Raw genomic sequence first — 114,225 nt, 5'->3', positions numbered from 1 at the left:
CGTGAATAGAGCCCATCTTGAACAGCAGGTGGCAAAGCGCCACGCCGCGCGGAAGTGGTTCAGGCCTACTGGCGCAATCCTGGTGATCCTCTCGTTCGCACCCCCGGTACATGCACAGCCCAGTACGCCGACGTCCTCAGGACCGTCGGGGCCAGGAACTGAGATGAGACCGACTGTGACCGACGCCCAGCGCGACATGGCCGAATGGGGGCGTCGATATCGCGAACTTGAAGAGTCCAGACGCGCTCGTCCTGCGCCCGGAGTACCGCCTGGAGCGAGGCATCCGGTGTTCGATCGAGCTGTGCTGTCCGGTCCGCAAGGAGCCGCTCGGCACTCTCGCGAAGAAACTGCAAGTGCTGCCTGTTATTGCGGACCGCGACATCGAGAACCCTGGCCTGAATCTCGAGCTGATGCGAACGGTTATCGAGCTCCCGGGCACGTACGAGAAAATATTGGTGTACAGCAAGAATCAACGTGACAACGAATACCACGGCGAAACACAGGATCACGGTATGCCGCGGACGTGAACTGGCGCGGTCCCAAACCGTTTTCGCAGGCGTTTTAGACGCGGACGGCAGGCGCATGCCGGCTCTCCGGTGATCCAGCTCCAGGTCCAAATACTATTCCTTCCCAACCATCTCGACATAGCTATCAACCGCACTGCTCACCGTCGGATGAAAGCACGCATCGCCAATCAGATCGGTCAGCTCGAAGCGTCTGAGCTTGTCGCGAACCGGATCCTTCATCTCTGCAAAGTGCAGCGCAATCCCGCGCTCGTCGAGGGTGCGCGTCAGTTCCCGCAGCATGTCGGCGGAGGTGACGTCCACGCTCGTCACCGGTTCGGCCGCCACCACCACACGCCGCACCGGTGCCGGCGATTCGGCGACGGCTTCCAGCAGGCGCTCCTGAAACTGCTCGGCATTCGCAAAGAACAGCGGTGCATCCCAGCGAAACAGCACGAGCCCGGGGATTCGCTGGGCATGCGGATAGCGCTGCAAGTCGTGATAGCCGCGCAATCCTTCAACGCTTCCCAGCACCGCGTAGTGCGGTCGCCAGCCGTCCCACAGAAATTCGATGACCGCGATCACCACCGCGAAGCAGATGCCGGGAATCGCACCGAACACCGCGACGCCGGCAAAGCAGGCCATCGACAGCCAGAACTCCCATTGCTGGATGCGGAAAATCCGCTTCAGGTCCGTGATCTCGAACAGACCGAGCGCCGCCGCGATAACGACCGCGGCGAGCGCACTGTTGGGCAGGTAGCGCATCAGATTGGGCGCGGCCATCAGCAGCGCCGCGACCGCCAGCGCGCCGACGACGCCCGTCAGTTGCGTCTTCGCACCCGCCGCCTCGGCGACCGGCGTGCGCGACGAACTGCTGCTGATCGGGAAGCCGTGGAACAGGCCGGCCGCAAGATTGGCCGCGCCGAGCCCGACCATCTCCTGATTGGGGTCGACGCGGCTGCGAAAACGTGCCGCGAAAGTTCGCGACAGCACGCTGGTATCCGCGAACGAGATCAGCGCGACCGCGCAGCCGCCGAGCAGAATCTTGACCAGATCGGCGTCGGTGACCCACGGCAGCGCAAAGGTCGGCAGGCCTTGAGGAATCTTGCCGAGCACTTTCACACCGAGGCTATCGAGGTGCAATACGGTTACGCACAACGTCGCGACGATCACGGCGATCAGGATGCCCGGCAGTTTTTCGAAGCGCTTGAGAAACAGGATCAGCACGAGGCTTCCAGCGCCCACCGCGAAGCTATACCAGTTGGATTTGCCATCGGCGATAGCCTGCACGAGGCTCACGATGTCCCGCAATGGCCCGCGCTCTTCGATTGAGATGGCAAACAGTTTGGGCAGCTGACTGATCAGCACGGCGAGCGCAATGCCGTTCATATAGCCGTATCGAATGGGTTTCGACAACAATTCAGTGATGAATCCCAGCCGCAGCAAGCCCATCACGATACAGAACAGGCCGGACACGATCGCCATCATGCTGGCCGCCGCAATCGCGCGCGACGGGTCGCCCGCAGCGATTTGCACCACGACCGCCAGAATCGGAGCGGCGAGCGCGGAGTCGGGACCGAGCACGAGAATCCGGCTCGGACCGAACAGCGCATACGCCAACAGCGGAACGATCGTCGCGTAGAGGCCGTACACGCCAGGGACGCCGGATGCCTCCGCATAAGCGATCCCAACCGGCACCAGCATCGTGGTCAGTACCAGTCCCGCCGTCAGATCGTTCGGCAACCAGCTCAGCCGGTACGTCTTGAGCACCGTCAGTCCCGGCAGCCAGCGCATCCAGCGGCGCGCCCTGCTTACAGCAGTCTGTTCTTTGTGACGAACTGGCCTGTCCGCGTCCATTTTTGGAATGTTCGTAGTCGAGGACGCCGCACCACGGTTTGTGGGCGGTACCGTCATTCGAAGGATAGTCCAGACATCCCGTCGGCGACAGGGATGACGCCGACCGGCCGGGGATCACTGCCGCTGGCGCCTCAGCAGCCACGCGACGCCCCCCGCCAGCGCCATCACTGCCGCGCCGTACACCGCATTGCGATGCCGATCGGTGAACATCTGCCAGCAGTACGCACGCGCTTCGTCATCGAAGCGACCATGCGAAGTGTAGTGACCCGGCACCGGCTCGTAGAGATTCGCGGGCGCATCGGCGGGCAACGGTTCATCGGTCAATTGCCCGTCGTAACCCGCCCGCGCGAGATAGCGGTCGAGCAGCGCCGGCGCGATCCGGTTCGCGAGGATCGCCTTGACCGTCGACCACCCGACCCACACCTGCCGCCGTCGATGGGTGGCCGCAAAGTAGATCGCCCGTGCCGCCACTTCCGGCTGAAACACCGGCGCCACCGGCCGTGCCCTGCGCCCCGTGCGATTGAGCGCCCAGTCGAATTGCGGCGTATTGACCGCGGGCAGATCGACCATCGTCAGATGGATATCGACTCCGTCGTGCAGCAACTCGGAACGCAACGAATCGGTGAAGCCGCGCACGGCAAACTTCGCGCCGCAATAGATCGACTGCAACGGCACCGACCGGTACCCGAGCGCCGAGCCGACATTGACGATCGTCCCGTGCCCGCGCGCGCGCATCACGGGGAGCGTCGCCAGCATGCCGTTGACCTGCCCCAGATAGGTCACCTGCGTGCCGCGTTCGACATCGCGCGCGCTGAGCGCCGACACCGGCGCAAACGCGGTCGCCATCGCGACGTTGACCCAGACGTCGATGCCGCCCCACTCGCGCTTCACACGCTGCGCCGCGCGCTCGATCGCGTCGGCATCGGCGACATCGGCCGGAATGGCGAGTGCGCGCACGCCATAGGTCGCGGCGATCTCCTCGGCGGCACGAGCGAGCCGTCGCGGCTCGCGCGCGATAAGCCCAACGTCATAGCCCTGCCGCGCGAATTCGGACGCGCTCGCGCGCCCCACGCCGGCACTTGCCCCTGTAATGACGACGACGCCCTTGCGCTCGACGTCGCCGCTGCGGGTCTCGGTTTGCACCGTCACAGCGTCGCTGGCCACTTTGAACACCTCCGAGGTTGCACATCCAGTGAGGTGGTGAAGCAAAGCGCAGTCCCGACGATTCGAGCTGGGGATCTGCGAATTGCGCGCGAGTCCAGCGCACGCTCGGCCGCCGGGACGCCGGCCGCCGGGACGCCGGCCGCCGGAACGCCGGCCGCCGGAAAAACAAATGGCCGCAGCGCGGGGCTGCGGCCATCAGGTAGCGGTTTCCGAGGCTTGCGCGCTTCAGCGCATGGCCGAAAACGTCGAACTCACGTCACGTTCATCGCCAACGCACTCTCGCGATAGTGCTGGCTCGCCTTGTCGGTATCGCCCAGCTGCTCGTGCAGACGCGCGAGCGCGCGATGCGAGCGGATCTTCAGCGTCTCGTTGTCGGCAAGCTTCAGCGCGCGTTCGAGGAACGACTGCGCCTTGCCCCACAACTGCTGATGCAGACACAGACGCCCCAGCGCGAACATCAGGTCCGCGTCTTCCGGCCGATCCTTCTGCCACGCCTCGGCCTTCTGGATCAGCGGCAACGCATCGCCGCCGGCCGTGTCCGGATAGCGTCGCAACAGGCGCGCATCCCAGTTCTGCGCGAGCGCCTCCTCGACGATCTTGCGCGCCTCCTGCGGACGGTTCAGCGCGACCAGCAGTTCGGCGGCGGTGTCGGCGAGGCGCGGCGAATGACGCTCGGTCGCCGACAGCGAGTTCCACAGTTCGAGCAGCGCGTCCGCATTGTGGCGACGATCGCGCAGCAGATTTTCCGCCGCCAGTTGACGCAGCCGCACCGCGACCGCCGGATGGATCGCCTCGCGCTTCTCCAGCGTCTTCACGAGCTTCAGCACTTCGCCCCAGTTCTTCAGCTGCTGCTGCGCGCGCAGCATGATTTGCTGCGCGTGAATGCGCCGCGCGCCCTGCGATTGCATCTCGGTCAGCGCATTGAGCGCGCCGTCGGCGTCGCGGCCGTCGGCGCGCATGTCGGCGGTGGCCATCAGGCGCGCGTCCTGCCAGTCGGCTTCGTCGATCTGCGCGAGCCATTCGTCGCGTCGCGCGTACTCATGCATGCGATGCGCGGCGGTCGCCGCGATCAAACCGGCCGCGCCCTTGTTGTCGCCATTCGTGAGCGCGTCCTTGGCGGCCTTTTCCGCGCGCGAGAAACGCCCCGCGTACAGGTTGCCGATCGCATCGCGCAACGCCGCGTGCGCCTTCGCGACACGCGCGCGTGCGCGGTACGCGGCGACGCGCTGCGGCATGCGCCAGATATTGCGGATGATGCGCAACAGCGCATAGAGCAGGATGAACAGCACCACCAGCCCGACGACGAACAGGTTCAGCGACATGTCGACGCGGTACGGCGGATAGATCAGCAGCACTTGCCCAGCGTCGAAGCGCCCGCCCACCGCGAGCACGACCGCGACGGCGAACAGCGCCGCGAGCCATAGGAGTCCCCGGATCGCCATGATTAACCCCGGTTCCGGTATTGATTGACGGCCTGCAGGCTCGTATCGAGGTTCGGCAGCTCGACCGCGGCCGAACCGGCGTCCACCTGCTTGACCAGATCGATGACCGTCTGCGTGTCTTTCGACGACGCGTCGAAGTAGCGCGTCAACGCGGACTGCGCCGCCTGCAGGTCGGACTTCAGCGTGGTCTGGTTGCGCGACAGCAGCGCGAGACGCGCCGACAGCAGACGCAGCTTCAGGTTCTCGCGCACGAAGTAGCCTTGATCCGGCGTGACCAGCATCGCGTCGGCGTTGTCGATACGGCGCACCTGCACGAGGCTCGTCAGCTGTTCGGCGATGCCGTGCGTGACCTCGTCGATCCACACTTCCCAGCGCGGCTTGCCGGTGGCCGCGGCCACCTTCGCGGTGTCGGCCCACGTGGCCGCATGCGGCGTGGCACGCGGAATCGGTGCTTCACCCGACAGCGGCAGGCCGTTCACGTGATCGATCGCGTTGTCGAGCTTGATCGCGAGGCCGGTCAGATCGGTGGACGGCGCGGCCTTCAGCTTGTCGATGTCCTGCGCGATCGCCTTGCGCACCGCGACCGCCTGCGGACTGTCCGACGCCGCGAGGCGCGTATCGGCGCTTTGCAAGGCGAACAGCGCGAGCTGCGTATTGCCGGTCAGCTGCAACTGCTGGCTCGCCGCCGACAGCATCTGCCCGACTTCGGCGAGCGTCCAGTCGTCGCGATTGCGCGCGAGATCCGCGTATTGCTGTTGCAGCGCCTGCTGCGCGGCCTGCGCATCGGCGAGCTTGCCTTCGAGCTGCGCGACCTGCGAGTCCGATTGATGCACGGTGGCGAGCGCCTGGTCGATCTTGATGCGCAGCTCGTTGGTCTGCGTGTCGTTGGCCTGCTGACGCTGCGCGAGTTCCTGCTCGGTGCGCACCAGCTTGCGGTTCATCGCGAAGCCGCCCACGCCCGCCGCGCACGCGATGACCACGATGACCAACCACAGCAGCGGTCCGCTCGCGCTGCGGCGCTTTTGCGCTTCGTACGGCGTGAAGGGTGGGTTCGACGGCAAGGCGGCGCTTGCGGGCGGCTGAGGTGAGGCGTTCGTGGATGCGTTCGTTTCAGTCATGCGTGGTTGAGCCGGGTTGGACGATACCGGTTGGACGACGAGAGGCACGGCGGCCGCGGCAACGAGGGCTCGGACTATGCGCTCGTCGCCCGCGCCGGACACCGTAATCCTATCAAAACCCAATGCCCGCGCGGTCTGCGCGATGCGCGGATGCGGCGTGACGAGGGGCGCGTGTTTGAGCTGCTCGATCTCGCCGGCAGTCAGATGTTCGTGCGCGAGTTCGTGCAGATTGCGTACGCCTTCGGAGCTGGTCAGAAGCCATGCGTGCGGCGTGCCCGCGAGCAGTTCGTGCACGCGCGCCCATGCGCCGATCGACGGCTCCGGCACGATGCGCCGGTAAGCGGCCACCGCGTCGACTTCGGCGCCGGCTTCACGCAGGCGCTCGCTCAGCCATTCGCGGCCGCCGTCGCCGCGCACGATCAGCACGCGCTTGCCTTCGAGGCCCGCGGCACCGAGTTGCGCCTCGAGCGCGGCAAACAGGCTCTCGGAGTCGAAGCTCGTCGATTCGTCGTCGGCGCCCGCCGCGGGGCTGATCACGCGATGCTCGGGCGCGCTGACGCCGTGGCGCGCGAGCGCATGCACGCTGCCCGGGCCGACCACGCCGATCGGCAGCGCATGCGGCCAGATATCGTCCTGGCGCGCGAACGCGTGATCGACTGCGTTCGGCGACACGAACACGACGAGCGCGTAGCGTTCGAGCGACGCGAGCGCGGCGCACAACGGCGCGTCGTCGATGACGGGCGCGATGTCGATCAGCGGGAAGTCGAGCGACGCGAGTCCGGCTGCTTCGAGCTGTTCGACGAGTTCGCTCGACTGGCCGGCCGGCCGCGTGATCACGACCGTGAAGGGCGCCTTCTCGGGCGAGACGGCGGCCATCACTCGCTGGCCGCCGCGCTGGGCGCGGCCGCGGGACCGCTCGCCGTACTGAGCGCGCGGACGATGTCGAGGGCGCCCTGCTGCACGAGCGAGTGCGCCACTTCCTCGCCGAGCGCGAGCGCGCGCTCGACGGTGGGCGCCGGCGCCGACGCCTGCGCGCTCAGCACGCGCTGGCCGTCCGGCGTCGCGACAATGCCGCGCAGATGCAGCGCGCCATCGCCCCAGGTTGCGTAGGCCGCGAGCGGCACCTCGCAGCTGCCGCCGAGCGCGCGCGATACCATGCGCTCCGCTTCGACGGCCGCCGCCGTGTGCGGATGATGCAGCGGCGCGAGCCATGCGGCGAGGTCCGCGCGATCGGCGCGAATCTCGATGCCGAGCGCGCCCTGGCCCGCCGCGGGCAGACTGTCCTCGGGATCGAGCAGCGCGCGGATGCGATCGGCGAGACCCAGCCGCTTCAGCCCGGCCGCGGCCAGAATGATCGCCGCGTAATCGCCGCGATCGAGCTTGGCGAGTCGGGTATCGAGATTGCCGCGCAACGGCCGCACGTCGAGATGCGCATAGCGCATGCGCAGCATCGCCTCACGCCGCAGACTCGAGGTGCCGACCACGGCACCGGCCGGCAGCGCGGCGAGCGAGTCGTACTGATTGGACACGAGCGCGTCGCGTGGGTCCTCGCGCTCCATGATGGTGGACAGCGCGAAACCGGCGGGCAACTCCATCGGCACGTCTTTCAGCGAATGCACCGCGAGGTCGGCGCGGCCATCGGCGAGCGCGGCTTCGAGCTCCTTCACGAAGAGCCCCTTGCCACCCACCTTCGACAGCGTGCGATCGAGAATCTGATCACCGCGTGTCGTCATTCCGAGGATTTTTACGTCACAAGATGGATATAATTTGTGCAGCGCACATCGCACATGCTCGGCTTGCCACATGGCAAGGCGGCTCTCTCGCGACGCAATCACAAGCGTGTGGGGTGGCGTGGAAAACGTCTCGGTGTTCATTAGCTTGCTGCTGGATGTCGGGATGGAATAACAATCAATGTTAGCACGCGCCCTCGTTCGCGCCCTTTGGTTTCAAGGCACGGCGAAGCGCCGTGCGCAAGCGGCAGCGACGGAGGAGACGGGCTTCGCGCCACGCGCGAAGGCGCCCATTGCGCGTTGTCACGTACGGTCGTTCGCGCACTGCGCGGCGGCATGCGGGATGATGCAATGCGGCGAACATGCTGAGGCGATGCCTGACGCGTGTTCGGTCCCAGCGCGGGCTGGCAGCCCGTGGCTCCTTTCTCCCTCGTCGGCGTCGCGCGATTCGGCAGCGCTCGTGTCGTTCCGCGTACGCGGTGCGGCACGCGCGGGCCGCGCTTCCAGTCGGTCGAGCAATCGCCGTGTACAGTCGCCGTTTCAAGTCTCCGTTGCAGTTGCACTAGCAGTCCGTCTTGTAGTCCGTTGCGTAGTCCCTGTTGCACGCAGTTCACGTTGCACTTGCTGGTGGCAGTTCCGCAGTCGCAGTTCATCAATCAACAGACCCTGGCTTCCCCGAGGAAACTCATCGTGACGTCTTCCGGATCGGCGCGCCCCGCCCGCCGCAACACTGCCTCGCCCACCGCTCGCCCGGCCGACGCCGCGGCGCCTGACGCCCTGTCCGACGTTGCCGCGCACGCCATATCGTCGAGCGTCGGTCAACATGGCGACACGCGCGCCGACCAGCGCGCCAGGCGCCGCGCCCTCGCCGCTCGCGCCAGCAAAGCCCCGAAGGCCGCGCAGACCTCGGTGCCCGTCAAGCAGGACAAGGCGCAAAAGGCGTCGAATGCCGGCAAGGCCAGCAAGGCCGAACAGGCCGCGACGTCGGCCACCGCGCGCAAGCCGGCCAAGGCCAAGGTCGATGGCGACGCAACACCCCCGCGCGCCGCGAAACCGTCGAAACCGAAGGACCTGCCGCCGGCTGAGTCCGCCGCCGCGACCACCCCGAAGAGCGGCGGCCGCACGCGCGAGGACAAGGACCACCCGCTGTTCCAGGACATCCGCTATCTCGGGCGTCTGCTCGGCGACGTGCTGCGCGAGCAGGAAGGCGAGGCGGTGTTCGACATCGTCGAGACGATCCGGCAGACGGCAGTGCGTTTCCGTCGCGAGGACGACAGCGCCGCCGCGCAGACGCTCGACAAGAAGCTGCGCACGCTGACGCCCGAGCAGACCGTCAGCGTCGTGCGCGCGTTCAGCTACTTTTCGCATCTCGCGAACATCGCCGAGGACCGTCACCGCAACCGCCGTCACCGAATTCACGCGCTCGCGGGCTCGGCCTCGCAGCCGGGCACGATCGCCCATGCGCTCGAGCGGCTCGCCGCGGCTGGTGCCGCCGCGACACCGGTGCTGCAGCGGTTTTTCGACGACGCGCTGATCATGCCGGTGCTGACCGCTCACCCGACCGAAGTGCAGCGCAAGAGCATTCTCGACGCGCAGCACGACATCGCGCGTCTGCTCGCCGAGCGCGACCAGCCGCTGACGAACCGCGAGCGCGCGCACAACGAAGCGATGCTGCGCGCGCGCGTCACGTCGCTGTGGCAAACGCGCATGCTGCGCGACTCGCGTCTGACGGTCGCCGACGAAATCGAAAACGCGCTGTCGTACTACCGCAGCACCTTCCTCGAAGAACTGCCGGCGCTGTACGCCGACATCGAGGAGGCGCTGAAGGAACATGGCCTCGAAGCGCGCCTGCCGCCGTTCTTCCAGATGGGCAGCTGGATCGGCGGCGATCGCGACGGCAATCCGAACGTCACCGCCGAAACGCTCGAAAATGCGATCACGCGTCAGGCCGCGGTGATCTTCGAGCACTACCTGGAGCAGGTGCACAAGCTCGGCGAGGAGCTATCGATGTCGAATGTGCTCGTCGGCGCGAGCGATGCGCTGAATGAGCTCGCGGCCATCTCGCCCGACCATTCGCCGCATCGCACCGACGAGCCGTATCGCCGCGCGCTGATCGGCATCTACACGCGGCTCGCGGCAAGCGCGCGCGTGCGCCTCGGCGAAGGCAGCGTGCCGCTGCGCAGCGCCGGCCGCGGCGTCGCGCCGGTCCGCGCGATCCCCTACGACGACGCCGCCGACTTCGTGCGCGACCTCCACGTGCTGATGGATTCGCTCGCCGAGCATCACGGCGCGCCGCTCGCCGCGCCGCGTCTCGCGCCGCTCGCGCGCGCGGCCGAAGTGTTCGGCTTCCATCTCGCGAGCATCGATCTGCGGCAAAGCTCCGACATCCACGAAGCGGTGATCGCCGAGCTGCTCAAGCGCGCCGGTGTCGAGGACGATTACGTGGCGTTGCCGGAAGCCGACAAGCTGAACGTGCTGCTCGCCGAGCTCGCGCAGCCGCGCGCGCTGCGCGTGCCCTCCGCCGACTACTCCGAGCTCGTGAAAAGCGAACTCGCCGTGCTCGAGGAAGCGCGCATGACGCGCGAGAAGTTCGGCGCGCGCGCGGTGCGCAACTACATCATTTCGCACACGGAGACCGTTACCGACCTGGTCGAGGTGATGCTGCTGCAGAAGGAAACCGGCCTGTTGCGCGGACGCCTCGGCGACGAGCACGACCCCGCGCGCGCCGGCCTGATGGTGATCCCGCTGTTCGAGACGATCCCCGACCTGCGCAACGCGCCGCACATCATGCGCGATCTGATCGCGCTGCCGGGCATTAGCGCGCTGATCGAACATCAGGGCAACGAGCAGGAAGTGATGCTCGGCTACTCGGACAGCAACAAGGACGGCGGCTTCCTGACGTCGAACTGGGAGCTGTATCGCGCGGAGCTTGCGCTCGTGTCGCTGTTCAACGAACGCGGCGTGACGCTGCGTCTGTTCCATGGGCGCGGCGGCACCGTCGGGCGCGGCGGCGGCCCGACCTACCAGGCGATCCTGTCGCAGCCGCCGGGCACCGTCGACGGTCAGATCCGTTTGACCGAGCAGGGCGAAGTGATCGCGAGCAAGTTCGCGAATCCGGAAATCGGCCGGCGCAATCTGGAAACCGTCGTGGCCGCGACGCTCGAAGCGTCGCTGCTGCCGCACGACCACACGTTGGCCGAGCTGCCGGTGTACGAGGAAACGATGCAGCAGCTGTCCGATACGGCGATGGCCGCGTATCGCGCGCTCGTCTACGAAACGCCGGGCTTCAAGGAGTATTTCTTCGAGTCCACACCGATCGCGGAGATCGCCGAGCTGAACATCGGCAGCCGCCCCGCGTCGCGCAAGCTGCAGGATCCGAAGCAACGCAAGATCGAGGATCTGCGCGCGATTCCGTGGGGCTTCTCGTGGGGTCAATGCCGGCTGCTGCTGACCGGCTGGTACGGCTTCGGCAGCGCGGTCGCCGAGCACCTCGACAGCGCGCCGTCCGACGCCGAACGCGCGCGCCGTCTCGCGCTGCTGCAGAAGATGCACAAGAGCTGGCCGTTCTTTTCGAACCTGATGTCGAACATGGACATGGTCATCGCGAAGACCGACCTCGCGGTCGCGTCGCGTTATGCCGCGCTCGTGACCGACAAGAAGCTGCGCAAGCATGTGTTCGAGCGCATCGTCGCCGAGTGGGAGCGCACGTCGAAGGTGTTGTCGGAGATCACCGGCAAGAGCGAGCGGCTCGCCGAGAATCCGCTGCTCGCGCGCTCGATCAAGAATCGCTTTCCGTACCTCGATCCGCTCAATCACCTGCAGGTCGAACTGCTCAAACGCTATCGCGCGGGCGACACGAATGCGCGCGTGCGGCGCGGCATTCATTTGAGCATCAACGGAATCGCGGCGGGGTTGCGCAATACCGGTTGAGGTTGCCGCATTGGCGGACAAAAGCCGGGTGTGGCCGACGCAGGTCACACCCGGCTTTTCTCATTGCGCGAACCCTGCCGCTACAATAGAGCCCGCCATGTACCAGTACAAGTTCGGCAATTATTCTGGTATCTCTATTACCCCCTCCACGCGCAGCCGATAGCATGACGACGCCGTCTTCCGCCGATCACCCGCCGCCGCTCGACGCCACCCCGGCCCGCGCGCTCGGCGACTTCATCCGCGCCCATCGCGAGCGGCTGTCGCCGCAGGCGGTCGGGCTGCCGCCGGGGCCGCGTCGCCGCACGCCCGGTTTGCGGCGCGAGGAAGTCGCGCAGCTGTGCGGCGTGAGCCCGACCTGGTACACGTGGATCGAGCAGGGCCGGCCAGTGTCCGCTTCCGCCGATGCGCTCGCGCGCATCGCGGTCGCGTTACAGCTGTCGCGCGCCGAGCGCGCGTATCTGTTCGAACTGGCCGCGCAACGCGATCCGGCCGAGCCCGACCCGGCCGCCGCCGATGCGCCCGCCACGCTGCTGCAAACCGTGCAGCTCATCGACACGCCCGCCTACGTGCTCGACCGTCAGTGGAATGCGCTTGCGTGGAACGAGCGCGCGGCCGATCTGTTCGTCGGCTGGCTCGACGGCGCGCACGACCGCAACCTGCTGCGCTACACGTTCACCGAGCCGGCCGCGCGCGCGTTGATCGTCGATTGGGAAACGCGCGCGCGGCGGCTCGCCGCCGAATTCCGCGCCGACTCGATCCGCCATCTGAACGATGCGCCCACACGTGGGCTGATCGATTCGCTGTCGGCCGCGAGCGACGAATTCGCACGCTACTGGGCCTCCCAGGACGTCGGCGGGCGCGAAGGTGGCAGGCGCGAGTTCAACCATCCGCGCGACGGGCGCATCGTTTGTGACCAGATCACGTTCAAGCCCGCGCATCGCGAGGATCTGAAGCTCGTGGTGCTGGTGCGCGAATAGGCCCGCGATGGGCGGCAGCGCTTTGGCCGCCGTCACCCGGTGTTAAAATCTTCGTCTTTCTTCGCTGCGGCGGCGCTTCTGCACGATTCGCGCACTCGCGTTGCCAGCCTCTTCACCGCTCGTTTTTACCGCCCAACACCATGACGTCCCAACTGCACAAAAAAGGCGAAGCCTGGTCGGCTCGCTTCTCGGAGCCGATGTCGGAACTGGTCAAACGCTACACGTCGTCGGTTTTCTTCGACAAGCGTCTGGCGTTCGTCGACATCGAAGGGTCGCTCGCGCACGCGTCGATGCTCGCCGCGCAGAAGATCATTTCCGCCGACGACCTCGCCGCGATCCAGCGCGGCATGGCGCAGATCAAAGGTGAAATCGAGCGCGGCGAGTTCGAATGGCAGCTCGATCTCGAAGACGTGCACCTGAACATCGAAGCGCGCCTGACCGCGCTGATCGGCGACGCCGGCAAGCGCCTGCACACCGGCCGCTCACGCAACGACCAGGTTGCGACCGACATCCGCCTGTGGCTGCGCGGCGAGATCGACCGCATCGGCGAGCTGCTCACCGAACTGCGCGTGGCGCTGCTCGAGATCGCGGAGAAGAACGCCGCGACCATCATGCCGGGCTTCACGCACCTGCAGGTCGCGCAGCCCGTCACGTTCGGCCACCATCTGCTCGCGTACGTCGAAATGTTCTCGCGCGACGCCGAGCGCATGATCGACTGCCGCAAGCGCGTGAACCGTCTGCCGCTCGGCGCGGCCGCGCTCGCCGGCACCAGCTATCCGATCGACCGTCACGCCGTGGCGAAGACGCTCGGCTTCGACGGCATCTGCGCGAACTCGCTCGACGCAGTCTCCGACCGCGACTTCGCGATCGAATTCACGGCCGCCTCCGCGCTCGTCATGACGCACGTGTCGCGCTTCTCCGAAGAGCTGGTGCTGTGGATGAGCCCGCGCGTCGGCTTCATCGATCTGGCCGACCGTTTCTGCACCGGCTCGTCGATCATGCCGCAGAAGAAGAACCCGGACGTGCCCGAACTCGCGCGCGGCAAGACCGGCCGCGTGAACGGCCATCTGATGGCGCTGCTCACGCTGATGAAGGGCCAGCCGCTCGCGTACAACAAGGACAACCAGGAAGACAAGGAGCCGCTGTTCGACACCGTCGATACGGTCGCCGACACGCTGCGCATCTTCGCCGAAATGGTCGCCGGCATCACGGTCAAGCCGCAGGCGATGCGCGACGCCGCGCTGCAAGGCTTCTCGACCGCGACGGACCTCGCCGACTATCTCGTCAAGCGCGGCCTGCCGTTCCGCGACGCGCACGAAGCAGTCGCGCTCGCGGTGCGCGTGTGCGCCGATCGCGGCTGCGATCTCGCGGACCTGACGCTCGACGAAATGCGCGGCGAACTGCCGAACGTCGCGCATCTGATCGGCGACGACGTGTTCTCGTATCTGACGCTCGAGGGCTCGGTGGCGAGCCGCAATCATCCGGGCGGCACCGCGCCCGAGCAGGTGCTGGCCGCGGTGAAAGCGGCGCGTGCGACGTTGAAGTAATCGATGCCTGGGCAGCGCCGTGAGCCTAAGCTTGCGGCGTGGCTGGTTGAACCGGATCGAAAAGGCGGACCCGTTTGGCGGGTTCGCCTTTTTTATTGCCGCGTGTGAATGGCGAATCGAAGGCAAAAGAAAGCCCGCCAGAAGCGGGCTGAAAAGACTTCCACCGATACCTCAGCAAGAGGCCATCAAAGTGTAGGCGGGTTTCGCTCGCCGACCAATGCGCGCACATTTCCGGCCATTACAGCGGAAAGCAAAGCGCCTCAGCGGGGCACGCACGATGACATCCGGCGGGCGAACGCCAATTGAATCCCGGCAGTTTTTGACTACCATTCAATCAGGTTCTCCTCGCGCTTCGTCGACGATGCTCTCTCGCACTTCTCCCCCTCCTGTTTCTCACCGTGTGGCTCTGCGCTCCTTCACGGCCGCTCGCATGCATCGGCTATCGCTCGCCGCACTCGGTGTTGTCGCCGTGGCCGGTTGCACGATCACACCGCTGACGCCGCACGAAACCGTCAGCACACCGGTGGCCGCGATCAACAGCGCGACGCTCGATCAATATCGCGACGCGGTCGCACGACGGATCGTCGAGCGCAATCCGTCGTATGTGCTCCAGGGCAGGCCTCAGCCGATGCTGCGCTCGCTGGTGGTGGTGTCGTTCACGGTCGATCGTTATGGACACATCGTCGAGTCGTCGGTGTATCGCACGAACGGCGACGACGAAGCCGAAAGCACCGCGCTCGCGACGCTGCGCCGCTCGGCGCCGCTGCCGCTACCGCCCGGCAAGCTGCTGAACGGCCGCGGCCAGCTCGAGCTGTTCGAAGACTGGCTGTTCAACGACAACGGCAAATTCCAGCTGCGCGAGCTCGCCTCGCCGCAAGCGGAAACGTACGACTGAGCGCGGTTGGCGCGTGCGCTGACACGCACCGCCCAGCGCATCCGCGCATGGGTCGGCCACGCGCGAGCTACTCGAGTCATCGCGCATAACTCATAAAGCCGCCCTCGTTGCCGCGCAAACTTACGCCGCCATTGCTGCGCGACGAGCGCGCTCGCTATAATTTTCCGATTCCCCGCGCCGGAGCCTTCCGGCATGGCTCACGCCGTCCGCACACCCGCCGGCGCGGCGCATGAGCCGACTGCAGTGCCGCGCCGCCACCCCGCGTGCGGCGCCCAAACCTATACCTCAACGAGGATGCCGCCCTTGCGCGCCGCCTGTCTGCGACGCACGGCTCAGCGCGCCGCGGCCTCATACAATTGGAGACCCTGCATGTCCACTTCGCCGATTTCCGCCGCTCAGCCCGCAAGCGGGCAAAACAGTAGGGCGCGGATCATCTTCGCGAGCTTCATCGGCACCGCGATCGAGTTCTACGATTTCTATGTCTACGCGACCGCCGCGGCGCTCGTGATCGGACCGGTATTCTTCCCGCATGGCTCGGCCACCGCGCAGGCGCTGTCGGCGTTCGTCACGTTTGGCATCGCGTTCGTCGCGCGACCGATCGGCTCGTTCCTGTTCGGCCACTTCGGCGACCGCATCGGCCGCAAATCGACTCTGGTTGCGTCGCTGCTCGTGATGGGCCTGTCGACCACGCTGATCGGCTTCGTGCCGGGCTACGACGCGATCGGCAGCCTCGCGCCGATCCTGCTGTGCGTGCTGCGTTTCGGCCAGGGTATCGGCCTCGGCGGCGAATGGGGCGGCGCCGCGCTGCTCGCCACCGAAAACGCGCCGGCCGGCAAACGCGGCTGGTTCGGCATGTTCCCGCAGCTCGGGCCCTCGATCGGCTTTCTCGCGGCCAACGGTCTGTTCTTCGCGCTCGCAATGTCGCTCTCCGACGAGCAGTTCCGCAGCTGGGGCTGGCGCGTGCCGTTCATCGTCAGCTCGGTGCTCGTCGCGCTCGGGCTGTACGTGCGGCTGAAGATTGCGGAAACGCCCGCGTTCCAGGTAGCGATCGAGCGCAAGGAGCGCGTGCGCGTGCCGATCGCGACGCTGTTCTCGCAGCACTGGCGGCCGACCGTGCTCGGCGCGCTCGCGATGGTGGTCTGCTACACGCTGTTCTACAACGCGACGACGTTCTCGCTGTCTTATGGCGTCGGGTCGCTGCATATTCCGCGGCAGACGTTCCTCGGCCTGCTATGCATCGCGGTCGTGTTCATGGCAATCGCGACGCCGCTGTCGGCCCGTGCGAGCGATCGCTTCGGGCGTAAGCCGGTGCTGATCGTCGGCATCATCGCGGCGATCCTGTCGGGCTTCACGATGGCGCCGCTGCTCGGCAGCGGCGAGCCGTTGCTCGTGCTGCTGTTTCTCGTGATCCAGCTGTTCCTGATGGGCGTGACCTTCGCGCCGATGGGCGCGCTGCTGCCAGAACTGTTTCCGACCAACGTGCGCTATACGGGCGCCGGCGTCGCCTACAACCTCGGCGGGATTCTCGGCGCGTCGGTCGCACCGTATATCGCGCAGGTGCTCGCCGCGCACGGCGGCTTGGCGTGGGTCGGCGCGTACGTGTCGGTCGCCGCGGCCGTGAGCCTTGTCGGCGTGCTGTGCATGCGCGAGACGCGTGATGAGAGTTTGATGAAATGATGCAACGCGCATCGACGGAACAACGCTTTCGTCGATGCGCGTTTGCCGAGGTTCGATCGATGCTGCACCCGCGCAGTTTTTACGCGTCTGCGGCAGCATGCAGAGAGCATTATTTCCTCGCTGTTTCCGCGGCCCGGCCCGGGTAAAACCCCCGCCTTGCGCGTCCTTTTGACTTGCCTATACTCCCTGACATAACCCTATAGAAAACGGGGGATCCGCATGAACGTCCATCTTCACAATGCCGATATCGTGACGATCATCGCGCTGGCCTTGCTCGGCTCGCTGCTGCTCGCGCTGCGCTTCCGTCCGACGACATGGAAATCCATCGTCGTCGAGGCGCTGGCCGCGAACGCCGCGGCCATTGCCGCGGTGGTCGCGTTCGAAATGCTGGTCGCCTGAGGCTGGTGCTCCGGGCCTGAGCACGGCGCGCGGCTTAGCGGTAGTAGTAGCCGTGATGGTAGTAGCCACCGCCGCCGTAGTAATAGCCCGGCGCCGGCGCGATAACGCAGCCGCCGAGTGCCGATGCGAGCAGCGTGCCGGCCACGAGAGTCAGGATCAAGCGTTTCATGTTGTTCTCCATCGAGTCAGATTGATTCGAGCGCAATCCCCGAATGACCCGATTGGACACGATGCGCGCCGCAGCGAACGTTGCCATTTGTAAGGGAACATCACCGAGCTGTTACAGGACCGGCGCGCTGGATCGGCGCGTTCGATCGACCGCCCCGCTGCCGCCAGATCGCGCCACCATGGCGGAAAACACCGCCTATACTCCGTTGAGCGCACTGTCGCGATAGAAACCTTGCTGGCCGCGCCGGTGTCGCCGCAATCGAGCGGTTCGACGCGCGCCGTGCGAGCTTCGACGCACCGCGGCGTATCAGTTTGCCGCCCAGGCGTCCGCGCATCGGACGCTTCGGCGTCCAACGAAAAGCGACAGTTTTAACAGACGTGTAATCGATTCCTCTCCGCCCGCTGTTCCCCGACACGGGCGTTCTTTGAGGCGCGACGATGCAGTCCCCGCCAGCAAGGGTGGACTACGCATCGCGCCTCTTTTCTTTTGCGCGAACGAACTCAGGCGGCGGCTGAACCTTGCTGCATCGCGAGCACCGGCTCTGCCGCGTACACGTAGTCGATCGCTTCGAGCGCCGCGCTGATGGGCGGCACCGAGTCGCCGTCGCCGATCGAGGTCGAGCGATACGGCGCCTCGACGCCGCAATGCGATGGCGACGTCGCGACGAAGATCATCACGGTGCGCTTCTGCAGCGCATGCGCGAGGTGCACGAAACCCGTATCGGTACCGACCACGAGCGCGCACGCGCCGATCATCTGCGCAACTTCGGTCACACTCAATGGCGGCAGCACGGTCGCGCCTGGCACCTGCGCGGCGATCTGCCCGGCTTCGGCAAGCTCACCGTCCGAACCCCACGGCAGCACCACACGGAAACCGCGCTCGCTCAACTCGCGTCCAAGCGCCGCCCAGTGCGTGAGCGGCCATTTCTTGTCGGCTTTCGAGGTGGCGTGAAAGAGCGCCGCGACAGGCGCGTCCTGCGTCGCGAACGGCTGCGGGACGGTTTCGGGTAGCTGCAGGTCGTAGATGGGCGGTCCTTCCACTTCGTAGCCGAGCGCCTCGCTGGCGCTGATGCGCATGCCGTGCCACGCGCTGCCTTGCGGACGTGGGCCGAAACGCCCGGTGTAGGCGAACGCCGCGCCACGCTCGCCCAGATCCAGGGATTGATAGCCGATGCGCCGCGACGAGCGCGCGAGGAAGGCGATGATCGCGCTCTTGTAGACGCCGTGAATGTCGATGATGTAGTCGTAGCGATACGCGCGCAGCTCGGCGATGGATGCCCAGATCGCCTTCAGATCACTCCAGCGACGCGCCTTCTTGAAGCGGCGCAGCGGCGCGCACAGCACGCGATCGACGCCCTGGCTCCAATGCACGACTTGTGCGAATGCTTCGTCCGCCGCCCAATCCACCTGAACGCCAGGAAATGCGCGTTTGATGTCGGCGACGACTGGCAACGCCTGCACGATATCGCCCAGTGACGTGACCTTGACGATAAGTATTCGCTTCATTGAGGGTCTGTTCGTTGTTCGAAGTTGAACCATTCTAGCTGACGTCTTTACCGATCCCCGCGCAAACGGCCGTTGCGCGCGGTGCGATTCTCAATACGGCACATTACAGCAAAAAATATCCGCCTGATTATTCACTTCACTTCATTATTTCAAACATCTTTCACGTATTCTTGTCGGTCCCGCACGCTTTATACTTTGCCCTTTGCACGAATCTAATTCATGTCCCGGCCCTTCCCTTCCCGTTCGCCAGCTGTCATGCGTCGCGCAAAACGCCTGTGGCGGCAATACGGCATCTTCTGGCTCGGTGCCATCGCCGTCGGCCTGGTCGCGGTGCTGTACGCGCGCCTGATCGACTGGGGGTATGACGCGTTTCTCGATGTCCGGCAGCGGTATGTGTGGGCGCCGCTCGTGATCACGCCCGCGGTCGCCGCACTCGCGGTCTGGCTCACGCGCAAGTTCTTTCGCGGCTCCGAGGGCAGCGGCATCCCGCAGGTGATCGCAACGCTGCACACGAAACAGCGCGGATACGGCACGCGGCTGCTGTCGCTGCGAATTCTGCTCGGCAAAATCGGCGTGTCGTTTCTCGCGATTCTCGGCGGCTTTACGATCGGCCGTGAAGGACCGACCGTGCAGGTCGGCGCCGCGCTGATGTTCAATCTGCGCCGGTTCTATCCGCGCTCGAATGCGCAGATCGAACGGCAACTCGCGTTGGCGGGCGCGGCAGCGGGTTTGTCGGCGGCGTTCAATACACCGCTCGCGGGCGTCGTATTCGCAATCGAGGAATTGACGCGCAGCTTCGAGGCGCGCACGAGTGGCGTGCTGATCACGGCGATCATCATCGCGGGTGTCGTCGCACTGGGCCTGAACGGCAACTACACGTATTTCGGCACGATCCAGATCGGCGCGCATTTCCCTGATCTGCTCGCCGTCGCGGTGGTGCTCACCGCGATCGTCACGGGAATCGCAGGCGGTATCTTCTGCTGGCTGCTGCTCAATACCGCGCGCTGGATTCCGGAGCCGCTGCGTCAGTTGCACGGCGAGCGGCCGGTTGCGTTCGCCGCGCTGTGCGGCTTCGCGATCGCGGTGGTCGGCGTGATCTCGGGCGGCACGACGTTCGGCAGCGGCTATACGGAAGCGCGCGGCCTGCTCGAGGGACACGAGCAGTTGTCGGTGTTCTATCCGTTCCTGAAGATGATCGCGATGGTCGGCTCATACCTGCCGGGCATTCCGGGCGGCATCTTCGCGCCGTCGCTGTCGATCGGCGCGGGCTTCGGCAATCTGCTGCACATGGTGTTCGATTCGATGCAATTGCCGATGCTGATCGCGCTCGCGATGGTCGGCTATCTGGCCGCGGTCACGCAGTCGCCGATCACTTCGTTCGTGATCGTGATGGAGATGATCGACGGCCACGCGCTCGTGATTTCGCTGATGGCCACCGCGTTGATCGCGAGCCGAGTGTCCCGCCTGTTCGCGCCGCCGCTCTACGAGTCGCTCGCCGAGCGCTACGTGGCGCCGCTGCCGCAGCCCACGCCTGCGCCAGTGCCGGAAGTGCCCGCGGTCGAGGTGCCGGAAGCGGAAAGCGAAGACGGCGAGCCGAGCGCCGACGATGCCGCAGACGACATCACGACGGATACCGCCGACTCGCCGCGTCAGTAGATGCGCGAGGGCGACGCGAGGCTGACGTTGCGCGGGTAACGGCACCGCTGGAGTGCAACGGTTCATTTCGACCGGGAAATGGCGAGCGCCGTGGAGATGCGAAGAGACGGCTTCAGACAGAAGCCAGACGACGAGCCGAACGCCGCACCGCATCACGTCGCTGCGACGCGACGCCCTGCGACGTCCTGCACATGATGCGAGATGGACCGCGGTCCATCCGAAGCTCAGGCCTGGGGTATTTCGATCTTGACTTCCAGCACTTCGAGATCGTCCTGACGCTCGAGACTCACGCGTATGTCGTCGTCGGAAATCTTCACGTACTTCGAGATCACGGCCACCAGTTCGCGTTGCAACGCAGGCAGATAATCGGCGGGCGCATGGCCGCCGGCGCGCTCGTGCGCGATGATCAACTGCAGGCGTTCCTTCGCTACCGACGCGGACTTCTTTTTCTCGCCCAGCAAAAACGAAAGAATCGACATGACGTGCGCTCCCCTTACTTGGTGCCGAAGAGGCGCTGCAGCAGCCCGGGCTTCTGGTAATCGACAAAGCGAAGCGATTTCTGCTCGCCGAGGAAACGCGACACGACGTCCTTATAGGCTTCGGCCACATCGGTGCCGTCCATATGCACGGCCGGCAGACCCTGGTTCGACGCGTGCAGCACCGCTTCCGATTCCGGAATCACGCCGATCAGATCGATGCGCAGAATTTCCTGGATGTCGGTCAGCGACAGCATTTCGCCTTCGCTGACGCGCTTCGGGTTGTAGCGGGTGATCAGCAGGTGCTCCTTGATCGGTTCCTTGCCTTCGATCGCGCGCTTGGTCTTCGACGACAGGATGCCGAGAATGCGATCGGAGTCGCGCACCGACGACACTTCCGGGTTCGTCACGATCAGCGCTTCGTCGGCGAAGTGCATCGCAAGCAGCGCGCCCGACTCGATACCGGCCGGCGAATCGCAGACGATGTATTCGAAGTCCATCGCGATCAGATCGTTGATGACCTTCTCGACACCTTCCATGGTCAGCGCGTCTTTATCGCGCGTTTGCGAGGCCGGAAGGATGAACAGGTTCTCGCATTTCTTGTCTTTGATCAGCGCCTGGTTCAGATTCGCTTCGCCCTGGATCACGTTGATCAGGTCGTACACGACGCGGCGCTCGCAGCCCATGATGAGGTCGAGGTTGCGCAGGCCGACGTCGAAGTCGATCACGGCGGTCTTGCTGCCGCGCAACGCGAGGGCCGACGCAAAGCTCGCGCTCGTGGTCGTCTTGCCCACGCCACCCTTGCCCGAAGTCACCACAATGATTTTTGCCATTACCCTTACCTTGTGTTCGTCAAATGCGTCAATTGGTGCGCGGCCCGCCTCGCCGTGAAACGCCGCGTGCCGCAATCGCTCGGGGCAGCGCGCGTTTCGCGGCGCTTTACGTGAGCCGCAGCGGTTCGATCATCAGCTTTTCTTCTTCGAGCCAGATCTGCACCGGCTTGCCGAGCACGTCGGCCGGCAGCGGGTTCTCGGTCGTTCGATAGATGCCCGCGATCGAGATCAGTTCCGGTTCGAGACACGTGCAGAAGATGCGCGCGTCGTGATTGCCCTGCACGCCGGCCAACGCCCGGCCGCGCAGCGGCGCGTAAATGTGGATGTTGCCTTCCGCGATCACCTCGGCGCCGTAGCTGACCAGACCGAGCACGACCAGATCGCCTTTTGCGTAAATACGCTGACCCGAGCGCAACGGCTTGTCGACCACCATCGTTTGCGGCGACGTGGCAAGACGCACCGGCTCGGCGGCGGGCGTGGGTTCGACGGCGGCGGCAGCGGCCGTGCCCGTGGCCGCGCTGGCGGTTGCGGATGCAGAGCTGGCGGACGCGCTCGTGCCCGCGCTTGCCTCGGTGCCTGCTGTCGCGTTTGCCGCGCTCGCCATGCTGTCCTCATCGGCCTGCTTCGCCGGCGCGCCGCGCCGATCGCGCGCTTCGAGCAACGGCAATCCCGACTCCGTCGCCCACTGTTGCTCCGCATTCGCGACCACGCCGACCGGACGCATGCGCACGCTGTCGAGCAGTTGCGCGATGTCGGCGAGCGGCACGCGTTCGTTGCCGGCGAGACGCCGCACGTCGATCGCGACGACGTCGTTAGCGAAGAATTCGGGGGTCGCCTCGAAGCGTCGCGTCAGCTCGGCACGCATCGCATCGAGGTCGGTCGTTTTGACCACGAACATCAGCGTGTCGACAGAGCCGCTGCGCAGTTCGAAAAAGGGCGATTTCTTGGGCGACATAGCGTTCGGCGAAAAATTTTGCGTATTTTACAGGCGTACAAGCGCGCGGCCACTATTTTTCCCGGGAGAATCGGTGCTCGCGCGCACAAGCGCAACGCGTGTCGTCGATGCGATCGACGCGCGACGGTGCGAAAGAAACGCTGGCGGGAAAAAGACCGTGATGAAGGGACGGCGAAGACGAGCGGCGCGCGCGACGCGCCGCTTGGGCGATCACTGCTGTAACACCTGCGAAGTAGTCGGCACGTGCCGCACCAGCAGACTTTCGACCTGCTCGGGTGCGCGCTCGACGCGCCGGTGCTCGCCGGTCGGGCCAAAGCCGAGCGCTTCGTAAAAGCGCATCGCGTTGCGGTTCGCGTCGGCCACCCACGCGTAGATTTCCGTGGCGCCCGCATTCGCGAGCCAGCTGCTCGCGGTATCGACGAGCAGCTCGCCGCCGCGCAGATGGCGCACGGCCGGCGCCACCCACAACTCGCAGACGAACGCGCGCCGCGCCGCGGTGTCGTCGAAATGCGCCTCGATCAGCCCGGCCGGATGACCCTCGGTATAGAGCAGGAATGCACCGACGGACTGCGAAACCGCGTGATTCGCCGCGGTCGCGTCGAAACTGGCGGCATCGGCCGACAACGCGTCCTCGAGCGTCGCGCCGAAGGCGTACGGCGCCTCCCGCAGCGAGGCAGTGCGGAGTTCGCGAAAAACGGCGCCCTGATCAGCAGTGATGCGGCGAACGGTCAATGACGGACTCATGCAGACGAAACCCCTGGAAACCCTAACGCGTAGCTTTAACCGAACCGGCCGGCGAGTCAAATTTATTATTGACCAGAATATGCGGTCCCGCTCACGGCGCGTCGTAGTCGCCCGTGCCGTCCGGCCACGGCGTCAGCAGTTCATAGCCGTCGTCGGTCACGGCGACCATGTGCTCCCATTGCGCCGATAGCGAGCGGTCCTTCGTGATCACGGTCCAGCCGTCGCGCTGTACCGACGTGCCGGCGCGGCCCGCGTTGATCATCGGCTCGATCGTGAAGACCATGCCCGGCTTCAGGCGCACCCCCTGCCCCGGCTGCCCATAGTGCAGCACCTGCGGGTCCTCGTGATAGACCTTGCCGATGCCGTGCCCGCAGTAGTCGCGCACGATCGAGAAGCCCTCGCGCTGCGCGACCTTCTGGATCGCGTGGCCGACGTCGCCGAGCGTCGCGCCCGGCTTCACCTCGCGGATGCCGGCCACCATCGCCTCGTAGGTCGTGTCGATCAGCGCACGCGCGACCGTGCTCGACTGGCCGACGCAGTACATGCGGCTCGTGTCGCCGAAATAGCCGTCCTTGATGATCGCGACGTCGATGTTGAGGATGTCGCCGTCCTTCAGGATCTCGTTGCGATTCGGAATGCCGTGACACACGACATGGTTGACCGACGTGCAGACGGTCTTCGGAAAGCCCAGATAGCCGACATTGGCCGGAATCGCTTTCTGCGTGTGGACGATGTAGTCGTTGCACAGCGCGTCGAGGTCGTCGGTGGAGACGCCTGCCTTGACGTGCTCGCCGATCATTGCCAGCACATCGGCCGCGAGGCGGCCCGCAATGCGCAGCTTCGCGATATCGTCGGGAGTCTTGTAGGTAATGGCCATGAATTCAGTCGATGTGAGTCGCGGGTCAAGCGCGAGATGACCCGCCGCGCCCGAAAGCCCGGCGGCCCGCAACCGCCGCTCGATTGGGCGATTTCGGGCAATTGTACAGAGGATCGCGGATAAACCCCGCGCAAATCGGCTGAAGCGGTGCGCGGCAGGAGGCGGTGGCGCTAGCGGAGCTATGCCGTGGCGCGCGCCCGAATCATAATGACGGGCTTTTGCTCGGCCAGCTTGCGGGCCTGCTCGTTCAGATGGACTGGCGGCAAAGGGACTCGAACGATCATCGAGCCGGACATCGTGATCGTTCAGTTTCCCGAACTAAAATTCGGGCGTCCCGTCATGTCGCCCGCTGCGTTCCGCCCTTCGCCATATCGTACGGATCACGCTGATCGCGGGCGTACTGCTTCGGCGCCATTGCCGACCAGCGCCGGAACGCGCGAATGAATGCCTTCTCCGACGCAGCGGTGCACTATGCGTCGGTCGTCGCGCTCGGCAAGTCGGGCACCGCGATGTCGCGGGCGCGCTTCGGGCTCGATTGGGCGATGGCCGATCCGCACTCGCCGCAACTCGCGATGCAGCTCGATCGCGCGCGTGACCAGCATCGTCAGTGACATTGCGCAGGCGTCGCGTGAGCAGAGCGTGGGATTCAGCAGGTGGGCATCGCGATCACGCAGATGGACGAGGTCACGCAGCAGAATGCGGCGCTCGTCGAGGAAAGCGCGGCGGCCGCCGCGTCGCTCGCGGAACAGGCGCGGGCGTTGAGGGAGATGATGGAAGGGTTTCGGGTGGGATGAGACGCCCGTCCCCTGGCCTCGATACGCTGAAGGCAAGGGTTGGGCGCCGCTGTCAGGCCCGGCGACGTGCTGCCCTTGACACCGGGCAGCATCGACCACAGACGGGCGGGCCTACTTACGTCGATATCCGCGGCTCAGTTGTCGGGATGGGCCGCCGTGAAGCTTTGGAACGCACTGTACGACGGATTCAACGGCGAGCCGTTCATCATGATGCCGAAGGTCTCGTTGCCGCTATCGAGCACGTAATACATGACGGCCTGGATATTGTGCGTCTTGCGGTTCTGATAGAACTCGCCGAGCTTCGTCGTGATGTAGTTCCCACGATAGGTCTCGTTTTGCTCCGGTCCGGTGTTCCACTCGGTGATGATGAACGGCACGCCATACCGGGCCTTGCAATAGATCGGCAGATCGAAGCCAGGTTGGGCGCCGTCCGCACCGAGGGAGAACACATCGCCATACACCTCGTAGTTGTGCCACGTGGTGATGTCCCAGCGCACGGTCGGATGACCGCCGCTGCCATCCGGCTGATTACCGTCCCACAGCGCGTCCGCCGCGCCGACATCGTTCACGCAGAAATTGATGCCGCACTTCGCGTTCGACTGAACCGCTTTCACGCCGTCGATCATCCCGCGCATCACGCCGCGCATCACCGGCCAGTTCGCGTTGTTGAAGTCCGCTGCCTTCGTGCCCGCAGCGTTGAAGTCGAGCACGGTGGCGTTCGTGCGCGTCAACTCGTTGCCGCATTCGTAAATGGTCACGCCATAAGGTTTCAGTGCGTTCGCGACCGACTGCGCTACCGCGTAACCCTGGCTGTAAGCGGCATTCTCGCCAGCCAGCAGGTTGCCGTTGGAGTCGTAGACGCCCTGGTCGATCAGCGCGACCAACGTCATGCCCGCCGCCTGGAAAGCCTGTGCGAGCCCGATCGCCGCGTTCAACTGGGTCGCATTGTTGGTGACGCCGACGCGATAGCTCGTGCAGCCCATGGCCTTCAGGATCGAGACGATCTGCTGGGGCGTGTACGTGTAGTCGAAGTGGCCGTTCATGCCATAGAACATGCCGGCCTGCGGTGTGATCGCGATGCGCGGATCGTTGCAATGCAGCCATAGGTTGGGGACGTCCGCAGTGACGTAGAACTCGCCCCCCGTGCCGCAATGCCAGATCTTGCCGCCGTAGAACAACACGAGCGACACGTTGTACGTGATGCCGAACGTCGCGCCGTTGCGATAGATGACGCCGTTGGAGAGCGTCCACGTCGCGCCGAACTGATCGATGATGTACGGCGCGGAAGGCAGTGAGGTGCCATCGGGCGACATGTTCGGGACACTCGCCTTCGCGACCGGCGACGTATTGTCCGCGGTGCTGGAGGTAGCGGACGCACCCGAAGCTGCCGCGGCACCGGAAGCACCGGTCGCAGCGGCTGCCTTGCCACTCGCGTTCGATGACCCACTGCCCCCACCACACGCGGTCAAAAGATAACTTGCGCTCAGGGCCGTCAGGCCCCCAATGAATTGACGTCGTTTTATCATCGCGGAGTAATTCCAAATGTCGGGAAAATTCCCGATAAAAAGACCAAAAGGTGGATTCGCTGTGATTCGACGGACAATGAATAAGGATTCGATGCAAATGAATTTGCAGGCCTTAAAGACTATTGTCCCGAAGTGCTTTGAACGCACGTCTGTGTTGTCCGATTGAACCGAGGCGCGCGAAGGTGCTCCTCGCGGTGGTTCAGATTGACAGGGCTGGGTGCGCGTTGGTTCGCAAACGTTTGCGGTGCAAACGTTTTACTGATCAATTGCCGAAGCTTTCATTTTCAGGAAAATTCTTCCTGTAAAAGCTTCTGACGGCGTAAATCGTACCCTGAACGAATGACCGAGCCCAACCAAAAATCGTATTTATTTGTAAAAAAGGGCAGATCTTGCGGAGATCTGTGGGGTCGGCGAAGATTCGCACTTTCAGAAGTCGATCGGGGGGCGGGTCGCCCGCAAATTTTCTAACTTCGACCCTTATAGTGTGCAACAGCCACGTCCCGAATATGTCCCGTATATGAATTAGGGGACAGTGCAGCACGAATGACTTAAGATATTTGTATGGAAATGAGATGAAAAAGACCACGAGCAACGAATGGCTTATGTAAAAAATTGAAACAAAGGATTTCGCCAAAATAGAAATGATGCTTGAATAATTTCGAATTGCCTTGGCAAAGCCATTCGAGAACTCAAAGCAAAAACCCCTTGATCTCGGTGAAATCAAGGGGTTTCAGAATTTGGCGGAAAGGGTGGGATTCGAACCCACGGTACGGGGAAACCGTACGCCTGATTTCGAGTCAGGTACATTCGACCACTCTGCCACCTTTCCGGGTATTCCGACTCGCTACTGCAGCGTCGGATCCAAGCGGGCCGTTGCTTGGGAGAAAAAGATTATAGAACAGCTCGAATCAGTTTTCCAAGCCCCCTCGTCCAAAAAATTTCTAAAAAATTTTCGCGGGACCTCGATGCCGTTCGCGGCATCCATCGTCAGACACGCGACGACACCGCGCCTGCGCGCGCATCGGCGACGCTCATCAGGCCGCCGGCACTTGCAGCCGCTCGACGCCGCCGAGGTAAGGCCGTAGTGCCGTAGGCACCGTCACCGAGCCATCGGCGTTCTGGAAGTTCTCGAGCACCGCGACGAGCGTGCGGCCCACCGCGAGACCCGAGCCGTTGAGCGTATGCACGAGCTCCGGCTTGCCCTGCGCGTTGCGGAAGCGTGCCTGCATGCGTCGCGCCTGGAACGACTCGGTATTCGAGCAACTCGAAATCTCACGATAGGTGTTCTGCGCGGGCAGCCACACTTCCAGGTCGTAGGTCTTCGCTGCGGAAAAGCCCATGTCGCCGGTACACAGCGTGATCACGCGATACGGCAGTTCGAGCCTTTGCAGAATCGCCTCCGCATGGCCGACCATCTGCTCGAGCGCGTCGTACGATGCGCCTGGCGCTACGACCTGCACCATCTCGACCTTGTCGAACTGATGCTGGCGGATCATGCCGCGCGTGTCGCGGCCATACGAGCCCGCTTCCGAGCGGAAGCACGGCGAGTGCGCGGTCAGCCTGATCGGCAGTGCGTCCGCTTCGACGATGCTCTCACGCACCGTGTTCGTCAGCGAAATTTCCGAGGTCGAGATCAGGTACTGCGTGACCGTGTGTTCACCGCCGCCCTTTTCGACGCGGAACATATCGTCCGCGAACTTCGGCAGCTGGCCCGTGCCGTACAGGATGTCGGGATTGACGATGTACGGCGTGTAGATCTCGGTATAGCCGTGCTGCTGCGTGTGCGTGTCGATCATGAACTGCGCGAGCGCGCGATGCAGCCGCGCAATCTGGCCGCGCAGCATCGTGAAGCGCGCGCCCGACAGCTTCGCGCCGGTCTCGAAGTCGAGGCCGAGCGGCGTGCCGACGTCAACGTGATCCTTGACCTCGAAGTCGAACTGCCGCGGCGTGCCCCAGCGGCGCACTTCGACGTTGCCGGCTTCGTCGTTGCCGACCGGCACGCTTTCGTGCGCGAGATTCGGCACGTCGAGCAGCAGATCGGACAGACGCTTCTGGATGTCTTCGAGCTTGACCGCCGACGCCTTCATCTCGTCGCCGATGCCGCCGACTTCGGCCATCACCGCCGACGTGTCTTCGCCGCGTCCTTTCATCGCGCCGATCTGCTTCGACAGGCTGTTGCGGCGCGCCTGCAGTTCTTCGGTACGGGTCTGGGTATCGCGGCGTTCCGCTTCGAGCGCGGTGAAGGCCGCGACGTCGAGGGTATAGCCGCGGTCGGCGAGGCGCTTTGCGACGCCGTCGAGGTCTTTGCGCAGCAACTGGATGTCGAGCATGGGATGGGACGGATGTTCGTTGTATGAAAACGCGATTTTAACGCACCGGCAAAGGTGAAACGCCTCAAGCCTTCTTCGGCTTGTGCTCGGCGCGCCACCGCGCATCGAGCTCGCCAAGGCGCGTGAGCTTCTCGCCGATCTTGCCTTCGAGACCACGCGGTGTCGGCTCGTACCAATGCGGCTCGCGCATGCCGTCGGGCAGATAGGTTTCGCCGGCCGCGTACGCATCGGGTTCGTCGTGCGCGTAGCGGTAGTCGTGGCCGTAGCCGAGTTCCTTCATCAGCTTCGTCGGCGCGTTGCGCAGATGCACCGGCACCGCGCGCGACTGGTCCTTGCCGACGAAGCGCCGCGCCTCGTTGTACGCGTTGTACCCGGCATTCGATTTCGGCGCGACCGCCAGATAGATGATCGCCTGCGCAAGCGCGAGCTCACCTTCGGGGGAACCGAGACGCTCGTAGGTTTCGGCGGCGTCGAGCGTGATGCGCGCGGCGCGCGGGTCCGCGAGGCCGATGTCTTCCCACGCCATGCGCACGATGCGACGCGCAAGATAGCGCGGGTCCGCGCCGCCGTCGAGCATGCGGCAGAACCAGTACAGCGCGCCGTCCGGGTTGCTGCCGCGCACGGATTTATGCAGCGCGCTGATCTGGTCGTAGAAGGCGTCGCCGCCCTTGTCGAAGCGGCGCAGATTCTCCGCGAGCGCGCTGCCCAATAACGCGCCGTCGATTTCGGTGGTCTTCTGCTGTGCGGCCGCGCGCGCGACGATCTCGAGGTTGTTCAGCAACTTGCGGCCGTCGCCGTCGGCGGATCCGATCAGCGCGGCGCGCGCTTCGTCGGTGAACGTAAGGCCGCCGAGTTCCTTCCGCGCGCGCTCGAGCAGCTCGCCCTGTTCGTCGTCGGTCAGGCTCTTCAGCACGTAGACGGCGGCGCGCGACAGCAACGCGCTATTGACCTCGAACGACGGATTCTCGGTCGTCGCGCCGACGAACACGAACAGGCCCGACTCGACGTGCGGCAAGAACGCGTCTTGCTGGCTCTTGTTGAAGCGATGCACTTCGTCAACGAACACCAGCGTCTGATGGCCGTTCGCGCGATGGATCTGCGCGGTTTCGACCGCCTCGCGGATATCCTTCACGCCCGACAGCACCGCCGACAACGCGATGAACTGCGCGTGAAACGCATCGGCCATCAGCCGCGCGAGCGTGGTCTTGCCGACGCCCGGCGGGCCCCACAGGATCATCGAATGGGCCTCGCCCGATTCGAACGCGACCCTGAGCGGCTTGTTCGGACCGAGCAGATGCGACTGGCCGATCACTTCGTCGATATTGCGTGGCCGCAGGCGTTCGGCAAGCGGAACATTGGCACGGGTTTCTTCAAACATGACGTTTTTGGGGATAATCTCGGCTTTCCGGGGCACGCACCGCTTCGGAGCAGCGCCTCGCGGGACCAGCGCAAAGCCCGCGTCCGGCCGGAAACACAGGCACGAACGCGGGCAACGTCCTGCATTATGACAGTGACGGCGGCCAGGCGATGGCCGACCCGGGGCGCCTGCAACGCAAAGAATCACAGCACCACCAACAGGAACGAACATCAGATGGCTCAAGATTCCGTCGCCGGCGACGCCGGCTCCACCTACGCGCCGCTCACGCCGGTGCCCGACGCGCGCCGCGCGTTTCGCACCGGCGACGCGTTCGCGCTGTGGTTCTCGCTCGGCATCGGCCTGCTCGTCGCCCAGGCGGGCGCGCTGCTGGTGCCGGGGCTGTCGCTGCCGCATGCGCTCGTCGCGATCGTGCTCGGCAGCGTGATCGGCGTCGTGCTGCTCGCGCTCGTGGGCGTGATCGGCACCGACACCGGGCTCGCGGCGATGTCGTCGCTGCGTCCGACGCTCGGCGTGCGCGGCGCGTCGGTGCCGGCCGTGCTGAACATGGTGCAACTGGTCGGCTGGGGCTCGTTCGAGGTGATCGTGATGCGCGATTCTGCCGATGCGCTCGCGAAACAGGCGTTCGGCCTGTCGATGCCGCTCGTGTGGACCGTGATCTTCGGCGTGCTCGCGACGCTGCTCGCGATCAGCGGCCCGCTGTCGTTCGTACGGCGCTTTCTGCGCAAGTGGGGGATCTGGCTGCTGCTCGCGGGCGCCGCGTGGCTCACGTGGAACCTGCTCGCGCGCCACAATCTCGCGGACCTGATGCGTCGTCCCGGCACCGGCGAGATGTCGTTCGGCGGCGCGGTCGACCTCGTGGTCGCGATGCCGCTGTCATGGCTGCCGCTGATCGCCGACTACACGCGCTTCAGCCGCCGCGCCGGCGAGACGTTCCGCGGCACGCTATACGGCTATGGCATCGCGAACATCTGGTTCTATGCGCTCGGCGCGGTCTACGGGCTCGCGGCCGGCGGCGGCGATGCATTGCTGACCGGCGCGCTCGCGCAAGCGGGCGGCGGGTTTGCGCTGCTGCTGATTCTGATCGACGAAATCGACAATGCGTTCGCCGACATCCACTCGGCCGCGGTATCGACCGGCACGTTCTGGACACGCGCGAGCGTGCCGTTGCTGTCGGCCGCGTTCGGTGCGCTGTGCACGCTGATCGCGCTGCTCGTGCCGATGGCGAAGTACCAGAACTTCCTGCTGCTGATCGGCTCGGTATTCGCGCCGCTGTTCGGCGTCGTGCTGATGGATCACTTCATCGTGCGCAAACGGCGCGTCGACGCCGCGGTGCTCGCCGATGTGCGCGGCCGCTACGGCTTCTCGGGCGGCTGGCACCTGAGCGCGTTCGTCGCTTGGGCGATCGGCATCGCCTCGTACCAGGTGATCAATCAATGGCTACCGAATGTCGGCGCGACGCTGCCGTCGCTTGCGATCGGCGCGGTATGCTATTACGCGTTCGTATCGGCGCGCAAGACCGCGTACGCGTGAGCGCGTCATCCTCAGCGCGTTGCATTAGACGCAGCTGTCACAAAATAAAAAAGACCTGCAATCCAAATGCAGGTCTTTTTTTGTGACCGTCGAACGGCCAATCACAGGGCGCGCCGCAGGCTATTTTTTCGCCGCTTTGCGCCGACGCGATTCGGCCTTGCGACACAGATCCGTGAGCAGCCAACGGGCGACGGTCTCCGGCCGATTCGGCGCGTACGAGGCGAATTTGCTCTCGTTCGCGAAATGGACGACGACGGTGCCCGTCATGACGCGATAAGTTCCGGCATAGTTTACGCCGTCCAGTTCCACGCTAAGCGCGTGGGTGGTTTCATATTCCGCGAAAGTCAAAATAAATGCGATATCTCGAAACGAGACATTATCGCTACGATTTTTCGGAAGTCAAAAAAATATGCAATTGGTTGCATATTAAATTATCACCGGCGGTAATTCTTGCGTTTCCCGCTCGAAAACCCAAATAACGGGCTGCCGGATACGTTAGATAACCTGACTGCCTTACTGCCGTTCAAGCCGAACCGCCGGCGTATCGGCGAAACGCTCAAGCGCGCGATTGCCTTCCCGATGGGCTTCGGCCTCATCGATAAAGGTTTTTTCACTATATGCAACGACCTTGAAACCACTTCCGGCCGCGCGCGGAACCGTTATTCCCCAATGCCACCCGCCCTCCTGCTGGAACACATGGAGGGATGGGGACAAGCGTGAATCGTGTGAAGAAGACAATCTCATGACATGCCTCACCTTTCCAGACATCTGAAGCGACAACCAGATTCGATCAGTTTAGGCGTTATTTTGTTGCGTTGCAGCAAAAAATTGTTAGAGATTGCGTACCCAATCCCGGAAAATGATCGGACACGCCAACTCCAGCCCATGAGCAATGCGGCTCTTTCCAGTCTCGCACTAAATCATTACGTCTGCCTGTACGACGATTTAATGTTCGTCGCGGCGCCGCGCGCGCATCCCTAAGCAATCCACGCACCGCGCGAAATAAAAAGCCGCGCTCGACAAGCGCGGCTTCGCGGGCGTTTGCAAAGGCGCCAGTGTCGGCGCCTACCGCGCGGTTTATCCGTTGATCACATCCGCGCCCTTCGGCACCGTGAACTTGAATGCATCGGGCGGCAGTTGCGGATTTTTCTGGATGTTCGAGAACGTGAGCAGCGTCACGTTACCGAACACGTCGTGCAATTCCATCGCTTCGAGATTGCCGTCCTTGAAACCGATGCCGACGCGCTCGAACTGCGTGTCCTTCGCCTTCGGCGTCAGTTCGAGCCAGTCGATGCCGGCCTTCACGCCCGCGTCGCGCAGCGAGAAGTTCTTGTCGAGATCGTTGCTGCCGAACAGGATCGCCGCCGGGCTTGCGCCGAGCGCGTTGCCGAGCGGGCGCACCGTCACCTGGTTCAGATCCTTGTCGTAGACGTAGAGCTTGTCGCCGTCCGCCTGCAGCAATTGCGAGTAGGGCTTCTCGTATTGCCAGATGAACTTGCCGGGCCGCGCGAACATGAACGTGCCGCTCGACGTGGTCGGCCTGGCCGGGTTCGCGGTGGACAGCGCGCCGCTCGCGCCCTGCGCCTTGCTCGGCGCGCGCACTTCCTGCTGCACGAAGGCGCCGCGCGCCGAATGGACCTGCGCGATGAATGCCTTCAGTTGCTCGGTGCCGCTCGCGAACGCGTGCGAGGCGACGAACAGCGACGCACCGATCGCGACACTGCCCACGGCGCGCGCGATCTCGCGCATGCCGCGGGACACGCGCTCGCCGAGGCGGCCCGCTCGACGCTGTCGGGCATCCTGCTGCGCGATTGCTTGCATAGGTTTTTCTCCCTTGAATGAATTCGGTGATGGGCTGCGCCGGCTCGATGCACTCGCTGAACACAGCGTGACTGGCCCGGCGTCGAGCCGCAATGGCGCACCGGACGGTGCACGCGGCGTCGCTCGCGATGGCCGCAATGGCTCGTTACGGCTATTCCGCCTCGCGCGCCGGCGCCAGGATCTCGCGATTGCCGTTCGACGACATCGCCGACACCACGCCCGAATTCTCCATCTGTTCGAGTAGACGCGCCGCCCGGTTGTAGCCGATGCGCAGATGCCGCTGCACGAGTGAAATCGACGCGCGGCGATTCTTCAGCACGACGTCGACCGCCTGATCGTATAACGGGTCCGACTCGCCTTCGGTGGACGCGGTTCCCGCCGAGCCTTCGTCGCCCTCGCCGCTCACGCCGCCTTCGAGAATGCCCTCGATATAGTTCGGCTCGCCCTGCTCCTTGAGCTTGTCGACGACGCGATGCACTTCATCATCCGACACGAACGCGCCGTGCACGCGCACCGGCAAACCGCTGCCTGGCGGCAGATAGAGCATGTCGCCCATGCCGAGCAGCGACTCGGCGCCCTGCTGGTCGAGAATCGTGCGCGAGTCGATCTTCGACGACACCTGGAACGCCATACGGGTCGGCACGTTGGCCTTGATCAGGCCGGTGATCACGTCGACCGACGGACGCTGCGTAGCGAGAATCAGATGGATGCCGGCCGCGCGCGCCTTCTGCGCGATCCGCGCGATCAGCTCTTCGACCTTCTTGCCGACGACCATCATCAGGTCGGCCAGCTCGTCGATGACGATCACGATGTTCGGCAAACGCGTGAGCGGTTCCGGATCGTCCGGCGTCAGGCTGAACGGATTCGGCAGCTTCTCTTCGCGCTTGGCCGCTTCGTCGATCTTGTTGTTGTAGCCGGCGAGGTTACGCACGCCGACCTTGCTCATCAGCTTGTAGCGGCGCTCCATTTCGGCGACCGCCCAGTTCAGCGCGTGGCCCGCCTGGCGCATGTCGGTGACGACCGGACACAGCAGGTGCGGAATGCCTTCGTAGACGCTCATTTCGAGCATCTTCGGATCGATCAGGATCATGCGCACCTGCTCGGCGCTCGCCTTGTACAGCAGCGACAGGATCATCGCGTTGATACCCACGGACTTGCCCGAACCGGTCGTGCCGGCGACGAGCAAATGCGGCATCTTCGCGAGATCCGCGCACACGGGCTTGCCGCCGATGTCCTTGCCGAGACCCATCGTGAGCGGCGACGCGGCATCCGCATACACGGCCGAGCCGAGAATTTCGGACAGGCTCACGGTCTGACGGCGCTGGTTCGGCAGCTCCAACGCCATGTAGTTCTTGCCCGGAATCGTTTCGACGACGCGAATCGACACGAGCGACAGCGAGCGCGCGAGATCCTTCGCGAGATTAACGATCTGACTGCCCTTCACGCCCGTGGCCGGCTCGATTTCATAGCGCGTGACGACGGGCCCCGGATACGCGGCGACCACGCTCACGTCGACACCGAAGTCCTTCAGCTTCTTCTCGATCAGGCGCGACGTGAATTCGAGCGTGTCCGCGGAAATGGTTTCCTGCGCGGCTGGCGCGGGATCGAGCAGCGCGATGGGCGGCAGCGTGGAGTCGCCGGGCAGATCGGTAAAGAGCGGCACCTGGCGTTCCTTCTCGACACGCTCCGACTTCGCCGGCGTGGCGAGCGGCGGCACGATCACTACGGGCTCGTGCTCCTCGATGCGCACGCGGCCCTTCTCGACCTTGCCTTCGCGCTTCACGGCGGCCGCTTCGCCGAGCTTGCGATCGAGCCCGGCCTCGCGGCGCAGCTTCGCGAACGTCACCGCGGAAATGATCGATTCGCCGACCTTCTCCGCGACCGACAGCCACGAAAAACGGAAGTACAGCGACAGCCCGATCCCGAGACCGAGCAGCAGCGCGAGCGTGCCACCGGTGAAGCCGAGCGCATGCGAGATGCCGCGCGCGACAGCCTCGCCGATCACGCCGCCAGGCGCGCGCGGCAACTGCACCTTCAGCGACCACATGCGCAGCGCCTCGAGGCCGTTGCACGACAGCAGCACGAGCATGAACGCGAACGCGTCCGCGAGCCAGCTTACGCCGCGCGGCGCGTCGTCGTCCTGCGGCTCTTCGTTGCGGGTGATCCGCTTGTAGTTCGCGGAGATGTGGCGGCCGAGCAGCACGATCCACCAGTAGGCGGACAGGCCGAACAGCAGCAGCAGGATGTCGGAAGTCCACGCGCCGACGCGGCCCGCCCAGTTCGAGATATGGTCGACCTGCGCGGCATGGGTCCAGCTCGGGTCGTGCCTGCTGTAGCTGACGAGCGACATCAGCAGGAACACGCCGAGGGCCACCTGCAGAATCCAGCGGATTTCGGTGAAGAGGCGCGACATGCGGTGCGGCAATGCCTGCGCGCTCGCGGTATAGGGAGCTTTTGCCATTGATCCTGTTGCCTGGGGTAGCCGGTTCAGGCTGAAACTGCCGCCGGGAACGCGGCCCGAGCCTCGCCGCGCACGGCTTCGGGCCCGATCCCGGCTACCGGAAACTTCGATCCGGGCTATTGTAAGCGCTGTGTCCCGCGCGAGGCTGTAAATGACGGTAACCTGGCTGTTTGACCACACACGCATGCGCGAGGCGCGCTGAATTCGCCGTATCGCGCCGCGGGCTCGCCCCGAGCGCCCACGCCGCCACGCTATCGCGGCGATCAGAAAGCTTGATGGCGCAGCGGCACGCCCCGCCCTTTATAATGCCCGACTGATACCCATCTACAGTTTCAGCTCAAAAACGCACGGCTACGCAGCGGCGAGCCGCGCGCCGTACAAGGATTCGATCATGCCCGCAACTGCAACGAAACACGCCAAGGTTCTGATTCTCGGTTCCGGTCCCGCCGGCTACACGGCGGCGGTTTACGCGGCGCGCGCCAACCTCGCGCCGGTGCTCGTCACCGGCATCGCGCAAGGCGGCCAGCTGATGACCACGACCGACGTCGAAAACTGGCCCGCCGACGCCAACGGCGTGCAAGGCCCGGAACTGATGGCGCGCTTCCTCGAGCACGCCGAGCGCTTCAATACCGAGATCATCTTCGACCACATCCACACGGCGAAGCTCGATGAGAAGCCGATTCGCCTGATCGGCGATTCGGGCGAATACACGTGCGATTCGCTGATCATCTCGACGGGCGCATCGGCGCAGTATCTCGGCCTGCCGTCCGAAGAGGCGTTCATGGGCAAGGGCGTGTCGGCCTGCGCGACCTGCGACGGCTTCTTCTACAAGCAGCAGCACGTCGCCGTGATCGGCGGCGGCAATACGGCCGTCGAAGAGGCGCTGTACCTCGCCGGCATCGCGAAGAAGGTGACCGTGATCCATCGCCGCGACAAGTTCCGCGCCGAGCCGATCCTGATCGACCGTCTGCTCGCGAAGGAGAAGGAAGGCGTCGTCGAGATCAAGTGGAACCATGTGCTCGAAGAAGTAACCGGCGACAACTCCGGCGTGACCGGCCTGCGCATCAAGCACACGCAGAGTGGCGAGACCACCGACATCGCGCTGCAGGGCCTGTTCGTCGCGATCGGCCACAAGCCGAACACGGACATCTTCGAAGGCCAGCTCGAGATGAAGAACGGCTACATCATCACGAAGGGCGGCCTGAACGGTTTCGCGACCGCGACCAGCGTGCCGGGCGTGTTCGCCGCGGGCGACGTGCAGGACCACATCTATCGCCAGGCGATCACCAGCGCGGGCACCGGCTGTATGGCCGCGCTCGACGCGCAGCGCTATCTCGAGACCATCAACGAGATGGCCGGCGAGCACGCGATGAGCGCGGAAGCGGACCGCTGATCCGCAGCGCGCTGCCTTATGTCGAGACGAAGTCCCGACAAACCGGCGCGACAGTAAAATGACGGTGGCGCAGCGCTGCTGTCATTGGCTCACGAAGGCCGCGGCTGAAATGCCGGCGGCCTTTGTCGTTTTTGCCGCTTTGTCAATGTGCGTCGAGCGCGTTGGCAGCACCACCGACCGACCTTTCCGCCTGTATTGCCGACATGCCGAAGAATCAGCCCCATCCGAACGAACCGAAACGCCCGCAAGCCGCCACGCGTCCCGCGCCCGCAACGGCTGCGCCCGCCGTCGCACCGAAGCTCGATCGCGCATCGGGGCTCGCCGGACTCGGTGCGTTGCGTGAAGCGTTGAAGGGCGAAGCCGAGCGGCGCGAGCGCGAACAGGCGGCGACGCGAGCGGCGCAGCGCGAAGCGGCCGCCGACGCCGATCTGTTCCGCCGCGAGATCGGCGAAGTCGCGCCGCTCGCGATTCCGCCGCGCGCGACGCTCACGCGCAATCCCCCGCCGCCGCTGCCGGTGCAGACGCTGCTCGACGAGGAGGCGGTGCTGCACGAAGCGATCTCCGACGAATTCGACCCCGAAGTGCTGCTCGAAACCGACGAAACGCTGTCGTATTGCCGCCCCGGCTTGAGCCGCGACGTAGTGCGCAAGCTGCGGCGCGGCGACTGGATCGTGCAGGCGCAGATCGACCTGCACGGCATGCGGCGCGAAGAGGCACGCGAGGCGCTCGCGGAATTCATCCGCGAATCGGCCAAACGCGGCCTGCGCTGCCTGCGCGTGATTCACGGCAAGGGTCTGGGGTCGATCGGCAAGGAGCCGGTGCTGAAGGGCAAGGTGCGCGCCTGGCTCGTGCAGAAATCCGAAGTGATCGCGTTCTGTCAGGCGCGCCCGCATGACGGCGGCGCCGGCGCGGTGGTCGTGCTGTTGCAGCCGGGGTCGTTGCCACCGCATGGGGCGAGCGCGAAGGTCTGAGGTCGATTTTTTCGGCCGTCGTTCGTCGTGGGGTAAACGGCCAGCCCGGCCGTCGCGCGGTGTGGCTCTCGTCGTCACCGCGTACTCGTGCTGTGCAACCGTCAAAGGTGATCGCGATGCCCGTGCTGCTTTATGCCCATCCGTTCTCGTCCTACTGCCAGAAGGCCCTGACCGCGCTGTACGAAAACGGTACGCCGTTCGAGATGCGCGTGCTCGCGCATGACGACCCGAAGGTCATGGCCGAATTGGCCGCGCTGTGGCCGATCAGGCGCTTCCCGGTGCTCGTCGACGGCGGGCGCACGGTGGTCGAGGCGAGCATCATCATCGAATATCTGGGCCTGCATTATCCGGGGCCTGTCACGCTGTTGCCCGCCGATCCGCGCGCCGCGCTCGAGGTGCGCACGATGGACCGCTTCTTCGACAACTACATTTCGACTCCACAGCAAAAAGTCGTGTTCGATAGCCTGCGTCCCGAAGCCGAGCGCGACCGGCGTGGCGTCGCCGATGCGCGCGCGCTGCTCGACACTTCGTACGCATGGCTCGACCGTCACATGGCCGAGCGCGAATGGGCCGCCGGCGACAGCTTCAGCCTCGCCGACTGCGGCGCCGCCCCGTTCCTGTTCTACGCCGACTGGACGCACCCGATCGACCCCGCGTTCGCGCACGTGCGCGCGTACCGGCAGCGGCTGCTCGCGCGGCCTTCGTTCGCACGCGCGGTCGACGAGGCGCGGCCCTACCGGCCGCTATTTCCGCTGGGCGCGCCGGAGCGGGATTGAGCCACGAGCGGCGGTGGCGGTTGCACGCGAACGAGGCGCGGCAGACAACCGGTTTTGCTGGCTGTAGACTTCCTGTCGTGTCGCAAACCTGTCCCGCCCTTCTTCTGGCTCACCACCCACAAGGCACACCATGGACCGTTTCGAAGCGATGGAGATCTTCACGCGCGTGGTCGAAGCGAACAGCTTCACCAAGGTTTCGGAATCGCTCGATCTGCCGCGCGCGAAGGTCAGCCGCACGATCCAGGCGCTCGAGGAACACGTCGGCGTGCGGCTCCTGAACCGCTCGACGCGCCAGGTCAGCGTGACCGAAGACGGCGCATCGTTCTACGAGCGCTGCGTGCGCATTCTCGCCGACGTCGCCGATGCCGAGTCGTCGCTGTCGAGCAAGCGCGAGAATCCGGCCGGGACGATCCGCGTCGACACCTCCGGCACGCTCGCGCGCTCGCTGCTGCTGCCCGCGCTCGACGACTTCTACGCGCAATACCCCGCGATCGACGTGCGCCTCGGTCTCGCGGACCGCAACATCGATCTGATCCAGGACGGCGTCGATTGCGTGATCCGCATGGGCACGCTCGACGAGTCGAGCCTCGTTGCGAAGCGCATCGGGCTTGCGCGCATCGTCACGTGCGCATCGCCCGCGTATCTGCGCAAGTTCGGCACGCCGACCACACTGGAGGACCTCGGCGAGCATCGCGCGGTCAACTACGTGTCCGCGCGCAGCGGCAGGACCTTCCCGTTCGAATACGAAGTGGACGGCGAAATCGAGCGCGTCGCGATGGATAGCACGCTCGCCGTCAACGACGGCTCGGTGTACATCACGGCGGCTGTGTTGGGCCACGGCATCATCCAGCCGTCGCGCTTCATGGTCGCCGAGCTGATCGAGCAAGGCGCGCTCACGGAGATTCTCGGCAACTACACGAGCCCCGGTACACCGCTGTCGATTCTGTATGCGCATCGCCGCAATCTGAGCTCGCGGCTGCGCGCGTTTATCGATTGGGTCAGCGAGCTCGCGCGCAACAATCCGGACTTGCATTTGCCCGAGGCGGCGTAACGGCTGCAAAAGAACAGAAGCCCCATGCGCAATTCAACGCATGGGGCTTTTCTGTAGCGACGGATTCAGCGCTTAGGCGACGACTTACGCAATCCGCTCTTCATTCGCCGGATCGAACAACACCGCCTTCGACGTATCGAACAGCAGCGTCGCAGTGTTCTCCGGTTGCGGGTTCGACGCCGGGTGCACGCGGCTCACCACGCGCTTGCCGTTGATCTGCGCGAACACCAGCGTGTCCGGACCGGTCGGCTCGATCACGTCGACCTTCACTTCGACCGGCTGCAGCTTCGAGTCGTCGCCGTGCGCGCCGCGCGCATCGGTGATGCGTTCCGGACGCAGGCCGAGAATCACGTTGTTGCCGACGTGCGAGCGCACCTTCGCCGAATCGAACGGCAGCACCAGCACCTTGCGCGCGACGCCCGTATCGAGTTCGATGCCGACGCCCGAGCCCTGCTCGACCAGCTTGCCTTCGATGAAGTTCATCGGCGGTGCGCCGATGAAGCCCGCGACGAACAGGTTCGACGGCGAGTCGTAGATTTCCTGCGGCGCGCCGAACTGCTGAACGATGCCGTCCTTCATCACCGCGATGCGGTCGCCGAGCGTCATCGCTTCGATCTGGTCGTGCGTCACGTAGACGATCGTCGTGCCGAGGCGTTGATGCAGCAGCTTGATTTCCGAGCGCATCTCGATGCGCAGCTTCGCGTCGAGGTTCGACAGCGGCTCGTCGAACAGGAACATCACCGGATCGCGCGCGAGCGCGCGGCCCATCGCGACGCGCTGACGCTGGCCGCCCGACAGCTGACCCGGCTTGCGATCGAGCAGATGCTTGATCTGCAGCGTGTTCGACACACGCTCGACAATCTGCGTCTGCTCCTGCTTCGGCACCTTGCGGATGTTCAGGCCGAACGAGATGTTGTCGCGCACCGTCATCGACGGATACAGCGCGTACGACTGGAACACCATCGCGATGTCGCGATCTTTCGGCGACAGGTTGTTGACCGTCTTGCCGTCGATCTGGATCTCGCCCTTGGTCACGGTTTCGAGACCGGCAATCATGTTGAGCAGCGTCGACTTACCGCAGCCTGAGCCGCCGACCAGAATCAGGAACTGGCCGTCTTCGATGTCGATGTTGACACCCTTCAGAACCGGCACCCCGTTCGGGTAGGTCTTGTACACGTCACGGATGGAAAGGCTTGCCATGCTGTGAATCCTCTAGTCTCTGGTACTGCTTGAAAACGTCTTGTCAGGCGACGACGGCACGCGTTCGGTGAAACGCCGTCGCTCCAGGGTGATTTAGCCCTTCACCGCGCCCGCGGTCAGGCCGCGCACGAAGTAACGTCCGGCGATGATATAGACGAGCAGCGTGGGCAGCGCCGCGATGATCGCGCCGGCCATGTCCACGTTGTATTCCTTCACGCCGGTCGAGGTGTTGACGAGGTTGTTCAGCGCCACGGTGATCGGCATCGAATCGACGCCGGAAAACACGATACCGAACAGGAAGTCGTTCCAGATCTGCGTGAATTGCCAGATCAGGCACACCATGAAGATCGGCAGCGACACCGGCAGCAGGATCTTCGTGAAGATCGTGAAGAAACCCGCGCCGTCGATCCGCGCGGCCTTCACGAGTTCAGCCGGCACGCTCACGTAGAAGTTGCGGAAGAACATCGTCGTGAACGCGATACCGTAGATCACGTGCACGAGCACGAGGCCGCTCACCGTGTTCGCCAGGCCGAGGATGCCTTCGAGGCGCGCCATCGGCAGCAGGATCGCCTGGAACGGAATGAAGCAGCCGACCAGCAGCATCGTGAAGATCGGATCGGCGCCGCGGAACCGCCAGTGCGTGAGCACGTAGCCGTTGAACGCGCCGATGATCGACGAGATCAGCACAGCCGGAATCACCATGCGCACCGAGTTCATGAAGAACGGCTGCATGCCGTCGCAACGCACCCCCGTACACGCGCCGCTCCACGCCTTGAGCCACGGCGCGAAGCTCCAGCTCGTCGGCGGCGTCAGCAGGTTGCCGGTGCGCAACTGGTCGATGTCCTTGAACGACGTCGACAGCATCACGTACAGCGGGAACAGGAAGTACAGCGCGAACAGAACCAGGGCCGCGTAAATGACGGCACGGCTAATCGTCATCTTAGGCTGCATTGCGGGTGCTCCTCGATTCCAGATACATCAGCGGCACGAGCACGGCCACTACGGTAGCGAGCATCATGATCGACGATGCCGCGCCGACGCCGAGCTGCCCACGGTTGAACGAAAACGTGTACATGAAGATGGCCGGCAGCGACGTCGACGTACCCGGACCGCCGGCGGTCAGCGCGACGACCAGGTCGAACGTCTTGATGGTGATGTGACAAAGGATCAGCAGCACGGAGAAGAACACCGGCCGCATGCTCGGTATCACGATCTTGCGGTAGATGGTCGGCAGGTTCGCGCCGTCCATCTGCGCGGCCTTGAAGATCTCGCTGTCGACGCCGCGCAAGCCGGCGAGGAACAGCGCCATCACGAAGCCGGTGGACTGCCAGACCGCCGCGATCACGATACAGAAGATCGCCCTGTCCGGGTCGCCGAGCCAGTTGAACGAGAAGCTCGTCCAGCCCCAGTCGTGAAACACCTTCTCGATGCCGATGCTCGGCGTCAGAATCCATTGCCACGCGGTGCCGGTCACGATGAACGACAGCGCCATCGGATACAGGAACACGGCGCGCAGCGCGCCTTCGTTGCGGATCTGCTGATCGAGCAGGATCGCGAGCAACAGACCCAGACCGATGCAGATACCGATGAACGGAATGCCGAACCAGCCGAGGTTCGCGGCCGAAGTCCAGAACACGTCGTTCTGGAACAGTTCGCGATAGCGGTCGAGACCCGCGAACTCCCAACGAGGCATCAGCCGCGAAGTAGACAGCGACAGATAGCCGGTGATTGCGATAAAGCCATACACGAAGATCAGGCTGATCACGACGCTGGGTGCGAGCACCAGCTTCGGAATCCAGCGATCGGCAAGGGCCGCCATGGGCGACGTGCGGCGGGTGACGGTGGCCGTTTTCCCGTTCCCGCTGATGGAAGCAGTCACTACTCGACTCCTGCTGAAACTGTACCGTCGGGCTGCCCGTGCACACATGGCGTGGGACCGCGACGGTCTGGGTGTGACTCCATGAAACCAGGGTGAGCCGGGTGGCGCCGGACTGCGCTACGAACGAAAGCAGCTCGAGGTCCGACTCGACACGGCCCGAAGGGCGCGCCCGGTGCTTCGGATGCAAGCCGCCGGGCGCAACACTTCGTACTTACGCTTACTTGGTCTTCGCTGCCTTCGCGAGAGCCTGAACCGCGGTCTTCGAATCTTCCTGCGAGTTCATGAACTTCGTGACGACGTCGGAGATCGCGCCTGCCGCGGCATCCGGCTGAGCCATGCCGTGAGCGAGCGACGGCACATAACCGCCGGCCTTGATCGCAATCTGCTCATCCGCGTACGACTTCTTCGCGCAGTCGTCGAACTTGTCCATCGGCACGCCGAGACGCACCGGGATCGAGCCCTTGTACAGGCTGAACTGCTCCTGGAACGCCGGCGACATGATCGTCTTCGCGAGCGCGAGCTGGCCCGGCGTCGCGGCCTTCTGGCCCTTCTGCTGGAAGAACACAAACGAGTCGACGTTGAACGTATAAGCCTTATCGGTGTTCGGCACCACCGCGCAGATGTAGTCCGTGCCCGACTTCTTGCCAGCGTTGGTGAACTCGCCCTTCGCCCAGTCGCCCATGAACTGCATGCCGGCCTTGCCGTTGATGACCATGGCCGTGGCGAGGTTCCAGTCACGGCCCGTACGGCCCGCGTCGAAGTAGCCCTGGATCTTGCGGACCGTGTCGAACACCTGAACCATCTTTTCCGAGGTCAGCGTCTTCTCGTCGAGGTCGACGAGCGCCTTCTTGTAGAAGTCCGCGCCTTCCGACAGCACGACGTCTTCCCACAGCGTCAGGTCTTGCCACGGCTGGCCGCCCATTGCGATCGGCTGAATGCCCGCGGCCTTCATCTTGTCGGCCACCGCGAAGAACTCAGGCCACGTGGTCGGCACCTTGCCGCCTGCCTTGTCCAGCGCTGCCTTGTTGATGTACAGCCAGTTCACGCGGTGCACCGAGAAAGGCGCGGCGACGTAGTGGCCGTCCGCCTGGATGATCTTGTCGATTTGCGGCGGCAGGTTCTTCTTCCAGTCGCCCGCGACCGAGTCGATCGGCACCAGCACGCCCTGCGAAGCCCATTCCTGGATCAGCGGACCCTTGATCTGCGCGGCGCTCGGTGCGTTGCCCGAGATCACCTGCGTCTTCAGTGCCGTCATGGCAGCCGCGCCAGCGCCGCCCGCGACCGCGAAGTCCTTCCACGTGTAGCCCTGCTTCGTCATGTCGTCCTTGAGGACGCCGACGGCCTTGGATTCGCCGCCCGAAGTCCACCAGTGCAGCACTTCGATCGACTCGGCGGCCTGCACGGCCGACACGCCACACATCAGACCCGCAGCGCACAGAGCGCCCATGATCGCGCGAAATTTCATTGCTTATCTCCTCCAGACACCTGAACAAAAAAACGAATGGCCCCTGATGTCGCCAGGGTGCTGTGGTTGGTTCAAACAGGCAAAACACTGGGCGATCGAGCACGGTCGGGCGCATGCGCGAGGGCATGTGCCGGCGGACCGATGTCCGGCCGCTGGACGCTCAAGAGGTGAGTGGTTCGGGATGCAACTGACTGTCTCCTCTTTTGATTTTTGCCTGCCCGCATCGCGCTGCAGACTCGAGGTACCTCATACGCCAACTCGACGCCAGCCTGACTTCGGCTGCGGGCAACGACCCCGCAAGCCCGTCGACTCCCCGGCTTTCCGTAAGGTCCGCCGGCACCCTGCTGGCGCGTACCGGAAGGCGTTGTCCCATTGTCCGTTAGCGTGCCGGGGACGCCCGCCGATTCGCAAAAAGCGTGCATTCCGTCAGTACAGCGCACGCTTTTTTCATCGAATTAACGCTACCTCTTGATTTGGATTGTAGTTAAACTACAATTCAGTGTCAAAAAATATTTTATCGGACTACGGTCGCTCTTCCGGGGCGCTGCGCGTGCAGTGTTCGATCAGCGCGGCGGCCCTTCAGGACATCGACGGAGACTCATGCATACCGACTCAAGCTTCACCTTCGTTCTCTTCGGCGGAACCGGCGATCTGTCGATGCGCAAGATCCTGCCCGCGCTGTTCGAGGCGCACCGCGCGGGCGGCATGCTCGCCGACAGCGGCAAGATCGTCGCGCTCGCGCGGCACGTCGAGGATCGCGGCGAGTATCTGCAGTGGGTCGACGGGCACGTCAAGCCGCATGTATCGAAGAACGGCCTCGACGAAGCCGCGTGGACGAGCTTCCTCGCGCGCATCGAGTTCGTGAAGATCGATCTCGGCAATCCGGATGACTTCGCGCAATTGCGCGACGCGATCCAGGAGATGCCCGGCATCCGCGTGTTCTATCTGGCGACGGGTCCGTCGCTGTTCGTGCCGATCTGCCATGCGCTCGCCGCGGTGGGCCTGAACCACAACGCGCGCATCGTGCTCGAGAAGCCGCTCGGCTACGACCTGAAGTCGTCGAACGCAATTAATGATGCGGTCGGCGAAATCTTCGCGGAAGAACAGATCTACCGGATCGACCATTACCTCGGCAAGGAGCCGGTGCAGAACCTGCTCGCGCTGCGCTTCGGCAATGCGCTGTTCGAGCCGCTGTGGCGCCGCGAGTGGGTCGAAAGCATCCAGATCACGATCGCCGAGGAACTCGGCGTAGAAGCGCGCGGCGACTTCTACGACAATACCGGCGCGCTGCGCGACATGGTGCAGAACCACCTGTTGCAGTTGCTGTCGATCGTCGCGATGGAGCCGCCCCACTCGATGGATTCCGACTCGGTGCGCGACGAAAAGCTGCGCGTGCTGCGCGCGCTCAAACCGGTCGAGCCGCAGGAAATCGGCAAGGTCGCGGTGCGCGGCCAGTATCATTCGGGCGTGATCCGTGGCAACACGGTCCCGGCCTACGCGACCGAGCACGGCGTGAAGCCCGATAGCTCGACCGAGACCTTCGTCGCGCTGAAGGTCGAGATCGAGAACTGGCGCTGGGCCGGCGTGCCGTTTTTCCTGCGCACGGGCAAGCGGCTCGCCGATCGCGTCGCCGAGATCGTCGTTAATTTCCGTGCGGTGCCGCATTCGGCGCTCGGCGCGTCGGCGCTGCGCGCGGGCGCGAACCGCCTCGTGATCCGTCTGCAGCCGAACGAGACGATTCGTCTGTACTGTCTCGCGAAGCAGCCAGGCGAGGGTATGAACCTCGCGAGCGTGTACCTCGATCTCGCGTTCGACCGGTTCTTCCGCGAAGGCCAGATGGAGGCGTATCAGCGGCTGCTGCTCGACGTGATCAACGGGCGCCTCGCGCTGTTCGTGCGGCGCGACGAACAGGAAGCCGCATGGCGCTGGGTCGAACCCATCCTGAACGAATGGAAGGCCTCGACCAAGCCGCCCAAGCCGTACGCGGCAGGCACGTGGGGACCGGCCGCGGCGAGCGCGATGCTCGCCCAGCACGGCACCTGCTGGCTCGAGGAAGAGAATTGAGTTTGATGAATTGATGGACGGCGCCGCGCGCGATGAACACCTCGGCGCGCGGCGCCGGCAACACCACCGACGAACTGAACGGAGTCGCGCCGGTATCGCGTCATGCGTTTGCAGGCCACCCGCCTTGCAGGCATCGTGCGAGAGCAGTCAGGCTGATTCCGCAGACCTAACAAGAAAGCAGCACGGAGGAGAAGTGATCGAGCTTCACGCTTTCGACGACCAGCGCGCCCAATCCGACGCGCTGGCGAAAGCGGTGGGCGACGCGTTACATGCGTCGCTTGCCGCACAGGCGGCCGGCACCGGCACGTCAACCCCGCTCGCGCGCCCGGCCATGCTGGCCGTGTCCGGCGGCAGCAGCCCGCGTCCGTTCCTGCAAACGTTGTCGACGCAGACGTTCGACTGGCCCCGCATCGCGATCACGCTGGTCGACGACCGCTGGGTGCCGGAGACCGATAGCGCGAGCAACGCGCAGCTCGCGCGCGCCACGTTGCTGCAGAACGCGGCGCAATACGCGACCTTCTGGCCGCTCGTCGACACCACCCAGGATCTGCATTCGCACGTCGCCGCGCTGAACGCGGACGCGCGCTTTGCCACGGCGCCCGACGTCGCGGTGCTGGGCATGGGCGAAGACGGCCACACCGCGTCGATCTTCGCCGATGCGCCCGAATGGGATCACGCGATCAACACGACCGAGCGTTTCGTCGCCGTGCATCCGGGCGCGGCGCCGCACGCGCGCGTGAGCTGGTCGCTGTCCGCGCTGAAGGACGTGAAGCATCTGTTTCTGCTGATCGCAGGGCCGCGCAAGATGGACGTGCTCAACGCCGCGTCCGCCGCGCTACAAAAAAATGCCATCTCGCAGCTGGCAAACGACAAGGGAGTGAGACTCGATGTCTACTGGTGTGCAAACTAAAGCTGTGCCGGGCGCGGTCCAGCACGCCGATGGACCGAGGCTCCTGGCCGACATCGGCGGTACCAATGCGCGTTTCGCGCTCGAGACGGGCCCCGGCGAAATCGGCTCGGTGCAGATCTATCCTTGCGCCGACTACCCGAGTGTCGCCGACGTCATCAAGAAGTATCTGAAGGACACGAAGATCGGCCGCGTCAATCACGCGGCGATCGCGATTGCGAACCCGGTCGACGGCGACCAGGTCAGCATGACCAATCACGACTGGACCTTTTCAATCGAAGCGACGCGCCGCGCGCTCGGCTTCGACACGCTGCTCGTCGTCAACGACTTCACCGCGCTCGCGATGGCGCTGCCCGGCCTCACCGATGCTCAGCGCGTGCAGGTGGGCGGTGGCCAGCGCCGGCCGAACAGCGTGATCGGCCTGCTCGGCCCCGGCACCGGCATGGGCGTGTCGGGCCTGATCCCCGCCGACGACCGCTGGATCGCGCTCGGCAGCGAAGGCGGCCACGCCACCTTCGCGCCCGCCGACGAGCGTGAAGATATCGTGCTGCAGTACGCGCGCAAGAAGTGGTCGCACGTGTCGTTCGAACGGGTGGCCGCGGGGCCCGGCATCGAGGTGATCTATCGCGCGCTCGCGGGCCGCGACAAGAAGCGCGTGCCGGCCAGCGTCAATACGGCCGATGTGGTCAAGCGCGCGCTCGAAGGCGAGCCGCTCGCGGCCGAATCGGTCGACGTGTTCTGCGGCATTCTCGGCACCTTCGCCGGCAATATCGCGGTGACGCTCGGCGCGCTCGGCGGCATCTATATCGGCGGCGGCGTCGTGCCACGCCTCGGCGAGTTCTTCGCGCGTTCGTCGTTTCGCCAGCGCTTCGAGGCGAAGGGCCGCTTCGAGGCGTATCTGCAGAACGTGCCGACCTATGTGATTACCGCCGAATACCCGGCGTTCCTCGGCGTATCGGCGATTCTGGCGGAGCAGCTGTCGAACCGCGCGGGCGGCAGCTCGTCGGCGGTGTTCGAGCGGATTCGCCAGATGCGCGATGCGCTGACGCCGGCCGAGCGCCGCGTCGCCGAACTCGCGTTGAACCACCCGCGTTCGATCATCAACGATCCGATCGTCGATATCGCGCGCAAGGCCGACGTCAGTCAGCCGACCGTGATCCGCTTCTGCCGCTCGCTCGGCTGCCAGGGGCTGTCGGACTTCAAGCTCAAGCTCGCGACCGGTTTGACCGGCACGATTCCGGTCAGCCACAGCCAGGTGCATCTCGGCGACACCGCGACCGACTTCGGCGCGAAGGTGCTCGACAACACCGTGTCCGCGATTCTGCAATTGCGCGAGCATCTGAACTTCGAGCACGTGGAACGCGCCATCGACCTGCTGAACGGCGCGCGGCGCATCGAGTTCTACGGACTCGGCAATTCGAACATCGTCGCGCAGGACGCGCACTACAAGTTCTTCCGCTTCGGCATTCCGACCATCGCGTACGGTGACCTGTACATGCAGGCGGCCTCGGCCGCGCTGCTCGGCAAGGGCGACGTGATCGTCGCGGTGTCGAAGTCGGGGCGCGCGCCCGAGCTGCTGCGCGTGCTCGACGTCGCGATGCAGGCCGGCGCGCAGGTGATCGCGATCACGTCGAGCAACACCCCGCTCGCGAAGCGTGCGACGGTCGCGCTGGAAACCGATCACATCGAGATTCGCGAGTCGCAACTGTCGATGATCTCGCGCATCCTGCACCTCGTGATGATCGACATTCTCGCGGTCGGTGTGGCGATTCGGCGCGCGGTGCCGAGCGACGACGTCGCCGAGACGGTCGAGAAAGCGCGCGAAGGCGCCGACGACGACGCGACGGCCGTGCTCGACTGGCTCAGCCACGGCGCTGCTTCGTCGGCGCGCGACTGAGCCTCCGTGAGCGGCTGTCCCGATCCGCTTGCGGTGAACGAATCCGCGGCGTGCGCATCGTCTTCGATGCGCACGCCGCGGGTTTTCCTGTTTGGGGACGCGAAAAGCGACCGATAATAGGCGCTCTATCTCCTGGCCGAAGCGCTTTGCCATGATCATCCGCCCGCATCTCCACTGGTTTCACATGCTGCTCGCGTGGCGCGGCTCGGTGCTGCCGCAGTTGCTGCCGCGGCTCCTGCTGATCTTCTTCATCTCGATCATTGCGCTCGCCGCACACGATCATCTGCTGCCCGTCAGCCTGAACCTGAACTCGATCGCGCCGTTCTCGCTGGTCGGCATTGCGCTCGCGGTGTTTCTCGGCTTTCGCAACAACGCGAGCTACGACCGCTGGTGGGAGGCGCGCAAGCTGTGGGGGCAGTTGCTCAATGAGTCGCGCTCGCTGACGCGCCAGGCGCTGACGCTGCCGTCGCGCGAGTTGCCCAAAGAAGAAGCCGCCGCGTTCCTGGCGATGCTGAGCGCGCTCCCGCATGCGCTGCGTCATCAGTTGCGCAAGACCGAACCGCGCGACGACCTTGCCGCGCGGCTGCCCCGCGCACTGTTTGAACGTGTGATTGGATCGCGCTACAAGCCAGCCGCGCTGTTGCTGTGCCTCGGCGAATGGGTGCAGCGCGCGGCACGCGCGGGGGCGCTCGATCCGATGGCGGTGCTCGCGTTCGACCGCAATCTGGGCGGGCTGTCGGATGTGATCGGCGGATGCGAGCGCATCGCGTCGACACCACTGCCGTTCGCGTATTCGGTGATGATCCATCGCACCGTGTACTTCTTCTGCGCGTCGCTGCCATTCGGACTCGTCAATAGCATCGGCATTTTCACGCCGGTGTTCGCGGTGTTCGTCGCGTACACGTTCATGGCGCACGAAGCGATCGCGTCGCAGCTCGAAGAACCGTTCGGCACCGACGACAATGACCTCGCGCTCAACACGATGTCCGCGATGATCGAGGATGCGATGCGCGATCTGCTCGGCGAGCCGGCGCTCACGCCGCCGCAGCCGCGCGAAGACCGTTATCGATGGGATTGAATGCGCGGTGGGCCGCGCCGGTCGGCGGCCGTCAGTGGTTGCCGACCGTTTCGGAGAGCCGTTTGATCGTCGCGACGCGCGCGCCGATGATGTCGATACGTCCGTGCTCGTCGACGAGTCGCGTCGACGCCGTCAGATACGCGCTCCACGCGCGTTGCGCGTGCACGAGCGTCGGCCGCGATTGCGCCGGCATCTTCGATTCGAGCACACGATAGTAGCGCTTCAGATCGAACATCGCGTGTTCGCAACGCGCGTCGGCGTTGCAGGTGCGCGGCCGGCGCGGCGCCGGACCGTTCGCATCGGCGAGCGCGCTGCGCAGCGCGAGCGCGCGGTCGCGCACCGGCTGCAGCTGCATGTCGGCTTCGGAAAGCACGTACATCGAACCCTGAGTCGTGGCGAAGACCGCGGCAAGCAACTGCTTCTCGGCATCGCGCGACGCGAGCCAGCTCGACTGGCTCCTTTCCCACAGCCTGCGCCGCGCGGGCGGCAGCTTCGCGAGCAACTGCTGGTACGCGTTGTCGACCGCGACCTTCCAGCCGATGCGCGCAGCGTCCATGCACTGCACCTGCCCCATCGTCGTCGACATGTCGGCGCGCGCGAGACACGCGCGCATCGACGCGTCGATCGGATCGGCGGCGGCCACCTCGGCATGCGCCGCCGGACTCGCGATGCCGCCGAACACCACCGTGCCGGCCGCCAGCGCGAAGGCCAGCACGCCGGCCCCGCGCCGCCAGCGGCCGATCGCTGCCAGGCCCGGCAGAAACGTCACCCACCCCATCGTCAGATGCGCACGCAATCGACGAAGTATTCGATGCGCCCGTTGACCATTTCGCCGACGAGCCCGTGGATATCCGTATGGAAGCCCGGGAAGCGCTCGTTGAACTCGCGCGCGAAACGCAGATAGTTGACGATGGTCCTGTTGAAACGCTCGCCCGGAATCAGCAGCGGAATGCCCGGCGGATACGGCGTCAACAGGATCGACGTGACACGGCCCTCGAGCTCGTCGATCGGTACCCGATCGATCTCGCGGTGCGCGAGCTTCGCGAACGCGTCGGACGGCTTCATCGCCGGCTCCATGCTCGACAGGTACATCTCGGTCGTCAGACGCGCGATGTCGTTCGCGCGATACACGCTGTGGATCTGCTGGCACAGGTCGCGCAGGCCGACACGCTCGTACATCGGATGATGCTGCACGAACTCGGGCAGCACACGCCACAGCGGCTGGTTGTTGTCGTAGTCGTCCTTGAACTGCTGCAGCTCGGTCACCATCGAGTTCCAGCGGCCCTTCGTGATGCCGATCGTAAACATGATGAAGAACGAGTACAGGCCCGTCTTCTCGACGATGATGCCGTGCTCGGCCAGGTACTTCGTGACGATCGCGGCCGGAATACCGGTTTCGCCGAAGCCGCCGTCCATGTCGAGACCCGGCGTGACGATCGTCGCCTTGATCGGGTCGAGCATGTTGAAGCCTTCGGCGAGCGGGCCGAAGCCGTGCCACGCGTCGTTGGGGCGCAGCATCCAGTCGTCGCGCGAGCCAATGCCTTCCTCGGCGAACTGGTCCGGGCCCCACACCTTGAAGAACCAGTCGTCGCCGTATTCGGTGTCGACCTTGGTCATCGCGCGGCGGAAGTCGAGCGCTTCAGCGATCGACTCCTCGACGAGCGCGGTGCCGCCCGGCGCTTCCATCATCGCCGCGGCCACGTCGCACGACGCGATGATCGCGTACTGCGGGCTCGTCGACGTATGCATCAGATACGCCTCGTTGAAGCGATGCTTGTCGAAGCGGCTGTTCTTCGAATCCTGCACGACGATCTGCGACGCCTGCGAGATGCCGGCGAGCAGCTTGTGCGTGGAGTGCGTTGCGTACACCATCGCGCCGATGCGCGGACGGCCCGCGCCGATGGCGTGCATGTCCTGATAGAACTCGTGGAATTCGGCGTGCGGCAGCCACGCTTCGTCGAAGTGCAGCGTGTCGAGCCATTCGCCCAACATCTCCTTGATCATCTCGACGTTGTAGATCACGCCGTCGTAGGTGCTTTGCGTGATCGTCAGAATGCGCGGCTTCAGGTTCGGGTTCTTCGCGAGCGCTTCGCGCGCGAACGGGTTCGCCTCGATCTTCTTGCGGATGTTCTCCGGTTCGAACTCGCTGCGCGGAATCGGGCCGATGATGCCGAAGTTGTTGCGGGTCGGCGTCAGGAACACCGGTATCGCGCCGGTCATCGTGATCGCGTGCAGGATCGACTTGTGGCAGTTGCGGTCGACCAGCACGATGTCGCCCGGCGCCACCGTGCCGTGCCAGACGATCTTGTTCGAGGTGGAGGTGCCGTTGGTCACGAAGAACACGTGGTCGGCGCTGAAGATGCGCGCGGCGTTGCGCTCCGAGGCCGCGACCGGACCGGTATGGTCGAGCAGCTGGCCCAGTTCGTCGACCGCGTTGCAGACGTCGGCGCGCAGCATGTTCTCGCCGAAGAACTGGTGGAACATCTGGCCGAGCGGGCTCTTCAGGAACGCGACGCCGCCCGAGTGACCCGGGCAGTGCCACGAGTACGAACCTTCTTCCGCGTACTGCACCAGTTCCTTGAAGAACGGCGGCGCCAGCGAGTCGAGATACACCTTCGCCTCGCGGATGATATGGCGCGCGACGAACTCCGGCGTGTCCTCGAACATATGGATGAAGCCGTGCAGCTCGCGCAGGATGTCGTTCGGCAGATGGCGCGAAGTGCGCGTTTCGCCGTACAGGAAGATCGGAATATCGGCGTTGCGGCGGCGCACTTCGGTCACGAACGCGCGCAGCGCGACGATCGCGGCGGCAAGCTCGGGCGTCTCGCCTTCGACGACCACGTTATCGACGTACGGCAGCAGCTCATCGTCGTCGATCGACAGGATGAAGCACGACGCGCGGCTCGACTGCTGCGCGAACGAAGTCAGATCGCCGTAGCTCGTCAACCCGAGCACTTCCGCGCCTTCTTTCTCGATGGCTTCGGCCAACGCCCGGATGCCGGAACCCGAGATGTTCTCGGAGCGGAAATCTTCGTCGATGATGACGACGGGGAAACGGAACTTCATGGGCGATTCTCCAAAAAGAAAACGACCGCTGCGTTACGTAAAAAGCGCAGCGGTCACCCGAATAACTGGTGGGTCAAGACGCTGCCGGCGTCACGTTTTCGGCAACGTGACGCCGTGCTGACCTTGATACTTGCCGCCGCGATCCGCGTACGACGTTTCACAAATCTCGTCGCTTTCGAAAAACAGCACCTGGGCGACGCCTTCGTTCGCGTAAATTTTCGCAGGCAAAGGTGTCGTATTCGAGAACTCGAGCGTGACGTGGCCTTCCCATTCCGGCTCGAACGGCGTCACGTTGACGATGATCCCGCAGCGCGCGTAGGTCGATTTGCCGAGGCACACGGTCAGCACGCTGCGCGGAATACGGAAATACTCGACCGTGCGCGCGAGCGCGAACGAGTTCGGCGGGATGATGCAGACGTCGCCCTTGAAATCGACAAACGACTTCTCGTCGAAGTTCTTCGGATCGACGATCGTCGAGTTGATGTTGGTGAAGATCTTGAATTCGTCGGCGCAGCGGATGTCGTAGCCGTAGCTCGAGGTGCCGTAGCTGACAATCTTCCGGCCGTCTTCGGAGACGCGAACCTGATCGGGCGCAAACGGCTCGATCATCTTGTGCGACTCGGCCATGCGCCGGATCCACTTGTCAGATTTGATGGTCATAGGTGAGAGCTGCTCGACGTGAATATCAGGTGTGACGAAAGATAGATGAAAACGGCCGGCGGCGGCGCCCAGCCGGCAAAGGCCGCTTATTTTACGCGATCACGGAGACGCTGCCGCAGATGGCGCGAGGCGCGCCCGATGAAGGGGGTCCGCCGACCGGCACGACGCCGTTGCGGGACGGGCGCGGCGAAAGCGCGCTCGCGCTTCACTGCTGGCGAATCACGCCGCAGGCGATCGCCGCGCCCGCGCCATGCTGAGGGTAAGCGTAGGGATCGGTCGCATCGCGGTGGAGCAGTACCGCGCGCTGCAGCACCGAGCGGATGCCGTCGAGCGACACGTCCGGCGCGACGATGAAGCCGGTGGCCACGCCGTTCGCGTCCGCATGGATGTTGCCGAGATCGCCCTCGACGCGCGCGCCGGCCTTGAGCCGTTCGGCCGCCGGCGAAAACACCGGACCGGCGCTGGAGCCGTCGGCGGCGTTGCAGTCGCCGCGCTCGTGCACCTGCAGCGCGTGGTCGCTATTGGGCGGCAAGCCCGTGAGATTGTAGGTGACCTGGACGCCGTCCGAGCGCTCGATAAAGGTCACGAGACCGTGCGCCTGATTGCCCACGGTGGGCAGCAGTTGCGCGTCGGCGCGCTTTTCCTGTGGTCTCAGGAATACGCCACAGCCGCTCAACAGCACACAGCCGGCAGTCAGGACGATGAACGCATGTACCGCGTGCCCGTCGATTCGTTTTCCCATGCGATCCTCTTGTCGGCCTGGCGGCTGCCCCTGCGGCCGCCGAGCCGAACTCGTGAAGTCGACATGATACCGCGAGAGTTCGTGAAAATAGGGATCGAGATCACCCCTAATCCCTCGCCCGAACGGCCGCTCAGGTGTTCTGCACGACGATGTTCGGAAACTTCGAGCTCATGTCGCGCGCGCGTTCGGCGATATGCACCGCGACCTTGCGCGCGATCGAGCGATAGAGCTCCGCAATGCGCCCGTTCGGGTCCGCGACGACCGTGGGACGGCCCGAGTCGGCCTGCTCGCGGATCGTGATGTCGAGCGGCAGGCTGCCGAGCACGTCGACGCCATACTCCTTGCCCATGCGCTCGCCGCCGCCGGCGCCGAAGATGTGCTCCTCGTGCCCGCAATTCGAACAGATGTGCAGGCCCATGTTCTCGACGATGCCGAGAATCGGGATGCCGACTTTTTCGAACATTTTGAGGCCCTTCTTCGCGTCGAGCAGCGCAATGTCCTGCGGCGTCGTGACGATCACGGCGCCCGTAACCGGCACGCGCTGCGCGAGCGTCAGTTGGATGTCGCCGGTGCCCGGCGGCATGTCGACGATCAGATAGTCGAGTTCGTGCCAGTTGGTCTGGCGCAGCAGCTGTTCGAGCGCCGAGGTCGCCATCGGGCCGCGCCACACCATCGGGTTGTCCGCCTCGATCAGGAAACCTATCGAGCTGGCCTGCACGCCGTGGCCGGTCATCGGGTTCATCGATTTGTCGTCGGGCGATTCGGGGCGACCCTCGATGCCGAGCATGGTGGGCAGCGACGGGCCGTAGATGTCGGCGTCGAGAATGCCGACCGCCGCGCCCTCGCTCGCGAGCGCGAGCGCGAGATTCACGGCGGTCGTGCTCTTGCCGACGCCGCCCTTGCCCGAGGCAACCGCGACGATGTTCTTCACGCCGGGCAGCAGTTTCACGCCGCGCTGCACGGTGTGTGCGGCAATCTGTTGCGAAACCTCGACGCGCACGTTCACGACGCCGGGCACCGCGCGCAACGCGTCGGCGAAGCGCTGGCGGATCGCGTCGAACTGGCTTTTCGCCGGGTAGCCGAGCGTCACCTGAAGGTTGACCGCGTCGCCCTCCACAACCACGTTGCGGATGCTCTTCGCGGCCGCGTACGGCGCGCCCGTGTTGGGGTCAGTGACGGCCGCGACGGCGGCGTCGACCAAAGCCCGATCGATACTCATTGATACTCCGTGGGGAAGAGGTGCGGCGCGGCGAGATGGACCGATCGGCCACGCGGCGGAATTTGCAAGAAATTGTTATGCGGCATTGCGAAAATCGAATGTGCCGGGCACCCTTCGGGGCACGCGGGACGCCGTAGGGTCGCATCGCTGTGTGTTTCAGGCACTATTGTAGTGTCTGACGGCACACGGTGCCCGAAGACCCTTCTTCGCTGTAGGACCGCGCGAAGCAAGGCGCAGGAATCGTTCCCGAACTTTCTGAGTGGTCGGTGCATTGCCGTAATGTTCGCTGCATAGACTGACCGCTACCCGCTGGCTTATTCGCACTCGAAAGGAAACCAAAATGAATGCAAGAATCATGACTCGCGTGGCCGTATTCGCCGTGGCCGGCTCGCTGGTGGCAGGCTGCGCAACCCAACAGGGCACCAACACAGCAGTCGGCACCGGCGTGGGCGCTGGTGCCGGCGCGGCGATCGGCGCGATCTTCGGCGGCGGCAAGGGCGCGGCGATCGGCGCGGCCACCGGCGCCGCGGTGGGCGGCATCACCGGCTACAACTGGGACAACATCCGCAACCGCATGTCGGGCGCGACCAAGGGAACCGGCACGCAGATCACCGAGCAACCGGATGGCTCGCTCAAGCTGAACATCCCGAGCTCGGTCACGTTCGACACCAGCAGCTACGCGATCAAGCCGTCGTTCGCACCGGTGCTCGACCAGCTCGCGCAGACGCTGCAGCAGAATCCGGAAGTCGTCGCGTCGGTCGTCGGCCATACGGACAGCACCGGCTCGCTGCAATACAACGAGACGCTGTCGGTCAATCGCGCGCAGAGCGTGACCGGCTATCTGGCGCAACGCGGCATCGCGCCGCAGCGCCTGTCGGCCACCGGCATGGGCCCGAACCAGCCGATCGCCGACAACAACACCGAAGCCGGCCGTGCGGCCAACCGTCGCGTCGAGATCTATCTGCGCGCCACGGCCCAGCACGCGACCCAATAAGGGCAAGTCTCAAGGAGAAGGCGCCGCCGGGCCGGCCGGGCTTCAGCCGCACGCGCCCGGCTTGCGGGCGGGACGAGCCGCCGGACCGGTTTGTCGACGGATCGAAAAAAATTTCGAACTCTGCGGAAAATCCGCGGTCTGTCTTTACGGTACGTGGCTGGCGAAGCCATCACGTCACCATTCTCCTCTTGTCGTTGTTGCTCCGGGGTTTATCGACCCCGGTTTTTTTTTGCCCGCGCGGTTTTGCACCCCCGCTTCGCCAGGCATCGTTCCTGGCGGTCCGCCACCGCAGCGCCCGCCCCTATCCCCCTCTGTTCCGCGCGTCCAGCCCGCCGCGCCCGGTCCGCGTGCGGCGTGCGCCCTGCTAAAATCACCGTTTCGTCCCACCGCAGGCACCCCCGATCCTTATGTCAGCACCCGCCACCGACCTCCCAGCAGGCGCGCCGCCCGGCCGCCGTCAGATTCTCGTCACGTCGGCCCTTCCTTATGCGAACGGGCAGATTCATATCGGCCATCTGGTCGAATATATCCAGACGGACATCTGGGTCCGGGCGCTGCGAATGCACGGCCACGAGGTCTACTACGTCGGCGCAGACGACACGCACGGCACGCCGGTGATGCTGCGCGCGGAACAGGAAGGTCTGACGCCGAAACAGCTGATCGATCGCGTCTGGCTGGAACACAAGCGCGACTTCGACAGCTTCGGCATTTCGTTCGACAACTACTACTCAACCGACTCCGACGAAAACCGCGTGCTCAGCGAAAACGTCTACCTCGCGCTGAAGGAAGCGGGGCTGATCGACGCGCGCGAGATCGAACAGGCGTACGACCCGGTCAAGGAAATGTTCCTGCCGGACCGCTTCATCAAGGGCGAGTGCCCCAAATGCGGCGCCAAAGACCAATACGGCGACAGCTGCGAGGTCTGCGGCTCGACCTACCAGCCCACCGAGCTCGTCAATCCGTACTCGGTCGTCTCGGGCGCGACGCCGATTCGCAAGACCTCGACGCACTACTTCTTCCGCCTGTCCGATCCGCGCTGCGAGAACTTCCTGCGCGCCTGGGTCGGCGGCCTCGCGCAGCCGGAAGCGACCAACAAGATGCGCGAATGGCTCGGCGACGCCGGCGAAGCCAAGCTCGCCGACTGGGACATCTCGCGCGACGCGCCGTACTTCGGCTTCGAGATTCCGGGCGCGCCCGGTAAGTATTTCTACGTGTGGCTCGACGCGCCGGTCGGCTACTACGCAAGCTTCAGGAACCTCGCCGAAAAGCGCGGCCTCGACTTCGACGCGTGGGTCCGCAAGGGCTCGACGGCCGAGCAGTACCACTTCATCGGCAAGGACATCCTGTATTTCCACACGCTGTTCTGGCCCGCGATGCTCGAGTTCTCGGGCCATCGCACGCCGACCAACGTGTTCGCGCACGGCTTTTTGACCGTCGACGGCGCGAAGATGTCGAAGTCGCGCGGCACCTTCATCACCGCGCAAAGCGTGATCGACACCGGCCTGAATCCGGAATGGCTGCGCTACTACTTCGCGGCCAAGCTGAACAGCACGATGGAAGACCTCGACCTGAATCTCGACGACTTCCAGGCGCGCGTGAACAGCGATCTGGTCGGCAAGTACGTGAACATCGCGAGCCGCGCGGCCGGCTTCCTGATCAAGCGCTTCGACGGCCGCGTGCAGGACAGCGCGATGCATCATCCGCTGCTCGGCACGCTGCGCGCGGCGCTGCCGCAGATCGCCACGCACTACGAGGCGCGCGAGTACAGCCGCGCGCTGCGTCAGACCATGGAGCTCGCCGACTCGGTCAACGCCTACGTCGATACCGCCAAGCCCTGGGATCAGGCGAAAGACCCGGCCAACGCGGTCGCGCTGCACGAGACCTGCAGCGTCAGCATCGAGGCGTTCCGTCTGCTGTCGCTGGCCCTGAAGCCGGTGCTGCCGAAGCTCGCCGAAGCGGTCGAGGCTTTCCTCGGCATCGAGCCGCTCGTGTGGGCCGACGCCACCGTGCCGCTCAGCTCGGCGCGCCCGATCAACGCGTACAAGCATCTGATGACGCGCGTCGATCCGAAGCAGATCGAGGCGCTGCTCGCGGCCAATCGCGACTCGCTGCAGGCCACGCCGGAAGCGGCGCCGGCCGACGCGAAGGCCAAGGCGAAGGCCCACGCCAAGGCCGTCGCCGCGAAGGAAGAAGAGGCCGGCATCATCACGATCGACGACTTCGCGAAGGTCGATCTGCGCATCGCGAAGATCGTCGACTGCAAGGCGGTGGAAGGCTCGGACAAGCTGCTGCAACTGACGCTCGACGTCGGCGAAGAGAAGACCCGCAACGTGTTCTCGGGCATCAAGTCCGCGTATCAGCCGGAGCAGCTGATCGGCAAGCTGACCGTGATGGTCGCGAACCTGGCGCCGCGCAAGATGAAGTTCGGCATGTCCGAGGGCATGGTGCTGGCGGCATCGGCGGCGGACGAGAAGGCCGAACCGGGCCTCTACGTGCTCGAGCCGCATAGCGGCGCGAAGCCCGGCATGCGCGTGAAGTAACGCGCGGCGCCTTTGGGCGCCTCGCCCCACCTCGCCGCAGGCAGGTATGACGAAAACGGCACGCTTCCAGGCGTGCCGTTTTTTTATGTTGCCCGCGTCACCACGAGATCCGGTCGAAGCGCCGCGTGTACAGCACGTCGGCGCCATAGAACGTGCCGCCATACACGACCAGCGACCAGTATCGCGTCAGATTGATCGTCGCCTTGATCGCATTGCTCGCCGACTGCAACCCCTGCTCGTAGCCGATCACGAGCCGCTCGTTGATCGCCTTCGACACCATCACGACTTGCGGATCGGTCAGGCCGACCTCGCTGCGGCCGATCGAAAACTCGTCGAGCCCGACGGTCTGCGCGATCCGCTGACCCGTCGCGCTGCCGAGCAGCGCGAGCGCGGTCGTCATCGTGCTCTGCTGGCCGAGGTTGTTGCCCTGGTCGGTGCCGTGGCCGAACAGCAGCCACGACAGTTTTTCGTTGTCCGGCACGCTTGGCTCCGACACGAGCCGCGCGACCGGCGCCTGCAGCGTGCCCGTTACCTGTACGCCGGCCTCGACCTGCTGGTTGCGGCGCATCGCGAGAATGTTGATGCCCGGATTCGTGACCGGCCCGTTGAACGTGAAGAAGCCGTTCTCGATCGCGAGCTTGCGGCCGAACGCGGTGTAGGTCGAACCCCGCGTGACGCGCACGTTGCCGACCGCGCGCAGCGGCGTATTCGGCGCGCTCGTCGCGGTGATCGTGCCGGCGAGGCCGAGATCGGCGCCCTTCCCACGGAAGCGGAAGTCGTTGCCGAGGCCGATCTCGATGTTCGCGCGTGGCGCGAACGGGCTCGCCGGCGGCTGGCCGCCTTCGCTCGGACGCGGCCGGCCGCCCGAGCGCGTGCCGTCCGGGCGGATGATCACGACGTCGTCGCCGAGGCTCGGCGCGGCCTGCTCGGGCAGATCGAACCGCGCGCTGTCGACCACGAACTTGCCGTCGATCACGGGGCCGCGCTCCACGCCGCCGTTCGAGATGTTCGCACTGCCCGACAGCGACAGATGGCGGTCCGGCGACGCGAACACATCGAGCTTGTCCGCGACGATGCTCGCGGTCATGTCGGGCTCCGAGCTGTCGAGACGCACGCGCCCAGTCGCGCGCAGCGTGCCGCTCGCGCCGTGGAACTCGACCTGCTGGAAGTCCACAGTGTTCTGCGACAGCGCGATGCGCACGACCCCGTCCTTCAGTTGCACGCCCTGGCTCACGACCGTCGCGGACAGACCCTCGCCGGTCAGCGAGCCGGTCACGTTCGGTTTCGCGACCGTGCCGCCGAGCGCGAGCTTCAGCGCGAGATGGCCGTCGAGCAGATAGCTGGGGCCGAGCAGGCCGCCCGTCGTGCGCAGCGACGGCACGTTCGCGTTCACGTTGCCCGACAGCGCGCTTTGCGGATCGACGCTCAACATGCCGTCGCGCAGTACGAGCGGCGTGTGCGCGTCGGCATCGATCACGCCGACGCGGCTCGCCTGCGCATGCACGGTCGCATTGAGCCGGTTGCCGCCGGTGAATTCGGCGCGCGCGCGGATGTCGCCAATGCCCATCGACGAGAGCCCGCGGCCGATCTCGACCGTCACGTCGCCGCTGCGCCGGCGCAGCTCGATGTGGCCGCTCGCCGTCGCGCCGAGCGAGAAGTCCCAGTCGCCGTCGAACACGAGGTCGGTGCGCACGGCGGGCGGCTCGCCGGTAATCTGGTGACGCAGCTCCTGCAAGTGCGCGAGCGACACATCGGTCAGGCTGCCGGCCGACTGGATGCGGCCGCGATCGAACGCGAATGACTTCAGGGTCAGCACCGAGCCTTCGATCGTCAGGCGCGTCGCGCCGAGCGTGAGGTGCCCCGGCCCGGCGCTGAGCGCGAGCGGCGATTCGAGATTGAGCGCCGGCGTGCCGCGATTCTGCAGACGCGTGACGGTGCCGTCCCAGCGCGAGCCGTCGCGCGTGTCGGTCAGCTTGCCGTTGGCGGCGAGCGTCAGATCGAGCGGTCGGTCCAGCAGCTTGCCGGTCGCGGCGGCTTCGAGCGTGTGGTTCGCGCGTGTGCCGGACAGGCGGGCGGTCAGCGTGGCGAGGTCGACGCCGCCCGCGTTGACATTGCGCGCGTCGGTCGTGAACGCGAGCGCGCCGTTCGCGCCGTCGCGCAACTCGGCGTGGCCTTCCGCATGGCCGATGCGGTTGCTCGCGAACACGACGCTGTCGGCCTTGTAATTCAGCGTGACGTTCGGATGCGCGAACGAGCCGGTAATGTCGCCGTCCGCGGCGACCGCGCCCGCGAGGCCGAAGCCCAGCCGATCGAGCTGCGGCGCGTCGATGCCGAAGCGCAGCCGGTCGCCGGCCGCGCCGAAGCTGCCTTGCAGATTCACCCGGTTGCCCGCCACCGAAAGATTCGCGTGGCTCGGCAGGATTCGCGAGCCGGCCAGCTGGATCATGCCGCCGCCCGTGAGCGGCAGGTCGTTGTAGACGCTCGGACCGAGCGTGAATTCGGCGCGCGTCGTGAAGACCGGCGCGAGCACACCTGCTGCCGTGACCGTGGCGTTCACGCGCGCCTCGATCCTGCGCGCTGGCGGACCTGCATGCGCGGCTGCGCGTGGCGCAGGGCTCGCGCGATGCGCGGGCGGTGGCGTCCTGCGCTCGAGCACTTCGGTCTGCGCCGCGGCCTGCGCGGTGTTCTTCGCGATGGCGGCGGCCTGATCGCCGGGCGCCGCGCTCTTCGCGCCGGCGGTGCTGCCCACGAGCGCCGCGGCTTGCGCTTGCCGCTCGCGTTGCGCGCCGCTCGCGGCGGACGCGCCGGATGTCGTGACAGGCGTGCGGGCGGGCATCTGCGAGGTCAGCGACAGCGGATCGAAATCGGTCAGTTGCGCCTTCAGGTTGTAGGTCGAGTTCTCATCGTGCTTCAGCGCGCCCGATAGATCGATGCGGCCACGGCCCGACGTGACGCGCACGTCGTTGAAGCTGATGCGTGCGGGGTCGAACGTAATCTTGCCTTGGGCGCGCAGCGCGGCGGCGGGGTCGGCGAGATCGAGCGTCAGGGTCTGGATGTCGTCGTTCAGGCGGATGCCGATCGGGCCGGACAGCTGCGTCGGCCGCACGGTCGCCTGCAGCGCGTTCAGGTCGAGCCGCGCGACGCTCAGATCGAGCCGGCCGTGCCGGCCGCTCAGCGCACCGCCGCCGGTGAGCGTCGCGTTGCGCACGAGCCGCACGTTCAGGTTCGAGATGCTCTGCGTGTGGGCGTCGAGGCGCACGTCGGCGTTCGCATCGATCAGCGGCAGCAGTTTCTGGTCGATTGCGCCGGGTTTCGCGTTGACGATCGAGACATGGCCGGCGACGGCGAAACCCGCCGCCGGTTTGGCCGGCGCGTGGTGGTCGCCGAAGATGTGGTGCGGATGGCTGGCGGCCGACGGTTTGGCCGCGCTGGCTGTGCCAGGCGCGGTCGCCGCGCCCTGCTCGACCGGCTGCAGCTCCGCGCGCACCGCCAGATCGGCCAGCGGCGCACCCGGCGCGAAAGCCTGCGGATTCACATGATCGAAGCTCAGCGTCGCGCGCTGCAACGGCACCGCGGCGAACGGCGCCGCTTCGACCCGCGCGTGGCCGGCGAGCTTCATGCCGCTCGCATCGAGCTCGGCGACGAGCTGCTCGAGCGTGCCGCTCAGGTGGCCGGCCACCTGCACCGCTTCATCGTTGACCTTGCCCGCATAACCGACTTCGCCGGTGAGCGGAAACGGCCGCACGCCATCGAGTTTCGCCGCTGCCGTCAGCGCCCCGAACGGCGTATCGAGCCGATCGATCGCGGCCTCGTGATGACGCCCGTCGCTGCGTCCATGAAACGCGAAGCTCGACAGCTCCGTCGTCGACGCGCCCTGGTGCAGCAGCAGCCGCTCGACCTGCACGTCGCGGATCTCCAGCTGCATCGGTAGCTGCAGATCCTGCGGCAAGCTCAGCGGCTCGCTGGTGCTCGCCGACGACGGGCCGACGCGCGCCTCGATCGTGCCGACGTGCAGGTAGTCGATCGTGAACCGCCACGGCTCGCGCGCGAGCGCCCAGCTGCCCGCGACGCGGTCGATCTCGATGTCGGTGCCGCTGCCGTCGAGGCTGCGCCAGCGCACGTCGCGCAGTTGCACGCCGCGCGCGAGCGTGCCGCCGTCGAGCGTGCCGGCGAGCCGGCCGCCGAGCAGCTTCACAGCCGCGTGCCACGCGTACGCGGTGCCGCGCTCGGTCGTCAGCGCCCCGTACAGCAGACCGAGCGCGAGTGCGGCGAGCAGTACCAGCATGACCACTGTGCCCGCGACCGACTTCAGCAGCCGGCCCCAGCGCCGCTTCGGCGGCGGCGTGTCGGGCGGCTGCTGCCCATCCGGCGGTCCTGGCGGCATGGCGCCGGGCGGCTGCGCGGGGGGCGGGGCGGTGACGTCGGTGGTCATGCGTGAATACGGTGGCAAATAAGGTAGTGGGTTGTCGTCAAAACGTCAGAACGCGATGCCGAGCGTGATATACGGCCGCACCCGGTTATCGCGGATCCCGTAAGCGACATCGAGATTGACCGGGCCGACCGGGCTGCGCCAGCGCGCGCCGACGCCGGCGCCCGGATAGAAAACTTTTTCGCCCCAGGTGTCGGTCGCGGTGCCGATGTCGAAGAACACGGCCGCGCCCCAGTTGTGCGAGAACCAGTGCTGGTATTCGGCCGCGCCCGTCACCAGGTACTTGGTCGGCAGGATCGAGCCGGCGACGTTGTTACCGATGCTCTGGAAGCCGTAGCCGCGCACCGAGTTCGAGCCGCCCGCGCGAAACAGCAGCGACGCCGGAATGCCCCTCGAGCTGCCGCTCGTGAATACGCCGCCGAGCTCGGCGCGGATCAGCACGATGTCGTCGACGCCGATCGGGAAATACTGCTGGCCGCGCGCGTAGCCGCGGATGAACGACTGGTCGGCGAGCAGACTTTTCACCGCGAAGCCCGCCTCGACGTGAATCAGGTTGCCGCGGCGCGGGAACAGCGGGTCGTCGGTGTCGCGCCGCGTCCACGACCACCCCGGCACCAGCGCGTGCGCGCGGGTCGGCGGCGCCGCGTTCTGGTCGAGCTGATCGTCGTAGAACAGCAGCGAATAGCTGTAGTCGAGGAACTGCGACGTGCGCGAGCGCTGCACGCCGCCGCGGATGCTGTAGATGCGCGTGTCGGAGACGTCGGTGGTCGTGTACGACGCGAGCACGCTATTGGTCCACCCGTGCTGGCCCGGCGGCATCGACAGCTGGATCTGCCCGTATTGCTGCGTCTTGTCGGCGCGGCCCTCGACCGTGAACGGCCACGCCGCGCCGAACGTGTTCAGATACGTGTAGCCGCCCTGCACGAGCGGGCCGTTGTCGGTCGAATAGCCGACGCCGCCGCGGAAGCTGTGATACGGAAACTCCGACACCTTCACGTGCACCGGCGTGTCGAGCGGCTTGGCGGGGTCGTTGTCGAGGTCGATCGCGACGCTCGCGAAGTACGGCGTGTTCTGCAGTTGCCGCTGCAGTTCGGCGACAGTGCGCGTGTCGTAGATATCGCCCGGCGAGATCGGATTGACGTTGTGGACGATGCGCTCCGGATAGCGCTTCGTGCCCTGCACGTCGAGTTGGCCCATCGTGAAGGTCGGCCCGCTGTCGTAGATCACCGACAGCTTCGCCGTGTTCGTGCGCGGATCGATCAGCGCCTCCGAGTGGTAGATCTTCGCGGCGAGGTAGCGGCGCGATTGCAGCTCGCGCAGCGACGCGTTCTTCGCGTCGTCCCAGGCGCCCTGCGAGAACGGCTGGCCCTCGTGCAGCGAGAACGCGAAGCGCGTCGCGTTTTCGCGCGATGGGTGTTCGGTCAGCACCGCGCCGCGAAACGACAGATCGACCGACGTGACTTTGGTCTGCGGGCCCGGCTCCACGCGCACGGTGACCTGCCGCAGGTTGTCGACGGTGCGCACGTCGGTGCTGACGAGCGGCGAGAAATAGCCCTGCGTCGCGGCGAGATCGCGCACCTGCTGTGGCGTCGCGGTGATCAGGAACGAGAACTGGTCGTCGGTGACGTCGGGCCGCTTCGCGAAACGCGAGATATCGAGGTGCTGTTCGAGCAGCCGGCGCAGCGCGCGCGGCTCGGCGACCACATCGACCTTGTAGCTCGGTGCCTTGCTCGCCGCGTGAGCCTTGCCCGCGGCGAGCAGCAACATCAGGAGGCCGAGGCCGATGGCGAGCGACACACGCAGCCAGCACCGCGCGAGCGCCTCGCGCTCACGCGCGCGCCCGCGCGCCTGGCCGGTCTCGCCGCGCAACGCACGCGGCATGTCGATCGTACCTCCCGCCAAACAGGACCTCCGGCCTCAATGAGTGAATTCTCGCGCCCCGGCCGCGCATGCGTTCAAGGCATGCTATTTGACCACATCGCGACCCCGATCGGCCTGTCTCGTGCCCCTGGCGGAGCTCCGCGCTTCATCTCAAAAATGGGCGGCCCGCGGCGATTTTCGACCGCCCGCGACGCATGCGGTAAAATCGCGGACGACGGCGCCCTCCCCGCGGCACCGCGCAGCGGCCAGCCCGAGAGCCGCCACCCTACCCACCACGGACGTCGAGCCATGTATCAATCGGACATCACCCAGTTCCTGAACCAGCTCAAGCAACAGAAGCCCAATCTGGAGGCCGAGCAACGCAAAGGCCGCGCACTGCTGTGGGACAAACAGCCGATCGATCTGGAAGAGCGCGCCGAACAGAAAACTTCGCGCGTGCAGCAGACGCCTTACTCGTACTACCAGAACTTCTAAGCTCCCCAGTCACGCCGACGATGAGTCACGCTGACGAGGTGCATGGTCCGCTTCACGGCCCGATACACGGCCCGGTTCACGGCCCCGTACACGGCCCAGCGCCGGCACCGTCCGACACCGCGCTTTCCACGCCCGCGACCGATTCGACGCCCGACACGGTCGACGGCGTCGCGTTCGCGCGTCTGTACGGCGAGCCGCTGTTCAAGCTGCCGAACGACCTGTACATCCCTCCGGACGCGCTCGAGGTATTCCTCGAGACCTTCGAGGGGCCGCTCGACCTGCTGCTGTACCTGATCCGCAAGCAGAACTTCAACGTGCTCGACATCCCGATGGCGGATGTCACCGTGCAATATCTCGGCTACGTCGAGCAACTGCGCAAGACCAATCTCGAACTCGCGTCCGAGTATCTGCTGATGGCCGCGATGCTGATCGAAATCAAGTCGCGCATGCTGCTGCCGGTCAAGAAGGCCGACACCGGCGAGGAAGCCGAAGACCCGCGCGCCGAACTGGTGCGCCGCCTGCTCGAATACGAACAGATGAAGCTCGCCGCGCAACGCATCGACCAGTTGCCGCAGCTTGGGCGCGATTTCCTGCGCGCCGAGGTCTACATCGAGCAGAGTGTCACCCCGCGCTTCCCGGACGTGAACAGCGACGACCTGCGCGCCGCGTGGGCCGACGTGATCAAGCGCGCGAAGCTGGTCCAGCATCACAAGATTTCACGCGAGGAATTGTCGGTGCGCGAGCACATGAGCCTGATCCTGCGGCAGTTGCAGAATGCGCGCTTCATCGAGTTTTCCGATCTGTTCGACACGAGCCGCGGCGTGCCGGTCGTCATCGTGAATTTCATCGCCGTGCTCGAGCTGTGCCGTGAATCGCTCGTCGAAATCACCCAGGCGGAGCCGTTCGCGCCGATTTACGTGCGGCTGGCGTATCTACCGGCCTGAGCGCTGAATGACGGCCGCTTGACGGCCGGACCGCGGCCGGACCGTGGAAATCTCGCTACGAACACCGTCGCAGCGAAGCCTGGCGGGCCTCAGCGGGGAGTGCGCAGCAAGCGCGCCGCGCGCCGCTCGGAAGTGCTCCGCGTTTCGGTGCGTCCGCTGCCCAAATCCACTACAATCCGCGCTCCGAACCCGTCATTTGCCGGTGAGGCGATGACCCGCACGATTCCGCCAGGTGTCGCGCCAACCGGATCGCGCGCCGCGCGAGCCTATCCCTGTCCGATCATGAAAGTCATCAGCTCGATCCATGAATTGCGCGACCAGTTGCGCGGCCAGAATCGCACGGCCTTCGTGCCGACGATGGGCAACCTGCACGAGGGCCATCTGTCGCTGATGCGCCTCGCGCGCCAGCACGGCGACCCGGTCGTGGCGAGCATCTTCGTCAACCGCCTGCAGTTCGGCCCGAACGAGGATTTCGACAAATATCCGCGCACGCTCGAAGCCGACATCGAGAAGCTGCAAAAGGAAGGTGTCTACGTGCTGTTCGCGCCGACCGAAAGGGACATGTATCCGGAGCCGCAGGAATACCGCGTGCATCCGCCGCACGATCTCGGCGACATCCTCGAGGGCGAATTCCGCCCCGGCTTCTTCCACGGTGTGTGCACGGTCGTGATGAAGCTGATGTCGTGCGTGCAGCCGCGCGTCGCGGTGTTCGGCAAGAAGGATTACCAGCAGCTGATGATCGTGCGCCAGATGTGCCACCAGTTCGCGCTGCCGACCGACATCGTCGCCGCCGAAACCGTGCGCGACACCGACGGCCTCGCGCTCAGCTCGCGCAACCGGTTCCTTTCGGCCGCCGAACGCGCCGAGGCGCCGATGCTGGCCGCCGAACTCAATCGTGTGCGCGACGCGGTGCTCGCGGGCGAGCGCGACTTCGCGAAACTCGAAGAGTCGGCCAAAGCGACGCTCGCGGCGCGCGGCTGGAATCCCGATTACATCGCGATCCGCAAGCGCTCGAACCTGATCGCGCCCGGCGCGCAGGACGCCAGCGCACCGCTCGTGGTGCTGGCCGCCGCGAAGCTCGGCGCGACCCGGCTCATCGACAACCTCGAAATCTGACGCCGCAACCGCCCGCGCGAACACAGTTACACTGCGCAGTCATACAGGATTGGATTGATCATGCAACGCAATATGCTGAAGTCGAAGATTCACCGCGTCGCGGTCACGCACTGCGAGCTCCACTACGAGGGCTCGTGCGCGATCGACGAAGATCTGCTCGAAGCGGCGAACATCGTCGAAAACGAGCGTATCGACATCTGGAACATCAACAACGGCGAGCGCTTCTCGACCTACGCGATCAAGGGTGAGCGCGGCAGCGGCATGATTTCGCTGAACGGCTCGGCCGCGCGTCGCGCGCAGCTCGGCGATCTGGTCATCATCGCGGCGTTCGCGGTGGTCGACGAGGCGGAGTTGAAGGCGGGCTGGAAGCCGGACCTCGTGTTCGTCGATGAAAACAACAAGATCAAGGGCAGCCGCGACCACGTGCCCACGCAGGCCTGGAGCTGAGCGAAGCTCAGCTTGACGCTTGACTGATGGCGGGCAGCCCCCGCCTCAGCCCTTCTTCCCCGCGCCGTTCGTCCACTCGACGATCGGCTGCCACTGCTCCAGATCCTTCTCCACACGGCTTTTCGCGACGTCCCACAGCGTCAGGCCGTGCGCCGCGAGCTGCACGTAGTTCTGCGTGTCGCGCAGAAAACCGAGCACCGGCAGCTTCAATCCCTCGACGAAGCGATGCAGCTGCTCGGCCGAGCGCGTGCGCGCATCGACGCGCATGCCGACCACGCCGACCTCGATCGCGCCCTTCCTGACCGCCTTTTCCTTCGCCAGCCTCTCGAGAAATTCCTGGGTCGCGAGAATATCGAACAGCGACGGCTGCAATGGCACGATCACCTTGTCGGCGAGATCGAGCGCGATGTTCAGGCGATTGCCGTGCAGGCCGGCCGGCGTGTCGACGACCGCGTGCTCGAGGCCTTTCGGCGGCTTGGCCGGCGTGTCGGGATTGACCTCCCAGGTTTCGATGTTCGGCAGCGTGGCGGGCCGTAATTCGAGCCACGCATGCGCGGAGTGCTGCTTGTCGAGGTCGGCCAGCGCGACCCATTCGCCCGCCGCGGCGAAATAGCCGGCCAGATTAGTCGATAGCGTGCTCTTGCCCACGCCGCCCTTCGGATTCGCCACCACGATCACCGACATGAAATCTCCCGGAAAGAAGGCTGGACACCGCCAGCCGGTTTGCCGCGCTATTGCTCCGTCCCCGCCGATCCGCTGTGACCGGCGCCGGCGGGCTCCACGATCGCTGCCGTTCGAAGTTCGGTTTCCAGGGACGCCCACCGGTCCAGCCGTTGATAATATCGACAAATTCAGCGCGGCCGAAGCCCCCGCATCGCGAATCGGCCGCTCCAACCCGCCGTTTTTTTCGACAAGGACCTGAATCTCATGAGCAAACTGCGCCCGGAATACACCGTCGAACGCCTGCTGGAGCGCCAGAAGGGCACGCTGCCGGACCTGCTAGGCCTGCGCGTGCTGACCGTGGACCAAGGCACGCTGGTCGCCGAACTGACCGTGCGCGAGGCGCTGCTCGCGCCGAACGGCTTCCTGCACGCGGCCACGGTGATCGGCCTCGCCGACACCGCGTGCGGCTACGCGTGCATCGCGCATCTACCCGAAAACTCGCGCAACTTCACGACGATCGAGCTGAAGAGCAACTTCCTCGGCACCGCGACGCAGGGCACGATCCGCGCGGTCGCCAAGGGTGTGCACCTTGGGCGCAGCACGCAGGTCTGGGACGCGACGGTCACCGGTCCGGATGGTAAGACCATCGCACTGTTTCGTTGCACACAGATGGTGTTGTACTGAGCGAACCGCCCGCGCAGCAATTGCGTTCAAGCCGATGAAGGAGGCCGGCGCAAAGCGTCACCCCAGCGCCGCGAACAGCCTGCGCATATCGACGTGCCCGGCCAGCGTATCGGCCAGCCGCTCCAGCGACGCCTCGCGCAACGCCGGATAGTCGAGCCCTTCGGCATCGCTCAAACCCGCCCATGCGAGCAGCGCCGCGCACGCGGCCGGCGTGTCGAACAGGCCATGCACGTAGGTCGTGAGAATCTGGCCATCGGCGGACATCGCGCCATCGGGACGGCCAAAGTCCGCGCCGCCCTCGTGCGGGCCAGCGTGGTCGAGTCGCAGCGCCGGCGTGCCCAATGCCGGCCCGCGCGTCTCGCCCATATGAATCTCGTAGCCGGCGACGTCCGGCGTCCCGGGCAGCGCGAGGCGCCCGGTCACATTCTTCAGCGCCTTGTCGCGCGTGAGCACCGTCGCATAGTCGAGCCAGCCGAAGCCCGCGAAGGTGCCCGGCGCGCCCTCGACGCCATGCGGATCGGCGATCTCGCGGCCCAGCATCTGCATGCCGCCGCAGATGCCGATCACGCGGCCGCCGTAGCGCAGATGCCGCGCGAGCACGTCGTCCCAGCCCTGTGCGCGCAGAAACGCGAGGTCGTCCGGCACGTTCTTCGAGCCCGGCAGGATGATCAGATCGGCGGCCGGCGGCGGCGTACCCGCGCGCACATAGTGAAAATCGACCTGCGGATGCGCGCGCAACGCGTCGAAGTCGGTGTGATTGCTGATGTGCGGCAGCACCGGCACGACCACGCGCAGCAGACGGCGCGAATCAACGCTCGCCGCCGCGCGCAGCTCGGGCGGCAGCATGTCCTCGGCGTCGAGCGTCAGGCCATGCAGATACGGCACGACGCCGAGCACCGGCTTGCCGGTCTTCGCTTCCAGCCAGTCGAGCCCGGGCTTCAGCAGACCGATGTCGCCGCGAAAGCGGTTGATGATGAAGCCGCGCACGCGCGCCTGCTCGCTGTCGGACAGACACGCGAGCGTGCCGGTCAGGTGCGCGAACACGCCGCCGCGATCGATGTCGGCGACCAGCACGACCGGGCAGTCGACCGCCTCCGCGAAACCCATGTTCGCGATGTCGCGCTCGCGCAGATTGATCTCGGCCGGACTGCCCGCGCCTTCGACGAAAATCGTGTCGTACGACGCGCGCAGCCGCGCATACGACTCCAGCACCGCCTCGAACGCGACCGGCTTGTAGTCGTGATACGCGCGCGCGTCGAGATTGATGCGCGCCTTGCCGTGGATGATCACCTGCGCGCCGCGATCGCTGGTCGGCTTCAGCAGCACCGGGTTCAGATCGGTGTGCGCGTCGATGCCCGCGGCGAGTGCCTGCAATGCCTGCGCGCGGCCGATCTCGCCGCCATCGACGGTCACCGCGCTGTTCAACGCCATGTTCTGCGGCTTGAACGGCGCGACCCGCGCACCCGCGCGCCGCGCGAGGCGGCACAGTCCCGCAACCAGCGTGCTCTTGCCCGCGTCGGACGTGGTGCCCTGGATCATCAGCGTGCCGCGCGGCACGGGCAGGATGTCGGGAGGAATGGTCATTCGGGTCACGGCGGTGCAGGTGGAAGATGGACAGTGGCGTTGCAATGCAATCGAGCGGCATTATCCCATCGCGCCGGTACAATCATAAGATGACTCCCCGCGACCTCACCTTCGTCCTCGGCGGCGCCCGCTCGGGCAAGAGCGCGCATGCCGAGCGGCTCGCCAGCGACAGCGCCTTCCCCGTCACCTACATCGCCACCGCCCGCGTCACCGACGACGCCGAATTCAACGCGCGCATTGCGCATCATCGCGAGCGGCGGCCCGCGCATTGGGGGCTCGTCGAAGCGGACGACGACCTCGCCGGCGCGCTCGCGCAACACGACGCGCCGGGCCAGTGTCTGCTGATTGACTGCCTGACGCTGTGGCTCGCAAACCTGCTATGTCCCGCCGACGGCGCGGCGGCGCCGCTGTCGCACTACTACGAGCAGGCCGCCGCGTTCGAAGCGGCGCTCGCCGGCGCGCGCGGCAAGATCATCGTCGTCAGCAACGAGATCGGCCTCGGCGTCGTGCCGCTCGGCGAAGCCACGCGTCTTTACGTCGACGAACTCGGCCGCCTCAATCAGCGCATCGCCGCGTTGAGCAGCGCGGCCACGCTGATGGTCGCGGGTCTGCCGCTCGCGCTGAAAAGCGCGAGCCGCGCGTGATGCCGCCGCTGACCATGCCGCTGGTCGCGACGCTCGCGGTCGCGAGCGTCGCCGTCGACCGCTGGTTCGGCGAGCCGACCCGCCGGCATCCGCTGGTCGGCTTCGGCAACTGGGCGGCACGCATCGAGGCGCGCTTCAATCACGACCGGCGTCTGCGGCTCAGGGGCCTGCTCGCATGGGCGCTCGCGGTTCTGCCGCCGGTGTTGATCGCGTGGTGGCTCGTCGCCGTGCTGCCGTTGTTCGCGGCCTGCGCGCTGCATGTCGCGCTGCTGTGGTTCGCGCTCGGCGCGCGCAGCCTGCGCGATCACATCGCGCCGATCGCGCGGGCGCTCGGCCAACGCGATCTGGCCACGGCACGTGAGTTGACCGCACGGATCGTCTCGCGCGACACCGCGCAGTCGGACGAGGCCGCGCTCGCGCGCGCCGCGGTCGAATCGGCGCTCGAAAACGGCAACGACGCGATCTTCGGCGCGCTGTTCTGGTTCGCGCTCGCGGGCGGGCCTGGCGCGCTCGGCTTTCGCCTCGCCAATACGCTCGACGCGATGTGGGGTTATCGCACGCCGCGCTATCTGCGCTTCGGCTGGGCCGCCGCGCGCATCGACGACGTGCTGAACTGGATTCCCGCGCGCCTGACTGCCACGAGCTACGCGCTGCTCGGCGACACGCTGACCGCCTGGCGCTGCTGGCGCGAGCAGGCGCCGCGCTGGGACAGCCCGAACGCGGGCCCGGTGATGGCCGCCGGCGCCGGCAGCCTGAACGTGCTGATCGGCGGGCCGGCCGTGTATCACGGCACGCTCGAGCATCGGCCGACGCTGGGCTTCGGGCGTCCCGCCGAGGCGCGTCATGTGGGCGCCGCGTTGATGCTGGTCGAACGCACGGTGATTCTCTGGCTGGCCGTGCTGATCGTGCTGGCGTTGTTGAGCGTGCCGTTTCATGGTTGAGCGGAACGACGCGCGTAGCGATGGGATGAGCGCATGACCGACTGGACGCAACCGCGCGAGCACGCCGCAAGCGGCCCGATCGCGCACGGCGGCAACCTGCACGAAGCGGCGGCGCGCTACGGCATTGCGCACGCGCAGTGGCTCGATCTGTCGACCGGCATCAATCCGCACGGCTATCCGGTGCCGCCGCTGCCCGCCGACGCGTGGCGCCGTTTGCCCGACGAAGGCGACGGCTTCGCCGAGCGGGCCGCGCGCTACTACGGCGCGCCCGATGCCGCGCACGTGCTGCCCGTGGCCGGCAGCCAGGCGGCGATTCGCGCGCTGCCCGCGTTGCTGTCGCCTGCGACGGTCGGCATCGCGCCGCTGACCTACGGCGAGTACGCGCCCGCGTTCGCGCGCGCCGGACACGCGATCGCGCCGCTCGACGTGCATCGCGACACGCTGCCCGCCGCGCTCACGCACGTCGCGATCGTCAACCCCGACAATCCGACCGCCACGCATATCGATGCCGCCAGGCTGCTGCACTGGCACGCGCAGTTGCGCGAACGCGGCGGCACGCTGCTCGTCGACGAAGCGTTCGCCGATACGCTGCCGGCCGCGCGGGTCGCGTCGCTGGCGGCGCATACGCAGCGGGACGGGCTCGTCGTGTTGCGCTCGCCCGGCAAGTTCTTCGGGCTCGCGGGTGTGCGCGCCGGCTTCGTGCTGGGCGCGCCCGCATTGCTCGCCGCGTTGCGCGACAGGCTGGGGGCGTGGACCGTCAGCGGTCCCGCGCGTCATGCGGTGAGCGCCGCGTTCGACGATGCCGCGTGGCAAACGCGCATGCGTGAGCGGCTCATCGGCGACAGCGCGCGGCTTGCCGGGCTGTTGCATGCGCACGGTTTCGCGACACGCGGCACGCCGCTTTTCGCATGGACCGACGATGCGCGCGCCGCCGCGTTGCATGAAGCGCTCGCGCGGCGCGGCGTGTGGACGCGTCTTTTTCCGCCATCGCTTCGGGTGCCATCGGCCAGCGTGCGCTTCGGGCTGCCGGGCGACGAAGCCGAATGGACCCGCTTCGAGCAACAGTTGCAACAGGCGGTTGACTCGATCGATACCGCGCGGTCGAGTTAGCGCAGTGACCTTCGCACCCAAGCCGCTCAACGCTTCGTGATCCGCCCTCGCCCGATGATCCGCTTTGCATGTTCCATCCGCTTTGCCCCGCCCGCGCACGGCTTCATCCATTGGTTCGGCGCCGCAGCGCTCGCGCTGACCGCACTGAGCGCGCACGCCGCGATCACCGTCACCGACGACAGCGGCGCGACCGTCACGCTCGCCGCGCCCGCGCGGCGCGTGATCAGCCTCGCCCCGCACGTGACCGAATTGCTGTACGCCGCGGGCGGCGGCCCGAAGATGGTCGGCGCCGTGTCGTACAGCGACTATCCGCCCGAAGCGAAGCAACTCCCGCGCGTCGGCGACAACAAGGCGCTCGACCTCGAACGCATCGTCGCGCTGAAACCGGACCTGATCGTCGTATGGCGGCATGGCAACGCGCAGCGCCAGCTCGAACGCTTGCGCGAGCTACACGTGCCGCTCTTTTTCAGCGAGCCGCGCCGTCTCGACGATATCGCCGTGTCGCTGACCAGGCTCGGCCGGCTGCTCGGCACATCGGCGAGCGCGGATGCGGCGGCGGCCGCCTTCCGCGACGACATCGCCCGTCTGCGCGCGCGGTATGCGAACCGCCCGGCCGTCAGCGTCTTTTATCAGGTATGGGACCGGCCGCTGATGACGCTCAACGGCGAGCACATGATCAGCGACGTGATCACGCTATGCGGCGGCCGCAATGTGTTCGCGGACCTGCAGCCGCTCGTGCCGACCGTGTCGATCGAAGCGGTGCTCGCGGCGAATCCGCAGGCGATCGTCACCGCCGCGCCCGGCGCGACGCGGCCCGACACGATGCTGCCGCAACTCGACACATGGCGCGCATGGCCGGGCCTCGCGGCCGTCGCGAACAACAACCTGTTTGCGATCGACGGCGATCTGATCAATCGCCCCGCGCCGCGCATCGCGCAAGGCGCGCGGCAACTGTGCGAGGACCTCGAACTGGCGCGCTCGCGCAGCAAGCAGCCCGCGCCATGACGGCGCCGCGTGTGGCGAGAAAAAAGATCGGTTTTCCGGATGACCACGCGGGTCACGCATTCCATCGCACGAGCGACCACTGCAGCGTCTCGTCGTTACGTCGCAACCAGACGATCCCCGTCATATCTAGCGACCACTGCACGCAATGCGCGAGCGGCACCTCCAGCACCCACGACGCGATCGCGCGCATCACGCCCGCGTGCGTGACCACGTATGCGGGCGACAGCTCGCGCGTCAGCGCGAACGCATCGAACCACGCTCGCACACGCGCGACGAATTGCGCGACGCTCTCCCCGCCGTGCGCGCGCGCATGTTCGAAATTGGCGGCCCAGTCGTCGAGCAGCGCGCGATCGATCGTATCCCAGCGCTGCGCTTCCCACTCGCCGAAATCCATTTCCTTCAAGCGCTCGTCGTGGCTGACCACGCAGCCGAAGTCGTTCGCGATCTCGGTCGCTAGCGCGGCGCAGCGCGTAAGCGGACTCGTGATCAGCACACGCGGCGCCGGCACCTGCAAGCTCGCGAGCTTCACCGCCAACGCATTGGACGTGACCTCGGCGCTTTCCGCCAACGCGACATCACTATGGCCGTAACAAATCCCCGCCTCGAGCGCGACAGCGGGATGTCGAATCAGGACGATATCCATGCAAGCCCCACCAGGTAGATGCTCAATTCGAAGATCTGCTGCGCGAAGCCGAGGCAGTCGCCGGTATAGCCGCCGATGCGTCTGACGAAATAACGGCCCATCGCAAAGCGCAGCGCGAACAGCACAGCACACGTGAGCGCGGCAAAACGCCAGTCGGGCATGCCGGGGCCGTTCGGCCACAGCAGCCAGGGCAGCCCGAACAGCGCGGCGCACAGCAGCGCCGGCCCGCTCAAACGCTGCGCGACCGGCTTGGCTTTGCCGGCCGCGCGCACATAGTCGAGCGTGGCCAGGTAACTGATCGCGCACGCGCGGCTCGCGCCATGCGCCGCAAGCATCAGGCTTGCGGCACGCAGCGGTGGCAATGCCGCGAGCGTTTGCCACTTGATCGCCAGGGCGATCACGAGCGCGATGGCGCCGAAAGCACCGATGCGCGAGTCGTGCATGATGCGCAGCGCATCGTCGCGCGTATAGGCGCCACCGAACGCATCGATGCAATCGGCGAGACCGTCCTCGTGAAATGCGCCCGTGACCACGAGCGACGCGGCCATCGACAGCAGCACCGCGACACTCGCCGGAAACACGCGCAGCGCGGCCAGATAGACGAGCGCGCTGAAGCCGCCGACCAACACGCCGACGAGCGGAAAATAGCGCGCCGCGGCGTTCAGATAATGTGGCTCGAAACCGACCCAGCGCGGCACGGGCACGCGCGTGAAGTAACCGAGCGCCGTGAAGAAATAGCGCAGTTCCGCGAGCGGGTTCATGAACGTGGCGAGTGCAGGTTCACGGCGCTGCGGGCCGAGCTTCGCGTTATCGCGAAGCGCGTGCTCGTGCGCTTCACGGTTCGCGATCGGCGACGCCCGCCGAATCGAAGCTGGCCATCTCGTTGACGAAGGCCACCGCCGCGCGCAGCAACGGCACCGCGAGCGCGGCGCCCGTGCCTTCGCCGAGCCGCATGTCGAGCGACAGCAGCGGCTGCGCGCCGAAATGATCGAGCATGCGCCGATGCCCGGCCTCGTTCGACGCATGCGCGAACACGCAGTACTCGCGCACGTCGGGCGAGAACGCATCGGCGACCAGTAGCGCGGACGTCGCGATGAAGCCATCGACGAGGATGGTCATGCGCGCCTCGGCGGCCGCCAGATACGCACCCGCCATCATCGCGATTTCGAAGCCGCCGAAGGTCGCTAGCACGTCGAGCGGCGCGCGTGCATCCGCATGGCGCGCGAGCGCCGCCGCGAGCACGTTGCGCTTGTTCGCGAGTCCGGCATTGTCGAGACCCGTGCCGCGGCCGACGCAGTCGTCGATCGGCACACCGCACAGGCGGCTCATCAGACACGCGGCCGCCGACGTGTTCGCGATGCCCATCTCGCCGAAGCCGATCACGTTCGTGCCGAGCGCCGCGTGATGACGCACGCGCGCGGCGCCCGCCTGCATCGCCGCGAGCGCTTCGGCATGCGTCATCGCGGCTTCGTGTGCGAAGTTGCGCGTGCCGGGCCCGACCGGAATGTCGACGAGTCGGTCCGTGGACGGCAGCGGCGTCGCGATGCCCGCGTTGACCACTTCGAGTTCGAGACCCGCGACGCGACTGAGCGCGTTGATCGCCGCGCCGCCCGCGATGAAGTTCGCGACCATCTGCGCGGTCACCGCTTGCGGATAGGGGCTCACGCCTTCGGCGGCGATGCCGTGGTCGCCCGCGAAAACGATCATCGCGGCACGCTGCACGGTGGGACGCGTACTGCGCTGGATCAGGCCCATCTGGCGCGCGAGCGTTTCGAGCCGGCCAAGGCTGCCGGGCGGTTTGGTGCGCGTATCGATGATCCGCTGCAGCTCGGCGCGCAGCGTCTGATCGAGCGGCGCGACTTCGGGCAAACCGGCTGGGTGTGGGATGCGAGTCATAGGTGTGATCGAAACAAGGGATAGGAATGAATATCAGCCTGACTGTGCGTCATGGCCGGCAGGCGATTCGTGACGCGCGCGCGGCGCGGGTATCAGCGCCTCGTGCTCGCCGTCGCGAATCAGAATCAGCGGATAGCCGAACGCGCGGCTCGTCAACGCGGGCGTCAGCACGTCGCGCACTGGGCCCGCATACGCGCCGCCCGTGCCGTCGAGCAGCAACGCGTGCGTCGCGAAGCGGCGCGCGAGGTTCAGGTCGTGGCACGAGAACAGCACACTACGGCGCGGTTCGCGCGTCCATGCGACGAGCGCTTCGAGACAGTCGACCTGATGATGCAGGTCGAGATGCGACAACGGTTCGTCGAGCAGCAACAGCGGCGCGTCCTGGCACAGCACCGCCGCGAGGGCAACGCGCTGACGCTCGCCGCCCGATAGCGACAGCACGTCGCGCGTCGCAAAGTCGGCAAGGCCGAGCCGTTCGAGCGCCGCCCGCGCGGCCGCGCGATCCTCGTCGCGCTCCCAGCCCCAGCCGCCCAGATGCGGGAAGCGGTTCAGCAGCACGATGTCGAGCACGCTTGCGTTGAACGCATCGGCCGCGCTTTGCGGCATCAGCGCGCGGCGCCGTGCGAGCGGCAGCGGCTGCCAGTCGGCCACGCGCACGCCATCGAGTTCGACATGGCCCGCCGCCGGATGCAACAGCCCCGCCAGCGTCGCTAGCAAGGTGGTCTTGCCCGCGCCGTTCGGCCCGGCGATGCACCAGATTTCGCCCGCATGGAACGTGTGCGTGAACGCGTCGAGCAAGGTGCGCGCGCCGGCGCGCAACGTCAGGCGCTGCGTGCTCAGCATCGAACAGGTGGGGCTGGGTTCGGCTCGTATCATCGGCGGCGTTTGAGCAGCATCCACAGGAACACCGGTACGCCGACCAGCGACGTGATCACGCCGACCGGCAATTGCGCGGGCGCGATCACGGTCCGCGCGATCAGATCCGCGCCCATCACCGCGACACCGCCGCCGAGCGCGGCCGCCGGCAGCAGCATGCGCTGATCGTTGCCGAACGCGAGCCGTAGCATGTGCGGCACGACGAGACCGACGAAGCCGATCGTGCCCGCGGTCGTCACCGCCGCGGCCGCCGCCAGCGACGCGACCAGGTACACACGCAAACGCAGCGGCATCACGGCGACGCCCAACGCCTGCGCGGCCGCGTCGCCGCGCAGCAACACGTTCAGACGCGGCGCGGCCGGCACGATCGCAAGCAACACGAGCGCGAGCGCCATCAGCGCGGTCCACGGCAGCGCGCCGCCGTTGAGGTCGCCGGTGAGCCAGAACAGCATGCCGCGCAGACGGCTGTCGGGCGCGAGATTGAGCAGCAGCGTGATCAGCGCGCCCCACCCGGCCGCAATCACCGCGCCGGTCAATAGCAAACGGGGCGACGTGTCCTGCGGCTCGCCGCGCCATAGCTCGCGACGCGCGAGGCCGAGCACCAGCAGGATCGACACGAACGCACCCGCGAACGCGCTTGCATCGACGATCCACCATGCGCCGCCCGCGATCATCGCGACGAGCGCGAACGTCGCCGCGCCGCCCGACACGCCGAGCACGTATGGCTCGGCCAGCGGATTGCGCAGCAGCACCTGCAGCAGCGCGCCGGCGAGCGCGAGCAACGCGCCGCACGCGAAGCCCGCGAGCGCGCGCGGCAATCGCAACGTACGCACGATTTCGCCGGCGAGATCGTCGCTGCCCGTGCCGCCGAACGTGTGCGTCGGCACGAGCGCCGCAAGCACGCGCGACGGCGCGAGCGGCACGCTGCCGAGCACCAGCGACGCGCCGAGCACCGCCACGGCGGCAAGCGCGAGCCCGAGCCAGATCGCGGCCGCGCGTTTCGCGTTCATCGGGCGCGGCGTCGCCATCGCGGCGCGCAGCGAAGCGGACGCGCGACTCATCCGCGTGCGCTCACGCATGCGGCCACCCCGGCGCGCGCGTCACTGCTGCTGCCAGCCGAGCGTGACATACGCACCGCGTCGCGGCGAGTTATACGAGTAGGCCGTTTCATAATCCTTGTTGAACAGATTGTCGATTTGCGCACTGACGTACCACGCTTTGGTGACGTTGTAGCGCGCCGACAGATTCACGATGCCATAACCGCCGAGGTTGCCCGTGCTATCGGTGCGCGGACCGCTGACGATCCACTCGCCGCCGACCCGCCATCCACCGATGCTGCGGTTCACCGCGAACGACCCGAATCGTCGCGCGCGCCGCACGAGGTCGGTACCGTTGTCGAGATCGACCGGGTTCTGCAGCGTCACCGTTGCGCGCACGTCGGTCTTGCCGACATGACCGCTCCACGATCCCTCGAGTCCCTGCACCTTCGCACGGCCGACGTTCTCCGCGAGGTAGATGCCGGGGATCGTCTGCACGTAGTCGATCAGATTCGTATAGCGCGTCTGGAATGCGTTCAGACGCATCACGCCGAGCGCATCGGTCGCGTACTGCAAACCGGCTTCGACCGAATGACTGCGCTCGGGCTGGATCGACGGGTTGCCGCTGATCGGATAGTACAGATCGTCGAAGCTCGGCGCGCGGAACGAATCCGAATAGCTTGCGGTTACCTTCCAGCGCGACGTGATGTCGAATCCGTAGCCGAGATAGTAACTGTTCGCCCCACCGAAATCGGAGTACTGGTCGCGTCGCACGTTGGCCTGAATCTGGTTGCGGCCGAAGCGCGCGCTGTAGCCCGCGAAGACCGAATCGACGTGACGGTCGGGCGCGGCGAACGTGTCGGAGTCGAGCGTCTGGTCGAGATGCTCGTAGCCGAATTGCAGCTTCTGGTGCGCGGCGAGCGCGAAATCGTTCTGCCACGTGTACTGGCGATTGTCGGTATCGAAGCGGCCGTTGTAGATGCCATTGGTGTTCGACACGCTGCGGTCGTCGCCCTCGGCGAGCGTGACGTGGGTGGTCCACCAGTCGGTCAGCTTGCCGTTCGCGAATACCGACACCTGACGCACCTTGCTATAGAGATTGTTCAGATCGGTGGGCTCGCCGTACGCATTGTCGTAGCTGTTGTCGTTGTTCGACTGGAAGTAGCTGACGCCCGCGTCCCAGCTGTCGGTGAACTTGTGACGCAGCGACGCGCTGATGCTCTCGTTCAGATTGCCGTTCGCGTTCGGATTCGCGTTCGGCGCCTCGAGCGGATTGAGCGACGAAAAGCCGTCGTCCTTCGTGCGCGCGAGCGAAATATTGAAAGTCGTGCGGCCGTCCTGATCGAGCGCGCCGTTCACGCCGGCCGTTTGCGTCTGCGTGCGATAGCTGCCGTAGCCGACCGAAAAATTGAAACGCGGCGGATGATCGCCGCCGTCTTTCGTGAACACCTGCACGACGCCGCCGATCGCGCCCGAGCCATACAACGCCGACACGTTGCCGTTCACCACTTCGACGTGATCGACCTGATCGAGCGGAATCTGTGCGAGTTGAGCTGAGCCGAGACTCACCGAATCGACGCGCACGCCGTCGATCAGCAGCAGCGATTGCGTCGACGATGCGCCGCGCAGAAAGAGGCTCGTGGTCGAACCGGGGCCACCCGTGCGCGAGATTTGCGCGCCTGGCGCGAGTTGCAACAGGCCGGGCAGATCGGTCGCGGTCGTGTCGGCGATGTCCTGCTGATCGAACCGCGTGGTCTGCGGGATCGCATCGCGCAACGCTTGCGGTCCGCGTTGCGCGGTCACGACGATCGGCGACAGCAGGTTGCCCGGCGCATCGGTGGAGGCGGCATTGGCAGCGATTGCAGCGATTGCAGCGTTTGCGGCGGTAGCATCCGTGGCGGACGATGAAGACGAATACGGCGTCGCAGACGCGGACGCAGGCTCGGCGCTTTGCGCATGCACGACGAGCGGCAGGCTCGCGAACGCGAGCAGCGTTGCGCGGGCGATGGGGGACAGCATGGGATGACATTCCTGTGGATAGCGTGCGCGGCCTGCTTCCCCGCAGGCCGACGCGTCACGAGGCGCCCCCTTGTTTAGCGTTTTCGCGGGGGGGACGTCCCTCTTTTCTGGCCGGTATCCGGGCTACGACACATCGATCCGCCTTCCCACGCGTGACGCGCAGTGGCACACTCGCACGTTGAACTTCCAACCTTGCGACCAGGACCGACCTGCATGAGCACATCACATGCGGTCGCTTACCGTTGCGGGGGCAGCGCAGGTTCGCGCATCCGGTTTTGGCACCGCGCGCGCCCTGCTTCCCGTTTAACTGCGCGCGCCGAAAAGCGCGCGCGGGCACCAGAGTGCGGGAAGTTTAGGAGCGGCGTCGCGGGGCGTCAAGAAAGGTCGACCGGAGCGCAATCGGTTCTGTTGAATGCAGGTTATTGTCGGATGGATTGCCGGTTTTTATCTTATGGTCGACGACGCGACACCCAACGAACGTGCACGAAGCGATGCTGTTACGTCTCGAAACGAGACAATTGTCGGAACCTGTAATATTCCGCGCTAAAATGCGATGTCTTTAGAGGACGCAGCACATGCTCACCGAACTCGAATCACTCTCCCAGAACATCGGCAAGCTGATTGCGATCAGCCAGCGCCACAACGAAGCGCGGCTCGCGCTCGAAGAGCAGCTCGCGCAAACGCGTGCCGAAGTGCAAGCCACGCATGCGGAACTCGCGCAATTGCGCGAAGAGCGCGACGCACTGCAGGCGGAACGCGACGCGCTGTCCGCCAAGATCGACGACGCTCAGGTGCGCCTGAATGCGATTCTCGAAAAATTGCCGCGCGCACGCGCGAGCAGCGAACCGGATAACCAGCTCGATCTGCTCGAGTCCGCCCAGCCCGAACACGAGGAAGCGGAAAGCGACGTGAGCCGACACGGAGAAAGCGCATGACCACCAAGCAGATCGAAGTATCGATTCTCGAAGTACCCTATCGTCTCGCCTGTTCGCCGGAAACGGAAGGCGCGCTGCTCGAGGCGGTCGCGCGCGTCGACGCCGAGATGCAGAAAATCCGCAGCGGCAGCAACGTGCGCGGCACCGATCGCATCGCGGTGATGGCTGCGCTGTCGCTGGCATCGGAACTGCTTAAGCTGCAAAGCAGCGTGCGACACGGAGAAGCATTTCCTGCTGAAGAAATCCGGCGTACAATGCAGCAAATGAACGAACAGCTAGGTACTGTGATCGAGCAGTACAGCTTGCAGTAAGCAGTAGTGGGCCGGTTTCGAATCGGTCACGTGTTGAACGGTTTGGGTTGTAGCTTCATCGGTTTAGCTTCCCTGCCTGGTTCGCCAAGGTCATACATTCCTTGAACCAATGCCATGTGCACGGTTGCGGAAATTTGTAGCACGGGTGTGCGCGTCACTCAGTCTGATGTACCCGAAGTGTTGCTAACTGCGACCAATTCTGAACCCTCGGTTCAGGATGCCGGCCTAGCGGCTAAGGCGGGGACCTTATCTGGAACGGCATCGGACTTCGGTTCGATGCCGTTTTTCTTTGGTCGTCGTTTTTTCGTTTGAGCGCCTTTTTCAGGGGCTTTTCCGTACGCGCCTGCTGTTGTTGCGCTTCGTTCAATCTCACACGCTCACTCCGATTCATGCGCTACTGGCTGATGAAGTCCGAACCGGACGAAGCAAGCATCGACGACCTCGCCAACGCTCCTCATCGCACCTTGCCGTGGACCGGCGTACGCAACTATCAGGCGCGCAACTTCATGCGCGACGTGATGCAGGTCGGCGACGGCGTGCTCTTCTATCATTCGAGCTGTCCGGAGCCCGGCATCGCGGGCATCGCGGAGGTCTCGTCGACCGCGTATCCGGACCCGACGCAGTTCGATAAAAAGAGTCCGTACTACGACGCGAAATCGTCGCCGGAAACGCCGCGATGGATGCTTGTCGACGTCGTGTTCAAGAAGAAAATCGCGCTGATTCCGCTTGCCGCGCTGCGCGAGCATGCCGAATTGCAGGACATGCGTGTGCTCGCCAAAGGCAACCGCCTGTCGATCACGCCGGTGACCGACGCCGAATGGCGCTTCATCACCAAACAGCTGGTTTAAGGGCGAACGCGCGACGTGGCACTCGTCGTGATCGCATCCAGGTCATCGTTTCCGATGCGGCGGCGAAGCACTAATTGGGGAACCAAGCGTCGGTAAAACGCGCCTAATCGGTCGACGAAAGCGTGAGCTCGAACCGGCCGCTCGACGGCAAGCCGATGCATTCGCCAGCGCATCCGTCAAACCGCGCGCCACACCCGGCGCTCGCGTCGAACGTGCACAACCTGTTCAAACAAGGATTCCAGTCATGACGACAAAAACCGCACGGTCCCTCGCACTTGCGCTCGCCTTGGGCGCGCCTGTGGCACTCGCACTGAACCCTGCGCCCGCTCGAGCGCAAACCATGATGCCGCAGCCTTCGGGCGTGCTGTCGCTGAATGCGCAGGCGAGCGCGGAAGTCCCGCAGGACGAAGTCGAAATCACGCTGTTTTACGAGCAGGAAGCGAGCGAGCCGTCGTCGCTGACGTCGACGCTGAACGAACGCGCCGACGCGGCATTGCAGAAAGCGCGCGGCGTCAGCGGCGTGACCGCGCGCTCGGGCGCGTTCTCGATCTTCCCGTCGACGGACCGCGACGGACGCATCACGACGTGGCGCGGCCGCACGGAAGTCGTGCTCGAATCGCGCGACTTTGCCGCGGCATCGAAGCTCGCCGGACAGATGGCATCGATCATGCAGGTTGGCAACGTGCGTTTCTCGCTGTCGCCGCAAGCGCAGCGCGCGGCCGAACAGCGGCTCAGCGGCGAGGCGATCAAATCCTTTCGCGAGCAGGCCGCGGCGGCCTCGCAGGCGTTCGGCTTTAGCGGCTATTCGATCCGCGAGGTCAACGTCAATCACAGCGGCGTGATGCCGCGTCCGATGATGATGATGAGCGCACGCGCGATGGGCGCCGACGCGAAGAGCGCGCCGCTGTCGCTCGAAGGCGGCACGTCGACGGTGACGGTCAACGTGTCGGGGTCGGTGCAGATGAAGTGACGCGCAAGCGCAAGCCCAAACAGAAAACGCCACGGCATCCATCGATGCCGTGGCGTTTTTTCATGCAACGCTCGCTACGCTAGCCGAGCGCCGCTCAGTTTGCGCCAACCGCCTGCGCCGGCTCGCGACGCCCACGGCGATACGCCCACACCATCAGGCCGATGCCCGCGAGAATCATGGGCAGCGACAGCCATTGACCCATCGACAGCCCCATCGCGAGCAGGCCGAGGAAATCGTCCGGCTCGCGCGCGAATTCGACCGTGAAGCGCGCCAGGCCGTAGCCGATCAGGAACATCGCGGAAATCGCGCCGAGCGGCTTCGGTTTGCGCGAGAAAAAGATCAGCACGAAGAACAGCGCCACGCCTTCGAGCGCAATCTCGTACAGCTCCGACGGATGTCGCGGCAGCATGTGATATTGCGCGAACACTTCGTTCAGATGCCATTGCGCGGCCAGTTGCGGATGCGCGGCGAGCCATGTGGCGTCGTCAGGCGCGGCGCCGGGAAACAGCATCGCCCACGGCGCGGACGGCTCGGTCACGCGGCCCCACAGCTCGCCGTTGATGAAGTTGCCGAGGCGCCCCGCCGCGAGGCCCGTGGGCACCATCGGCGCGACGAAGTCGGTGACTTGCAGCCACGAGCGCTTGCGCTGATAAGCGAACAGCATCATCGCGAGCGTCACGCCGAGAAAGCCGCCGTGAAACGACATGCCGCCTTCCCACACCTTGAAGATGTCGAGCGGATGCGCGAAATAAAAGCTCGCCTTGTAGAACAGCACATAGCCGAGCCGGCCGCCGAGGATCGTACCTAGCACGCCGTAGAACAGCATGTCGTCGATATCCTTCGCGGTCCAGCCTTGCGCGGCGACGTACGGCAGCCGCAGCCGCAGCCGGGCGACGACGATCGCCGCGACGAACGCGACGAGGTACATCAAGCCATACCAGCGCACGGCGAGCGGCCCCAGATGGATGGCGACAGGGTCGAAATTGGGGTGAATGAGCATCGTGTAGTTATGGGCAGTTCAGGTTCGAAAGCAGTTTTTACAGGGAATCAGAAGCGGGATCTAGACACGCGACGCGACGCTCGCCGCATGCGCGCGCACGATGTCGATGAAGCCCGCCAGCACCGGGCTGACCTCGTCGCTGCGCCAGACGAGGCCCGTCTCGATCGCGGGCACCGACTCGGACAGCGGCCGGTACACGACGCCCGTGCGCCGCAGGTTACGCAACGATTGCGGCACCAGCGCGACGCCCATGCCGGCCGACACGAGACTCACGATGGTCTGCATCTGGATCGCCTCCTGGCCGATCCGTGGCGCGAGGCCCGCAACGCCGTAGCAATCCATAATGATGTCATAAAAGCCTGGCGCGAGACGTCTTGGGAAGATCACGAGCGGCGCGTCGGCGACATCGCGCAGGCTGACGGGCATGTCGAGCCATTCGGCGGCGGGGTCTTCGGCGGCGCTGCCCTTGCCGTTTGCGTTCACGCTGCCCCGCAAGCCTTGCGCCATCTCCGTCGACATCGCGATCACGAGCGGCTCGCGCGCGATCGGCAGCCACGACAGCTGCGCCGCATGCCGCGACGGCAGCGGCGCGATCACCAGACCCGCGTCGATACGCCCGGCCACCAGTTCCTCGACCTGCACGTCGCTGGTCGCCTCGGTCAGTTCGAGCCGCACGCGCGGATGCCGCGCGCCGAAATCGCGCAGCAGCAGCGGCAGCAGGCCGTAATCCGCAGTCGACACGAACGCGAGCGACAGCACGCCCGCCTCGCCGCGCGCGAGGCTCTGCGCGAGCGGCCTGAGCCCTTCCGCGGCCGCGAGCAGCCGCTGCACCTCCGGCAACAGATCGGCGCCGACCGCCGTCAACTCGACCGAGCGCTTGGTGCGCGCGAACAGCTCGACGCCGAGCGTCTGCTCGAGCGCGCGGATCGCCTGCGACAGCGGCGGCTGCGTCATCGACAGACGCGCGGCCGCGCGCCCGAAGTGCTTTTCCTCGGCGACGGTGACGAAATAGCGCAACTGGCGCAGGTCGGGGATCGTCGGCAGCATGATTAATATATTTTACGACCTGAACAACCGCGAATAATACACACGACGCGTGTCACGCAAAACCGCCGGTTTGCACGGTCTGGCGGAACTACACTGAACGGATGCGCGCGCACGCCGCCGCGCGCTTTCATCAGAACAGCCAGACTGGAGCTCCCCATGGCCTACAACCGTCGTTCGAAGAACATCACGCAAGGCATCGCGCGTTCACCGAATCGCTCGATGTACTACGCGCTCGGCTACCAGAAGGAGGATTTCGACAAACCGATGATCGGCGTCGCCAACGGCCACTCGACGATTACGCCGTGCAACGCCGGCCTGCAGCGTCTCGCCGACGCGGCCGTCACCGCGATCAGGCGCGCCGACGCGAACCCGCAGACCTTCGGCACGCCGACGATCTCGGACGGCATGTCGATGGGCACCGAGGGCATGAAGTACTCGCTCGTGTCGCGCGAGGTGATCGCCGATTGCATCGAGACCTGCGTGCAAGGGCAATGGATGGACGGCGTGGTCGTGATCGGCGGCTGCGACAAGAACATGCCGGGCGGCATGATCGGCCTCGCGCGCATGAACGTGCCGGGCATCTACGTGTACGGCGGCACGATCCGGCCGGGCAACTGGAAAGGCACCGATCTGACGATCGTGTCGTCGTTCGAGGCGGTCGGCGAATTCACGGCGGGCCGCATGTCGCAGGAGGATTTCGAGGGCATCGAGAAAAATGCGTGTCCGTCGACCGGTTCGTGCGGCGGCATGTACACGGCCAATACGATGAGCTCGTCGTTCGAGGCGCTCGGCATGTCGCTCATGTATTCGTCGACGATGGCGAATCCCGACCAGGAGAAGGTCGACTCGGCCGCCGAATCGGCGCGTGTGCTCGTCGAAGCCGTCAAGAAGGATCTGAAGCCGCGCGACATCATCACGAAGCAGTCGATCGAAAACGCGGTTGCCTTGATCATGGCGACCGGTGGCTCGACCAACGCGGTGCTGCACTACCTGGCGATCGCGCACGCGGCCGAGATCGAATGGACGATCGAGGACTTCGAGCGCATGCGCAAAAAAGTGCCGGTGATCTGCAACCTGAAGCCGTCGGGCCAGTACGTCGCCACCGATCTGCACAAGGCGGGCGGCATTCCGCAGGTGCTGAAGATCCTGCTCGACGCCGGGCTTCTGCACGGCGATTGCATGACGATCACCGGCAAAACGATCGCCGAGGAGTTGAAGGACGTACCCGCCAAGCCGCGCAGCGATCAGCAGGTGATCTTCCCGATCGACAAGGCGCTCTACGCTGAAGGCCATCTCGCGATCCTGAAGGGCAATCTGGCCGAAGACGGCGCGGTCGCCAAGATCACCGGGCTCAAGAACCCCGTCATCACGGGCCCGGCGCGCGTATTCGACGACGAGCAGAGCGCGCTCGAAGCGATCCTCGCCGACAAGATCGTCGCCGGCGACGTCGTCGTGCTGCGCTATCTTGGCCCGAAGGGCGGCCCCGGCATGCCGGAAATGCTCGCGCCGACCTCGGCGATCATCGGCAAGGGGCTCGGCGAATCGGTCGGGCTCATCACCGACGGCCGCTTCTCGGGCGGCACCTGGGGCATGGTGGTTGGGCACGTCGCGCCGGAGGCGTTCGTCGGCGGCACGATCGCGCTCGTGCAGGAAGGCGATTCGATCACCATCGACGCGCACCAGCTGCTGCTGCAACTGAACATCGACGATGCCGAGCTGCAGCGCCGCCGCGCCGCATGGCAGGCGCCGAAGCCGCGCTACACACGCGGCGTGATGGCCAAGTATTTCGCGCTCGCGCAGCCGGCGAATCGAGGGGCGGTGACGGGGTAATGACCGCGGCCGGCGTGGCCCGCCCCGACGCGGATAACCCGCCGCCACGTTACGCAAAAACGCAAGGGGCGCACGAAAATCCGTGCGCCCCTTTGCTCTTATAATGCGTGCACCACGAGCCGGGCATCTGCACTGGCGGAGACCATAATGAAATCGATGTCGTACGCGGCCGTAGCAGCCACTGTTGCGCTCGCCGCCGCATTGAGCGCCGCCAGTCCCGCAGCCCGAGCCGAAACAGCCGGGCTCGCGCTCGCTCAGCAGAAGAACTGCATGAGCTGCCACTCGGTCACTCGCCCGTTCATGGGGCCGGCGCTGCACGACGTTGCAGCCCGCTATGCGGGACGCAACGACGCCGCCTCCTATCTGAAGCGCAAGATCCTCGATGGCGGCACCGGCGTATGGGGAACCGTGCCGATGCCCGCGAACACGCAACTGACGCCCGATCAGGCGGCCACGCTGGCGGCTTGGGTGCTGACGCTCAAATAACGGCGCTCTCAGGTCACCGCGGCGTCAACGCGAGCGCCGCGCGATTTCTTCTTCCACCGCTTCACGTACCCAATCGGTCATCTCGGCTTCGAGCGTCTGCGCGACCTCGCGCGTGATCTGGCTCACGAGCAGACTGGTGTGCTGCTGCACTGCATCACGGCAGCGCGCCTCGATGATGCCGCGCCCCTCGCCCGTCAGATAACGCTGGAAGCGTCCGTGCAATCGTGCGGCGAGTGCGTCGGCATCGAGTGTGGGCTGAGCGGGAGCGGCTTCGTGCGCGCCTTCATGGTCGATATCCGGCGGCACGGTCGCGCCGGCTTCGAGCGGTATGAAGGGCTCGGTACGATCGAACACGCCGGGCGACACCTCCACGTCCTCATGCAAGTCGTCATGCCCATGTCGCACATGAATGCCGTGATGCGGCCGTGCGTGTTTTCTCGGGTGCGTGTGATCAGCCACGTGCGGCTGATGAAGCTCGGTCTGCGCGAGAGGCTCATGCTCCGCCGCATGCGGGGCTTCTCGCGTCGGCATCGGCTCCGGCACGAGCACGGGCTCTGGCGAACTCAGCTGCTCGGGCGTGGGCACCGGTTGGGGCGCGAGTACCGGCTCGGGCGCCAGCGTCGGGTCGGCTCGATGCGCGGGCGGTGGCACGAACGCGGGCTCCGTGCGGGAAGCGGGCTCGGGCACCGCCGCCGGTTGCGCGACGGCTGGGCTTGCGGGCTCGGCGCCCGGCTGGGATGCAGGCGCGGCGGCATCGGTCGACGCCTCGCGCGTCTCGCGCGCGCGGCCCGGCACGAGGACCTCGTTCAGGACCGGAATCGAATTGTCGTGGGGATCGGACACGTGCGCTCTCCGTGTTTGAGTCGAAGCCAGGGCAGGCGGTCCGCATGCCGCGTTCCTCGCGGCCATGACGCGCAGCGCAACGAACTAGCCGCCCTGCTTGTAGTTGTTCAAAGCATAGCCGCGATCGCGATAGAAGCGATAGCGCTCACGGCCCGCAGCGAGTTCCTCGTGTGCGTTACCGACCACTTCGAGCAATCTTTCGAAGCGCGCGAACTGCGCCGGCACCGTTGCGCCCAGATTGAGCAGCACCTGATGATGCGGCACGTCGTCGAGATTCGTGGCCAGCACGACGGGCGTATCGGCGGCAAGCGGCGCGCCCGCCATGCAGTGCGGCACGAAGTCGAGCGGCGAGAAGGTCCACAGCATTTCGTCGAAGGCGCGCAGGCGCGCGGGCTCGGCCAGCACGACGAGCGGCTGGCCCGCCAGATACGCCTTGCGCACGAGGCGACACGCGTACAGCAGCGAATCGCCGACGTTCGAGTGAAAGTCGATTCTCGTCATCGGCCGCTCCGCCCCGCTTGCCGCGCGCCGTGCGCGCGCTTACCGCACTGCGTCATTGGCCGGCGCGGTCGATCAGGAACTGCGCGAGCAGCGGCACCGGACGGCCCGTCGCGCCCTTCGCGGTGCCGCTCTTCCACGCGGTGCCGGCGACGTCGAGATGCGCCCACGGGTACGAATCCGTGAAACGCGACAGGAAGCACGCGGCCGTCACGCTGCCCGCCGGACGCCCGCCGATATTCGCGACGTCCGCGAAGTTCGACTTCAGCTGGTCCTGGTACTCGTCGTCGAGCGGCAGGCGCCATGCCGGGTCGGCCGCTTCGCGCGACGCGTCGAGCAGTTCGCCCGCGAGCGCGTCGTCCTTCGAGAACAGGCCGCTGTTGTGATGGCCGAGCGCGATGATGCAGGCGCCCGTCAGCGTCGCGATGTCGATGACCGCGGCCGGCTTGAAGCGCTCCGCATAGGTGAGCGCGTCGCACAGAATCAGGCGGCCCTCGGCGTCGGTGTTCAGCACCTCGATCGTGAGGCCCTTCATGCTGGTGACGATGTCGCCCGGCTTGGTGGCCGTGCCCGACGGCATGTTCTCGACGGCCGGAATGATGCCGACCACGTTGATCTTCAGGCCCATCTCGGCGACCGCGCGCAGCGTACCGAGCACCGAGCCCGCGCCGCACATGTCGTATTTCATCTCGTCCATGCCCTCGCCCGGCTTCAGCGAGATGCCGCCCGTGTCGAACGTGACGCCCTTGCCGACCAGCACGACCGGCGCGGCCTTCGCGGCGGCGCCCTGGTACTGCAGCACGATGAACTGCGCCGGCTCGATCGCGCCCGCGGTGACCGACAGGAACGAGCCCATCTTCAGCGCTTCACACTGTTTCTCGCCGAGCACCTCGACCTTCAGCTTCCAGTCTTTCGCGAGCTTCTTCGCGGTGTTCGCCAGATAGGTCGGCGTGCAGACGTTGCTCGGCAGATTGCCGAGCTCGCGCGTCAGGTCCATGCCGTTGGCGAGCGCGGCGCCCTGCCTGGCGGCGAGCTTGGCGGCCTTCTCGTCACCGGTGTTGACGCTGAACACGATGCGCTTCAACGCGCGCGGCGTGTTGTCCGGCTTGCTCTTCAGTTGCGTGAAGCGGTAGGTCAACTCGCGCAGCGCGAGGATCGCGGCGCGCACGCACCAGTCGGCCGTGCGTTCGAGCACCGGCAGTTGTGCGAGCGTGAACGTGACCTGCACGATCTTCGTGCCGAGCAGCGCGCGCCATGCGGCGCGGACCGCCTCGCCGTAGGCTTTCTGACTGAAAGCGTCCTGTTTGCCGAGCCCGACGAGCAGCACGCGCGACGCGCCGATGCCCGACACCTCGTGCAGGAACAGTGTGGTACCCGCCTTGCCGTCCATGTCGCCCGCCTTGATGACGCGCGTGAGCAGGCCCTTGGTGGCCGCGTCGATCTCCAGCGCGGCGCCCGACAGCGTTTGCGACTCGAACACACCGATCACGATGCAATCGGATTTCCCGGTCAGGAAACCGTTCGTCGAGCCTTTGGTCCAATCACAGGCTTTTATGCTAAAGTCCATCGCGCTTGTCCTCGGATAAAATCTGGGCTTAGGATGAAAGCCGCAATTATCCGCTATTTTTCCCGCGGCGGCTGCACCGGAGGCGTGACGGGAACGAACACCCCCGCGTCGCCGTGAGCGCCCCCTCTCGTCATCAACAATGATCTTTGAACGCTCCCTCCAGCGCGAGCTCGCGTACACGGCTGGCGCCGTGTTCATGGTTCTCCTCACGCTCGTGCTGACGACGATGATGATCCGCATCGTCGGCTTCGCGGCCTCGGGCGAGGTCGACCCGCGCGACGTGCTGGTCCTGATCGGCCTCACCGTGATCGGCTATCTGGCCATCATGCTCGTCGCGACGCTGTTCGTGTCGATCCTGTTCGTGCTCACGCGCTGGTACAAGGACTCCGAGATGGTCGTGTGGCTGTCCTCGGGCGTCAGTCTCACGCAATTCATCAAGCCGATCGGCATTTTCGCCACGCCGATCATCATCCTGATCATGTTCTTCGTGTTCGTCGGCTGGCCGTGGTCGAACCAGCAGAGCAAGCTGATCCGCGCGCGCTTCCAGCAGCGCGACGAAGTCTCGCTGCTCGCGCCGGGGCAGTTCCGCGAATCGCCGACCACGCATCGCGTGTTCTTCATCGAGAAGATATCGCCCGACCAGGGGCATGTGGAAAACGTGTTCGTGACGAGCACCGAGGGCGGCAAGGTCAACGTCGTGGTGTCGAAGAACGGCCACATCGAGACGCACAAGAACGGCGACCGCTTCGTCGTGCTGGAAAACGGCCGCCGCTACGACGGCGAACCGGGCCGCCCCGATTTCCGCATCATGGAGTTCGAGCGCTACGGCGTGAAGATCCAGAGCCAGCCGGTCGTCAATACGCCGACCACCACCGGCTTGCCGACGCTCACGCTGCTGCGCAATCCCACTAAAGAGAACCTCGCCGAATTCGCGTGGCGCGCGGGTCTTCCGTTGATCGCGATCAACCTGATGCTGCTCGCCATTCCGCTCGCGCACCAGAACCCGCGGCGCAGCCGCACGATCAACCTCGTGATGGCCGTGTTGATCTACCTCACTTATTCGAATCTGCTGAACGTCGTGCAGGCGTGGATCGAGCAGGGCAAGATGTCGTTCGGCGTCGGGCTCGTGATCCTGCACGTGATCGTGCTCGGGATCGTCGCGTTCATCTTCTGGATGCGGGTGCGCAACCGGCCGCTATTTACGCGCGCCATGTTCAGCCGTTCGCAGGGAGCCTGAGCGATGCGCATTTATGAAAGGTATTTCGCGCGTCAGATCTATCTCACGTTCGTGTTCATCCTGTTTGCATTTTCAGGTCTGTTCTTCTTCTTCGACCTGATCAACGAACTGAACTCGGTCGGCCACGGCAACTACAAGTTTCAGTACGCGGTGCTGCGCGTCGCGCTGCAAACGCCGTCGCGTTTCTACGAAATCATTCCGGTCGCGGCGCTGATCAGCGCGATCTACGTGTTCGCGCAGATGGCGGCGAACTCCGAATACACGATCTTCCGCGTATCAGGACTCGCGACGAATCAGGCGCTGCGCTCGCTGCTGAAGATCGGCATTCCGCTCGTGATCGTCACCTATCTGATCGGCGAAGTGGTCGGCCCGTATACGGATCAGCTCTCCGAGCGCGTGCGGCTCGAGGCGCTCGGCTCGTCGGTGTCGAGCAACTTCCAGTCGGGCGTGTGGGTCAAGGACACGCTGACCGAGCGCGCCGACGGCGAGCAGGTCACGCGCTTCGTCAACGTCGGCGAGCTGAAGCCCGACGCGACGATCAGCAACGTGCGCATCTACGAGTTCGATTCGAAGTTCCGCCTGTCGAACATTCGCATCGCGCAGAGCGGCCGCTATCAGCCGCCGGGCCACTGGCTGCTGACCGGCGTGACCGATACGCAACTGCTCGACGTGACCCCCGCTCCGGGTACGCCGGCAGATGCGCTCAATCCGGTCTATCGCGCGAAGCAGGTCACACTGCCCGAGTATTCGCTGCGCTCGGAGCTGACGCCGCAGATCCTGTCGGTGCTGCTGGTGTCGCCGGACCGGATGTCGATGTTCAATCTGTTCCGCTATATCCAGCATCTGACCGAAAACCATCAGGACACGCAGCGCTATGAAATCGCGCTGTGGCGCAAGGTGCTGTATCCGTTCGCGGTGTTCGTGATGCTGGTGCTGTCGCTGCCGTTCGCGTATCTGCATACGCGCGCGGGCGTGGTCGGCGTGAAGGTGTTCGGCGGCATCATGCTCGGCATGAGCTTCCAGCTGTTCAACACGCTGTTCTCGCATATCGGCACGCTCAATACGTGGCCCGCGCCGTTGACCGCGGCGACACCTGGGCTCGTCTACCTGGTGCTGGGGCTCGTCGGGTTGAAGTGGGTCGACCGGCACTAACGCCAGTGCGTTGAGGGGCATCGTCAGGAGCTGATGCGATGGCTATGCACGGACTGATTCTGTTTGGCCACGGCGCGCGCGATGCGCGCTGGCGCGAGCCGTTCGAGCGGCTCGCCGACAAGCTGCGCGCCGCGCGCGCGGCGACGGGCGAAGCTCCTGCGGTTACGCTCGCCTTTCTCGAACTGATGGAACCCGACCTGCCGACGGCCGTCGCGCAACTCGTCACGCAAGGCTGCGATGCGATCACCGTGGTGCCGGTGTTCTTCGGACAAGGCGGTCATGTCCGCAAGGATTTGCCCGCGATCGTCAATCATTGCCGCGCCGCGCATCCCGGTGTCGAGATTCGCTGCGCGGTGGCGGTCGGCGAGGATGATTCGGTGCTGGATGCGCTCGCGCAATATTGCTTGCGGCAGCTCTGATTTTTTCGTTCTGGTTGCTCAGATTCGCCGCTCTCGGGTCGGCCCTGCCGAGGATATTCAGGCCGCGACCAGCATCCCATTCGACGAGCGCTTCGCCTCGGTCTGCCGCGCCGCGAACGCCTCGCCGATCATCAACAGACTCGGCTGCGACGCATCGACCCAGCGCTGCGCTTCGCCGGTCGCAAGATCTTCCAACGTCAGCGTCAGCATGCGTTCGCGCGGCGTGCTGCACGCCTCGACGATCGCCACGGGCGTCGTCGCGGGCTTGCCAGCATCGATCAGTTGCTGCGCGATTTCGACGCCACTGTCGCGGCCCATGTAGAACACCAGCGAATCGGCGTTGACCTGCTCGCGGATCTCATCGGAACCTGGCGCGCGGCTGAACGTCGCGAGCGCGACGCTGCGCGACACGCCGCGCAGCGTCAGCGAACGCTTCAGCGTGGCCGCGCTCGCCAGCGCGGCGGTGATGCCCGGCACGACTTCATACTCGATGCCCGCGGCTTCGAGCGCTCGCATCTCTTCGTCGGCGCGGCCGAACAGCATCGGATCGCCGCCCTTCAAACGCACGACCACGTCGTGCTCCAAAGCCGCATCGACGATCTGCTTGTTGATGAACTGTTGGGCCGTCGATAGCTGGCCGCAGCGCTTGCCGACCGCAATGCGCTTCGCGCGCGCGGGCGCGTAGTCGAGCATCGCCGGCTCGACCAGCGCGTCGTGCAGCACGACGTCGGCGGCGCCGAGCAGCCGCGCGCCGCGCACCGTAATCAGGTCCGCGGCACCGGGTCCCGCGCCGATCAGATAAACCTTACCCATTGACATCAACCTGTTCGTTGGAGCGTACGCGGCGGCGCGTTGCGCCGCCTGTGTGGCCCATCCGTCGCCTGCCAGCCTTGCCGTGCTCAGGCGGAAAACGCGCGGATCATGCCGGCGGCGACCGTGTGGTTCGTCGCCTCGTCGATCAGCACGAACGCGCCGGTGCCCTGATGCGAGTCGTACGCGTCGCACACGAGCGGCTTCTGCAAGGTCAGCGCGACACGACCGATGTCGTTCATCGCCAGTTCCTTGCGATCGGTCGCCTGCGACAGCGTATGCACGTCGAGCACTTCCTTGATCGCGCCGATCTTGGCGAACACCGTGCTGGTGGTCTGCTTCAGCAGATACTTGCGCTGCGTCGACAGCGGCGTGTCGTCGAACCAGCAGAGGTCCGCTTCGAGCTTCTTCGCCGGCTCCGGCGCCGCTTCGCGCAGCACGAAGGTGTCGCCGCGCGACACGTCGACGTCTTCGGTGAGACGGATCGTCACCGTCTGACCGGCGAACGCACGGTCCACCTGCGCGGTGCCGCCGACCACCGGCGCGATAATCTCGGCCACGGTCGCTTCGCGATTGGCCGGCAACACGACGATCGTGTCGCCGAGCTTCACTTCGCCCGATTCGACCCGGCCCATGTAGCCACGGAAATCGTCGGCCTGGCTGCCGTCCTGGCGCGCGACCCACTGCACTGGAAAGCGCAGCGCCTCGCCGCTCGCGGTTTCGACCGGCAGCGCTTCGAGCACGTCGAGTAGCGGCTCGCCCGCGTACCACGGCATGCGCTCGCTCGCCGTGACGATGTTGTCGCCCTTCAGCGCCGACACCGGCACGAAGCGCACGTCCTGCAGACCGAGGTGACGCGCGAGCTCGACGTACGCGTCGCGGATCTCGTTGAAGCGCGCTTCGCTGTAGTCGACGAGGTCCATCTTGTTGATCGCGACGATCACGTGCTGCAGACCGAGCAGCTTGACGATCGCGCTATGACGCTTGGTTTGCGGCAGCAGTTGCGCGACGCCGTTTTCGAACGTCACGCGCGTCGCGTCGACGAGAATGATCGCCGCATGCGCGGTCGACGCGCCCGTCACCATGTTGCGCGTGTACTGCTCATGGCCCGGCGTATCGGCGATGATGAACTTACGCTTGGCGGTGGCGAAGTAGCGGTAGGCGACGTCGATCGTGATCCCCTGCTCGCGCTCGGCTTCGAGGCCGTCGGTCAACAGCGACAGATCGATTTCATCGCCGACGGTGCGCTTGTTCTTCGCGCGCGACAGCGCCGAGAGCTGGTCGCTCAATACCGCCTTGCTGTCGTACAGCAGGCGGCCGATCAACGTGCTCTTGCCGTCGTCGACGCTGCCCGCGGTGATGAAACGCAGCACGCCGAGGTCTTCTGGTTGATGAATACTGCTCATGGTTGCTTTGCCTTCGTCGTGTGCTTAGAAATAACCCTGCTTCTTGCGCTGCTCCATCGCCGCTTCCGACACCTGGTCGTCCATCCGCGTCGCGCCGCGTTCCGTGATTTCGGTGACGGCCGTCTCGGCGATGATCTTCTCGATGACGTCCGCGTCGCTTTCGACCGGGCACGTGCAGCTGATGTCGCCGACCGTGCGGAAACGCACGAGCGCCTGTTCGCTCGTCTCACCTTCGCGCATCGGCGTGAGCGGCGTGACCGGCACGAGCAGGCCGTTGCGGCGCACGATCTCGCGCTGGTGCGCGTAGTAGATCGACGGCAGTTCGAGCTGTTCACGCGCGATGTATTGCCATACGTCGAGCTCGGTCCAGTTCGAGATCGGGAACACGCGCATGTGTTCGCCGTTGTGCAGACGCGCGTTGTACAGGCTCCACAGTTCCGGGCGCTGCGCCTTCGGGTCCCACTGGCCGAATTCGTCACGGAACGAGAAGATGCGCTCTTTCGCGCGGGCCTTTTCCTCGTCGCGGCGCGCGCCGCCGATCATCGCGGTGTAACCGTACTGCTCGATGGTTTCGAGCAGCGTCACCGCCTGCGCGGCATTGCGCGAATCCGTTTCGCGACGCAGACGCACGGTGCCGCGCTTGATCGAATCTTCAACATGGCCGACCACCAGTTCCGCGCCGATCTCTTGCGCGCGACGATCGCGGAAGTCGATCACTTCGTCGTAGTTGTGGCCCGTGTCGATATGCACGAGCGGGAACGGTAGCTGCGTTTTGCGGTTCGCGCCGAGGCCGAACGCCTTCAGCGCGAGCGCGAGCACCACGACCGAATCCTTGCCGCCCGAAAACAGCAGCGCCGGCTTGCTGCATTCGGCGACCAGTTCGCGCAGGATGTGAATCGACTCGGCTTCGAGCCAATCGAGGTGATCCATCCGGTTGACCGTGTTGGCAAGCGGAGCGTTGACAGTGGAATCGAGCGTGGCGCTCATAGCGGGTCCTTCGTTGGTTCGCCCGGCAAGCGCTGCTCGCACGGGCGAAAATATTCAGATCGGTTTCGGCGGTAATGCGCCGCAAGCTCGGTACGCGGCGCTCAGGCCGACGCGTTTTCGTTGCGCTCGACCGCAATCGGAGTAATCGCCGTGATATGCAAACCGCATTCCTTCGTATCGCGCGACTCCCACCACCAGCGCCCCGCCCGGCTGTCTTCGCCGGGGCGGATCGCACGCGTACACGGCTCGCAGCCGATGCTCGGATAACCGCGCGCATGCAGCGGATTGACCGGCACGTCGAACGCACTAAGATAATCCCAGACTTCGGCTTCGGTCCAGTCCGCGAGTGGATTGAATTTGGCGATATTGCGCGCGCTGTCGTGCTCTTCCTCGTGCAGCTCGGCACGGGTGACCGATTGCTCGCGACGCTGCCCGGTCACCCAGGCGCTGACCTCGGCAAGCGCGCGATTGAGCGGCTCGACCTTGCGGATCTCGCAGCAGCGCTTGCGCAGCTCGACGCTTTCATAGAATGCGTTCAGGCCGTGCCCGTTCACATACTGCTCGACCGCGGCCGCCTGCGGATGAAACTGCTCGATGTCGTAGCCGTAGCGCTCTTTCACGCGGTCGAGCATGCCGAGCGTTTCCGCATGCAGACGCCCCGTGTTCAGCGAAAAGATGCCGATCTTCACGCCGCGCGACAGGATCGCATGCGTGAGCAGCATGTCTTCGGCCGCGAGGCTGCTCGCGAGCTTCACGTTCGCGTGACGCGCGGCGATCGAGTCGAGCAGCGCGTCGAGACGCTCGACCTTCGCCGCGAGTTCCGGGCTCAACGATTGGGCGGCGCTCATGCCGGGACCTTGGCGGCGCCAGCCTGCGCGGCACGGCGGCGGAACAGCGGCGACGTGTCCACGGCGCCCTGGTACTGCACGCTAAAGTCGTCGAACGCTTTCAACGCGTCGTTGATGTCCTTGTCGGCGCGCAGTGCATACGCGTCGAAGCCGCAACGGAACATGAACGTGATCTGGTCGCGCAGCACGTCGCCGATCGCGCGCAGTTCGCCCTTGTAGCCATAGCGCTCGCGCAGCAGACGGCCGATGCTGTAGCCACGGCCGTCGCGGAACACCGGGAAGTCCACGGCGATCAGCGCGAGCTTGTCGAAGTCGCCGACGAGGTCCGCCGGTTCGTTATCCGGCGCGAGCCACACGCCGATGTCGGCGGCTTGACGCGCGGCCACGAGCGCTTCACGCTCGGCCTGCCACAGCGCCAGCGGCACGATGACCTTGCCGGCCGGCAGTTCGGCCACTGCCGGCAAAGCGCCGTCTTCCGCGGCACGCACGACGCTCCAGTCGTCGTTGACGATCGCGCGGTTCTTGATGATTGAAGCCATCTGTTCAGTATCCTTTCGCGGTTACGCGTGAGCCGGTTGACGCGCGGCGTACACGCGCTCCTTGAACGGCGCGATGCCGATGCGGGTGTACGTATCGATGAAACGCTCGCCTTCCTGGCGGTTTTCCACGAACGTATCGATCACCTTCGTCATCACGTCGGGCATTTCCTCGGCCGAGAACGACGGGCCGATCACACGGCCAAGGTGAGCGCCGGTCGCGCCGGTGCCCTGCTCGCCGCCGAGCGTCACCTGGTACCACTCGGAGCCGTCCTTGTCGACGCCCAGAATGCCGATGTTGCCGACGTGATGGTGACCGCACGCGTTGATGCAGCCCGAGATGTTCAGCGACACGTCGCCGAGGTCGTACACGTAGTCGAGATCGTTGAAACGTTCCTGGATCGCGAGCGCGATCGGAATCGACTTCGCATTCGCGAGCGAGCAGAAGTCACCGCCCGGGCACGAGATGATGTCGGTCAACAAGCCGATGTTCGGCGTCGCGAAACCCTGCGCCCTGGCCTTTTCCCACAGCGCGAACAGGTCGCGCTTCTTGACGTCGGCGAGGATCAGGTTCTGTTCGTGCGACACGCGGACCTTGCCGAACGAGTATTCGTCGGCCCAGTCGGCGACCGCGTCCATCTGCACGTCCGTCGCGTCGCCCGGCGCAACCGTGGTCGGCTTCAGCGACAGCGTGACCGACGCGTAGCCCGCCACCTTGTGCGGACGCACGTTACGCTCGACCCAGCGCGCGAACGCGCGGTTTTCCAGCAGATGCTTTTCGAACGGCGTATCGGTGTCCGGCAGCTTGTCGTAAGCGGGCGGCGCGAAGTATTGCGTCACGCGATCGACTTCGGCCTGCGTGAGCGTCGACGGGCCGTCCTTCAGGTGCTGCCACTCTTCTTCGACCTGCGCGGCGAACTTCTCCGGCGACAGCGCCTTCACCAGAATCTTGATACGCGCCTTGTACATGTTGTCGCGGCGGCCGTAGCGGTTGTACACACGCAACACGGCTTCGCTATAGGTCAGCAGGTGCTGCCACGGCAGATCGCGGCGGATCACCGCGCCGACGATCGGCGTGCGGCCCAAACCACCACCGGCGAGGATGTCGGCCACCAGTTCGCCCTGTTCGTTCTTGCGCAGATACACGCCCATGTCGTGAATCTGCACGGCCGCGCGGTCTTCCTTCGAACCCGACACCGCGATCTTGAACTTGCGCGGCAGCCACGCGAATTCGGGGTGGAACGTCGACCATTGACGCAGGATTTCGGCCCACGGACGCGGATCGACGACTTCGTCGGGCGCCACGCCGGCGAATTGATCGGCGGTGATGTTGCGAATGCAGTTGCCCGAGGTCTGAATGCCGTGCATCTGCACCGAGGCGAGCTTGCGCAGAATCTCCGGCGTTTCTTCGAGCTTGATCCAGTTGTACTGGATGTTCGTACGCGTCGAGAAATGGCCGTAGCCGCGGTCGTGTTCGCGCGCGATCTGCGCGAGCACGCGCATCTGGTCGCTGCGCAAGTTGCCGTACGGAATCGCGATGCGGTGCATGTACGCGTGGCGCTGGTAATACAGACCGTTCTGCAGGCGCAGCGGACGGAATTCCTCTTCGCTCAATTCGCCCGACAAGCGGCGGCGAACCTGATCGGCGTACTGCGCGACCCGTTCATCGACGATGGTCTGGTCGTACTGATCGTATTGGTACATTCGGGGGCCCCAATTTTTCGAAACTTGCGTGACACGCGACCGTCCGGATCGGCCGCGGCTTGAATACCGGCTTTGTCAGCTATCGCAAGCGAGCGTTTAGACCCATCGCTCATTTGCTTATAACAAATACAGATATCCATATTGAAAAAGATGGACAGATCGTAATAAACTCGCCTTATATTTCAAACGACTAAAAAATTCTTTTTATATGCGGCGAGGTTATATATGAACCTGCACCAATTCCGCTTCGTCCGCGAGGCTGTGCGGCAGAACTTCAACCTCACCGAAGCGGCCAAGGCGTTGTTTACGAGCCAGCCGGGCGTCTCGAAGGCGATCATCGAGCTGGAGGACGAACTTGGCGTCGAAATCTTTACCCGCCACGGCAAGCGCGTGCGCTCGCTGACCGAGCCGGGCCGCATCATATTGGAGTCGGTCGAAAAGATCCTGCAGGAAGTGGAAAGCCTGAAGCGGGTCGGCAAGGACTTCGCGGCGCAGGATCAGGGCAACCTGACGATCGCCGCGACCCACACGCAGGCGCGCTACTCGCTGCCCGCGGCGATCGCGGAGTTCAAGAAGCGCTTTCCGAAGGTTCACCTTTCAATTCTGCAAGGCAGCCCGACCCAGGTCGCCGAAATGGTGCTGCACGACCAGGCCGACCTCGCGATCGCGACCGAGGCGATCTCGAACTACAAGGATCTGGTGTCGCTGCCCTGCTTCCAGTGGCACCACGTCGCGGTGCTGCAGCCCGACCATCCGCTGCTCGAGCGCAAGCTGCTGTCGCTCGACGACCTGACCCAGTACCCGCTGATTACGTACGACAACGCGTTCGCCGGCCGCACCAAGATCAACGAAGCGTTCCGCCTGCGCGGGCTGCATCCGGACATCGTGCTCGAGGCGATCGACGCCGACGTGATCAAGACCTACGTCGAGCTGGGCCTCGGCGTCGGCATCATGGCCGACATCGCGTTCAACGCCGAGCGCGACCGCCATTTGCGCGCGATGCCGGTCGGCCATCTGTTCGGCAGCAACGTGACGCGCGTCGCGCTGAAACAGGGCGCGTATCTGCGCAGCTACGTGTACACGCTCGTCGAGCTGCTGTCGCCGAGCCTGAGCCGCAAGCTGATCGAGCAGGCGCTGAAGGGCGAACACGAAACCTATGAGCTTTGAACCGCTTCCATACCGCTCTCTCGCTACGGAGACCTTCCGATGAAGTTGCATAACAATAAAGTACGCAACACCCTGCGCGGCCTCGCGGCCGCGGCGCTGCTCGTCGCCGGCGCGGCGCACGCCGACCTGAAAGTCGGCATCGATCTGTCGTACACCGGACCGGCCGCCGTGATCGGCATCACGAGCAAGAACGCGATGCTGATGTGGCCGCAGACGATCGCCGGCCAGAAAGCCGACTACATTTTCCTCGACGACGCGTCCGACCCCGGCAACGCCGTGCGCAACATCCGCAAGCTGATCGACGAGGACCACGTCGACGTGGTCGTCGGCCCGAACATCACGCCGGCCGCGATGGCCGCGCTCGATCCGGTCGCCGACAGCCAGACGCCGATGATCACGCTGATCGGCTCGGCGATCGTCGTCGAGCCGCAGGAAGGCAAAAAGATCTGGGCCTACAAGATGGCGCAGACCGATAGCGCGATGGCCGACGTGATGACGCGCTACATGTCGAACCACGACGTGAAGACGGTCGGTTTCATCGGTTTCGCGGATGGCTACGGCGAAAGCTGGCTCAACGAGTTCAGCAAGTTCGCTGCGCTGCGCCATATCCAGCTGGTCGCGACCGAGCGCTACAACCGCACCGACGCGAGCGTGACCGGCCAGATCCTGAAGCTGATGGCCGCGAAGCCCGACGCGATCCTGATCGCCGGCGCGGGCACCCCAACGGTACTGCCGCAGCGCACGCTGATCGAGCGCGGCTACAAGGGCCCGATCTATCAGACGCATGGCATCGCGACACCGGAGTTCATCAAGCTCGGCGGTAAAGACGTGGAAGGCACGCTGTTCCCGACGCAACCGGTCGTCGTCGCGCGCACGCTGCCGGCCGATCATCCGTCGAAGAAGGCGGCGCTCGCGTTCGTCGACGCGTACGAGGCGAAGTACGGCCCCGGCAGCGTCACGCAGTTCGCGGGCGACGCGGCCGGCGTGTACCCGCGCCTGCAGGACGCCGTCGCGCGCGCGTTGAAGACCGCGCAGCCGGGTACGCCGGCGTTTCGCGTCGCATTGCGCGACGAGCTCGAACACGCGCATGAGCTGGTGGTGCCGAACGGGGTCGTCAATACGAGCCCGAAGGATCACGTCGGTCTCGATCAGCGGGCGAGCGTGATGGGCACCATCAAGAATGGCAAGTTTGTTTACCTGAGCCAGTAATCTGGCATCGGGGCGCCGATCAGGCGCCCCTGACGGCGGCTTCGCGAATGTGCAAGCCGCCGTTCGTTCAGCGGGCACCCCATCCGCTTTCTTTCGCCTTTCGGTAGAACTTCCCTCACGGCGCGTCCGCACGATCGGCCACACCGCGCCAGCGAACGCCTACACTGCATGGATCCGCTTCTCCGTTGGCGCATTGCACGCATGCGACGCATGCTGCGTCACGGTCAACGCGTTGCCCGTCCGGCAGACCTGATCACGCGAACGCTGCCGGAGCACAGCATCCGCACGGGAGGCATGATGGCCACCGCTTCGATCGCAGAGAACGCCAGCGCTGGCATCGTCACCGTTGCAAGCACCCATGCGGGCGACGCGACCGCCGAGCGTCTTCGAACCTTGATTCTGGAGCGAGGGCTGACGGTTTTCGCGTGCATCGATTTCAGCGGTGACGCTGGGCGCGAGGGACTGGCGATGCCGTTCAGCCGGCTCCTGATCTTCGGCAATCCCAAAGCCGGTACACCGTTGATGCAACTCGCGCCGACCGCCGCGCTCGATCTTCCTTTGAAGGTGCTCGTCTGGGAGGACGCGGACGGCCGTGCGTGGCTATCGTTCAACTCGACGGCCTATCTTCGTGAGCGGCATGGTCTGCCGGACGACTTGATGAAGCCGGTGAGCGGTGTGGCCGCCCTCGTCGATGCGGCCGCGCGATAACGCCTCGAACGAAGGAGACCGCCATGTCCATGCACGCTCTGGTCCTCAGCCAATACAACGGCCCGCTCGAATACACGACGCTGCCCCGCCCGGAACCCGCTGCCGGCCAGGTCCTGGTGCGCGTCGCCGCGAGCGGCCTCAATCCGCTCGACATCAAGATTCGCGCGGGCGAGGCCGGGCACGCGCAACACCCGTTGCCGCTCGTCCTCGGTATCGACCTTGCGGGCACGGTGGAGGCGCTCGGCGATGGCGTCGGCGGGTTCGCTGTCGGCGACAACGTGTATGGCATGACCGGCGGCGTCGGCGGCATCCAGGGGTCACTCGCCGAGTACGCTGCGGTCGATGCCGCCCTGCTCGCCCATGCGCCGCGCAATCTGTCGATGCGCGAGGCCGCCGCGTTGCCGCTCGCGTTCATCACGTCGTATGCGGGTATCGTCGATCGCGCGCATCTGCAAGGCGGAACCAAGGTGCTGGTCCAGGGTGGCGCCGGAGGGGTCGGCCACATCGCCGTGCAACTGGCGCGCGCGCTCGGCGCCGACGTCTATGCAACCGCGAGCGCACACAATGCCGAGCTGGTGCGGCGGCTTGGCGCGACACCGATCGACTACCGCGCGCAGACGGTCGAACAGTATGTGGCGAGTTTGACCAATGGCGAAGGATTCGATCTGGTCGTCGATACGGTAGGGGGGGCCTCGCTCGATGCGTCGTTCGCCGCGGTCCGGCATTTTGGGCACGTGGTCAGTGCGCTTGGCTGGGGGACGCATGCGCTTGCGCCGCTATCGTTTCGTGAAGCCAGCTATTCAGGGATCTTTACGCTGTATCCGTTGCTGACCGGTCGATATCGCGCGCACCTCGGCGAGATGATGCGCGAAGCGACGCGGCTCGTGGAAAGCGGCGCGCTCGCGCCCGTGGTCGATCAGACACGGTTCGATTTGCGCAGCGCAGACGAGGCCTATCAGCTCGTTGCCAGTGGGACTGGACGTGTGAAGGTGGTGGTCGACGTGGATACCGCGCAACGCTGACCCGGTCAGGAACAACCCATCGAAATCAGCGCCGTCACCCGACTCAGGTATGCTGGGCCCTTTGTAACCGCTTCCGTTCAAGGGGAGACCATGCGGCGCGTTGTATTCAATCAGAAAGGTGGCGTAGGCAAATCGACCATCGTCTGCAACCTGGCGGCCATCAGCGCGAGCGAAGGTCTGCGTACGCTGGTGATCGACCTCGACGCTCAGGCGAATTCGACCCAGTATCTGCTCGGGGCCCAGGCGAGCGAAGTCCACCCCACCGTCGCGGGCTTCTTCGAAACCGCGCTCGGCTTCAGCTTCAAACCCGTGGAAGCGACCTCGTTCATCCATCCGACGCGCTTCGAGAATCTCGACGTGATGCCCGCCCATCCCGACCTCGACACGCTGCACGGCAAGCTCGAATCGCGCTACAAGATCTACAAGCTGCGCGACGCGCTGAACGAACTCGACATGTACGACGCGATTTACATCGACACGCCGCCCGCGCTGAACTTCTACACGCGCTCGGCGCTGATCGCCGTCGAGCGTTGTCTGATTCCGTTCGACTGCGACGACTTCTCGCGTCGCGCGCTCTACACGCTGCTCGAAAACGTCAAGGAGATCCAGCAGGATCACAACGACGCGCTGCAGGTGGAGGGCATCGTCATCAACCAGTTCCAGCCTCGCGCGAGCCTGCCGCAAAAGCTCGTCGACGAACTGATCGGCGAAGGCTTGCCGGTGCTGGGGTCGCGCTTGTCATCGTCGGTGAAGATCCGTGAGTCGCATCAGCTGGCGACACCCGTCATTCATCTCGATCCGGGGCATAAGCTCGCGCAGGAGTATCGGGCGTTGCATCGGGAGTTGAGCGAGTAAGCCGGAGCGACGCGTTGCGCTGCCAGCAAGCGATGATCTTGCCGTCGCTGAGCGGGTCGTGGTTCATCGCGTGTTTTCGTCCGTAGTCCACAACCGCATACCGTCGGCAAAATTGTTAAAGTAACGCTCTCGTCAATCAGCCGCCGCAGTCCCCCTCATGCGCACTACCCGAGCCATCCACGCCGTCGAGCGCCTGAAAACGCGCAGCGGCAACCCGCGCTTCGCCGCGATCAGTCTGTCCGGCGGCCTGTTCTATCTGGTCGACAAATCGAGCGGAGTCGACCAGAAAGTGTCCGACCCGCTGACGCTCGACGACTTCGTCAAGTTCGTCGACGCCTACGGCCCGCAGAAGCCGCGCAAGGCCAGCAAGCTCGATATCGCGTTCGAAGCGCAGATCAAGAAAAGCAAGGGCGGTTGACGCTTCGGCAGCTTCGTCGACCTGGCGTTTTGTTGCAACGCTTCATGCCCCTTCCATCTGCACCCACCGCCCATCCGCCGCACTGCTCTTCAGCACCGCGTCGATAAACCGCAAACCGTCGACGCCATCATCGACCGTCGTCAATAGCAGGCTCTCGGCTGGTGGCGTGCGACCGTCGTTCAACGCATCGATCTGCAACGCCGCATCCTGGTACAACTGCGCGAACGCTTCCAGATAGCCTTCCGGATGCCCGGCCGGCACACGGGTCGCATGCGCGGCAACCTGACTATTCACCCGAGCGCGCGTCAATCGTTCGGCAGCGCCGCCCAACGGCGTGAACCACAAGGCGTTCGGCTCCTCCTGATCGAACGCGAGTCCTGCTTTCGTGCCATACACGCGCAAGCGCAGCGCGTTCTCCGCGCCGCTCGCCACCTGGCTGGCCCACAACATGCCGCGCGCGCCGTTCGCATAACGCAGCATCGCCTGCACGTGATCGTCGACACGACGCCCCGCTACGAACGTGTGCAACTCGGCCGACAGCGCGCTCGGCATCATCCCCGTCACGAAAGCGGCCAGTTGATACGCGTGCGTGCCGATATCGCCGAGGCACCCGGCCGGTCCCGCCAACGCCGGATCGGTGCGCCAGCCCGCCTGCCTGTTCGCGCCGCCTGTTTCGACCGGCTCGGCGAGCCAGTCCTGCGCATACTCGACCTGCACGACGCGAATCTCGCCCAGTTCGCCACGTTCGACCAGCTCGCGCGCATGCCGCACGAGCGGGTAGCCCGAATAGGTATGCGTCAACGCAAACAGCCGCTTTTTTGATTGCGCGAGCTTCGCGAGCGCTTCGCCTTCGGCGAGCGAAACCGCGAGCGGCTTGTCGCAGATCACGTGGATGCCGGCTTCGAGAAACGCCGTCGCGACCGGCGCGTGCAGATGATTCGGCGTGACGATCGCGACCGCGTCGATGCCGTCCTCGCGCGCGGCCTCGGCGCGCGCCATCTCGCGCCAATCCGCGTAGCTGCGCGCGATGCCCGCTTCGACGGCGCTCGCCCGCGCGCGCTCGGAATCGGACGACAACGCGCCCGCCACCAGTTCGAAACGATCGTCGAGCCGCGCGGCGATCCGATGCACGGCGCCGATGAATGCGCCCTGCCCGCCGCCGACCATCCCCAGCCTGAGCCTTCTTCGCTGCATTGTTTGCGCTCCCATGTGTTGCGTCGGCTGTCACCGCCCGGCTGTCAGATGCCGAGCACGCTTTTTAACTGCGCGGTATCGACACCGCTTCCCGCGAAGTCATCGAACGCACGCTCGGCCACGCGGATGATGTGCCGGCGAATGAACGCCGCGCCTTCGCGCGCGCCGTCGTGCGGATGCTTCAATGCGCATTCCCATTCGAGCACGGCCCAGCCCGGAAAATCGAACTGCGCCATCTTCGAGAAGATCGCGCCGAAGTCGATCTGCCCATCGCCGAGCGAGCGAAACCGCCCCGCGCGTTCGACCCAGCCGCTGTAGCCGCCGTACACGCCCTGCTTGCCGGTCGGACGAAACTCCGCGTCCTTCACATGAAACGCCTTGATGCGCTCGTGGTAGATATCGATGAACGCGAGATAGTCGAGCTGTTGCAGCACGAAGTGGCTCGGGTCGTACAGGATGTTCGCGCGCGGATGCTGATCGACCGCCGCGAGAAAGCGCTCGAACGTCACGCCGTCGTGCAGGTCTTCGCCCGGATGCAGTTCGTAGCAGACATCGACGCCGGCCGCGTCGAACGCATCGAGAATCGGCGTCCAGCGGCGCGCGAGCTCTTCGAACGCGCCTTCGACGAGACCGGCCGGCCGCTGCGGCCACGGGTACAGATACGGCCACGCGAGCGCGCCCGAAAACGACACGTGCGTGCTCAGGCCCAAACGACGCGACGCCTGCGCCGCGAGCTTCATCTGCGCGATCGCCCATTCGGTGCGCGCCGCCGGATTGCCGCGCACCTGCGGCGCGGCGAAGCCGTCGAACAGCGTGTCGTAAGCCGGATGCACGGCGACCAGTTGCCCTTGCAGATGGGTCGATAGTTCGGTGATCGCGACGCCCGCGTTGTCGACGCTCTCGCGCAGTTCGTCGCAATACGCGTCGCTCGCGGCCGCCTTGTCGAGATCGATCAGGCGCGGGTCGCACGGCACCTGGATGCCCTTGAAGCCGAGACCCGCGGCCCAATCCGCGAGATGCCCGAGGTTGTCGAACGGCACGTCGTCGCCCACGAACTGCGCGAGAAAAATCGCCGGCCCTTTGATGGTTTTCATCGTACGGTTCCTCGAACTTTGCGCGCGGGCCGCGCCCGCGCGTGCTAGACGATGCTCGGCGCGCCGCTCAGAACGGCGAGTCGGGGAAATAGAACTGCTGGGCGTTTTCCTTCGTGATCAGCACCGACGGAATGATCGTGGTGGCCGGCAGCTTGTCGCCCTTCAGCCGCGCTTCGGCCGTCAGCTTGATCGCGTCGTAGATGAATTTCGGCGAGTACGACACGTCGGCCTTGATCATCGGCGCGCCGTCCATCACGTTCTTCACCATCCCCTTCGAGCCCGCGCCGCCGAACACGATCTTGATGTCGTTGCGCTTCGCCTGATCGATCGCCTTCAGCACGCCGACCGCCATGTCGTCGTCGGCGGCCCATACGGCGTCGATGTGCTTGAAGCGCGTCAGGTAGTCCTGCATCACCTTGAACGCGTCGTCGCGATTCCAGTTCGCGTACCTGGCGTCGAGAATCTTGATGTCCGGATAGTTTTTCATCACGCCGGTGAAGGCGGTCCAGCGCTCGTTGTCGAGCGTGGTCGGAATGCCGCGCAGCGCGACGACGTTGCCCTTGCCATCAAGTGCCTTCGCCAGGTACTCGGCCGGAATCTTGCCGAACGCGGTGTTGTCGCCGGCCACGTAGGCGTCCTGCGCACTGGTGTTCGTCAGGCCGCGATCGACCACCGTCACGTACACGCCTTTCTTCTTCACCTGCTCGACCGGCTGTGTCAGCGTCGCCGATTCGTACGGGAAGATCACGAGCGCGTTGATCTTGTTGACCGTCACGAGATCCTGCAACTGGTTCGCCTGCTCGGGTGCGTTGGCGGCCGTTTTCACGATCACTTTCAGATCGGGATGCGCCTTCTCGAGATCCGCCTTCGCCTTGTTCGCCCACCAGACGATGCCGCCGGTGAAGCCGTGATCGGCCGTCGGAATCGCGACGCCCAGCGTGACCTTGTCGTCGGCGCGCGCCGCGCCGCTCGTGCCCAGTATCCCCAACGCCAGCACGCCGGCGCCGATCGCTCGAATGACTTGCTTCATGGTGTGTGTCTCCAATCATGAGGCGTTCGCTCGCCCCGATTTTTCGGACCTGCCGTTGGTTTACCGCGCCTGCTTTGCTACGCCTGCTTCGCTGCGATTTGTTCAGCGCGCTTTTTTCACTGCGCTCGCGCCGCTGGAAGTGCGCGGCTAGCGCCGCCCACGCTGCACGAACGCGACGAAAATAATCACGACGCCCTGCACCGCCGCGTTCAGATACACGCTGATGATGCTGGTCAGGTTCAGGATGTTCGCGATCACCGACAGCAGGATCGCGCCGATCACGGTGCCGATCACGCGTCCCTCGCCGCCCTTGAGCGCGGTGCCGCCGACCACCACCGACGCGATCGCTTCGAGCTCCCACAACAGGCCCGTGGTCGGCGTGGCGGAGCCGAGGCGCGGCACGTAGAGCACGGTGGCCACGCCCACGCAAATCCCCAGCAGCACATAAGTGACGATCTTCACCGTATCGACGCGAATCGCCGCATAACGCGCGACCTGTTCGTTCGAGCCGATCGCCTGGACGTGCCGGCCGAACGCGGTGCGATTGAGGATCAGCGCGCCGCCGGCCGCGACCACGAGAAACACCCAGATCGGCACCGGCACGCCGAACAGGCTCGCGTAATAGACCGGACCGTAGAGGTCCGATAGCGAATCATTGAGCGTCAGCGCGCCGCCATCGGCCAGCCATGTCAGCACCGCGCGAAAAATCCCGAGCGTGCCCAGGGTGACGATGAACGGCTCGATGCGCCCTTTGGTGATCAGCAGCCCATGCGCGCAGCCGAACAGCGCGCCGAGCACGAACGCCGCGACGATGCCGATTGTCACGATCACGAGCGGCGGCAACGCATGACCGGCCGCGCCCGCCGCGAGCCCGTTCATCAGCCAGATCATGATGCCCGCGATCAGCGCGGCCATCGAGCCGACCGACAGATCGATGCCGCCCGAGATGATCACGAAGGTCATGCCGACCGCGATGATGCCGATGAACGACGTGCGCGTGAGCACGTTCATCAGGTTGTCGAGCGTCGCGAAGTCGCGATTGAGCAGCGTGCCGACGATGCACAGCACGATCAGCCCGGCGAGCGGCCCGAGCGTATAGAGCCGCTGCGCGACGCGCAGCGCGCGCCGTGATTGCACGGCTTCAGTGGGTGCCGGTCGCATGAGCGATCAACTCCTCTTCGGTCAGATGCTCGAGCGTCAGCGTCGCTTGCAGATGTCCCGCGCGCATCACGGCGACGCGATGGCACAAGCCGATCAGCTCGACCAGTTCGGATGAAATGACGATCACCGCGCGGCCCTGCGCGGCGAGACGATGAATCAGGAAGTAGATGTCGCGCTTCGCGCCGACGTCGACGCCGCGCGTCGGCTCGTCGAGCACGATCACGTTCGGGTCGGGCTGCAGGAACTTCGCGAGCGCGAGCTTCTGCTGGTTGCCGCCCGACAGCATGCGCGCGCGGCTTGACAGGTCGCCGGTACGAATGCCGAATTCGCCGACGGCCTTCTGCAAGGCCGCGCGCCCCGCTTTGATGTCGAGCAGCGGATGCGCGTAGCGTTCGAGCGTCATCAGCGTGACGTTGTCCTGCAGGCTCAGGTCGACGTGCAGACCCTTGCCCTTACGGTCCTCGCTCAGATACGTGAGACCGTGGCGCATCGCGTCGCGCGGGTTCTTCAGATCGACTGCCCGGCCGGCGATTTCAATCGTGCCGCCCGAGCGTTTGCGCAAGCCGATGATCGCCTCGAACGCCTCGGTGCGGCCCGCGCCGACGAGGCCCGCGAAGCCGAGCACTTCGCCCGCGCGCACCTCGAAGCTTAGATCCTCGACCCAGTCGGGCACCGTCAGGCCGTTCACACGCAACGCGATCGGCGTGTCGGCGGGCACCGTCCGCTTGTCGGGGAACATGTCGGACACGTCGCGCCCGACCATCAGGTTCGCCATCTGCTGACGCGCGAGCCCCGCGGTTTCACCGCGCGCGACGAAGCGGCCATCGCGCATCACGATCACTTCGTCGGTGATGCGCTCCACTTCATCGAGCTTGTGGGAGATGTAGACGATCGTCACGCCATCGGCCTTGAGCTTCAGCATCAGCGCGAAGAGCCGTTCGGTCTCGGCGGGCGTCAGGGTCGCGGTCGGCTCGTCCATGATCAGGAGACGCGCGCGGCGCGACAGCGCTTTCGCGATCTCGACCATCTGCTTTTCCGCGACGATCAGCTCGCGCACCTTCGTGTCCGGCGCGCGCTCGAGCCCGACCTGCGCGAGATAGCGCGCGGCGTCGCTGCGCATCGCGGCATCGTCGACTAACCAGCCGCGGCGCTTCTCGTGACCGAGGTACATGTTCTGCGCGATCGTCAGATGCTCGGCGAGGTTGAACTCCTGGTGGATCAGCACGATGCCCTGCGCCTCGGCGTCGCGTGAGCCGGCGAAGCGCTGCGCGTGGCCGTCGACCAGCACGCTGCCTGACGTTGCCGTTTCATAACCGGCGAGGATTTTCATCAGCGTCGACTTGCCCGCGCCGTTCTCGCCGAGCAGGCCGTAGATGCGGCCGGGTGCGAGTTCGAAGCTCACGCCGTGCAGCACGCGCACGGGCCCGAAGTCCTTGCGGATGTCGTCGAAACGGATCGCGAGGCTCATGGCTCACGCACTCCCACGGATCACGAGGCGATGCGGCAGCAGCACGCCCGGCACGTTGGCCTGCCGATTCGCGAGGCGTTGCAGCAACAGACGCGCGGCGGTCTCGCCGAGTTCGCGCATCGGCTGCGCGATCGTCGTGAGCGGCGGATCGATCTGCGCGGCGAGCGAGATGTCGTCGAAGCCGGCCACGGCGACGTCGTCGGGCACGCGCTTGCCGACGCAGCGCAAGCCGTGGATCACGCCGATCGCGAGCGTGTCCGACACGGCGAAAATCGCGCTCGGCGCATCGCGCTGCCGCATCAACGCAGCCGCGGCCGACGCACCCGCCTCGTAATCGAGGCTGTTCAGATTCATGCGCCAGCGCGGGTCGGGCGCGATGCCCGCGTCGCTCAAGGCGTCGAGGTAGCCCTGCTGACGCTGGCGCGCATACAGATAGTCGACGTCGGAATTGATCAAGCCGATGCGCCGGTGGCCGCGCGTGAGCAGGTGGCGCACGGCGTCGCCCGCCGCGCGGTAGTTGTCGATGCCGACGTACGGCACGCCCATCTGCGGATCGAACTCGCAGCACGCGACCCACGGCAGCGCCTGCGACGCTTCACCGAGCGCCTGCTGGATCGTCGCCGGATCGAGGCAGATCGCGCCGTCCGCGCGGCGCCGCCGCAGCATGTCGAAGTAGCTGCGCTCACGCCCCGGGTCCGCGCCGGTGTCGCATAGCAACATGAAATAGCCGTGCTGACGCGCGACGCTGTCGATACCGCGCACGATCTCCGCGTAAAACGGATTGCCGAAGTCCGGCACCATCGTCAGCAGCAGGCGGCTTTCGGCGGTGCGCAGATTGCGCGCAAGTTCGTTGACGCGGTAGCCGCTCGCGTCGAT

At 65.4% G+C, this 114,225-nt stretch carries 100 protein-coding genes, 1 tRNA gene, 1 other RNA gene, 1 pseudogene and 1 riboswitch (2 of these 104 running past the window's edge); of the genes and pseudogenes, 48 read left to right on the top strand and 55 right to left on the bottom strand.

Annotated features, from left to right (window positions below; translation table 11 throughout):
* Both F6X39_RS06695 and F6X39_RS06690 read left to right on the top strand, forming a co-directional pair.
* On the top strand, positions 1–9 hold the final stretch of the coding sequence (locus F6X39_RS06695) for a hypothetical protein (RefSeq protein ID WP_187616026.1). The gene continues 594 nt to the left of window position 1, outside the view; 9 of the gene's 603 nt are visible here — the last part of the coding sequence; its start codon lies beyond the left edge, outside the window; the stop codon is at positions 7–9.
* A 218-nt stretch (positions 10–227) separates the two neighbouring features.
* Positions 228–527 carry a hypothetical protein gene (locus tag F6X39_RS06690; RefSeq protein ID WP_187616025.1) on the top strand — a complete coding sequence of 100 codons (300 nt, stop codon included), beginning with the start codon at positions 228–230 and terminating at the stop codon, positions 525–527.
* A 93-nt stretch (positions 528–620) separates the two neighbouring features.
* On the opposite strand, the gene F6X39_RS06685 is transcribed toward F6X39_RS06690, so the two are convergent.
* The 5 genes from F6X39_RS06685 to hemC all read right to left on the bottom strand — a co-directional run bounded on the left by F6X39_RS06685 (position 621) and on the right by hemC (position 7,958).
* Positions 621–2,360, bottom strand: a complete 1,740-nt coding sequence (locus F6X39_RS06685; RefSeq protein ID WP_187616024.1) for a sulfate permease — start codon at positions 2,358–2,360, stop codon at positions 621–623.
* A gap of 114 nt (positions 2,361–2,474) precedes the next feature.
* Positions 2,475–3,503: an SDR family oxidoreductase gene (locus F6X39_RS06680; RefSeq protein ID WP_187616044.1), complete on the bottom strand. Its 1,029-nt coding sequence runs from the start codon at positions 3,501–3,503 to the stop codon at positions 2,475–2,477.
* Between the two features lie 272 nt (positions 3,504–3,775).
* On the bottom strand, positions 3,776–4,966 hold the full coding sequence (locus F6X39_RS06675; RefSeq protein ID WP_090803508.1) for a heme biosynthesis protein HemY: 1,191 nt from the start codon (positions 4,964–4,966) through the stop codon (positions 3,776–3,778).
* Between the two features lie 2 nt (positions 4,967–4,968).
* On the bottom strand, positions 4,969–6,960 hold the full coding sequence (hemDX, locus tag F6X39_RS06670; RefSeq protein WP_187616023.1) for a fused uroporphyrinogen-III synthase HemD/membrane protein HemX: 1,992 nt from the start codon (positions 6,958–6,960) through the stop codon (positions 4,969–4,971).
* Complete coding sequence (gene hemC / locus F6X39_RS06665; RefSeq protein WP_187616022.1) at positions 6,960–7,958, bottom strand: hydroxymethylbilane synthase; 999 nt, start codon at positions 7,956–7,958, stop codon at positions 6,960–6,962. Before hemC ends, hemDX begins: the two co-directional genes overlap by 1 nt.
* 546 nt (positions 7,959–8,504) lie before the next feature.
* On the opposite strand from hemC, the gene ppc reads away from it, so the two are divergent.
* The 6 genes from ppc (at position 8,505) to F6X39_RS06635 (ending at position 17,239) form a co-directional block, all read left to right on the top strand.
* Positions 8,505–11,744, top strand: coding sequence for a phosphoenolpyruvate carboxylase (ppc, locus tag F6X39_RS06660; RefSeq protein ID WP_187616043.1), 3,240 nt, complete (start codon positions 8,505–8,507; stop codon positions 11,742–11,744).
* Between the two features lie 164 nt (positions 11,745–11,908).
* Entirely contained in the window at positions 11,909–12,721 is an 813-nt protein-coding gene (locus F6X39_RS06655) for a helix-turn-helix transcriptional regulator (protein ID WP_090803503.1), read from the top strand.
* A gap of 140 nt (positions 12,722–12,861) precedes the next feature.
* Complete coding sequence (gene argH / locus F6X39_RS06650) at positions 12,862–14,268, top strand: argininosuccinate lyase (RefSeq protein ID WP_184021209.1); 1,407 nt, start codon at positions 12,862–12,864, stop codon at positions 14,266–14,268.
* Between the two features lie 361 nt (positions 14,269–14,629).
* Positions 14,630–15,163 (top strand): TonB C-terminal domain-containing protein, encoded by a 534-nt coding sequence (locus F6X39_RS06645; RefSeq protein ID WP_184021206.1) that lies wholly within the window; start codon positions 14,630–14,632, stop codon positions 15,161–15,163.
* Between the two features lie 369 nt (positions 15,164–15,532).
* The gene (locus tag F6X39_RS06640) at positions 15,533–16,840 is read left to right on the top strand and encodes an MFS transporter (protein ID WP_187616021.1); all 1,308 of its coding nucleotides are present in this window, start codon (positions 15,533–15,535) and stop codon (positions 16,838–16,840) included.
* 219 nt (positions 16,841–17,059) lie between these two features.
* Positions 17,060–17,239: a hypothetical protein gene (locus tag F6X39_RS06635; protein ID WP_018419748.1), complete on the top strand. Its 180-nt coding sequence runs from the start codon at positions 17,060–17,062 to the stop codon at positions 17,237–17,239.
* 34 nt (positions 17,240–17,273) lie between these two features.
* Here F6X39_RS06635 and F6X39_RS36610 read toward each other — a convergent pair whose 3' ends face one another.
* Both F6X39_RS36610 and waaC read right to left on the bottom strand, forming a co-directional pair.
* Complete coding sequence (locus F6X39_RS36610; protein WP_260321106.1) at positions 17,274–17,408, bottom strand: hypothetical protein; 135 nt, start codon at positions 17,406–17,408, stop codon at positions 17,274–17,276.
* Positions 17,409–17,908: 500 nt separating this feature from the next.
* Positions 17,909–18,913: a lipopolysaccharide heptosyltransferase I gene (gene waaC / locus F6X39_RS06630; RefSeq protein ID WP_090803495.1), complete on the bottom strand. Its 1,005-nt coding sequence runs from the start codon at positions 18,911–18,913 to the stop codon at positions 17,909–17,911.
* Positions 18,914–19,168: 255 nt separating this feature from the next.
* On the opposite strand from waaC, the gene F6X39_RS06625 reads away from it, so the two are divergent.
* Positions 19,169–20,569 carry a chloride channel protein gene (locus F6X39_RS06625; RefSeq protein WP_187616020.1) on the top strand — a complete coding sequence of 467 codons (1,401 nt, stop codon included), beginning with the start codon at positions 19,169–19,171 and terminating at the stop codon, positions 20,567–20,569.
* Positions 20,570–20,793: 224 nt separating this feature from the next.
* Here F6X39_RS06625 and minE read toward each other — a convergent pair whose 3' ends face one another.
* From minE to map, 5 genes are all read right to left on the bottom strand, one after another.
* The gene (gene minE / locus F6X39_RS06620) at positions 20,794–21,048 is read right to left on the bottom strand and encodes a cell division topological specificity factor MinE (protein WP_008922443.1); all 255 of its coding nucleotides are present in this window, start codon (positions 21,046–21,048) and stop codon (positions 20,794–20,796) included.
* A 14-nt stretch (positions 21,049–21,062) separates the two neighbouring features.
* Positions 21,063–21,878, bottom strand: a complete 816-nt coding sequence (gene minD, locus F6X39_RS06615; protein ID WP_018419744.1) for a septum site-determining protein MinD — start codon at positions 21,876–21,878, stop codon at positions 21,063–21,065.
* Positions 21,879–21,984: 106 nt separating this feature from the next.
* Positions 21,985–22,833 carry a septum site-determining protein MinC gene (gene minC / locus F6X39_RS06610; protein WP_187616019.1) on the bottom strand — a complete coding sequence of 283 codons (849 nt, stop codon included), beginning with the start codon at positions 22,831–22,833 and terminating at the stop codon, positions 21,985–21,987.
* 210 nt (positions 22,834–23,043) lie between these two features.
* Entirely contained in the window at positions 23,044–23,577 is a 534-nt protein-coding gene (locus F6X39_RS06605) for a GNAT family N-acetyltransferase (protein ID WP_090803490.1), read from the bottom strand.
* A gap of 91 nt (positions 23,578–23,668) precedes the next feature.
* Positions 23,669–24,454, bottom strand: coding sequence for a type I methionyl aminopeptidase (gene map / locus F6X39_RS06600; protein WP_187616018.1), 786 nt, complete (start codon positions 24,452–24,454; stop codon positions 23,669–23,671).
* A gap of 440 nt (positions 24,455–24,894) precedes the next feature.
* On the opposite strand from map, the gene F6X39_RS06595 reads away from it, so the two are divergent.
* Positions 24,895–25,065, top strand: a complete 171-nt coding sequence (locus F6X39_RS06595; protein WP_187616017.1) for a hypothetical protein — start codon at positions 24,895–24,897, stop codon at positions 25,063–25,065.
* A pseudogene (locus F6X39_RS06590) lies at positions 25,034–25,248 on the top strand (hypothetical protein); the annotation flags it as partial. The gene F6X39_RS06595 and the pseudogene F6X39_RS06590, both read left to right, overlap by 32 nt.
* A 134-nt stretch (positions 25,249–25,382) precedes the next feature.
* Here F6X39_RS06590 and F6X39_RS06585 read toward each other — a convergent pair.
* From F6X39_RS06585 to F6X39_RS06570, 4 genes are all read right to left on the bottom strand, one after another.
* The gene (locus F6X39_RS06585; RefSeq protein WP_187616015.1) at positions 25,383–26,774 is read right to left on the bottom strand and encodes a hypothetical protein; all 1,392 of its coding nucleotides are present in this window, start codon (positions 26,772–26,774) and stop codon (positions 25,383–25,385) included.
* A gap of 738 nt (positions 26,775–27,512) precedes the next feature.
* Positions 27,513–27,603: transfer RNA gene (locus F6X39_RS06580), tRNA-Ser, on the bottom strand.
* Between the two features lie 205 nt (positions 27,604–27,808).
* Positions 27,809–29,104, bottom strand: a complete 1,296-nt coding sequence (gene serS / locus F6X39_RS06575) for a serine--tRNA ligase (RefSeq protein WP_187616014.1) — start codon at positions 29,102–29,104, stop codon at positions 27,809–27,811.
* Between the two features lie 64 nt (positions 29,105–29,168).
* Positions 29,169–30,482 (bottom strand): replication-associated recombination protein A, encoded by a 1,314-nt coding sequence (locus F6X39_RS06570; RefSeq protein WP_187616013.1) that lies wholly within the window; start codon positions 30,480–30,482, stop codon positions 29,169–29,171.
* 213 nt (positions 30,483–30,695) lie between these two features.
* Here F6X39_RS06570 and cytX point away from each other — a divergent pair, with 213 nt between their 5' ends.
* Positions 30,696–32,012: a putative hydroxymethylpyrimidine transporter CytX gene (gene cytX, locus F6X39_RS06565; protein WP_187616012.1), complete on the top strand. Its 1,317-nt coding sequence runs from the start codon at positions 30,696–30,698 to the stop codon at positions 32,010–32,012.
* A gap of 120 nt (positions 32,013–32,132) precedes the next feature.
* On the opposite strand, the gene F6X39_RS06560 is transcribed toward cytX, so the two are convergent.
* The gene (locus F6X39_RS06560; RefSeq protein ID WP_244144826.1) at positions 32,133–32,321 is read right to left on the bottom strand and encodes a hypothetical protein; all 189 of its coding nucleotides are present in this window, start codon (positions 32,319–32,321) and stop codon (positions 32,133–32,135) included.
* A gap of 141 nt (positions 32,322–32,462) precedes the next feature.
* Between F6X39_RS06560 and F6X39_RS37560 the strand changes: the two genes are divergently transcribed.
* Positions 32,463–32,732, top strand: a complete 270-nt coding sequence (locus F6X39_RS37560; RefSeq protein WP_187616011.1) for a hypothetical protein — start codon at positions 32,463–32,465, stop codon at positions 32,730–32,732.
* Positions 32,733–33,089: 357 nt separating this feature from the next.
* Here F6X39_RS37560 and lolA read toward each other — a convergent pair whose 3' ends face one another.
* Together lolA and F6X39_RS06545 are read right to left on the bottom strand one after the other, a co-directional pair.
* Complete coding sequence (lolA, locus tag F6X39_RS06550) at positions 33,090–33,833, bottom strand: outer membrane lipoprotein chaperone LolA (protein WP_187616010.1); 744 nt, start codon at positions 33,831–33,833, stop codon at positions 33,090–33,092.
* Between the two features lie 151 nt (positions 33,834–33,984).
* Positions 33,985–36,294 carry a DNA translocase FtsK gene (locus tag F6X39_RS06545; RefSeq protein WP_184021169.1) on the bottom strand — a complete coding sequence of 770 codons (2,310 nt, stop codon included), beginning with the start codon at positions 36,292–36,294 and terminating at the stop codon, positions 33,985–33,987.
* A 391-nt stretch (positions 36,295–36,685) separates the two neighbouring features.
* Between F6X39_RS06545 and trxB the strand changes: the two genes are divergently transcribed.
* The 4 genes from trxB (at position 36,686) to F6X39_RS06525 (ending at position 40,485) form a co-directional block, all read left to right on the top strand.
* Positions 36,686–37,687, top strand: a complete 1,002-nt coding sequence (gene trxB / locus F6X39_RS06540) for a thioredoxin-disulfide reductase (RefSeq protein ID WP_184021156.1) — start codon at positions 36,686–36,688, stop codon at positions 37,685–37,687.
* A 203-nt stretch (positions 37,688–37,890) separates the two neighbouring features.
* Complete coding sequence (locus F6X39_RS06535; RefSeq protein WP_184059794.1) at positions 37,891–38,658, top strand: Smr/MutS family protein; 768 nt, start codon at positions 37,891–37,893, stop codon at positions 38,656–38,658.
* A gap of 116 nt (positions 38,659–38,774) precedes the next feature.
* Positions 38,775–39,434, top strand: a complete 660-nt coding sequence (locus F6X39_RS06530) for a glutathione S-transferase family protein (RefSeq protein WP_184021154.1) — start codon at positions 38,775–38,777, stop codon at positions 39,432–39,434.
* A gap of 130 nt (positions 39,435–39,564) precedes the next feature.
* Positions 39,565–40,485 (top strand): LysR family transcriptional regulator, encoded by a 921-nt coding sequence (locus F6X39_RS06525; protein ID WP_187616009.1) that lies wholly within the window; start codon positions 39,565–39,567, stop codon positions 40,483–40,485.
* 84 nt (positions 40,486–40,569) lie between these two features.
* On the opposite strand, the gene F6X39_RS06520 is transcribed toward F6X39_RS06525, so the two are convergent.
* From F6X39_RS06520 to F6X39_RS06505, 4 genes are all read right to left on the bottom strand, one after another.
* Entirely contained in the window at positions 40,570–41,685 is a 1,116-nt protein-coding gene (locus F6X39_RS06520) for an ABC transporter ATP-binding protein (protein ID WP_187616008.1), read from the bottom strand.
* 93 nt (positions 41,686–41,778) lie between these two features.
* Entirely contained in the window at positions 41,779–42,636 is an 858-nt protein-coding gene (locus F6X39_RS06515) for a carbohydrate ABC transporter permease (RefSeq protein ID WP_167368627.1), read from the bottom strand.
* Complete coding sequence (locus tag F6X39_RS06510) at positions 42,626–43,564, bottom strand: carbohydrate ABC transporter permease (protein WP_187614129.1); 939 nt, start codon at positions 43,562–43,564, stop codon at positions 42,626–42,628. Before F6X39_RS06510 ends, F6X39_RS06515 begins: the two co-directional genes overlap by 11 nt.
* A gap of 217 nt (positions 43,565–43,781) precedes the next feature.
* Complete coding sequence (locus F6X39_RS06505; RefSeq protein WP_184021114.1) at positions 43,782–45,029, bottom strand: ABC transporter substrate-binding protein; 1,248 nt, start codon at positions 45,027–45,029, stop codon at positions 43,782–43,784.
* Between the two features lie 600 nt (positions 45,030–45,629).
* On the opposite strand from F6X39_RS06505, the gene zwf reads away from it, so the two are divergent.
* The 4 genes from zwf (at position 45,630) to F6X39_RS06485 (ending at position 50,975) form a co-directional block, all read left to right on the top strand.
* Positions 45,630–47,093: a glucose-6-phosphate dehydrogenase gene (gene zwf, locus F6X39_RS06500; RefSeq protein ID WP_184065371.1), complete on the top strand. Its 1,464-nt coding sequence runs from the start codon at positions 45,630–45,632 to the stop codon at positions 47,091–47,093.
* Positions 47,094–47,286: 193 nt separating this feature from the next.
* Positions 47,287–48,003: a 6-phosphogluconolactonase gene (pgl, locus tag F6X39_RS06495; protein ID WP_187616007.1), complete on the top strand. Its 717-nt coding sequence runs from the start codon at positions 47,287–47,289 to the stop codon at positions 48,001–48,003.
* Entirely contained in the window at positions 47,981–49,897 is a 1,917-nt protein-coding gene (locus F6X39_RS06490) for a bifunctional transcriptional regulator/glucokinase (RefSeq protein WP_187614126.1), read from the top strand. The genes pgl and F6X39_RS06490 overlap by 23 nt, the downstream gene beginning before the upstream one ends.
* 151 nt (positions 49,898–50,048) lie before the next feature.
* Complete coding sequence (locus tag F6X39_RS06485; protein ID WP_187616006.1) at positions 50,049–50,975, top strand: bestrophin family protein; 927 nt, start codon at positions 50,049–50,051, stop codon at positions 50,973–50,975.
* Positions 50,976–51,006: 31 nt separating this feature from the next.
* On the opposite strand, the gene F6X39_RS06480 is transcribed toward F6X39_RS06485, so the two are convergent.
* The 5 genes from F6X39_RS06480 to apbC form a co-directional block, all read right to left on the bottom strand.
* The gene (locus F6X39_RS06480) at positions 51,007–51,753 is read right to left on the bottom strand and encodes a lysozyme inhibitor LprI family protein (protein WP_262413520.1); all 747 of its coding nucleotides are present in this window, start codon (positions 51,751–51,753) and stop codon (positions 51,007–51,009) included.
* 2 nt (positions 51,754–51,755) lie between these two features.
* Positions 51,756–54,041 (bottom strand): arginine/lysine/ornithine decarboxylase, encoded by a 2,286-nt coding sequence (locus tag F6X39_RS06475; protein WP_018419715.1) that lies wholly within the window; start codon positions 54,039–54,041, stop codon positions 51,756–51,758.
* Positions 54,042–54,131: 90 nt separating this feature from the next.
* Complete coding sequence (gene dcd, locus F6X39_RS06470; RefSeq protein ID WP_008924193.1) at positions 54,132–54,701, bottom strand: dCTP deaminase; 570 nt, start codon at positions 54,699–54,701, stop codon at positions 54,132–54,134.
* Between the two features lie 205 nt (positions 54,702–54,906).
* Entirely contained in the window at positions 54,907–55,443 is a 537-nt protein-coding gene (locus F6X39_RS06465; RefSeq protein ID WP_090803451.1) for a superoxide dismutase family protein, read from the bottom strand.
* A gap of 130 nt (positions 55,444–55,573) precedes the next feature.
* Positions 55,574–56,662, bottom strand: a complete 1,089-nt coding sequence (gene apbC / locus F6X39_RS06460) for an iron-sulfur cluster carrier protein ApbC (protein ID WP_187616004.1) — start codon at positions 56,660–56,662, stop codon at positions 55,574–55,576.
* A gap of 340 nt (positions 56,663–57,002) precedes the next feature.
* Here apbC and F6X39_RS06455 point away from each other — a divergent pair, with 340 nt between their 5' ends.
* Entirely contained in the window at positions 57,003–57,656 is a 654-nt protein-coding gene (locus F6X39_RS06455) for an OmpA family protein (RefSeq protein ID WP_184007820.1), read from the top strand.
* A gap of 407 nt (positions 57,657–58,063) precedes the next feature.
* Positions 58,064–60,196, top strand: a complete 2,133-nt coding sequence (metG, locus tag F6X39_RS06450) for a methionine--tRNA ligase (RefSeq protein WP_187616003.1) — start codon at positions 58,064–58,066, stop codon at positions 60,194–60,196.
* A gap of 97 nt (positions 60,197–60,293) precedes the next feature.
* Here the strand turns inward: metG and F6X39_RS06445 are convergent, their stop codons facing one another.
* Complete coding sequence (locus tag F6X39_RS06445; RefSeq protein WP_187616002.1) at positions 60,294–64,628, bottom strand: translocation/assembly module TamB domain-containing protein; 4,335 nt, start codon at positions 64,626–64,628, stop codon at positions 60,294–60,296.
* 45 nt (positions 64,629–64,673) lie between these two features.
* On the bottom strand, positions 64,674–66,527 hold the full coding sequence (locus tag F6X39_RS06440; protein WP_187616001.1) for an autotransporter assembly complex protein TamA: 1,854 nt from the start codon (positions 66,525–66,527) through the stop codon (positions 64,674–64,676).
* A gap of 267 nt (positions 66,528–66,794) precedes the next feature.
* On the opposite strand from F6X39_RS06440, the gene F6X39_RS06435 reads away from it, so the two are divergent.
* The 4 genes from F6X39_RS06435 to panD all read left to right on the top strand — a co-directional run bounded on the left by F6X39_RS06435 (position 66,795) and on the right by panD (position 69,487).
* Positions 66,795–66,980, top strand: coding sequence for a DUF3460 family protein (locus tag F6X39_RS06435; protein WP_184007962.1), 186 nt, complete (start codon positions 66,795–66,797; stop codon positions 66,978–66,980).
* Positions 66,981–67,000: 20 nt separating this feature from the next.
* On the top strand, positions 67,001–67,924 hold the full coding sequence (locus F6X39_RS06430; protein WP_222945135.1) for a segregation and condensation protein A: 924 nt from the start codon (positions 67,001–67,003) through the stop codon (positions 67,922–67,924).
* Between the two features lie 282 nt (positions 67,925–68,206).
* Positions 68,207–69,040, top strand: coding sequence for a pantoate--beta-alanine ligase (gene panC, locus F6X39_RS06425; RefSeq protein WP_184022806.1), 834 nt, complete (start codon positions 68,207–68,209; stop codon positions 69,038–69,040).
* Between the two features lie 60 nt (positions 69,041–69,100).
* Positions 69,101–69,487, top strand: a complete 387-nt coding sequence (panD, locus tag F6X39_RS06420; RefSeq protein WP_018431692.1) for an aspartate 1-decarboxylase — start codon at positions 69,101–69,103, stop codon at positions 69,485–69,487.
* Positions 69,488–69,532: 45 nt separating this feature from the next.
* Here the strand turns inward: panD and F6X39_RS06415 are convergent, their stop codons facing one another.
* Positions 69,533–70,171, bottom strand: coding sequence for a ParA family protein (locus F6X39_RS06415; protein WP_184059634.1), 639 nt, complete (start codon positions 70,169–70,171; stop codon positions 69,533–69,535).
* Positions 70,172–70,414: 243 nt separating this feature from the next.
* On the opposite strand from F6X39_RS06415, the gene F6X39_RS06410 reads away from it, so the two are divergent.
* Positions 70,415–70,834 carry a PaaI family thioesterase gene (locus tag F6X39_RS06410; RefSeq protein ID WP_090803438.1) on the top strand — a complete coding sequence of 140 codons (420 nt, stop codon included), beginning with the start codon at positions 70,415–70,417 and terminating at the stop codon, positions 70,832–70,834.
* Positions 70,835–70,891: 57 nt separating this feature from the next.
* Here the strand turns inward: F6X39_RS06410 and F6X39_RS06405 are convergent, their stop codons facing one another.
* Positions 70,892–72,418, bottom strand: coding sequence for a cobyric acid synthase (locus tag F6X39_RS06405; protein ID WP_187616000.1), 1,527 nt, complete (start codon positions 72,416–72,418; stop codon positions 70,892–70,894).
* Between the two features lie 89 nt (positions 72,419–72,507).
* Here F6X39_RS06405 and cobU point away from each other — a divergent pair, with 89 nt between their 5' ends.
* From cobU to F6X39_RS06385, 4 genes are read left to right on the top strand one after another with little or no spacing between them, the layout of a single operon-like run.
* Entirely contained in the window at positions 72,508–73,062 is a 555-nt protein-coding gene (gene cobU / locus F6X39_RS06400) for a bifunctional adenosylcobinamide kinase/adenosylcobinamide-phosphate guanylyltransferase (RefSeq protein WP_187615999.1), read from the top strand.
* A complete protein-coding gene (gene cbiB / locus F6X39_RS06395; protein WP_187615998.1) occupies positions 73,062–74,003 on the top strand; it encodes an adenosylcobinamide-phosphate synthase CbiB in 942 nt (313 codons plus the stop codon). Before cobU ends, cbiB begins: the two co-directional genes overlap by 1 nt.
* A gap of 33 nt (positions 74,004–74,036) precedes the next feature.
* Positions 74,037–75,113, top strand: coding sequence for a threonine-phosphate decarboxylase CobD (gene cobD, locus F6X39_RS06390; RefSeq protein WP_187615997.1), 1,077 nt, complete (start codon positions 74,037–74,039; stop codon positions 75,111–75,113).
* 54 nt (positions 75,114–75,167) lie between these two features.
* The gene (locus F6X39_RS06385) at positions 75,168–76,118 is read left to right on the top strand and encodes a cobalamin-binding protein (RefSeq protein WP_187616041.1); all 951 of its coding nucleotides are present in this window, start codon (positions 75,168–75,170) and stop codon (positions 76,116–76,118) included.
* A gap of 52 nt (positions 76,119–76,170) precedes the next feature.
* On the opposite strand, the gene cobC is transcribed toward F6X39_RS06385, so the two are convergent.
* The 6 genes from cobC to F6X39_RS06355 all read right to left on the bottom strand — a co-directional run bounded on the left by cobC (position 76,171) and on the right by F6X39_RS06355 (position 82,589).
* Positions 76,171–76,761 (bottom strand): alpha-ribazole phosphatase, encoded by a 591-nt coding sequence (gene cobC / locus F6X39_RS06380; RefSeq protein ID WP_187615996.1) that lies wholly within the window; start codon positions 76,759–76,761, stop codon positions 76,171–76,173.
* Positions 76,746–77,522, bottom strand: a complete 777-nt coding sequence (locus F6X39_RS06375) for an adenosylcobinamide-GDP ribazoletransferase (protein WP_187615995.1) — start codon at positions 77,520–77,522, stop codon at positions 76,746–76,748. The genes cobC and F6X39_RS06375 overlap by 16 nt, the downstream gene beginning before the upstream one ends.
* A gap of 73 nt (positions 77,523–77,595) precedes the next feature.
* The gene (gene cobT, locus F6X39_RS06370; protein WP_187615994.1) at positions 77,596–78,657 is read right to left on the bottom strand and encodes a nicotinate-nucleotide--dimethylbenzimidazole phosphoribosyltransferase; all 1,062 of its coding nucleotides are present in this window, start codon (positions 78,655–78,657) and stop codon (positions 77,596–77,598) included.
* A 33-nt stretch (positions 78,658–78,690) separates the two neighbouring features.
* Positions 78,691–79,500 (bottom strand): ABC transporter ATP-binding protein, encoded by an 810-nt coding sequence (locus tag F6X39_RS06365; protein ID WP_410449881.1) that lies wholly within the window; start codon positions 79,498–79,500, stop codon positions 78,691–78,693.
* Positions 79,501–79,529: 29 nt separating this feature from the next.
* Positions 79,530–80,594, bottom strand: coding sequence for a FecCD family ABC transporter permease (locus F6X39_RS06360; RefSeq protein ID WP_184021054.1), 1,065 nt, complete (start codon positions 80,592–80,594; stop codon positions 79,530–79,532).
* 39 nt (positions 80,595–80,633) lie between these two features.
* The gene (locus F6X39_RS06355) at positions 80,634–82,589 is read right to left on the bottom strand and encodes a TonB-dependent receptor domain-containing protein (protein ID WP_187615993.1); all 1,956 of its coding nucleotides are present in this window, start codon (positions 82,587–82,589) and stop codon (positions 80,634–80,636) included.
* A gap of 91 nt (positions 82,590–82,680) precedes the next feature.
* Positions 82,681–82,945: riboswitch (cobalamin riboswitch) on the bottom strand.
* 219 nt (positions 82,946–83,164) lie between these two features.
* Between F6X39_RS06355 and F6X39_RS06350 the strand changes: the two genes are divergently transcribed.
* The 5 genes from F6X39_RS06350 to F6X39_RS06330 all read left to right on the top strand — a co-directional run bounded on the left by F6X39_RS06350 (position 83,165) and on the right by F6X39_RS06330 (position 85,653).
* Positions 83,165–83,524: an ATPase gene (locus F6X39_RS06350; RefSeq protein ID WP_184007785.1), complete on the top strand. Its 360-nt coding sequence runs from the start codon at positions 83,165–83,167 to the stop codon at positions 83,522–83,524.
* Entirely contained in the window at positions 83,521–83,835 is a 315-nt protein-coding gene (locus tag F6X39_RS06345; RefSeq protein WP_184021048.1) for a cell division protein ZapA, read from the top strand. The genes F6X39_RS06350 and F6X39_RS06345 overlap by 4 nt, the downstream gene beginning before the upstream one ends.
* 66 nt (positions 83,836–83,901) lie before the next feature.
* Positions 83,902–84,083: non-coding RNA, 6S RNA (ssrS, locus tag F6X39_RS06340), on the top strand.
* A 141-nt stretch (positions 84,084–84,224) separates the two neighbouring features.
* Entirely contained in the window at positions 84,225–84,683 is a 459-nt protein-coding gene (locus tag F6X39_RS06335) for an EVE domain-containing protein (protein WP_176379185.1), read from the top strand.
* 244 nt (positions 84,684–84,927) lie between these two features.
* Positions 84,928–85,653: an SIMPL domain-containing protein gene (locus tag F6X39_RS06330; protein WP_184065305.1), complete on the top strand. Its 726-nt coding sequence runs from the start codon at positions 84,928–84,930 to the stop codon at positions 85,651–85,653.
* Between the two features lie 94 nt (positions 85,654–85,747).
* On the opposite strand, the gene lgt is transcribed toward F6X39_RS06330, so the two are convergent.
* Both lgt and F6X39_RS06320 read right to left on the bottom strand, forming a co-directional pair.
* Complete coding sequence (gene lgt / locus F6X39_RS06325) at positions 85,748–86,653, bottom strand: prolipoprotein diacylglyceryl transferase (protein ID WP_187615992.1); 906 nt, start codon at positions 86,651–86,653, stop codon at positions 85,748–85,750.
* Between the two features lie 60 nt (positions 86,654–86,713).
* On the bottom strand, positions 86,714–87,700 hold the full coding sequence (locus tag F6X39_RS06320) for a LysR family transcriptional regulator (RefSeq protein WP_187615991.1): 987 nt from the start codon (positions 87,698–87,700) through the stop codon (positions 86,714–86,716).
* 156 nt (positions 87,701–87,856) lie between these two features.
* On the opposite strand from F6X39_RS06320, the gene ilvD reads away from it, so the two are divergent.
* Both ilvD and F6X39_RS06310 read left to right on the top strand, forming a co-directional pair.
* The gene (gene ilvD, locus F6X39_RS06315) at positions 87,857–89,530 is read left to right on the top strand and encodes a dihydroxy-acid dehydratase (protein WP_018419686.1); all 1,674 of its coding nucleotides are present in this window, start codon (positions 87,857–87,859) and stop codon (positions 89,528–89,530) included.
* A gap of 147 nt (positions 89,531–89,677) precedes the next feature.
* Complete coding sequence (locus tag F6X39_RS06310) at positions 89,678–90,016, top strand: c-type cytochrome (RefSeq protein ID WP_184021035.1); 339 nt, start codon at positions 89,678–89,680, stop codon at positions 90,014–90,016.
* Positions 90,017–90,040: 24 nt separating this feature from the next.
* Here F6X39_RS06310 and F6X39_RS06305 read toward each other — a convergent pair whose 3' ends face one another.
* From F6X39_RS06305 to F6X39_RS06295, 3 genes are all read right to left on the bottom strand, one after another.
* Positions 90,041–90,859, bottom strand: coding sequence for a DUF2486 family protein (locus tag F6X39_RS06305; RefSeq protein WP_187615990.1), 819 nt, complete (start codon positions 90,857–90,859; stop codon positions 90,041–90,043).
* 84 nt (positions 90,860–90,943) lie between these two features.
* Positions 90,944–91,360, bottom strand: coding sequence for a DNA polymerase III subunit chi (locus F6X39_RS06300; RefSeq protein ID WP_187615989.1), 417 nt, complete (start codon positions 91,358–91,360; stop codon positions 90,944–90,946).
* Positions 91,361–91,412: 52 nt separating this feature from the next.
* The gene (locus F6X39_RS06295) at positions 91,413–92,924 is read right to left on the bottom strand and encodes a leucyl aminopeptidase (RefSeq protein WP_187615988.1); all 1,512 of its coding nucleotides are present in this window, start codon (positions 92,922–92,924) and stop codon (positions 91,413–91,415) included.
* A 139-nt stretch (positions 92,925–93,063) separates the two neighbouring features.
* Between F6X39_RS06295 and lptF the strand changes: the two genes are divergently transcribed.
* The 3 genes from lptF to F6X39_RS06280 are packed head-to-tail and all read left to right on the top strand — an operon-like array spanning position 93,064 to position 95,732.
* On the top strand, positions 93,064–94,161 hold the full coding sequence (gene lptF / locus F6X39_RS06290; protein WP_187615987.1) for an LPS export ABC transporter permease LptF: 1,098 nt from the start codon (positions 93,064–93,066) through the stop codon (positions 94,159–94,161).
* 3 nt (positions 94,162–94,164) lie between these two features.
* Entirely contained in the window at positions 94,165–95,313 is a 1,149-nt protein-coding gene (gene lptG, locus F6X39_RS06285; protein ID WP_187615986.1) for an LPS export ABC transporter permease LptG, read from the top strand.
* A 38-nt stretch (positions 95,314–95,351) separates the two neighbouring features.
* The gene (locus tag F6X39_RS06280) at positions 95,352–95,732 is read left to right on the top strand and encodes a sirohydrochlorin chelatase (RefSeq protein ID WP_187615985.1); all 381 of its coding nucleotides are present in this window, start codon (positions 95,352–95,354) and stop codon (positions 95,730–95,732) included.
* Positions 95,733–95,789: 57 nt separating this feature from the next.
* Here the strand turns inward: F6X39_RS06280 and cobA are convergent, their stop codons facing one another.
* From cobA to F6X39_RS06250, 6 genes are all read right to left on the bottom strand, one after another.
* The gene (cobA, locus tag F6X39_RS06275; protein ID WP_187615984.1) at positions 95,790–96,545 is read right to left on the bottom strand and encodes a uroporphyrinogen-III C-methyltransferase; all 756 of its coding nucleotides are present in this window, start codon (positions 96,543–96,545) and stop codon (positions 95,790–95,792) included.
* An 86-nt stretch (positions 96,546–96,631) separates the two neighbouring features.
* A complete protein-coding gene (locus tag F6X39_RS06270; RefSeq protein WP_187615983.1) occupies positions 96,632–97,948 on the bottom strand; it encodes a sulfate adenylyltransferase subunit 1 in 1,317 nt (438 codons plus the stop codon).
* A gap of 24 nt (positions 97,949–97,972) precedes the next feature.
* Complete coding sequence (gene cysD / locus F6X39_RS06265; RefSeq protein WP_187615982.1) at positions 97,973–98,935, bottom strand: sulfate adenylyltransferase subunit CysD; 963 nt, start codon at positions 98,933–98,935, stop codon at positions 97,973–97,975.
* 101 nt (positions 98,936–99,036) lie between these two features.
* On the bottom strand, positions 99,037–99,783 hold the full coding sequence (locus F6X39_RS06260) for a phosphoadenylyl-sulfate reductase (RefSeq protein WP_187615981.1): 747 nt from the start codon (positions 99,781–99,783) through the stop codon (positions 99,037–99,039).
* Entirely contained in the window at positions 99,780–100,322 is a 543-nt protein-coding gene (locus F6X39_RS06255) for a DUF934 domain-containing protein (RefSeq protein WP_187615980.1), read from the bottom strand. The genes F6X39_RS06260 and F6X39_RS06255 overlap by 4 nt, the downstream gene beginning before the upstream one ends.
* A gap of 21 nt (positions 100,323–100,343) precedes the next feature.
* Complete coding sequence (locus tag F6X39_RS06250; RefSeq protein ID WP_187615979.1) at positions 100,344–102,023, bottom strand: nitrite/sulfite reductase; 1,680 nt, start codon at positions 102,021–102,023, stop codon at positions 100,344–100,346.
* Between the two features lie 225 nt (positions 102,024–102,248).
* On the opposite strand from F6X39_RS06250, the gene F6X39_RS06245 reads away from it, so the two are divergent.
* The 6 genes from F6X39_RS06245 (at position 102,249) to F6X39_RS06220 (ending at position 107,402) form a co-directional block, all read left to right on the top strand.
* Positions 102,249–103,190 carry a CysB family HTH-type transcriptional regulator gene (locus tag F6X39_RS06245; protein ID WP_184065266.1) on the top strand — a complete coding sequence of 314 codons (942 nt, stop codon included), beginning with the start codon at positions 102,249–102,251 and terminating at the stop codon, positions 103,188–103,190.
* A 39-nt stretch (positions 103,191–103,229) separates the two neighbouring features.
* Positions 103,230–104,399, top strand: a complete 1,170-nt coding sequence (locus tag F6X39_RS06240; RefSeq protein ID WP_187615978.1) for an ABC transporter substrate-binding protein — start codon at positions 103,230–103,232, stop codon at positions 104,397–104,399.
* 297 nt (positions 104,400–104,696) lie between these two features.
* Complete coding sequence (locus F6X39_RS06235; RefSeq protein ID WP_187615977.1) at positions 104,697–105,107, top strand: DUF302 domain-containing protein; 411 nt, start codon at positions 104,697–104,699, stop codon at positions 105,105–105,107.
* Between the two features lie 23 nt (positions 105,108–105,130).
* The gene (locus F6X39_RS06230; RefSeq protein WP_187615976.1) at positions 105,131–106,129 is read left to right on the top strand and encodes a zinc-dependent alcohol dehydrogenase family protein; all 999 of its coding nucleotides are present in this window, start codon (positions 105,131–105,133) and stop codon (positions 106,127–106,129) included.
* A gap of 90 nt (positions 106,130–106,219) precedes the next feature.
* Positions 106,220–106,984 (top strand): ParA family protein, encoded by a 765-nt coding sequence (locus F6X39_RS06225; protein ID WP_187615975.1) that lies wholly within the window; start codon positions 106,220–106,222, stop codon positions 106,982–106,984.
* A gap of 157 nt (positions 106,985–107,141) precedes the next feature.
* On the top strand, positions 107,142–107,402 hold the full coding sequence (locus F6X39_RS06220; RefSeq protein WP_184045518.1) for a hypothetical protein: 261 nt from the start codon (positions 107,142–107,144) through the stop codon (positions 107,400–107,402).
* A gap of 42 nt (positions 107,403–107,444) precedes the next feature.
* Here F6X39_RS06220 and F6X39_RS06215 read toward each other — a convergent pair whose 3' ends face one another.
* The 6 genes from F6X39_RS06215 to F6X39_RS06190 all read right to left on the bottom strand — a co-directional run.
* Positions 107,445–108,596, bottom strand: a complete 1,152-nt coding sequence (locus F6X39_RS06215) for a Gfo/Idh/MocA family protein (RefSeq protein ID WP_187615974.1) — start codon at positions 108,594–108,596, stop codon at positions 107,445–107,447.
* 44 nt (positions 108,597–108,640) lie between these two features.
* Complete coding sequence (locus F6X39_RS06210) at positions 108,641–109,690, bottom strand: sugar phosphate isomerase/epimerase family protein (protein WP_187615973.1); 1,050 nt, start codon at positions 109,688–109,690, stop codon at positions 108,641–108,643.
* Positions 109,691–109,757: 67 nt separating this feature from the next.
* Complete coding sequence (locus F6X39_RS06205; RefSeq protein ID WP_090803384.1) at positions 109,758–110,720, bottom strand: substrate-binding domain-containing protein; 963 nt, start codon at positions 110,718–110,720, stop codon at positions 109,758–109,760.
* A 147-nt stretch (positions 110,721–110,867) separates the two neighbouring features.
* Positions 110,868–111,881 (bottom strand): ABC transporter permease, encoded by a 1,014-nt coding sequence (locus tag F6X39_RS06200; protein WP_184045512.1) that lies wholly within the window; start codon positions 111,879–111,881, stop codon positions 110,868–110,870.
* Positions 111,862–113,349 (bottom strand): sugar ABC transporter ATP-binding protein, encoded by a 1,488-nt coding sequence (locus F6X39_RS06195; RefSeq protein WP_187615972.1) that lies wholly within the window; start codon positions 113,347–113,349, stop codon positions 111,862–111,864. The genes F6X39_RS06200 and F6X39_RS06195 overlap by 20 nt, the downstream gene beginning before the upstream one ends.
* Positions 113,350–113,352: 3 nt before the next feature.
* Positions 113,353–114,225, bottom strand: partial view of a LacI family DNA-binding transcriptional regulator gene (locus F6X39_RS06190; protein WP_187615971.1) — the 3' portion only. Its footprint extends 216 nt past the window's final position; 873 of the gene's 1,089 nt are visible here — the last part of the coding sequence; its start codon lies off the right edge, out of view; the stop codon is at positions 113,353–113,355.

The organism is Paraburkholderia sp. UCT2 (assembly GCF_014397665.1).
Classification (GTDB): domain Bacteria; phylum Pseudomonadota; class Gammaproteobacteria; order Burkholderiales; family Burkholderiaceae; genus Paraburkholderia; species Paraburkholderia tuberum.
Note: the sequence above shows the minus strand (reverse complement) of the source record. Positions and strands in the feature narration are given on the sequence as shown.

Coding starts and splice junctions, on each gene's coding strand:
- F6X39_RS06685 (WP_187616024.1), bottom strand. CDS start 2,360: ATGGACGCGGACAGGCCAGTTCGTCACAAAGAACAGACTGCTGTAAGC.
- F6X39_RS06675 (WP_090803508.1), bottom strand. CDS start 4,966: ATGGCGATCCGGGGACTCCTATGGCTCGCGGCGCTGTTCGCCGTCGCG.
- hemDX (WP_187616023.1), bottom strand. CDS start 6,960: ATGGCCGCCGTCTCGCCCGAGAAGGCGCCCTTCACGGTCGTGATCACG.
- hemC (WP_187616022.1), bottom strand. CDS start 7,958: ATGAACACCGAGACGTTTTCCACGCCACCCCACACGCTTGTGATTGCG.
- F6X39_RS06655 (WP_090803503.1), top strand. CDS start 11,909: ATGACGACGCCGTCTTCCGCCGATCACCCGCCGCCGCTCGACGCCACC.
- argH (WP_184021209.1), top strand. CDS start 12,862: ATGACGTCCCAACTGCACAAAAAAGGCGAAGCCTGGTCGGCTCGCTTC.
- F6X39_RS06645 (WP_184021206.1), top strand. CDS start 14,630: ATGCTCTCTCGCACTTCTCCCCCTCCTGTTTCTCACCGTGTGGCTCTG.
- F6X39_RS06640 (WP_187616021.1), top strand. CDS start 15,533: ATGTCCACTTCGCCGATTTCCGCCGCTCAGCCCGCAAGCGGGCAAAAC.
- F6X39_RS06635 (WP_018419748.1), top strand. CDS start 17,060: ATGAACGTCCATCTTCACAATGCCGATATCGTGACGATCATCGCGCTG.
- F6X39_RS36610 (WP_260321106.1), bottom strand. CDS start 17,408: ATGAAACGCTTGATCCTGACTCTCGTGGCCGGCACGCTGCTCGCATCG.
- waaC (WP_090803495.1), bottom strand. CDS start 18,913: ATGAAGCGAATACTTATCGTCAAGGTCACGTCACTGGGCGATATCGTG.
- F6X39_RS06625 (WP_187616020.1), top strand. CDS start 19,169: ATGCGTCGCGCAAAACGCCTGTGGCGGCAATACGGCATCTTCTGGCTC.
- minE (WP_008922443.1), bottom strand. CDS start 21,048: ATGTCGATTCTTTCGTTTTTGCTGGGCGAGAAAAAGAAGTCCGCGTCG.
- minD (WP_018419744.1), bottom strand. CDS start 21,878: ATGGCAAAAATCATTGTGGTGACTTCGGGCAAGGGTGGCGTGGGCAAG.
- minC (WP_187616019.1), bottom strand. CDS start 22,833: ATGTCGCCCAAGAAATCGCCCTTTTTCGAACTGCGCAGCGGCTCTGTC.
- F6X39_RS06605 (WP_090803490.1), bottom strand. CDS start 23,577: ATGAGTCCGTCATTGACCGTTCGCCGCATCACTGCTGATCAGGGCGCC.
- map (WP_187616018.1), bottom strand. CDS start 24,454: ATGGCCATTACCTACAAGACTCCCGACGATATCGCGAAGCTGCGCATT.
- F6X39_RS06595 (WP_187616017.1), top strand. CDS start 24,895: ATGAATGCCTTCTCCGACGCAGCGGTGCACTATGCGTCGGTCGTCGCG.
- F6X39_RS06585 (WP_187616015.1), bottom strand. CDS start 26,774: ATGATAAAACGACGTCAATTCATTGGGGGCCTGACGGCCCTGAGCGCA.
- serS (WP_187616014.1), bottom strand. CDS start 29,104: ATGCTCGACATCCAGTTGCTGCGCAAAGACCTCGACGGCGTCGCAAAG.
- F6X39_RS06570 (WP_187616013.1), bottom strand. CDS start 30,482: ATGTTTGAAGAAACCCGTGCCAATGTTCCGCTTGCCGAACGCCTGCGG.
- cytX (WP_187616012.1), top strand. CDS start 30,696: ATGGCTCAAGATTCCGTCGCCGGCGACGCCGGCTCCACCTACGCGCCG.
- lolA (WP_187616010.1), bottom strand. CDS start 33,833: ATGCAAGCAATCGCGCAGCAGGATGCCCGACAGCGTCGAGCGGGCCGC.
- F6X39_RS06545 (WP_184021169.1), bottom strand. CDS start 36,294: ATGGCAAAAGCTCCCTATACCGCGAGCGCGCAGGCATTGCCGCACCGC.
- trxB (WP_184021156.1), top strand. CDS start 36,686: ATGCCCGCAACTGCAACGAAACACGCCAAGGTTCTGATTCTCGGTTCC.
- F6X39_RS06535 (WP_184059794.1), top strand. CDS start 37,891: ATGCCGAAGAATCAGCCCCATCCGAACGAACCGAAACGCCCGCAAGCC.
- F6X39_RS06530 (WP_184021154.1), top strand. CDS start 38,775: ATGCCCGTGCTGCTTTATGCCCATCCGTTCTCGTCCTACTGCCAGAAG.
- F6X39_RS06525 (WP_187616009.1), top strand. CDS start 39,565: ATGGACCGTTTCGAAGCGATGGAGATCTTCACGCGCGTGGTCGAAGCG.
- F6X39_RS06520 (WP_187616008.1), bottom strand. CDS start 41,685: ATGGCAAGCCTTTCCATCCGTGACGTGTACAAGACCTACCCGAACGGG.
- F6X39_RS06515 (WP_167368627.1), bottom strand. CDS start 42,636: ATGCAGCCTAAGATGACGATTAGCCGTGCCGTCATTTACGCGGCCCTG.
- F6X39_RS06505 (WP_184021114.1), bottom strand. CDS start 45,029: ATGAAATTTCGCGCGATCATGGGCGCTCTGTGCGCTGCGGGTCTGATG.
- zwf (WP_184065371.1), top strand. CDS start 45,630: ATGCATACCGACTCAAGCTTCACCTTCGTTCTCTTCGGCGGAACCGGC.
- F6X39_RS06490 (WP_187614126.1), top strand. CDS start 47,981: ATGTCTACTGGTGTGCAAACTAAAGCTGTGCCGGGCGCGGTCCAGCAC.
- F6X39_RS06485 (WP_187616006.1), top strand. CDS start 50,049: ATGATCATCCGCCCGCATCTCCACTGGTTTCACATGCTGCTCGCGTGG.
- F6X39_RS06480 (WP_262413520.1), bottom strand. CDS start 51,753: ATGGGGTGGGTGACGTTTCTGCCGGGCCTGGCAGCGATCGGCCGCTGG.
- F6X39_RS06475 (WP_018419715.1), bottom strand. CDS start 54,041: ATGAAGTTCCGTTTCCCCGTCGTCATCATCGACGAAGATTTCCGCTCC.
- dcd (WP_008924193.1), bottom strand. CDS start 54,701: ATGACCATCAAATCTGACAAGTGGATCCGGCGCATGGCCGAGTCGCAC.
- F6X39_RS06465 (WP_090803451.1), bottom strand. CDS start 55,443: ATGGGAAAACGAATCGACGGGCACGCGGTACATGCGTTCATCGTCCTG.
- apbC (WP_187616004.1), bottom strand. CDS start 56,662: ATGAGTATCGATCGGGCTTTGGTCGACGCCGCCGTCGCGGCCGTCACT.
- F6X39_RS06455 (WP_184007820.1), top strand. CDS start 57,003: ATGAATGCAAGAATCATGACTCGCGTGGCCGTATTCGCCGTGGCCGGC.
- metG (WP_187616003.1), top strand. CDS start 58,064: ATGTCAGCACCCGCCACCGACCTCCCAGCAGGCGCGCCGCCCGGCCGC.
- F6X39_RS06445 (WP_187616002.1), bottom strand. CDS start 64,628: ATGACCACCGACGTCACCGCCCCGCCCCCCGCGCAGCCGCCCGGCGCC.
- F6X39_RS06435 (WP_184007962.1), top strand. CDS start 66,795: ATGTATCAATCGGACATCACCCAGTTCCTGAACCAGCTCAAGCAACAG.
- F6X39_RS06430 (WP_222945135.1), top strand. CDS start 67,001: ATGAGTCACGCTGACGAGGTGCATGGTCCGCTTCACGGCCCGATACAC.
- panC (WP_184022806.1), top strand. CDS start 68,207: ATGAAAGTCATCAGCTCGATCCATGAATTGCGCGACCAGTTGCGCGGC.
- panD (WP_018431692.1), top strand. CDS start 69,101: ATGCAACGCAATATGCTGAAGTCGAAGATTCACCGCGTCGCGGTCACG.
- F6X39_RS06415 (WP_184059634.1), bottom strand. CDS start 70,171: ATGTCGGTGATCGTGGTGGCGAATCCGAAGGGCGGCGTGGGCAAGAGC.
- F6X39_RS06410 (WP_090803438.1), top strand. CDS start 70,415: ATGAGCAAACTGCGCCCGGAATACACCGTCGAACGCCTGCTGGAGCGC.
- F6X39_RS06405 (WP_187616000.1), bottom strand. CDS start 72,418: ATGACCATTCCTCCCGACATCCTGCCCGTGCCGCGCGGCACGCTGATG.
- cobU (WP_187615999.1), top strand. CDS start 72,508: ATGACTCCCCGCGACCTCACCTTCGTCCTCGGCGGCGCCCGCTCGGGC.
- cbiB (WP_187615998.1), top strand. CDS start 73,062: ATGCCGCCGCTGACCATGCCGCTGGTCGCGACGCTCGCGGTCGCGAGC.
- cobD (WP_187615997.1), top strand. CDS start 74,037: ATGACCGACTGGACGCAACCGCGCGAGCACGCCGCAAGCGGCCCGATC.
- F6X39_RS06385 (WP_187616041.1), top strand. CDS start 75,168: ATGATCCGCTTTGCATGTTCCATCCGCTTTGCCCCGCCCGCGCACGGC.
- cobC (WP_187615996.1), bottom strand. CDS start 76,761: ATGGATATCGTCCTGATTCGACATCCCGCTGTCGCGCTCGAGGCGGGG.
- F6X39_RS06375 (WP_187615995.1), bottom strand. CDS start 77,522: ATGAACCCGCTCGCGGAACTGCGCTATTTCTTCACGGCGCTCGGTTAC.
- cobT (WP_187615994.1), bottom strand. CDS start 78,657: ATGACTCGCATCCCACACCCAGCCGGTTTGCCCGAAGTCGCGCCGCTC.
- F6X39_RS06365 (WP_410449881.1), bottom strand. CDS start 79,500: ATGCTGAGCACGCAGCGCCTGACGTTGCGCGCCGGCGCGCGCACCTTG.
- F6X39_RS06360 (WP_184021054.1), bottom strand. CDS start 80,594: ATGAGTCGCGCGTCCGCTTCGCTGCGCGCCGCGATGGCGACGCCGCGC.
- F6X39_RS06355 (WP_187615993.1), bottom strand. CDS start 82,589: ATGCTGTCCCCCATCGCCCGCGCAACGCTGCTCGCGTTCGCGAGCCTG.
- F6X39_RS06350 (WP_184007785.1), top strand. CDS start 83,165: ATGCTCACCGAACTCGAATCACTCTCCCAGAACATCGGCAAGCTGATT.
- F6X39_RS06345 (WP_184021048.1), top strand. CDS start 83,521: ATGACCACCAAGCAGATCGAAGTATCGATTCTCGAAGTACCCTATCGT.
- F6X39_RS06335 (WP_176379185.1), top strand. CDS start 84,225: ATGCGCTACTGGCTGATGAAGTCCGAACCGGACGAAGCAAGCATCGAC.
- F6X39_RS06330 (WP_184065305.1), top strand. CDS start 84,928: ATGACGACAAAAACCGCACGGTCCCTCGCACTTGCGCTCGCCTTGGGC.
- lgt (WP_187615992.1), bottom strand. CDS start 86,653: ATGCTCATTCACCCCAATTTCGACCCTGTCGCCATCCATCTGGGGCCG.
- F6X39_RS06320 (WP_187615991.1), bottom strand. CDS start 87,700: ATGCTGCCGACGATCCCCGACCTGCGCCAGTTGCGCTATTTCGTCACC.
- ilvD (WP_018419686.1), top strand. CDS start 87,857: ATGGCCTACAACCGTCGTTCGAAGAACATCACGCAAGGCATCGCGCGT.
- F6X39_RS06310 (WP_184021035.1), top strand. CDS start 89,678: ATGAAATCGATGTCGTACGCGGCCGTAGCAGCCACTGTTGCGCTCGCC.
- F6X39_RS06300 (WP_187615989.1), bottom strand. CDS start 91,360: ATGACGAGAATCGACTTTCACTCGAACGTCGGCGATTCGCTGCTGTAC.
- F6X39_RS06295 (WP_187615988.1), bottom strand. CDS start 92,924: ATGGACTTTAGCATAAAAGCCTGTGATTGGACCAAAGGCTCGACGAAC.
- lptF (WP_187615987.1), top strand. CDS start 93,064: ATGATCTTTGAACGCTCCCTCCAGCGCGAGCTCGCGTACACGGCTGGC.
- lptG (WP_187615986.1), top strand. CDS start 94,165: ATGCGCATTTATGAAAGGTATTTCGCGCGTCAGATCTATCTCACGTTC.
- F6X39_RS06280 (WP_187615985.1), top strand. CDS start 95,352: ATGGCTATGCACGGACTGATTCTGTTTGGCCACGGCGCGCGCGATGCG.
- cobA (WP_187615984.1), bottom strand. CDS start 96,545: ATGGGTAAGGTTTATCTGATCGGCGCGGGACCCGGTGCCGCGGACCTG.
- F6X39_RS06270 (WP_187615983.1), bottom strand. CDS start 97,948: ATGAGCAGTATTCATCAACCAGAAGACCTCGGCGTGCTGCGTTTCATC.
- cysD (WP_187615982.1), bottom strand. CDS start 98,935: ATGAGCGCCACGCTCGATTCCACTGTCAACGCTCCGCTTGCCAACACG.
- F6X39_RS06260 (WP_187615981.1), bottom strand. CDS start 99,783: ATGAGCGCCGCCCAATCGTTGAGCCCGGAACTCGCGGCGAAGGTCGAG.
- F6X39_RS06255 (WP_187615980.1), bottom strand. CDS start 100,322: ATGGCTTCAATCATCAAGAACCGCGCGATCGTCAACGACGACTGGAGC.
- F6X39_RS06250 (WP_187615979.1), bottom strand. CDS start 102,023: ATGTACCAATACGATCAGTACGACCAGACCATCGTCGATGAACGGGTC.
- F6X39_RS06245 (WP_184065266.1), top strand. CDS start 102,249: ATGAACCTGCACCAATTCCGCTTCGTCCGCGAGGCTGTGCGGCAGAAC.
- F6X39_RS06240 (WP_187615978.1), top strand. CDS start 103,230: ATGAAGTTGCATAACAATAAAGTACGCAACACCCTGCGCGGCCTCGCG.
- F6X39_RS06235 (WP_187615977.1), top strand. CDS start 104,697: ATGGCCACCGCTTCGATCGCAGAGAACGCCAGCGCTGGCATCGTCACC.
- F6X39_RS06230 (WP_187615976.1), top strand. CDS start 105,131: ATGTCCATGCACGCTCTGGTCCTCAGCCAATACAACGGCCCGCTCGAA.
- F6X39_RS06225 (WP_187615975.1), top strand. CDS start 106,220: ATGCGGCGCGTTGTATTCAATCAGAAAGGTGGCGTAGGCAAATCGACC.
- F6X39_RS06220 (WP_184045518.1), top strand. CDS start 107,142: ATGCGCACTACCCGAGCCATCCACGCCGTCGAGCGCCTGAAAACGCGC.
- F6X39_RS06215 (WP_187615974.1), bottom strand. CDS start 108,596: ATGCAGCGAAGAAGGCTCAGGCTGGGGATGGTCGGCGGCGGGCAGGGC.
- F6X39_RS06210 (WP_187615973.1), bottom strand. CDS start 109,690: ATGAAAACCATCAAAGGGCCGGCGATTTTTCTCGCGCAGTTCGTGGGC.
- F6X39_RS06205 (WP_090803384.1), bottom strand. CDS start 110,720: ATGAAGCAAGTCATTCGAGCGATCGGCGCCGGCGTGCTGGCGTTGGGG.
- F6X39_RS06200 (WP_184045512.1), bottom strand. CDS start 111,881: ATGCGACCGGCACCCACTGAAGCCGTGCAATCACGGCGCGCGCTGCGC.
- F6X39_RS06195 (WP_187615972.1), bottom strand. CDS start 113,349: ATGAGCCTCGCGATCCGTTTCGACGACATCCGCAAGGACTTCGGGCCC.